101 protein-coding genes (1 of these 101 running past the window's edge) are annotated in these 115,343 nt (G+C 62.2%); 44 read left to right on the top strand and 57 right to left on the bottom strand.

Features of this window, described 5'->3' with window-relative positions; translation table 11 throughout:
* From BTW07_RS07645 to BTW07_RS07630, 4 genes are all read right to left on the bottom strand, one after another.
* On the bottom strand, positions 1-830 hold the 5' portion of the coding sequence (locus tag BTW07_RS07645; protein WP_075569572.1) for an ABC transporter ATP-binding protein. 172 nt of this gene lie to the left of the window's left edge; 830 of the gene's 1,002 nt are visible here — the first part of the coding sequence; its start codon is at positions 828-830; the stop codon falls past the left edge of the window.
* Positions 830-1,765: an ABC transporter permease gene (locus BTW07_RS07640; protein ID WP_083941643.1), complete on the bottom strand. Its 936-nt coding sequence runs from the start codon at positions 1,763-1,765 to the stop codon at positions 830-832. The genes BTW07_RS07645 and BTW07_RS07640 overlap by 1 nt, the downstream gene beginning before the upstream one ends.
* A 9-nt stretch (positions 1,766-1,774) precedes the next feature.
* The gene (locus BTW07_RS07635) at positions 1,775-2,692 is read right to left on the bottom strand and encodes an ABC transporter permease (protein ID WP_075569571.1); all 918 of its coding nucleotides are present in this window, start codon (positions 2,690-2,692) and stop codon (positions 1,775-1,777) included.
* 76 nt (positions 2,693-2,768) lie between these two features.
* Positions 2,769-4,289, bottom strand: a complete 1,521-nt coding sequence (locus tag BTW07_RS07630; protein WP_075569570.1) for an ABC transporter substrate-binding protein — start codon at positions 4,287-4,289, stop codon at positions 2,769-2,771.
* 312 nt (positions 4,290-4,601) lie between these two features.
* Here BTW07_RS07630 and BTW07_RS07625 point away from each other — a divergent pair, with 312 nt between their 5' ends.
* The gene (locus BTW07_RS07625; RefSeq protein ID WP_232823841.1) at positions 4,602-5,522 is read left to right on the top strand and encodes a LysR family transcriptional regulator; all 921 of its coding nucleotides are present in this window, start codon (positions 4,602-4,604) and stop codon (positions 5,520-5,522) included.
* A 7-nt stretch (positions 5,523-5,529) separates the two neighbouring features.
* On the opposite strand, the gene BTW07_RS07620 is transcribed toward BTW07_RS07625, so the two are convergent.
* The 4 genes from BTW07_RS07620 to BTW07_RS07605 form a co-directional block, all read right to left on the bottom strand.
* On the bottom strand, positions 5,530-5,742 hold the full coding sequence (locus BTW07_RS07620) for an SEC-C metal-binding domain-containing protein (RefSeq protein ID WP_075569738.1): 213 nt from the start codon (positions 5,740-5,742) through the stop codon (positions 5,530-5,532).
* Between the two features lie 89 nt (positions 5,743-5,831).
* Positions 5,832-6,122 carry a cupin domain-containing protein gene (locus BTW07_RS07615; RefSeq protein WP_075569569.1) on the bottom strand — a complete coding sequence of 97 codons (291 nt, stop codon included), beginning with the start codon at positions 6,120-6,122 and terminating at the stop codon, positions 5,832-5,834.
* A 73-nt stretch (positions 6,123-6,195) separates the two neighbouring features.
* Entirely contained in the window at positions 6,196-7,362 is a 1,167-nt protein-coding gene (locus BTW07_RS07610; RefSeq protein ID WP_075569568.1) for a glycerophosphodiester phosphodiesterase, read from the bottom strand.
* 84 nt (positions 7,363-7,446) lie between these two features.
* Complete coding sequence (locus BTW07_RS07605; protein WP_075569567.1) at positions 7,447-7,821, bottom strand: VOC family protein; 375 nt, start codon at positions 7,819-7,821, stop codon at positions 7,447-7,449.
* 427 nt (positions 7,822-8,248) lie between these two features.
* Between BTW07_RS07605 and BTW07_RS07600 the strand changes: the two genes are divergently transcribed.
* Positions 8,249-9,724, top strand: coding sequence for a DEAD/DEAH box helicase (locus BTW07_RS07600; RefSeq protein ID WP_075569566.1), 1,476 nt, complete (start codon positions 8,249-8,251; stop codon positions 9,722-9,724).
* A 161-nt stretch (positions 9,725-9,885) separates the two neighbouring features.
* Here BTW07_RS07600 and BTW07_RS07595 read toward each other — a convergent pair whose 3' ends face one another.
* The 4 genes from BTW07_RS07595 to BTW07_RS20025 form a co-directional block, all read right to left on the bottom strand.
* On the bottom strand, positions 9,886-10,521 hold the full coding sequence (locus BTW07_RS07595) for a TPM domain-containing protein (RefSeq protein WP_075569565.1): 636 nt from the start codon (positions 10,519-10,521) through the stop codon (positions 9,886-9,888).
* 19 nt (positions 10,522-10,540) lie between these two features.
* Positions 10,541-11,356, bottom strand: coding sequence for a TPM domain-containing protein (locus tag BTW07_RS07590; protein WP_083941641.1), 816 nt, complete (start codon positions 11,354-11,356; stop codon positions 10,541-10,543).
* The gene (locus BTW07_RS07585; RefSeq protein ID WP_075569564.1) at positions 11,356-11,979 is read right to left on the bottom strand and encodes a LemA family protein; all 624 of its coding nucleotides are present in this window, start codon (positions 11,977-11,979) and stop codon (positions 11,356-11,358) included. Before BTW07_RS07585 ends, BTW07_RS07590 begins: the two co-directional genes overlap by 1 nt.
* A 127-nt stretch (positions 11,980-12,106) precedes the next feature.
* Positions 12,107-12,295, bottom strand: coding sequence for a hypothetical protein (locus BTW07_RS20025; RefSeq protein ID WP_208605386.1), 189 nt, complete (start codon positions 12,293-12,295; stop codon positions 12,107-12,109).
* Between BTW07_RS20025 and BTW07_RS07575 the strand changes: the two genes are divergently transcribed.
* A complete protein-coding gene (locus BTW07_RS07575; RefSeq protein ID WP_075569562.1) occupies positions 12,289-13,110 on the top strand; it encodes a transporter substrate-binding domain-containing protein in 822 nt (273 codons plus the stop codon). The genes BTW07_RS20025 and BTW07_RS07575 overlap by 7 nt on opposite strands.
* A 137-nt stretch (positions 13,111-13,247) precedes the next feature.
* Here BTW07_RS07575 and BTW07_RS07570 read toward each other — a convergent pair whose 3' ends face one another.
* The 3 genes from BTW07_RS07570 to dbpA all read right to left on the bottom strand — a co-directional run bounded on the left by BTW07_RS07570 (position 13,248) and on the right by dbpA (position 16,710).
* Complete coding sequence (locus tag BTW07_RS07570; protein WP_075569561.1) at positions 13,248-14,255, bottom strand: zinc-dependent alcohol dehydrogenase family protein; 1,008 nt, start codon at positions 14,253-14,255, stop codon at positions 13,248-13,250.
* Positions 14,256-14,382: 127 nt separating this feature from the next.
* The gene (locus tag BTW07_RS07565; RefSeq protein ID WP_075569560.1) at positions 14,383-15,243 is read right to left on the bottom strand and encodes a PA4780 family RIO1-like protein kinase; all 861 of its coding nucleotides are present in this window, start codon (positions 15,241-15,243) and stop codon (positions 14,383-14,385) included.
* A 33-nt stretch (positions 15,244-15,276) separates the two neighbouring features.
* On the bottom strand, positions 15,277-16,710 hold the full coding sequence (dbpA, locus tag BTW07_RS07560; protein WP_244158326.1) for an ATP-dependent RNA helicase DbpA: 1,434 nt from the start codon (positions 16,708-16,710) through the stop codon (positions 15,277-15,279).
* 227 nt (positions 16,711-16,937) lie between these two features.
* Here dbpA and BTW07_RS07555 point away from each other — a divergent pair, with 227 nt between their 5' ends.
* Positions 16,938-17,666 (top strand): YebC/PmpR family DNA-binding transcriptional regulator, encoded by a 729-nt coding sequence (locus BTW07_RS07555; protein ID WP_075569559.1) that lies wholly within the window; start codon positions 16,938-16,940, stop codon positions 17,664-17,666.
* 123 nt (positions 17,667-17,789) lie between these two features.
* Here the strand turns inward: BTW07_RS07555 and BTW07_RS07550 are convergent, their stop codons facing one another.
* Positions 17,790-18,380, bottom strand: a complete 591-nt coding sequence (locus BTW07_RS07550) for a BPSL1445 family SYLF domain-containing lipoprotein (protein ID WP_075569558.1) — start codon at positions 18,378-18,380, stop codon at positions 17,790-17,792.
* 241 nt (positions 18,381-18,621) lie between these two features.
* On the opposite strand from BTW07_RS07550, the gene BTW07_RS07545 reads away from it, so the two are divergent.
* The 4 genes from BTW07_RS07545 to BTW07_RS07530 all read left to right on the top strand — a co-directional run bounded on the left by BTW07_RS07545 (position 18,622) and on the right by BTW07_RS07530 (position 23,504).
* Complete coding sequence (locus tag BTW07_RS07545) at positions 18,622-19,623, top strand: ABC transporter ATP-binding protein (RefSeq protein WP_083941639.1); 1,002 nt, start codon at positions 18,622-18,624, stop codon at positions 19,621-19,623.
* Positions 19,620-20,381, top strand: a complete 762-nt coding sequence (locus tag BTW07_RS07540) for an ABC transporter permease (protein WP_075569557.1) — start codon at positions 19,620-19,622, stop codon at positions 20,379-20,381. The genes BTW07_RS07545 and BTW07_RS07540 overlap by 4 nt, the downstream gene beginning before the upstream one ends.
* 181 nt (positions 20,382-20,562) lie before the next feature.
* Positions 20,563-21,630, top strand: coding sequence for a nucleoid-associated protein (locus tag BTW07_RS07535; RefSeq protein WP_075569556.1), 1,068 nt, complete (start codon positions 20,563-20,565; stop codon positions 21,628-21,630).
* A gap of 245 nt (positions 21,631-21,875) precedes the next feature.
* Positions 21,876-23,504 (top strand): methyl-accepting chemotaxis protein, encoded by a 1,629-nt coding sequence (locus BTW07_RS07530; RefSeq protein WP_083941637.1) that lies wholly within the window; start codon positions 21,876-21,878, stop codon positions 23,502-23,504.
* A 97-nt stretch (positions 23,505-23,601) separates the two neighbouring features.
* On the opposite strand, the gene BTW07_RS07525 is transcribed toward BTW07_RS07530, so the two are convergent.
* Positions 23,602-25,065, bottom strand: coding sequence for a catalase (locus BTW07_RS07525; protein WP_075569555.1), 1,464 nt, complete (start codon positions 25,063-25,065; stop codon positions 23,602-23,604).
* 387 nt (positions 25,066-25,452) lie between these two features.
* Between BTW07_RS07525 and BTW07_RS19605 the strand changes: the two genes are divergently transcribed.
* Positions 25,453-25,719 carry a hypothetical protein gene (locus tag BTW07_RS19605; protein WP_144076862.1) on the top strand — a complete coding sequence of 89 codons (267 nt, stop codon included), beginning with the start codon at positions 25,453-25,455 and terminating at the stop codon, positions 25,717-25,719.
* 13 nt (positions 25,720-25,732) lie between these two features.
* Here BTW07_RS19605 and BTW07_RS07520 read toward each other — a convergent pair whose 3' ends face one another.
* Positions 25,733-26,686 carry an AraC family transcriptional regulator gene (locus BTW07_RS07520; protein WP_083941635.1) on the bottom strand — a complete coding sequence of 318 codons (954 nt, stop codon included), beginning with the start codon at positions 26,684-26,686 and terminating at the stop codon, positions 25,733-25,735.
* Between the two features lie 185 nt (positions 26,687-26,871).
* Here BTW07_RS07520 and BTW07_RS07515 point away from each other — a divergent pair, with 185 nt between their 5' ends.
* Complete coding sequence (locus BTW07_RS07515; protein ID WP_075569554.1) at positions 26,872-27,939, top strand: aldo/keto reductase; 1,068 nt, start codon at positions 26,872-26,874, stop codon at positions 27,937-27,939.
* 50 nt (positions 27,940-27,989) lie between these two features.
* Here BTW07_RS07515 and BTW07_RS07510 read toward each other — a convergent pair whose 3' ends face one another.
* The gene (locus BTW07_RS07510) at positions 27,990-28,409 is read right to left on the bottom strand and encodes a transcriptional regulator (protein ID WP_075569553.1); all 420 of its coding nucleotides are present in this window, start codon (positions 28,407-28,409) and stop codon (positions 27,990-27,992) included.
* A gap of 190 nt (positions 28,410-28,599) precedes the next feature.
* Between BTW07_RS07510 and BTW07_RS07505 the strand changes: the two genes are divergently transcribed.
* Positions 28,600-30,399 (top strand): putative bifunctional diguanylate cyclase/phosphodiesterase, encoded by a 1,800-nt coding sequence (locus tag BTW07_RS07505; RefSeq protein ID WP_110661311.1) that lies wholly within the window; start codon positions 28,600-28,602, stop codon positions 30,397-30,399.
* A 46-nt stretch (positions 30,400-30,445) separates the two neighbouring features.
* On the opposite strand, the gene BTW07_RS07500 is transcribed toward BTW07_RS07505, so the two are convergent.
* From BTW07_RS07500 to BTW07_RS07480, 5 genes are all read right to left on the bottom strand, one after another.
* A complete protein-coding gene (locus BTW07_RS07500; protein WP_075569551.1) occupies positions 30,446-31,315 on the bottom strand; it encodes a putative RNA methyltransferase in 870 nt (289 codons plus the stop codon).
* Between the two features lie 96 nt (positions 31,316-31,411).
* The gene (gene solA, locus BTW07_RS07495) at positions 31,412-32,572 is read right to left on the bottom strand and encodes an N-methyl-L-tryptophan oxidase (RefSeq protein WP_075569550.1); all 1,161 of its coding nucleotides are present in this window, start codon (positions 32,570-32,572) and stop codon (positions 31,412-31,414) included.
* A 22-nt stretch (positions 32,573-32,594) separates the two neighbouring features.
* A complete protein-coding gene (locus tag BTW07_RS07490) occupies positions 32,595-33,857 on the bottom strand; it encodes a dicarboxylate/amino acid:cation symporter (protein ID WP_075569732.1) in 1,263 nt (420 codons plus the stop codon).
* Between the two features lie 119 nt (positions 33,858-33,976).
* The gene (gene yghU / locus BTW07_RS07485) at positions 33,977-34,831 is read right to left on the bottom strand and encodes a glutathione-dependent disulfide-bond oxidoreductase (protein WP_075569549.1); all 855 of its coding nucleotides are present in this window, start codon (positions 34,829-34,831) and stop codon (positions 33,977-33,979) included.
* A gap of 387 nt (positions 34,832-35,218) precedes the next feature.
* Positions 35,219-35,830, bottom strand: coding sequence for an NAD(P)-dependent oxidoreductase (locus BTW07_RS07480; RefSeq protein WP_075569548.1), 612 nt, complete (start codon positions 35,828-35,830; stop codon positions 35,219-35,221).
* 157 nt (positions 35,831-35,987) lie between these two features.
* Between BTW07_RS07480 and BTW07_RS07475 the strand changes: the two genes are divergently transcribed.
* Positions 35,988-36,356 carry a winged helix-turn-helix transcriptional regulator gene (locus BTW07_RS07475; RefSeq protein ID WP_075569547.1) on the top strand — a complete coding sequence of 123 codons (369 nt, stop codon included), beginning with the start codon at positions 35,988-35,990 and terminating at the stop codon, positions 36,354-36,356.
* Positions 36,357-36,620: 264 nt separating this feature from the next.
* Positions 36,621-37,211, top strand: a complete 591-nt coding sequence (locus BTW07_RS07465; protein ID WP_075569545.1) for an NADPH-dependent FMN reductase — start codon at positions 36,621-36,623, stop codon at positions 37,209-37,211.
* Between the two features lie 373 nt (positions 37,212-37,584).
* On the opposite strand, the gene BTW07_RS07460 is transcribed toward BTW07_RS07465, so the two are convergent.
* A complete protein-coding gene (locus BTW07_RS07460; RefSeq protein WP_244158325.1) occupies positions 37,585-38,547 on the bottom strand; it encodes a LysR family transcriptional regulator in 963 nt (320 codons plus the stop codon).
* 101 nt (positions 38,548-38,648) lie between these two features.
* Here BTW07_RS07460 and BTW07_RS07455 point away from each other — a divergent pair, with 101 nt between their 5' ends.
* Positions 38,649-39,866, top strand: coding sequence for an MFS transporter (locus tag BTW07_RS07455; RefSeq protein WP_075569543.1), 1,218 nt, complete (start codon positions 38,649-38,651; stop codon positions 39,864-39,866).
* A gap of 40 nt (positions 39,867-39,906) precedes the next feature.
* Here BTW07_RS07455 and BTW07_RS07450 read toward each other — a convergent pair whose 3' ends face one another.
* The gene (locus BTW07_RS07450) at positions 39,907-40,647 is read right to left on the bottom strand and encodes an SDR family oxidoreductase (protein ID WP_075569542.1); all 741 of its coding nucleotides are present in this window, start codon (positions 40,645-40,647) and stop codon (positions 39,907-39,909) included.
* Positions 40,648-40,804: 157 nt separating this feature from the next.
* Between BTW07_RS07450 and BTW07_RS07445 the strand changes: the two genes are divergently transcribed.
* Positions 40,805-41,767 carry a LysR family transcriptional regulator gene (locus tag BTW07_RS07445; protein WP_075569541.1) on the top strand — a complete coding sequence of 321 codons (963 nt, stop codon included), beginning with the start codon at positions 40,805-40,807 and terminating at the stop codon, positions 41,765-41,767.
* Here BTW07_RS07445 and tmpT read toward each other — a convergent pair.
* Positions 41,683-42,345: a thiopurine S-methyltransferase gene (gene tmpT, locus BTW07_RS07440; protein ID WP_075569731.1), complete on the bottom strand. Its 663-nt coding sequence runs from the start codon at positions 42,343-42,345 to the stop codon at positions 41,683-41,685. The genes BTW07_RS07445 and tmpT overlap by 85 nt on opposite strands.
* A gap of 469 nt (positions 42,346-42,814) precedes the next feature.
* Here tmpT and BTW07_RS07435 point away from each other — a divergent pair, with 469 nt between their 5' ends.
* Both BTW07_RS07435 and BTW07_RS07430 read left to right on the top strand, forming a co-directional pair.
* Complete coding sequence (locus tag BTW07_RS07435; RefSeq protein WP_075569540.1) at positions 42,815-46,804, top strand: DUF4190 domain-containing protein; 3,990 nt, start codon at positions 42,815-42,817, stop codon at positions 46,802-46,804.
* A 406-nt stretch (positions 46,805-47,210) separates the two neighbouring features.
* A complete protein-coding gene (locus tag BTW07_RS07430; RefSeq protein WP_075569539.1) occupies positions 47,211-47,606 on the top strand; it encodes a hypothetical protein in 396 nt (131 codons plus the stop codon).
* Between the two features lie 55 nt (positions 47,607-47,661).
* On the opposite strand, the gene BTW07_RS07425 is transcribed toward BTW07_RS07430, so the two are convergent.
* Complete coding sequence (locus BTW07_RS07425) at positions 47,662-49,365, bottom strand: mechanosensitive ion channel family protein (protein WP_075569538.1); 1,704 nt, start codon at positions 49,363-49,365, stop codon at positions 47,662-47,664.
* A gap of 113 nt (positions 49,366-49,478) precedes the next feature.
* The gene (locus BTW07_RS07420; protein WP_075569537.1) at positions 49,479-49,619 is read right to left on the bottom strand and encodes a DUF2256 domain-containing protein; all 141 of its coding nucleotides are present in this window, start codon (positions 49,617-49,619) and stop codon (positions 49,479-49,481) included.
* Positions 49,620-49,842: 223 nt separating this feature from the next.
* Here BTW07_RS07420 and BTW07_RS07415 point away from each other — a divergent pair, with 223 nt between their 5' ends.
* The gene (locus BTW07_RS07415; RefSeq protein WP_075569536.1) at positions 49,843-50,271 is read left to right on the top strand and encodes a DUF2231 domain-containing protein; all 429 of its coding nucleotides are present in this window, start codon (positions 49,843-49,845) and stop codon (positions 50,269-50,271) included.
* The gene (locus BTW07_RS07410) at positions 50,268-51,809 is read left to right on the top strand and encodes a PQQ-dependent sugar dehydrogenase (protein ID WP_083941631.1); all 1,542 of its coding nucleotides are present in this window, start codon (positions 50,268-50,270) and stop codon (positions 51,807-51,809) included. The genes BTW07_RS07415 and BTW07_RS07410 overlap by 4 nt, the downstream gene beginning before the upstream one ends.
* Before the next feature lie 98 nt (positions 51,810-51,907).
* Here BTW07_RS07410 and BTW07_RS07405 read toward each other — a convergent pair whose 3' ends face one another.
* Complete coding sequence (locus tag BTW07_RS07405; protein ID WP_208605385.1) at positions 51,908-53,635, bottom strand: FAD-binding oxidoreductase; 1,728 nt, start codon at positions 53,633-53,635, stop codon at positions 51,908-51,910.
* 28 nt (positions 53,636-53,663) lie between these two features.
* A complete protein-coding gene (locus tag BTW07_RS07400; RefSeq protein ID WP_075569535.1) occupies positions 53,664-54,317 on the bottom strand; it encodes a glutathione S-transferase family protein in 654 nt (217 codons plus the stop codon).
* Between the two features lie 144 nt (positions 54,318-54,461).
* Here BTW07_RS07400 and BTW07_RS07395 point away from each other — a divergent pair, with 144 nt between their 5' ends.
* Positions 54,462-55,358, top strand: coding sequence for a LysR family transcriptional regulator (locus tag BTW07_RS07395; RefSeq protein ID WP_075569534.1), 897 nt, complete (start codon positions 54,462-54,464; stop codon positions 55,356-55,358).
* Positions 55,359-55,426: 68 nt separating this feature from the next.
* Here the strand turns inward: BTW07_RS07395 and lldD are convergent, their stop codons facing one another.
* The gene (lldD, locus tag BTW07_RS07390; RefSeq protein ID WP_075569533.1) at positions 55,427-56,623 is read right to left on the bottom strand and encodes an FMN-dependent L-lactate dehydrogenase LldD; all 1,197 of its coding nucleotides are present in this window, start codon (positions 56,621-56,623) and stop codon (positions 55,427-55,429) included.
* A gap of 362 nt (positions 56,624-56,985) precedes the next feature.
* Between lldD and BTW07_RS07380 the strand changes: the two genes are divergently transcribed.
* Positions 56,986-58,548, top strand: coding sequence for a DUF2252 domain-containing protein (locus BTW07_RS07380; RefSeq protein ID WP_075569531.1), 1,563 nt, complete (start codon positions 56,986-56,988; stop codon positions 58,546-58,548).
* A gap of 97 nt (positions 58,549-58,645) precedes the next feature.
* On the opposite strand, the gene BTW07_RS07375 is transcribed toward BTW07_RS07380, so the two are convergent.
* The 5 genes from BTW07_RS07375 to BTW07_RS07355 all read right to left on the bottom strand — a co-directional run bounded on the left by BTW07_RS07375 (position 58,646) and on the right by BTW07_RS07355 (position 63,021).
* Positions 58,646-59,098, bottom strand: a complete 453-nt coding sequence (locus BTW07_RS07375) for a DUF2846 domain-containing protein (protein WP_075569530.1) — start codon at positions 59,096-59,098, stop codon at positions 58,646-58,648.
* A gap of 121 nt (positions 59,099-59,219) precedes the next feature.
* The gene (locus BTW07_RS07370; protein ID WP_075569529.1) at positions 59,220-59,696 is read right to left on the bottom strand and encodes an NYN domain-containing protein; all 477 of its coding nucleotides are present in this window, start codon (positions 59,694-59,696) and stop codon (positions 59,220-59,222) included.
* Positions 59,697-59,805: 109 nt separating this feature from the next.
* Entirely contained in the window at positions 59,806-60,837 is a 1,032-nt protein-coding gene (locus BTW07_RS07365; protein ID WP_075569528.1) for a methionine synthase, read from the bottom strand.
* Between the two features lie 81 nt (positions 60,838-60,918).
* Positions 60,919-61,902, bottom strand: a complete 984-nt coding sequence (locus tag BTW07_RS07360; protein ID WP_075569527.1) for a DUF1852 domain-containing protein — start codon at positions 61,900-61,902, stop codon at positions 60,919-60,921.
* A gap of 228 nt (positions 61,903-62,130) precedes the next feature.
* Entirely contained in the window at positions 62,131-63,021 is an 891-nt protein-coding gene (locus BTW07_RS07355; protein ID WP_075569526.1) for a LysR family transcriptional regulator, read from the bottom strand.
* Positions 63,022-63,193: 172 nt separating this feature from the next.
* Between BTW07_RS07355 and BTW07_RS07350 the strand changes: the two genes are divergently transcribed.
* Positions 63,194-63,925 (top strand): SDR family oxidoreductase, encoded by a 732-nt coding sequence (locus BTW07_RS07350; protein WP_208605384.1) that lies wholly within the window; start codon positions 63,194-63,196, stop codon positions 63,923-63,925.
* A 125-nt stretch (positions 63,926-64,050) separates the two neighbouring features.
* Here the strand turns inward: BTW07_RS07350 and BTW07_RS07345 are convergent, their stop codons facing one another.
* The gene (locus BTW07_RS07345; RefSeq protein ID WP_075569525.1) at positions 64,051-64,566 is read right to left on the bottom strand and encodes a peptidase associated/transthyretin-like domain-containing protein; all 516 of its coding nucleotides are present in this window, start codon (positions 64,564-64,566) and stop codon (positions 64,051-64,053) included.
* A gap of 608 nt (positions 64,567-65,174) precedes the next feature.
* On the opposite strand from BTW07_RS07345, the gene BTW07_RS07340 reads away from it, so the two are divergent.
* Positions 65,175-66,857 carry an AIPR family protein gene (locus BTW07_RS07340; protein ID WP_075569524.1) on the top strand — a complete coding sequence of 561 codons (1,683 nt, stop codon included), beginning with the start codon at positions 65,175-65,177 and terminating at the stop codon, positions 66,855-66,857.
* A gap of 165 nt (positions 66,858-67,022) precedes the next feature.
* On the opposite strand, the gene guaA is transcribed toward BTW07_RS07340, so the two are convergent.
* Entirely contained in the window at positions 67,023-68,597 is a 1,575-nt protein-coding gene (gene guaA, locus BTW07_RS07335) for a glutamine-hydrolyzing GMP synthase (RefSeq protein ID WP_075569523.1), read from the bottom strand.
* A gap of 130 nt (positions 68,598-68,727) precedes the next feature.
* On the bottom strand, positions 68,728-70,197 hold the full coding sequence (guaB, locus tag BTW07_RS07330; protein WP_075569522.1) for an IMP dehydrogenase: 1,470 nt from the start codon (positions 70,195-70,197) through the stop codon (positions 68,728-68,730).
* 341 nt (positions 70,198-70,538) lie between these two features.
* Between guaB and xseA the strand changes: the two genes are divergently transcribed.
* The 3 genes from xseA (at position 70,539) to BTW07_RS07315 (ending at position 73,588) form a co-directional block, all read left to right on the top strand.
* On the top strand, positions 70,539-71,945 hold the full coding sequence (gene xseA, locus BTW07_RS07325) for an exodeoxyribonuclease VII large subunit (RefSeq protein WP_075569521.1): 1,407 nt from the start codon (positions 70,539-70,541) through the stop codon (positions 71,943-71,945).
* 147 nt (positions 71,946-72,092) lie between these two features.
* The gene (locus BTW07_RS07320) at positions 72,093-72,347 is read left to right on the top strand and encodes a type II toxin-antitoxin system Y4mF family antitoxin (RefSeq protein WP_075569520.1); all 255 of its coding nucleotides are present in this window, start codon (positions 72,093-72,095) and stop codon (positions 72,345-72,347) included.
* The gene (locus tag BTW07_RS07315) at positions 72,344-73,588 is read left to right on the top strand and encodes a type II toxin-antitoxin system HipA family toxin (protein ID WP_075569519.1); all 1,245 of its coding nucleotides are present in this window, start codon (positions 72,344-72,346) and stop codon (positions 73,586-73,588) included. Before BTW07_RS07320 ends, BTW07_RS07315 begins: the two co-directional genes overlap by 4 nt.
* A gap of 141 nt (positions 73,589-73,729) precedes the next feature.
* Here BTW07_RS07315 and BTW07_RS07310 read toward each other — a convergent pair whose 3' ends face one another.
* Positions 73,730-74,545 carry an NAD(P)H-dependent oxidoreductase gene (locus BTW07_RS07310; protein ID WP_075569518.1) on the bottom strand — a complete coding sequence of 272 codons (816 nt, stop codon included), beginning with the start codon at positions 74,543-74,545 and terminating at the stop codon, positions 73,730-73,732.
* A 112-nt stretch (positions 74,546-74,657) separates the two neighbouring features.
* Between BTW07_RS07310 and BTW07_RS07305 the strand changes: the two genes are divergently transcribed.
* Positions 74,658-75,587 (top strand): LysR family transcriptional regulator, encoded by a 930-nt coding sequence (locus BTW07_RS07305; protein ID WP_075569517.1) that lies wholly within the window; start codon positions 74,658-74,660, stop codon positions 75,585-75,587.
* Positions 75,588-75,663: 76 nt separating this feature from the next.
* Here BTW07_RS07305 and glrR read toward each other — a convergent pair whose 3' ends face one another.
* The 6 genes from glrR to BTW07_RS07270 form a co-directional block, all read right to left on the bottom strand.
* Positions 75,664-77,043, bottom strand: coding sequence for a two-component system response regulator GlrR (gene glrR, locus BTW07_RS07300; RefSeq protein ID WP_075569728.1), 1,380 nt, complete (start codon positions 77,041-77,043; stop codon positions 75,664-75,666).
* 197 nt (positions 77,044-77,240) lie between these two features.
* Positions 77,241-77,786: a hypothetical protein gene (locus BTW07_RS07295; protein WP_075569516.1), complete on the bottom strand. Its 546-nt coding sequence runs from the start codon at positions 77,784-77,786 to the stop codon at positions 77,241-77,243.
* Positions 77,771-79,366 (bottom strand): HAMP domain-containing sensor histidine kinase, encoded by a 1,596-nt coding sequence (locus BTW07_RS07290; protein WP_244158324.1) that lies wholly within the window; start codon positions 79,364-79,366, stop codon positions 77,771-77,773. The genes BTW07_RS07295 and BTW07_RS07290 overlap by 16 nt, the downstream gene beginning before the upstream one ends.
* 841 nt (positions 79,367-80,207) lie before the next feature.
* A complete protein-coding gene (argA, locus tag BTW07_RS07280) occupies positions 80,208-81,518 on the bottom strand; it encodes an amino-acid N-acetyltransferase (RefSeq protein WP_075569513.1) in 1,311 nt (436 codons plus the stop codon).
* A gap of 151 nt (positions 81,519-81,669) precedes the next feature.
* Complete coding sequence (locus tag BTW07_RS07275; protein ID WP_075569512.1) at positions 81,670-82,938, bottom strand: inorganic phosphate transporter; 1,269 nt, start codon at positions 82,936-82,938, stop codon at positions 81,670-81,672.
* A gap of 55 nt (positions 82,939-82,993) precedes the next feature.
* The gene (locus BTW07_RS07270) at positions 82,994-83,674 is read right to left on the bottom strand and encodes a TIGR00153 family protein (protein ID WP_075569511.1); all 681 of its coding nucleotides are present in this window, start codon (positions 83,672-83,674) and stop codon (positions 82,994-82,996) included.
* A gap of 247 nt (positions 83,675-83,921) precedes the next feature.
* On the opposite strand from BTW07_RS07270, the gene BTW07_RS07265 reads away from it, so the two are divergent.
* Complete coding sequence (locus BTW07_RS07265; protein WP_075569510.1) at positions 83,922-84,824, top strand: CYTH domain-containing protein; 903 nt, start codon at positions 83,922-83,924, stop codon at positions 84,822-84,824.
* 305 nt (positions 84,825-85,129) lie between these two features.
* On the opposite strand, the gene BTW07_RS19825 is transcribed toward BTW07_RS07265, so the two are convergent.
* Entirely contained in the window at positions 85,130-85,288 is a 159-nt protein-coding gene (locus BTW07_RS19825; RefSeq protein WP_158025871.1) for a hypothetical protein, read from the bottom strand.
* 144 nt (positions 85,289-85,432) lie between these two features.
* Between BTW07_RS19825 and BTW07_RS07260 the strand changes: the two genes are divergently transcribed.
* From BTW07_RS07260 to BTW07_RS07250, 3 genes are all read left to right on the top strand, one after another.
* On the top strand, positions 85,433-86,329 hold the full coding sequence (locus BTW07_RS07260; RefSeq protein ID WP_075569509.1) for an ion transporter: 897 nt from the start codon (positions 85,433-85,435) through the stop codon (positions 86,327-86,329).
* A gap of 111 nt (positions 86,330-86,440) precedes the next feature.
* A complete protein-coding gene (locus tag BTW07_RS07255) occupies positions 86,441-88,108 on the top strand; it encodes a methyl-accepting chemotaxis protein (protein ID WP_075569508.1) in 1,668 nt (555 codons plus the stop codon).
* Between the two features lie 120 nt (positions 88,109-88,228).
* The gene (locus tag BTW07_RS07250; protein WP_425272025.1) at positions 88,229-89,017 is read left to right on the top strand and encodes a 5'-nucleotidase, lipoprotein e(P4) family; all 789 of its coding nucleotides are present in this window, start codon (positions 88,229-88,231) and stop codon (positions 89,015-89,017) included.
* Positions 89,018-89,105: 88 nt separating this feature from the next.
* On the opposite strand, the gene BTW07_RS07245 is transcribed toward BTW07_RS07250, so the two are convergent.
* The gene (locus BTW07_RS07245) at positions 89,106-89,726 is read right to left on the bottom strand and encodes an L-threonylcarbamoyladenylate synthase (protein WP_075569507.1); all 621 of its coding nucleotides are present in this window, start codon (positions 89,724-89,726) and stop codon (positions 89,106-89,108) included.
* A gap of 112 nt (positions 89,727-89,838) precedes the next feature.
* A complete protein-coding gene (locus tag BTW07_RS07240; protein ID WP_425272024.1) occupies positions 89,839-90,762 on the bottom strand; it encodes a PHP domain-containing protein in 924 nt (307 codons plus the stop codon).
* Positions 90,763-90,872: 110 nt separating this feature from the next.
* On the opposite strand from BTW07_RS07240, the gene BTW07_RS07235 reads away from it, so the two are divergent.
* The 3 genes from BTW07_RS07235 (at position 90,873) to mnmC (ending at position 93,942) form a co-directional block, all read left to right on the top strand.
* A complete protein-coding gene (locus tag BTW07_RS07235; protein WP_075569506.1) occupies positions 90,873-91,424 on the top strand; it encodes a septation protein A in 552 nt (183 codons plus the stop codon).
* The gene (locus BTW07_RS07230; RefSeq protein ID WP_075569505.1) at positions 91,424-91,723 is read left to right on the top strand and encodes a YciI family protein; all 300 of its coding nucleotides are present in this window, start codon (positions 91,424-91,426) and stop codon (positions 91,721-91,723) included. The genes BTW07_RS07235 and BTW07_RS07230 overlap by 1 nt, the downstream gene beginning before the upstream one ends.
* A 194-nt stretch (positions 91,724-91,917) precedes the next feature.
* Entirely contained in the window at positions 91,918-93,942 is a 2,025-nt protein-coding gene (gene mnmC, locus BTW07_RS07225; RefSeq protein ID WP_075569504.1) for a bifunctional tRNA (5-methylaminomethyl-2-thiouridine)(34)-methyltransferase MnmC2/FAD-dependent 5-carboxymethylaminomethyl-2-thiouridine(34) oxidoreductase MnmC1, read from the top strand.
* 53 nt (positions 93,943-93,995) lie between these two features.
* Here the strand turns inward: mnmC and BTW07_RS07220 are convergent, their stop codons facing one another.
* Complete coding sequence (locus BTW07_RS07220; protein WP_075569503.1) at positions 93,996-94,727, bottom strand: response regulator; 732 nt, start codon at positions 94,725-94,727, stop codon at positions 93,996-93,998.
* 3 nt (positions 94,728-94,730) lie between these two features.
* Positions 94,731-96,332, bottom strand: a complete 1,602-nt coding sequence (locus BTW07_RS07215; protein WP_075569502.1) for an ATP-binding protein — start codon at positions 96,330-96,332, stop codon at positions 94,731-94,733.
* A gap of 356 nt (positions 96,333-96,688) precedes the next feature.
* Here BTW07_RS07215 and BTW07_RS07210 point away from each other — a divergent pair, with 356 nt between their 5' ends.
* Positions 96,689-98,002 (top strand): 2-hydroxycarboxylate transporter family protein, encoded by a 1,314-nt coding sequence (locus BTW07_RS07210; RefSeq protein WP_083941627.1) that lies wholly within the window; start codon positions 96,689-96,691, stop codon positions 98,000-98,002.
* A gap of 109 nt (positions 98,003-98,111) precedes the next feature.
* Here the strand turns inward: BTW07_RS07210 and BTW07_RS07205 are convergent, their stop codons facing one another.
* The 4 genes from BTW07_RS07205 to smc all read right to left on the bottom strand — a co-directional run bounded on the left by BTW07_RS07205 (position 98,112) and on the right by smc (position 105,537).
* The gene (locus BTW07_RS07205; RefSeq protein ID WP_075569501.1) at positions 98,112-98,381 is read right to left on the bottom strand and encodes a YheU family protein; all 270 of its coding nucleotides are present in this window, start codon (positions 98,379-98,381) and stop codon (positions 98,112-98,114) included.
* Positions 98,378-100,414 (bottom strand): NAD-dependent DNA ligase LigA, encoded by a 2,037-nt coding sequence (ligA, locus tag BTW07_RS07200; RefSeq protein WP_075569500.1) that lies wholly within the window; start codon positions 100,412-100,414, stop codon positions 98,378-98,380. Before ligA ends, BTW07_RS07205 begins: the two co-directional genes overlap by 4 nt.
* A 153-nt stretch (positions 100,415-100,567) precedes the next feature.
* Positions 100,568-101,824, bottom strand: coding sequence for a cell division protein ZipA (gene zipA / locus BTW07_RS07195; protein ID WP_075569499.1), 1,257 nt, complete (start codon positions 101,822-101,824; stop codon positions 100,568-100,570).
* Positions 101,825-102,033: 209 nt separating this feature from the next.
* Positions 102,034-105,537 (bottom strand): chromosome segregation protein SMC, encoded by a 3,504-nt coding sequence (gene smc, locus BTW07_RS07190; RefSeq protein WP_075569498.1) that lies wholly within the window; start codon positions 105,535-105,537, stop codon positions 102,034-102,036.
* 278 nt (positions 105,538-105,815) lie between these two features.
* On the opposite strand from smc, the gene BTW07_RS07185 reads away from it, so the two are divergent.
* Both BTW07_RS07185 and BTW07_RS07180 read left to right on the top strand, forming a co-directional pair.
* Positions 105,816-106,292: a LexA family protein gene (locus tag BTW07_RS07185; protein ID WP_075569497.1), complete on the top strand. Its 477-nt coding sequence runs from the start codon at positions 105,816-105,818 to the stop codon at positions 106,290-106,292.
* A 65-nt stretch (positions 106,293-106,357) separates the two neighbouring features.
* A complete protein-coding gene (locus BTW07_RS07180; protein WP_075569496.1) occupies positions 106,358-106,969 on the top strand; it encodes an IMPACT family protein in 612 nt (203 codons plus the stop codon).
* A gap of 39 nt (positions 106,970-107,008) precedes the next feature.
* On the opposite strand, the gene BTW07_RS07175 is transcribed toward BTW07_RS07180, so the two are convergent.
* On the bottom strand, positions 107,009-107,734 hold the full coding sequence (locus BTW07_RS07175) for a GntR family transcriptional regulator (RefSeq protein WP_075569495.1): 726 nt from the start codon (positions 107,732-107,734) through the stop codon (positions 107,009-107,011).
* A 226-nt stretch (positions 107,735-107,960) separates the two neighbouring features.
* On the opposite strand from BTW07_RS07175, the gene BTW07_RS07170 reads away from it, so the two are divergent.
* From BTW07_RS07170 to BTW07_RS07140, 7 genes are all read left to right on the top strand, one after another.
* Positions 107,961-109,592: a gamma-glutamyltransferase family protein gene (locus BTW07_RS07170; protein WP_075569494.1), complete on the top strand. Its 1,632-nt coding sequence runs from the start codon at positions 107,961-107,963 to the stop codon at positions 109,590-109,592.
* A 3-nt stretch (positions 109,593-109,595) separates the two neighbouring features.
* On the top strand, positions 109,596-110,174 hold the full coding sequence (locus BTW07_RS07165; protein ID WP_075569493.1) for a chromate transporter: 579 nt from the start codon (positions 109,596-109,598) through the stop codon (positions 110,172-110,174).
* Entirely contained in the window at positions 110,171-110,701 is a 531-nt protein-coding gene (locus BTW07_RS07160; protein ID WP_075569492.1) for a chromate transporter, read from the top strand. Before BTW07_RS07165 ends, BTW07_RS07160 begins: the two co-directional genes overlap by 4 nt.
* Positions 110,702-110,824: 123 nt before the next feature.
* Entirely contained in the window at positions 110,825-111,838 is a 1,014-nt protein-coding gene (locus BTW07_RS07155; protein ID WP_110661325.1) for a Bug family tripartite tricarboxylate transporter substrate binding protein, read from the top strand.
* A complete protein-coding gene (locus BTW07_RS07150) occupies positions 111,835-112,368 on the top strand; it encodes a tripartite tricarboxylate transporter TctB family protein (protein ID WP_075569491.1) in 534 nt (177 codons plus the stop codon). The genes BTW07_RS07155 and BTW07_RS07150 overlap by 4 nt, the downstream gene beginning before the upstream one ends.
* Positions 112,369-112,504: 136 nt before the next feature.
* Positions 112,505-114,016 carry a tripartite tricarboxylate transporter permease gene (locus tag BTW07_RS07145; protein ID WP_244158323.1) on the top strand — a complete coding sequence of 504 codons (1,512 nt, stop codon included), beginning with the start codon at positions 112,505-112,507 and terminating at the stop codon, positions 114,014-114,016.
* 214 nt (positions 114,017-114,230) lie between these two features.
* Entirely contained in the window at positions 114,231-115,229 is a 999-nt protein-coding gene (locus tag BTW07_RS07140) for a tRNA dihydrouridine synthase (RefSeq protein ID WP_075569723.1), read from the top strand.
* Positions 115,230-115,343 lie beyond the last annotated feature (114 nt).

Raw genomic sequence — 115,343 nt, 5'->3', positions numbered from 1 at the left:
GGCACGACGCCCGGAATCGCCTGCAGTCGACTGCCGGGAGGCGTCTTGCCCGGCGCGGGAATGCAGCTCAACAGGCCGCGTGTGTAGGGATGTCCGGGATTGGCGTAGAGTGCCGGCGTGGGTGCCGATTCGATCACCTCGCCGGCATACATGACCGAGACGCGATCGGCGATGCGTGCCACCACGCCGAGGTCATGGGTGATGAAGATCACCGCGGTGCCGAACTCCTGCTGCAGCTCACGCAGCAGGCGCAGGATCTGGGCCTGAATCGTCACGTCGAGGGCCGTGGTCGGCTCGTCGGCGATGATCAGGTCGGGTTCGCACATCAGCGCCATGGCGATCATCACGCGCTGTCGCAACCCGCCGGAGAGCTGATGGGGATACTGATTGAGCCGGTCCTTGGCGGCGCTGATGCCAACGCGCTCCAGCAGATAGATCGCCCGTTCGCTGGCCTCGCGCCGACTGACACCACGGTGTCGAATCACGCCTTCACACAGTTGATTGCCCAGCGTGTAGGCCGGATTGAGCGCGGTCATCGGCTCCTGAAAAATCATCGACATTCGCGCGCCGCGCAGGTCGCTGCGGCGCCGTTCGGAGAGCGTGGTCAGATCGATCCCGTCGAATTCGAGCCGGTCCGCCGTCAGCCTGGCCTTGCGCGGCAGCAGTCCCATCAGCGCCAGCGACGTCATCGACTTGCCGCAGCCGGACTCCCCGACCAGGCAGAGCATCTCGCCGCGATCGACGTGGAAGTCGATACCGCGCACGGCGTGCAGCGTACCCGCCTCTACCGGCAGATCGACGCGCAGGTTTTTCACGTCCAGCAATGGCATCAGTTGCGCCCTCCCGGTGCGTTGAGATCCCGTAGCCCATCGCCTAGCAGGTTGATCGCCAGTACCAGCACGAACAGCGCGATCCCCGGAATTGCGATGACCCAGGGCTGGAAGAACATGTAGGCCTTGCCTTCGGCGACCATCAGCCCCCAGGACGGTAGCGGCGGCTGAACGCCCATGCCGAGAAACGACAGCGTCGCCTCGAGCAGGATCGCGTGGGCCATCTCCAGGGTCATCACCACGATCAGCGAGCCGGCGATGTTGGGCAGCACTTCCCGCAGCAGGATGTACGGCAGCGAGCAGCCCAGCGTGCGTGCCGCATAGACGTATTCGGCGTCGCGCACCTGCTGGGTGACCGAGCGTGACACCACCGCGAATCGATCCCACAGCAGCAGACCCAGCAACACGATCACCGTGGTCAGCGAGCCACCGGTTAGCGAGGAGAGCGCCAGCGCCACCAGCACCACCGGCATCGCCAGACGCGTGGTGATGATGTAGCTGATGACCGCATCCACACGGCCGCCGAAATAGCCGGCCAGCACGCCCAGCGTGGTGCCGATGATGCCGGAGATCAGTGCGACCACCAGCCCGATGGTCAATGAAATGCGAGTGCCGAAGAGCAGCCGACTCAAGGTGTCGCGGCCCAGCTTGTCGGTGCCCAGTACGTGTATCCATGAGCCCTTGTCGTGCCACACCGGCGGCACCATCCGGTTGGCGATGTCCTGATGATAGGGGTCATGAGGCGCCAGCAGCGGCGCGAAGAGCGCGATCAGCACGGCCAGCCCGACCACGATCAGGCCGATCGCCAGACCGCGATGGCCGAACAGTCGACGGGTCACTCGCGACCATGCCGGCGCCGGCAGCGGAATCTCGCCCAGAGAGGCGCCGGCCGTCGACGCGGAAGACTCGGCCGGCGAAACGTTCGAAATCGTCATGTCGTCTCCTCAGCGGGTGCGGATACGGGGATCGAGCGCCGCGTTGGCGACATCCGCCAGCAGCGTCAGCACGATGTAGAACAGCGCGATGATCAGCACCACGGCCTGCACGACGGGATAGTCGTTGCGCGAGATGGCATCCCAGGCCAGCTGACCCAGCCCATTGAGCGAGAAGACCGACTCGATGACCACCGAACCGCCGAGCATGAACCCGAGTTCGACGGCGGCCAGCGCCACCACCGGAATGATCGCGTTGCGCAGCGCGTGCTTGAAGATCACCGACCCGGTGCGCAGCCCCTTGGCCCGAGCCGTGCGGATATAGTCGGCCTCCAGCACCTCGAGCATGCCGGTCCGGGTCAAGCGCATCATCGCGGGCGTGGCGTAGTAGCCCAGCGCGATTGCCGGGAGCACGAAATGCTGCCAGCCGTCGCTACCCGCGGCAGGCAGCCACTGCAGGGTGACGGCGAAGATCACGATCAGGGTCAGGCCGAACCAGAAACTCGGCATCGCCTGACCCACGACGGCAAACAGCAGCGCCAGCCGATCGACCCAGGTGTCGCGCTTGAGCGCCGCCAACACGCCGAGCGGGATCGCGATGCTCACCGCCAGTGCCAGCGCGAGGCCGCCCAGGGTCAACGTGATCGGCATTCGATCGACGATCAGATCGACCACCGTGCTCTGGTAGTAGTAGGAGCGGCCGAAATCGAAAGTCAGCGCGCCACCCAGCCAGTCAAGGTATTGATTGACGATGGGCCGATCGAGTCCGTAGTCGATGCGAATCTGCTCGACCTGCTCGGCGGTCGCCTCCGGCCCGGCGATCGACGTCGCCAGATCGCCGGAAAGATGCAGCAGCATGAAGCTGACGATCGAGATGGTCAGCGCCACGCTGATCGCCACCAGAATCCGGCGAATGATGAAAGTGCCCATGAAACCTCCTCACGCCGCGCGGCCTCGCCTCACCAGGCGCAGGACCGCGCGTACGGGTTACGGATAGCGGAAAGCGTTACTTCCAGCTGGCCTCGGCGAAGCGCGGCAACTCGTCCGGGTAGGGCGTGAAATTCAGATCGGAGGTATAGGCGTAGTAGGTGGAGTAGGAGAACAGCGGCGCCCAGTAGGCCTGCTCGGAGATCCGCTGGAGCGCCTTGCGATAATTCTCCTTGCGGACGTCGGGGTCGACGGACGTATCGCCGGTGTGGAGCCACTGCTGCACCTGCTCGTCCTGCCAGTGGTCATCGGCACCGCCACCGAAATAGACACTGGTGAACGCGGAAACGTCATTGACCGAATAGGAGCCCCAGGTCTTGAACGACATGTCGGTGTTGCCGCCGCGCTGCTGCTCGAGCAACGCCGGCGAGGTCATGAAGCGTAAGTTGACGCGGATGCCGACGTTACGCAGGTCGCCGATCATCGCCTCGGCGTAGTCCCGCTCGCGATAGGCGTAGAGGTTCAGCTCGAAACCATCGCCGTAGCCGGCGTCCGCCAGCAATTGGCGCGCCTTGTCCGGGTCATAATCGTACTCGACCACATCCTGAGTCTCGCAGCCGAACTGGGCGGGAAAGCACGGCGCATAAAGGGGTCGACTGCCGCCCCGCACCAGATTGTCGGCCATGCCTTGGCGATTGATCGCGTGATTGATCGCCTGACGCACTTCGAGATGACTCAACGGCGAATTTTCACGCTTGGCAGCATCGAAGGAGATATACCCGACCCGCATGGTCTCGCCACTGTCCACGGTCAGGTTGGGCATGCCCTGCATCTGCTCGGCCTGATCTGCCGGTACACGCCAGATCCAGTCGACCTGCCCCGTCATCAACTGCGCCACGCGGGAATCCTGATCGGGAATCACCTTGAATTCGAGCTTGCCGATGTGCGGCTTGCCGATCGGGCTATCGGCGAAGTAGTCGTCGTTGCGGGTCATCTTGACGCCTTCCCCCGGCGTCACTTCGGTAATCCGGTAAGGGCCGGTGCCGATCGGCTGCTTGCTGAAACCCTCGAGGCCGACTTTCTGGAAGTACTGATCCGGGAAGACCGGAAGCGGACCGGAGAGATATTCCAGTGCCGCCGGGAAAGGCCCGTTGAGATGGAAGCGGACATGGGTGTCGTCGATCTTCTCGACGCTCTTGATCCAGTCGGTGTTCTGACGCGTGACCACCTTCGAGTCGGGCAACACCACATAATTGAAGGTGAAGACCACATCGTCGGCATTGAAAGGCTCGCCATTCTGGAACGTCACGCCCTGACGCAGCGTCATCTCCAGCGTGGTGTCGTCGACCCAGTGCCACTCGGTGGCGAGCATCGGCTCGTAGGCGTTGGTCTCGGGGTTGCGGTAGATCAGCGTATCCCACGCCAGGTGCGAGATGATCACGCCCTCTCGCAGATTGTTGTGATACGGACTGATGTTTTCGGGTTCGCTGTCCGAGGCGTAGACCAGCGTATCGTCGGCCTTGTTGGCCAGTGCCGGTAGTGACAGGGAGCACAGCGCCGTGCCGGCCACGATATGGCGAAGCGTCAGGTTAGATCGCATTTCAACCTCATTGTTGTGTTGTTGGATGAGAGCGTGTTGTTGGATGAGAGCGTGTTGTTGGATGAGAGCGTGTTGTTGTCACGAAAGCGTATCGTTGGATGAGATCGGGTTGATGGATGAGCATCCGAACGACCGGCGGCGGCGCCTCGTTGGCGGAGGATATTGTGTTGTGGATCCGCTTGAAGAAATGCCCCGTTTCACTCGAAGCTATCGAACGCCCACCCATGCCACAAGTACAATGTTTAGAATCAACCGTTGCCATTTCGGCAAACCTTAATAAAAACAAAGGATGAGTTTCATGGATCGATATTCATGGCGATGAATAGCCGCGCGCTGCAGGAAACTGCCTTGCGCTATTTTCTGACGGTGGTCAAAAGCGGCTCGATCAGCGAAGCCTCGATTCGCCTGAATGTCGCGGCTTCGGCGATCAGTCGGCAGATCGCGCGACTCGAATACGAGCTCGACACCCAGCTGTTCGAGCGCCGCGCCAGAGGCATGGTGCCGAGCGCCGCCGGGGAGCTACTGGCGGCGCATGCCAGGCGCATGCAGTTGGAAACCGAACGCGTGGCCAGTGACATTCAAGCACTTCAAGGGCTCGAACGTGGCACGGTGCGTCTGGCTTGCTCGGAGGGTTTCGCGGTGGATTTCATACCGCTGACGATCATCCAATTTCGACGCCGCTATCAAGGCATCCAGTTTCGGCTCAGCGTGAGTTCGCCTGCCGAGGTGACACGCAAGGTACGCGAGGGAGAAGCGGATATCGGCTTGACCTTCAGCCTGGCCCCGGAGCGCGACATTCAGGTGGCCTCGCGCCAGCGCTCGCGCATCCAGGCGCTGATGGCCCATGACCACCCGCTGGCGAGCCGACGTGACGTGAAGCTGGCACAGCTGCAGCCCCATCCTATCGCCCTGCCGCCCCCGGAGACGACGTTACGTCAGCTGTTCGACATCTGCTGCAGTCAGCAGAATCTGATCTTCGAGTCGATTTTCACCAGCAACTACACCGAGGCACTGGTCAATTTCGCCATGCTGGGCGGCGCCATTGCTCTGGCCGGCGAGATTTCGATTCGTCATCGGCTGCTTCATGACCGGCTGGTCGCGGTGCCGATCAGAGATGCCGGCATGGACGCGCGCCACGTGGAGCTGCAGACACTCGCCAACCGCACGCTGCCGGCGGCGACCGAGGCGTTTCTCGAACATCTCAAGGCGATGATGGAAGCTGGCAAGCCATGACAGGCTTTCAGCCGGCGTGGCACTTCTTGAACTTCTTGCCGCTGCCACAGGGGCAAGGGTCGTTGCGGCCGATATCCTTCATCGCATTGCGCGCCGGCGCTTGCGCTTCGTGGTGATGATGCTGGCAGTGCGGGCCGTGAACGTGACCGGAAGCACCATGATCATGGTCGTGGCTGTGGTCGTGCTGGCAGTCCGGGCCGTGGACGTGAGGCTGAGTCATAACGCGATACCGTGATGAATGGAGGATGACCGACGGGCGATTATCCTCCATGGTTCGAGGCAGCGCCATTGCCTGGCGACGTGAGCGCGCTACTTGATCTCGATCTCGACGAACACGAATTCGAAATCATTGGCATTGACCACGTTGTGCTCGGCGCCCTTGTCCCGGTAGTAGGAAACGCCGGCTTCCAGCGTCGAGAACGTATGGCCATCCAGCGTCTCGAGTTCGAGCTTGCCGGTGGACTGCGGCACCACGACATAGTCGTGCTCATGGGCATGCCAGCCGGTCTCGGCGCCAGGAGGAAAGCGCCACTCGGTCACCACGACACGGTCATTGTCGATCTGTACGGTTGGCTGGGCCTGGGGGCGCGAAGCGCTCATGCAACAACTCCTCTGTCGAAATCGTGGGGTACGCCGGGCGTCGACGCGATTTTGCCGATGCCCGACCGGGTCGTCAGTAGCCGTGGCGCTCGAGGATGGCGTCCTGGTCCTGGGCCGGATGGCCATGGAATTCCAGCAACTGTTCCGCGCGGTTGGTGAAGAAGCCATCGACGCCGCGCTGCTGGTAGCGTTCGAAGTCCGCCGGCTCGTCGACCGTATAGAGATGCACCAGCATGCCGTCGTCATGGGCCATGCCGACCATCCAGGGCTCGGCCAGCTCCATGTAGCTGAACTGGCTGCTGAACTGGCCGTCGTGCTCCGTCTGGATCGCCGACGGGCCGACGCCGATCGCGCCATGATCCTTGGCAAAGTCGAGCCAGGACCGATACGCCTCTGGTGAAGCGACCTGCTGGCGGGCGTAGTAATCGGCCTTGCTCTCGTCGTCCCGCTGCGGCTTGGCTGGCGCGGCCTCGATACCGCCCTTCCCCAGCCATAGCAGCAAGACGCGCGGTACCTCCGGCATGGTCTCCTCCAGCGTCTCAAGGCTCGCCTTGGAGAAGGTCTGCATCACCACGCGGCCCGGCGTGTCACCCACGTTCACAGCCCCCTGTTCGGCGGCAGGTCGAGTCTTCGCTGCCTTGCCGAGCCATCCCCGCGCCTCGAGCTTGTCCCGCAGATCCTGTTCGATACCCGGAAACTGCTCGGGCACCTTGGTCTCGATATAGAGCCCGGGATGGTTATCGCCACTCTCGGCGATGTCGATCACCTCATCCAGCGTCAATATTTCGAGACCTGAATAACTGTCGCGGGCACGGTCCGGATAGCTCGCGTTGAACCAGCTGCCGGCGTCGAGCTGCTTGAGCTCGTCGAGCGTGAAACTCGAGACTGCCGCGTCGGCCCGGTCGGGAAACACGTCAGCCACGTTGGTATTCCGGTTCAGGGTATTGTCGTGAATGGCCACCAGCACGCCATCTTTCGTTCGCTGTAGATCGAGTTCCAGATAATCGACGCCCAGATCCCGCGCCAGAAGGTAAGCGGGCCGGGTCGACTCCGGCGCCTGGTAGGAGGCGCCCCGATGGGCGATGACCGCGTCACAGGGAATCGGAATCTTGGTACAAAGCGTCGAGCCTTGCGGTTCGCCGTCGTCCTGAGACTGGGCATTGGCCGCATGGGCGACCCCCATCGGCAGCAGCAGGCTGACACCACAGGCCAGTAGCCAGCGACGCGGCACAATGGTCATCGTTATCTCCTCGCTTCATTCGTTATCGGATCTCTCGACCCGATCGGACCTAGACGCTACCCGATAATCCCAACGTTGACCAAGTCAGGACCAGACGTTGACGTTATCGGCGTCGGCGAAATCCGGTCGCTGCGGATGAACGATACAGAACCGATGGCCGGTAGGCGCCTCCATCACCGTCCAGCGTTCCCGCCGCTCGATCACCGTCGCACCCAGCCCTTCCAGCCGGGTCACTTCTGCCTCGATATCGTCGCTTTCGATATCCAGATGAACCCGGCTGGGATGATCCACCTGCTGGATCAACACATCGGGCTGATCCGGAGGCGTGGCCAGCTTGCCGTACTTGTCGTCGGTCTCTTGACAAGGCCAGCCCAGTGCCCGGGCCCAGAAATCGATGGCGGAAGATTTCTCCTCGCCCTGGCTATCGATGACGAGTGCCGCCAGACGACTCTTGTGCATTATCGTTCTCCTGTCCGTTAAGCAGATCCAGAAAGCGTGTCGCTATCCAGCATAGCCAGTGCCGGGCATGACGGCCTGTCTATGACTGACTTCGCTCAACGACTTCCCCCAATCGTCTTCCCTCGCCCCAGTCAGTCCTTACTTCGGCTGCAGGCGAGCTGCCAGGCTCCTCTCATTGGTCCGCTTCATTCCAAAGCCGGCGCCGGGCCTCATTCGACGATAGTCGCGGTACCGGGATGGCGGCGCGAGTCCACATGCGTTAAGCTGCAGCCCCAACGCCGTTACCTGTCTGACCGTCGTCACGCGAAGCTGAAAGAGTTGACGACCCTCCTATTTGCCGCCTCCAGGCGCATCAGCCAGCACTGGCATTTCCCGGTAGAGCTTAGCCGCTTCGCTTCGCTAATCGCCGCGACCTAGAGAATACCGAATGAGTTTTGACTCACTGGGCCTTAGTGCCCCGTTGCTGAAAGCCGTTGCCGAACAGGGCTACGACACTCCCTCCCCGATTCAGTCACAGGCGATTCCTGCCGTCCTCGAGGGAAGAGACGTCATGGCGGCCGCACAGACCGGCACCGGCAAGACCGCAGGATTCACCCTGCCGATCCTGCACCGCCTGTCTCAAGGTGAACGCCCTCGGGGCGGTTCACAGATTCCGGTGCGTGCGCTGATCCTGACCCCAACCCGTGAACTCGCCGCGCAGGTTGGCGAGAGCGTGGTGACCTACGGCAAGCACCTGCCGCTCAAGAGCGCCGTGGTCTTCGGCGGGGTCAAGATCAATCCGCAGATCGCCACGCTACGTCAGGGCGTCGACATCCTCGTCGCCACACCTGGCCGTCTGCTCGATCTCTATCAGCAGAAGGTGGTTCGCTTCGACAAGCTCGAAGTGCTGGTCCTCGACGAAGCGGATCGCATGCTCGACATGGGCTTCATCCACGATATCCGCAAGATTCTGGCCGTGCTGCCCAAGCAGCGTCAGAACCTGCTGTTCTCGGCGACCTTCTCCAACGATATCCGCAAGCTGGCCAAGGGCCTGGTCAACGATCCGGTCGAGTTGTCGGTCACGCCGCGCAACGCCGCCGCCGCCACGGTGACCCAATGGGTGCATCCGGTGGACAAGAGCCGCAAGCCGGCCTTGCTGTCGCATCTGATCCAGACCCATCAGTGGCAGCAGGTGCTGGTCTTCACCCGCACCAAACATGGCGCCAACCGTCTGACCAAGTATCTCGAGGGTCAGGGGATCGAAGCCGCGGCGATTCACGGCAACAAGAGTCAGAATGCGCGTACCAAAGCGCTGGCCGACTTCAAGAGCGGCGGTGTTCGTGCACTGATCGCCACCGACATCGCCGCCCGCGGGCTGGATATCGATCAGTTGCCGCAGGTCGTCAACTTCGAGCTTCCCAATGTGGCGGAAGACTACGTTCACCGTATCGGTCGTACCGGTCGTGCTGGCGCCAGCGGGCAGGCCGTTTCGCTGGTCAGCCTGGACGAAAAGAAGGAATTGGCCGGCATCGAGCGTCTGATCAGTCAGCGCTTGAACAGTCAGGCAGTGGAAGGTTTCGAACCGACGCCCGGCGGCGGCCCCAAGGTCGACGAGAACGAAGATCGCCAGCCTCGTGGCGGCCAGCGCCGCAGCAACGGTGGCGGGCGCAGCGGCAATGGTGGTGGCGGACGCGGCAATAGCGGCGGTGGCGCACGCGGCAGCAACGGTGGTGGGCGTGGCAATGGCGGTGGGCGTAGCACCTCATCGAGCCAGCGCAGCGCACGCGACGATAACCGCGGCAATACCAATGGCAACCGGAGCGACGGTGGCAATCGCAATGGTGATGCACCGGCGCAACGCCGTCAGCGCTCCGGCGGTGGCCAACGACGTAGCGGTGGTGGCACCCCCAACGGCAACGTCTGATACCCGACATTCCACCCGGCATCCAACGACAACGCCACCGTCAATGACGGTGGCGTTGTCGTATCCGGCCGGTGATCGGACCGGATCTAGCGATCGGACCGGATCTAGCGATCGGGATCGGGATCGGGATCGGGATCGGGATCGGGATCGGGATCGAAAGTCTAGTCGAGCACGACGAGTCGGTTGGGCAACTCGTTGCGCTCATGTGTCGCCGGGACGTTAACCTTCAACAACTCGCCGCAACCCTCGATGCACTCAAGGAAACCCTGCAAGGTTTCTCCGGCTTTCACCTTGGCCGTGAAGCTGACCACGATCGACTGCCAGGTGTCATCGTCCAGCCGCTCCGAAATCCCCCGGTCGACGAGAATCTCGACGTAACGCTCGGCCTCCGAGACGAAGATCAGCATGCCGGTGCCCGCATCGGTGTGGTGCAGGTTCTGGTCCAGAAATTGCCGCCGCGCCAGATTGGAAGCGCGCCAGAAGCGCACCTGGCGCGGGATCAGCCGCGTCAGCACCGACGGCAACCGAAACACCACCGCCAGCACGATGAAGAGCAGCCACTGCACCAGCAGCAGGTACCAGGCGCTGATGCCGTCCAGCCACCCCAGCCAGCTGGCGATCACGCTCAGCGCACCGGGGACGATGAGCGCCGTCAGTCCGGCCCACAGCAGCGGGATATAGGTGTAATCATCGGCCTGACGCGCCAGGACAGTGACGACCTCGGCGTCGGTATCGCGCTCGATTCGCGTGATCGCATCGCCGACCTGCCGTTGTTCGCTTTCATTCAATAAAGCCATGCTGTCGTTATCCTGTCGTCTACCAGCCACCGGAGGCACCGCCGCCGCCAAAACCACCGCCGCCGCCGCCGAAGCCGCCACCGCCGAAACCACCGCCGCCAAAGCCACCGGAGCCTCCAAGCGCCCCGCCCATCAGCAAGCCACCCATGAAGCCCCCGCGCCGACGTCGTTTGCCACCGCGGCCACCACCACCACCGCCGCCACTACGGACGATCAGCATGACGATCATGAACAGCGCGAAGAACCAGAAACCGGCGCCGCCAATATGGCGCGACGCCTGCCGATCGGGTTGCTGCGGTGCCGTTTCCGCCGAGGGATCGCCCCCCAGCACCTCGACCATCGCCTGGGCGCCGCGGGTAATTCCGCCGGCGAAGTCGCCGTCGCGAAAGGCCGGGGTAATGATCTGATTGATGATCATCGAAGACTGAGCGTCGGTCAGCCGGCCCTCGAGGCCATAACCGACCTCGATACGCACGGCACGTTCATCCACCGCCACGATCAGCAGCGCGCCGGTATCCTCGCCCTTCTGGCCGATGCCCCAGTGGCGGCCGAGCTGATAGCCGTAGTCTTCGATCGCCTCGCCCTGCAGGTTCGGCAGCGTCACCACGACGACTTGTTCACCCGTCGCCTCCTCATGGGCCGCCAGCATGTCGGTCAGCTGGGATCGGGTCGAAGCGTCGAGAAGCTCGGCATTGTCGACCACACGTCCGGTAAGATCGGGGAACTCCGGCGCCGCCTGCGCGACCAGCGCAAACGTCAGCAGCCAGAGGCCCAGCGTCAGCGAAATGGCGCGAGTACACGATCGTCGAATCCGTTGTCGCATCAATACCGGCATCAGAACTCCACCTTGGGTGCCTGATCGGCATCTTCCGCTGTCGCCTCGAAGTTCTCGCGAATCGGCATGTCGCTGTAGAGCACGCTATGCCAGATCTTGCCGGGGAAGGTGCGGATCTCGGTGTTGTACGCCTCGACCGCCTGGATGAAGTCGCGACGTGCCACCGCGATCCGATTCTCGGTGCCTTCCAGCTGCGACTGCAGGGCCAGGAAATTCTGGTTCGACTTCAGATCGGGATAGCGTTCGGAAACCGCCATCAATCGGCTCAGCGCGCCGGTCAGCTGGCTCTGGGCCTGCTGGAACTGCTGCAGCTTCTGCGGATCGTTCAGCGAATCGGCGTCGACCTGGATCGAGGTCGCCTTGGCGCGCGCCTCGACGACGGCCGTCAGCGTCTCGCGCTCCTGGCTGGCGAAACCCTTCACCGTCTGTACCAGGTTGGGGACCAGATCCGCGCGGCGCTGATACTGGTTCTCGACCTGGGACCAGGCCGACTTCACCTTCTCGTCCAGTGTCGGAATATTGTTGATGCCGCAGCCGGAGAGCGACAGCATCAGTACCAGCAGCAGCATCCACCGCCACGGTTGACGAGCGGCGGCGGGCAAGGCGGTCACAGGTGTCTGCATGGAAGGTTCCCGATTGGAGAAGATTGGAAATCGAAGCCACGAGGGTTCCCGAATGCTCGGGGCCCAGGCGGCGATAACGCCAAGTTACAGGTTGGCCGGCGCCATGGGAAGGCGATTCCCCCACAGCTCAGCCCGCGTCGCCGCTGGCCCGGATCCGGGCGGCAAGCGCTGCCAGCCCGGCATCGTCCGCACGCCGATAGTCATGGGAGGAGATGTTCTCCCTCGTGTTCTCCCTCTGGTCTTCATTACTGCCCTGCGCGATGATCGGACGGTGGAATCCCATCACCACAACAATATGAGGATCATTGCGTGACACAACGATTCAATCTTCGTCTTGCCCGTCCTCTCGCGGTATTGACCGTCGGCCTGGGCCTGGCGGCCGGCGCCCATGCCGCCGCGCCTCAGCACGTCCGTATCGCCGTAGACGTGCCCTACCCGCCGTTCGAGTACCGCAACGCCGACGGCGAGCTGGAAGGGTTCGAGATCGATCTGGGCAACACGCTCTGCGAGCGGGCCAAGCTCGACTGCGAGTGGGTGGTTCAGGGCTGGGATGGCATCATTCCCGGGCTGCTCTCTCGCAAGTACGACGCCATCATGTCATCGATGCGGATCACCCCGGCTCGCGAACGCCAGGTGCTGTTTACCAGGCCTTACGCCATGTCACCCAAGGTCTGGGTGGCGCGACGCGGCAGCGATATCTCTCTCGACGATACGGCGTCGCTGAAGGGACTGTCGGTGGGCGTGCAGCGAGGCACCACGCAGGATAGCTACATCACCCAGCAGTATGGCGACAAGCTCGACGTTCAGCGTTACGCCACGGCGGCGGATGTCGCGCTGGATCTGGAATCGCAGCGCCTGGATCTGGCGTTTCTCAACTATCCGGTCGCCCTGGATACTCTGGAGATCGGCAGCCCCGACAGCCAATACGTTCAGGTTGGCCCCCGGCTCGATAGCCCGGAGTCGATTTTCGGCAAGGGCAACGCGATCGCGGTGCGCCCACGCGACAAGGATCTCGCCGAGACCTTCGATCAGGCGCTGGATAGCGTCTATGCAGACGGTACGTTCGAAACCCTGATGCACCAGTATTTCGACTACGATCTGCGCCCCGCCTCTCGCAAGTCTGGCTCGTAACCTCCGTCAAGACAGTCAAAGTACTCAAGAACGTCAGAGCCCATGAAAAAGCGCCGCCGGAAATGTTCCGGCGGCGCTTTGCGTTTACGGCTGTCTGTCGGGCCGCGGAGATTGGCATTTCCGCGCCGGTGTGACGATCAGAATTCCAGGCAGATCTTGCCGAAGTGCTTGCCGGACTCCTGATGGCGGAAGGCATCGGCAATCCGATCCAGCGGGAACGAGCAGTCGATGACCGGCTTGAGTTCGATCACCTCAAGGGCACGGATCATCTCGATCTGATGCTGACGGCTGCCGACGATCAAGCCCTGAAGCCGGGCCTGTTTCGCCATCAGCTTGGACGTCGGGATATCTCCACCGCGACCGGTCAGCACGCCGATCAGCGAAATATGCCCACCGATGGCGACAGCATCGATGGATTGCGGCAGGGTGCCCGGCCCGCCGACTTCGATGACGTGATCGGCACCGCGTCCGTGGGTCAGTTCCTGCACTTTCCTGCCCCACTCCGGCTCTTCGCGGTAGTTGATCGTATGATCGGCACCCAGCGCTTTCAGCCGCGCGATCTTCTCCTCGGAGGACGACGTCGAGATGACCGTCGCGCCCATGGCCTTGGCCAGCTGCAGCGCGAAGATCGACACCCCGCCGGTACCCAGCGTCAGCACCGTATCGCCCGCCTTCAGGCCACCGTCGACGATCAGCGCACGCCAGGCCGTAAGGCCGGCCGTGGTCAGCGTGGCGGCCTCGGCATGGGTGTAGCCCTCGGGGGCATGGGTGAACCACTGGGCCGGTCGTACCACCTGCTCGCGGGCGTAGCCGTCGACGCCATCGCCCGGCACCGTCTTGAAGTCGGCAACGCGCGCCGGCCCATCGAGCCAGTGCGGGAAGAACGTGGAAACGACGGCATCACCGGCCCTGAACTCGGTGACGCCCTTGCCCACGGCTTCGACGACACCGGCACCGTCAGCCATGGGGATCCGACCTTCCTCGGTCGGGGATTTCCCGCTGGCGACAATATAGTCGTGGAAATTGAGCGAACTGGCGTGGAGGCGGACCTGAATTTCCCCCGGCCCTGGCTCGCCGGGGCCTTCGACCTCATGAAGATTGAGCTGGTCCAGGCCACCGGGTGATTTGAGATTGATGACTCGCATGAAGCACTCCTTGAACGAAACGATCTCGAAAGACCGCTTGATGGGGTGCTCAAAGTGTAGACGTTCTGCTCCGGCCAGGATCAAGCCAGGCCGACAAAACGGTGCCGAAAGTTGTCAGCACGACGCTTTACCAGCTCTCCTCGTCATCGTCCTGTTCCCGCTCCTGACGCTCCGCCGCTTCTTCACGGGCGGCGTCGATCACCTGCATGACATTGCTGACATCGACCAGCGTCGTATCCGGGGTATAGCGACCGGTCAGACGAACGTCGGAATGCAGTTCGCCGGCTTCGTAGAGCGCCCAGATCTCCTTGCCGTAGTCGGTCTTCAGCAGCGCCGGCGCGTAGCGGCCGAAATAGCTGCGCAGGTTGTCGACGTCGCGAACCAGCATCCAGGGCGCGTTGTTGTTGCCGGCAGCATCGACCGCCTGGGGCAGATCGATGATCACCGGCCCCTCGGCACCCACCAGAATATTGAATTCGGAGAGATCGCCGTGAATCAGACCGGCGCACAGCATCTGCACGATTTCGCCGATCAGGCGCTGGTGATACTCGAGCGCCAGTTCCGGTGTCAGCTCGACGTCGTCGAGGCGCGGCGCGACGTCACCATCGGCGTCGACGATCATCTCCATCAGCAGCACGCCGTCGACGAAGCCATGTGGCGTCGGTACCCGCACGCCCGCCTCGGCGAGGCGGTAGAGCGCGTCGACTTCCGCATTCAGCCACGCCGACTCCTGCTCGCGCTGGCCGTAGCGGGTCTTCTTCGACATCGCCCGCGCACGGCGGCTGTTACGCACCTTGCGCCCTTCCTGATAGGCCACCGCCTGCTTGAAACTGCGCTGCTTGGCTTCCTTGAACACCTTCGCGCAGCGCAACTCATCTCCACAGCGAACGACGAAAACCTGGGCTTCCTTGCCGCTCATCAGTTGACTGACGACCTCGTCCACCAGGCCATCCTCGACCAGCGGCTGCAATCGCTTGGGTACTTTCATGCTTTCGCTATCCTCACAGGTCCTCGTTATCCCTCAGCGTCCGATTCGGCGCACTCGACAGCTGCGCCCTTTCAATTTGCCGGCGCTCAACGTCGCCAGCGCCTGTTGAGCGATACCGCGCTCGACCGCCACGTAAGCGCTGCGATCCAGCACCTTGATCTTGCCGACCTGGTCGCCACTGAGGGCGTTGTCGCCGTTGGTCAATGCCCCCAGCACGTCGCCCGGGCGGATTTTCTGTTTCTTGCCGGCATCGATCTGCAACGTCGCCATGCGGGGTTTGAACGGTTCCCGCGATGCGGTCGAGCGACCGGGCAACGGTTCGAGCGTCAGCGTCTCGCCAAGAAAGGCTTCCAGACGTTCGAGCCGATAGGCTTCCTTCTCGGTCACCAACGTGCAGGCAACGCCACTGGCGCCCGCGCGCCCGGTCCGGCCGATGCGGTGCACGTGGACTTCGAGCTCCCGGGCGATCTGGTAGTTGAATACTGCATCCAGCGCGTCGATATCCAGTCCACGCGCGGCCACGTCGGTCGCTACCAGAACCGACAGGCTCTTGTTGGCAAAGCGAATCAGGGTCTGGTCGCGATCGCGCTGCTCGAGATCGCCGTGCAACGCCTGGGCACTGAAGCCGGCCGCGGCCAACTCGTCCGCCACGGTCTGAGTCTCGCGACGCGTGTTGCAGAACACCACGCTGGACTCCGGCCGGTAGTGCAGCAACAGCCGGCTTAGCGCCGCGAGCCGGCCCGGTTCGTCGGCGACCTGATGAAAGTGCTGGCGAATGCTCCGTTCATCGTGGGTCGAGTCGACTTCCACGTTCACCGGCTCACGCAGCATGCGCTCAGCGACCGGGCGCACGCTATCGCCATAGGTGGCACTGAACAGCAGTGTCTGGCGCGCTGTCGGGGTCGCCGCGACGATCGCCTCCAGCGCCGCCTGAAACCCCATGTCGAGCATGCGGTCGGCCTCGTCCAGCACCAGCACGGCGAGCGACGAGAGATCCAGCGATGCTTTACGCAGATGTTCCTCGATACGTCCCGGCGTACCGACGACGACATGCGCGCCATGCGATAGCGAATTCAACTGCGGGCCCAGCGGCGTGCCGCCACAGAGCGCCAGAATCTTGACGTTGGCGAGCATCCGCGCCAGCCGACGCAGCTCTTCGGCGACCTGATCCGCCAACTCGCGGGTCGGACACAGCACCAGTGCCTGCACCTGAAAGCGCGAGACGTCGAGCGCCGACAACAGGCCAAGTCCGAAGGCAGCGGTCTTGCCAGACCCGGTCTTGCCCTGGCCGATCACGTCCTGGCCGCGCAGGATCGGCGGCAGGCTGGCGGCCTGGATCGGCGTCATCGCCAGATAGCCCAGTGATTCGAGATTATCCAGAAGCTCCGCGGCCAGCGGCAGCGAGGAGAACGCCTTGGCATGACGAGCCTCGGGGCGAATCGTCTCGGAGTGATGGGTCTCGGGCACGGCAAATGCTCCTGATCGAGTTGAAGGGGCGATGCAATCAACCGGCGGACACCTTGGGCCTCACCACGTCATGCTCAGGCGCGGCAGAATACCAGAGCACGAGGAGATTGACGCCGTCTCATGGCTCGGGCTAGCCAATTGGTGCGATAAAGCCCAAATAAACCTGCAACATCGGCGCAATGTTGCGTAAAATCTCGCCGTCGTTGACAACCTGATAGGTAGTGACAATGGGTAGGGCCTTCCAGAATCGCAAGGAATCCATGGCCAAAACGGCCGACGCCAAGACCAAGGTCTACAGCAAGTATGGCCGCGAAATCTATGTCTGCGCCAAGGCCGGCGGCACCGATCCTTCCGGCAACCTGACGCTTCGCGGGCTGATCGACAAGGCCAAGAAGGATCAGGTTCCTTCGCACGTGATCGACAAGGCGCTGGACAAGGCCAAGGGCAGCGGCGGCGAGGATTTCTCGGCAGCCCGCTACGAGGGTTTCGGTCCCGGCAACTGCATGGTGATCGTCGAGTGCCTGACCGACAACCCGAACCGCACCTTCGGCGATGTCCGCGGCTGTTTCACCAAGACCAAGAGCAAGATCGGCACACAAGGCGCGGTCAGCCACATGTTCGACCACTGCGCCATTTTCGCTTTTGCCGGTGAAGACGAGGAGGCGGTGCTCGAGGCGCTGATGGAGGCCGACGTCGATGTCACCGACATCGAGAACGAGGCGGGCCACATCACGGTGTTCGCGCCGCATACCGAGTATGCCAAGGCCAAGCAGGCACTGATCGATGCCTTCGGCGAACTCGAGTTCGAAGCCGACGAAATTCAGTTTCTACCGCAGACCCATACGCCGCTGGAAGGCGATGATGTCGCTCTGTTCGAAAGATTCATCGACATGTTGAACGATCTCGACGACGTCCAGAACGTCTATCACAACGCCGAGCTACCCGAACGCGCCTGACGCGACGGAAGGCTTCTCGGTCGCCAACAGGAAACCCACCTTTCGGTGGGTTTCTGGCATCAGACCTTCAGGAATTGATGAACCGAGGCGTCCGTCCGGCCTCGCCTGCGTGTCGGATCCGGTTCAGGGACTGACCTTGGAGATCTTGGCACCGCCCAACGACACGCCACCCTGAATCCCTTGGTTGTTCATCACGAACGCGACCACTTCCTTGTTGGCGGTGTTGTTGGTGATCTGACCATTGGCACCCACGTCCGCGACGGCCACGCCGGCACTGGCACCGACGGACCAGCCATTGTCGCTACGGACGCGATTGAGCGCCTCTTCCGTCATCAACATATAGATGACCGCCTGCGACTGCGCGCCCGCCTGAAACCCGATCGAGCCGCTGGTCGTGGTGTAGTAACCCGCCTTGGCACCATCCATCAGCAGCGAGCCGTCGCCATGGCTGGCCCCGACGATGAAACTGGCGCCGAGCACGCCGGGGAAGACCAGCACCCCTTCGGCCTGCTGTGCCAGCGACCGCGATTCGGGGACCGATCGATAGAGCCGGTCCAGCGTCTGCTGGACGTCCTGATCCAGCTGTTCACGCTGCGACAGCCGGCTTTCGCGGTCGGACGTGGTGGTCGTGGTACACGCCGATAGCGCAGTTCCGCCGAGAACGGCAGCGAACAACACGATGGCAGTACGTTTGATGAGGGAAGAACGTGGCATGAATGGCCTCCTTGCGGGAAAACTCGGCGTCGTTTCGACACCGATCCTGCCTGTATGATTTTTTATGTTGCCTGTTTGTTATAGACAACTCTGCGCCATTGCGCCCGTTTCGCCGCAACAAGAGACCGCTGTTCCGTCGGCCGTCGCGATGCCGATGCGATCTCGATCACGCCCGGGTCCAGCCCGCGGTCTTTTTCGCCTACAATGGTGGGCCCCCACCACGTCACGATGTATCGCCTTCATGAATCACGAGACGCCCACAGCACCAGAGCGCACGGTACGAACCGAGACGCCTGCCGTCCAGCCAACGCCGGTGATTGCCATTACCGGTCTTTCCAAGCGTTACGATTCCGGTTTCGAAGCGCTGAAGCAGATCGACCTGGAGATCCAGCGCGGCGAGATCTTCGCACTGCTCGGCCCCAACGGCGCCGGCAAGACGACCCTGATCAGCATCATCTGTGGACTGGTCAATGCCAGCAGCGGCAGCGTGATGGTCGATGGCCACGACAACGTCACCGACTATCGCGCGGCACGCGCCAAGATCGGCCTGGTGCCACAGGAATTGACCAGCGACGCCTTCGAGACCGTCTGGAACACGGTACGCTTCAGCCGTGGCCTGTTCGGCAAGCCGCCCAATGACGCCCATATCGAGCGCATACTCAAGGCGCTGTCGCTGTGGGACAAGCGCAAGAACAAGCTGATCACGCTCTCCGGCGGCATGAAGCGCCGTGTGCTGATCGCCAAGGCGCTGGCCCACGAGCCTGAAATTCTGTTTCTCGACGAGCCCACCGCCGGCGTCGACGTCGAGCTACGACGCGACATGTGGGAAGTGGTCAGGGAACTTCGCAATAGCGGCGTGACCATCATCCTGACCACGCACTACATCGAGGAAGCCGAGGAGATGGCCGATCGTATCGGCGTCATCAACGGCGGCGAGATCGTGCTGGTGCGGGAGAAGGCGGCGCTGATGCGTCAACTCGGCAGCAAGCAACTGACGCTGCACCTGCAGACGCCGCTGGCCAGCGTGCCGCCGGCGCTGGCGCATTACCCGCTGACCCTGGCCGAGGAAGGCAGCGTGCTGGTCTATACCTACGACGCCAGCGATGCCGGGGATGACGGCCATGTCAGCGTCAGTGCGCTGATCAACGAGATCGAGGCCGCAGGCATCCGTTTCAAGGATCTGCACACCAAGCAAAGTTCGCTGGAAGATATTTTCGTCAACCTGGTCAGAGAGCGCCCATGAATCTGCAAGCCGTCCGCTCCATCTACATCTTCGAAATGGCCCGCGCCGGGCGCACGCTGCTGCAAAGCCTGATATCGCCGGTCATTTCGACATCGCTCTACTTCGTCGTTTTCGGCGCCGCCATCGGCTCGCGCATCCAGGAGGTCGAAGGCGTCAGCTACGGCGCCTTCATCGTGCCCGGCCTGATCATGCTGATGCTGTTGACGCAGAGCGTCTCCAACGCGTCATTCGGGATCTTCTTCCCCAAGTTCACCGGCACCATCTATGAAATGCTGTCGGCGCCGATCTCGTATTTCGAGATCGTGCTCGGCTATGTCGGCGCAGCCGCCTCGAAGTCCGCGATCCTGGGGCTGGTGATTCTCGTCACCGCCAACTTCTTCGTCGACCTGCACATCCTGCACCCGTTCATGATGCTGCTGTTTCTGCTGTTGACCGCGCTCACTTTCAGTCTGCTCGGCTTCATCATCGGGATCTGGGCGGATAGCTTCGAGAAGCTGCAACTGGTCCCGCTGCTGATCATCACGCCCCTGACGTTCCTCGGCGGCAGTTTCTATGCCATCGACATGCTGCCACCATTCTGGCAAACGGTGACGCTGGCCAACCCGGTGGTCTATCTGGTCAGCGGCTTCCGCTGGAGCTTCTACGGCATCAGCGATGTCAGTATCGTCGCCAGCCTGGTAATGATCGGCGTCTTCCTGGCGGCCAGCCTGGCTGTCATCAGCTGGATCTTCCGTACCGGATACCGACTGCGCCCCTGACGCCAGGTTCGTCACGTCAGGTTCGTCACGCCAAGCCCACTGCGCCTGCGGCTAGCGCGAGGAACTGGGGCGAAGAACGGGGGCGAGGAACTCACGGAAAGAACGAGCGCCAAGCCATATCCTCTTTCTTGCGCGGGCTGCCGAGTGGCGGCCTGCCCTTTCACGTTTCACGAGCCATCTCATGCCGATACTGCAAGCCTGCGCCCATCGCCTCGATAAACGGAGCGACGAACAGCCCGCCACGTTGACTCCCGGCGAGGCGATGACCGACACCGCGATGGCAGAGTCCCTACTGGCGACGTTCACTTCGAGCTTCCACGGCAAACCCAAGGCGTGGGGGCATTTTCGAGAGGCGGACGCCCAGCCAGGCGACGTGGCGAGCGGGAACGAAACAGAAGACGCAGACGACGGTAACCCCGAAACCCCATCGACGACGTCCCGTTTCGCCTTCGAGCTCGAGCGCTACCGCCGCGGTGAGATCAACTTTACCGATTTCACGCGTCAGACCACGGAAAGCCTGGTGCCGTTGATCGATGGCCACCTTTCGATCGGCGGCCACTGGTGGTTCGTGCACTCCCGTCAGGGCGAGGCGGAGTATCTGACGCTGACCCTGCTCCATCAGCGCGACGGCTACGGCTTCGATGCCGACCTCAACGTCGTCCCCGTTCAGCAGCTCAACCTCGGCCAATTGATGCTGGCGGCACGAATCGATCTGACTCAGTGGCAGCGCGGACAGTCGCGCCAGTACATCACCTATGTGCAGGACCGCGGCAACAAGAAGCTGGTGGAAGCTTTCCGGGAATGGCTGGGATGTCAGGAAGGCGTCAACGCCGGCGCCGAGACCCGCACCCTGCTCAAGGCGTTCAGCGACTATGTGGAGAGCGAAGACCTGCCCGAGGACGCCAGCCGCGAAAAGACCGAAGCGCTGATCGACTACGCCAACGGTCAGGCCAAGCGCGGCGAGCCGATCACGCTGGACGAGCTTTCCGAGCTGGTCGATGAAACGCAGCCCAAGGCGTTCTACGACTATATCCGCAACCAGGACTACGGGCTCGCCGCCGAAATTCCGCCGGACAAGCGCACCCTGCAGCAGTTCAAGCGTTTCGCCGGACGTGCCAGCGGCGTCTCGATCAGCTTCGATTCCCACCTGCTCGGCAACAGCATCGAGTACGACGACGAACGCGACCGTCTGATCATCAAGCAGGTACCCGGGCAATTGAAAGATCAGATCAAGCAGCGCAAGGGGTGACAGAGCGACTCAGGCCGGAGAAAGCCCCAGTCCGAATCATAATTAATTCATGCTGCTAAACGAGCCAAAACAGCCCGTTACCCTAATCTGGCTCGTAAAGTAGCGAATAATTCCTCGCAAGCCGCTAAATCCAGGATTCACCACGCCGATAGACCTCTAGCCGAGCCAGTTCGGCAACCAAAAGCCATGTGCAGCGACACAGAAAAAAATGGCGGGTCCATATCAATCCGGCGGGGTGAATACGAGTGCTAGATATCGGTAGAAGCGTCAAGGCAAGGCTGATCATCGCATTGGGGCTGATGATCGCCCTGATGGTCGGTATCGGGGTACAGGGTGTGTTGAGCACTCGGTCTGCTCAACAGGCGATGCAATCCATCGTCGGAGAGAATGTTAAGGAAATGATCGAGCTCTCCACTGTGAGGGCAGCCATCGGCGACAATCGCACCATCTTCGCCAGGGTTGGGGCCGGCAATCTCTCCGATGCACAGCGACGGGAGGTCGAGGCGAACCGCAAGCGCACCGACGAGGCCTGGAACCACTACTACCCGGCGCTGGTGTCGAACGACGCGGAGCGGCAACTGGCCGATCTTTACCAGCAGCAGCTGCAATCGCTTCGCAACGAGTTGGACGGCGGCAAGGCGGGTGAAGCGCAGATCAACCAGATCTATGCCGATCTTTACGAGACGGTCACCTCGCTCTATCGAGGGGCACGGCAGGCAACCCTCGCCAGCTACCAGCAGAGCGTCGAGGAGTATCAGTTCAGCCGCAAGGTGATCATCGGCGCGATCCTTCTCGGCTTGCTGGTGGCCATCGCCATCGGCTGGTGGCTGGTTCGCGGCATTCTCCGCCCGCTGCGTGAAGCCACGGCGTTCTCCGAGGCACTGGCCAAGGGCGATCTCGGTGCGCGCCTGAGTGCCAGCTACCGCGACGAATTCGGCCGCATGCTGAATGCCATGGCCGGCATGCGCGACAAGCTTTCCAGCGTCATCGGCGAAGTGGCACGCAACGCGAGAAACGTCGAATCGATCTCCGCCGAGCTGGCGGCCGGTAACGAGAACCTGAGCCAGCGGACCCAGGAACAGGCCGCCAGCCTGCAGGAAACCGCCGCGGCGCTGGAGCAGATCACCAATACCGTCGGGCAGAATGCGGACAATGCGGTTCAGGCCGACCAACTCGCCAGCCAGGTCAGTACTCAGGCCAAGCAGGGTGGCGAAGTCGTCAACGAAGCCATCATTGCGATGCAGCAGATCGACAGCTCCAGCAAGCAGATCTCCAACATCATCGGCATGATCGACGAGATCGCCTTCCAGACCAACCTTCTGGCACTCAATGCCTCCGTCGAGGCCGCTCGGGCCGGCGAGCAAGGGCGGGGGTTCGCGGTGGTGGCGCATGAGGTCCGTCAGTTGGCAAGCCGCAGCGCCAATGCCGCTGGCGAGATCAAGCAACTGGTATCGGAGAGCGCACAGCGAGTCTCACGCGGTTCGGAACTGGTCAACCGCTCCGGCGAAACGCTGGCCAACATCGTCAGCAACGTCGAGAAGGTGACGGATCTGGTATCGGAAATCGCCGTGGCCAGCCGGGAACAATCGACGGGGATCCAGCAGATCAATCTCGCGGTTGGGGAAATGGACAGCGTGACTCAGCAGAACGCATCCCTCGTCGAGGAATCCACCGGTGTTACCGGGAACCTGCAGGTTCAGGCCGAGCTGCTGGCGCGCGAGGTCGGCTTCTTCAGTGGTTATCAGGAAGCGCCGGCGAGCGTCAACCATCGACCGCTGCCCCTGGCCTCCGGCGCATCTTCGACCTCTGCTCGCCCCGCCCGTCCCGCCGGGAAGACAGCACCGATGGAAACCGAGGAGTGGAGCAGCTTCTGATCGCATCGTGACGTAAAAAGGCCCCGTTCACGGCGAGTGAACGGGGCCTTTTCAATTCGCTAGCCGACAGCTTCAGACCTGTGCCGGCAGCAACGCGTCACTGCCCGCGATTGGCCTTCACACCTTCCTCGATACGACGACCGATGGTCGCGTCGATGTTGTGCCAATACTCGAAAACACGGGACAGAACCGGCTCCTCGACACCGCCGGAAACGTGGCCGACGACGTTGTTGACCAGACGGTCCCGGGCCGCATCGTCCATCACCTTGTTGACGAGATCGTTGGCCTGGCTGTAGTCGTCGTCCGCCGGACGCAGCGTATAGGCGGCGCGAACGAACTCACCGTCCGCCGACCATACCGCATCTTCCGGGTAACGCTCTGGGTCGGCCTTGGAGCCACCCTTGCTGTTGGGGGCATAGACAGGGTCGCTGGCGTTATGCATGCGCATCGCGCCGCCCTTGCTGTAGCTGTTGACCGGCACCTTCGGCGTATTGACCGGAATGTGCTTGTAGTTCACTCCGAGACGAGCGCGGTGCGCGTCGGCGTAGGAGATGGAGCGTGCCAGCAGCATCTTGTCCGGCGACAGTCCGGTACCGGGAACCATGTTGTTGGGTTCGAAGGCAGCCTGCTCGATCTGGGTATGGAAGTCTTCCGGATTGCGATTCAGCGTCATCTTGCCGACTTCCATCAGCGGATAGTCGTCGTGCGGCCAGACCTTGGTCAGATCGAACGGATTGATGCGGTAGGTCTTGGCATCCTCGAACGGCATGATCTGGACCTGCAGCGTCCAGGTCGGGTAGTCGCCCCGCTTGATCGCATTGAACAGGTCGCGGCGGTGATAGTCGGCATCGCTGCCCGCCATCTGGTCCGCCTGCTCCTGGGTCATGCACTTGATGCCCTGATCGGTCTTGAAGTGATACTTGACCCAGAAACGCTCGCTCTGTGCGTTGACCCACATGTAGGTGTGGCTGGAGTATCCGTTCATGTGACGCCAACTGGCAGGCACGCCGCGGTCACCCATGAGCCAGGTCACCTGGTGGGCCGACTCCGGCGCCATGGTCCAGAAGTCCCACTGCATGTCGTGATCGCGCAACCCATTGTCCGCACGGCGCTTCTGGGAGTGAATGAAGTGTTGGAACTTCATCGGATCGCGCACGAAAAAGACGGGCGTATTGTTGCCCACCATGTCGAAGTTGCCATCTTCGGTATAGAACTTGAGCGCGAAGCCACGCGGGTCACGCCAGGTATCCGGGCTACCGCTTTCACCGGCGACGGTAGAGAAGCGAGCGACCATCTCGGTCGTCTTGCCTGGCTGGAGAAATTTCGCTCGAGTATACCGGCTGACGTCGTGGGTCACTTCGAAATGACCGAAGGCACCACCGCCCTTGGCGTGGGGCTGGCGATCCGGAATCATCTCCCGGTTGAATGCCGCCATCTGCTCCATCAGATAGTGATCGTGAAGCACGATCGGGCCATCCGGACCTACGGAAAGCGAGTTTTCTTCGCTCGCCACTGGAATACCGGCATCTGTCGTTGTCGGTTTGCGATTGTCGCTAGTCACGGTGATCTCTCCCTAATTCTTTGATGCGAGGCATTGATCGCCTCGATACTGCTACCCACGCGGCGACCCCTTCGGCGTGGTTGTCGCAACAAGCCCTTCACTGCGGGAAATCGATAGCCCCGGAGCCAGATTCGCGACGCGATCGCCTCGACTTTGCCCGCCTGAACCGCCCAGAACTCAAACGCGTTCACCCGATTCAGAAAAGACGGTTGCCCGATACGGGCGCACCACAACTTATAGAGTGAACCCCAGGCGCTGTCCAACCGGCACAGGCCAACTTTAGGGCAACGAGCCGGCATCTGTCGGGGGTGCGGCACGCACTGCCGCCGGCTGGGAAAACGCCCACATCAGGCGCCGCAAGGGCTGCGTAATAGCTATTGGCTTTTCATGCCACACGGCCTGATAGTCATTGACCATATCGATCATGGGCAAATTTCATGGCTGTCACCACAAGTGATCGTCTTCCCCACCGGAACGGGCATCGACCGAAATGATTTCTGCTCGATGGATCTGACCCTATTGTCGACCAGGAACAGGCGCGAGGAGCTGTCGCGAATCCTCTTCACTCTCTCGATTCCGACCATCATGGTAGGCAGTACGCCAGGGATACCGTTCAATCCGTATTACCGCATGATGCCGTCGATGATGGCGTGATCCCGGCACTCGGCTAGGGGCGCCAGCGCTGCCTGTCCCGCTGCGGCGGCAGACCGAAACAGCGCCGATATTCGCGGCTGAACTGGGAGGGACTCTCGTAGCCGACACGCTGCGCCACCGCAGTCACCTCGAGGGTCCCGGCAAGCAGCAAGCGCCGGGCCTCCTGCAGGCGCAGCTGCTTCTGGTACTGCAGGGGACTCATCGCCGTGACCGCCTTGAAGTGATGGTGCAGCGACGACACGCTCATATGCACGTTCCCGGCGATGACGGCGACCGGCAGCGGTTCGGCGTAACGCTCGCGCAGCAGGCGGATCGCCGCGGCGATCCGCCGGGTCTGGCTATCCTTCAGCGCGATCTGGCGGAGCCGGGCACCGTGCCCATGGCGAAGCAGGCGGTAGGCGATCTCGCGCTTGATCATTGGCGCCAGTACCGGAATGTCCTGCGGCGACTCCAGCAACCGCAGCAGACGCAGCACCGTTTCCAGCAGCGGGGCTTCCAGCCGGTTCACGTAGAGACCCCGCGCCGGTTCGGTGGCCGAGACGGTCGCCAGGTTATCGTCATGGATCAGCTCGCCGATCAGTTCGACGTCGAGATCCAGGCGCAACCCGAGGTAGGGCGCCTCCCGGCTGGCCCGGGAAACGTCCGCCAGTACCGGCAGGTCGACCGACGAGACCAGGTAATGCATCGGGTCGTATTCGTAGATCTCCTGCCCGATCGAGAGCCGCTTGGCGCCCTGGGCGATCACGCTGAACACCGGATCGTGTACCACGTACTGCGGCGGCCGAGGCGCGCTCAGCCGATGGATCGACAACCCGGGTATGGCGCTCGGCAACTTCCCCTCGCGCCCCAGTGTCAGACGATCGAGCAACTCGACCAGTGCCTGGCGGTAACCCACGAGCGCCCTGTCGTTCCCGGCCGCCATCTCCTTCCCGGACAGCGGCGTCACCGCATCGACTCGTTGATTCATGACTGCGATATCTCTCCCCACGAGAGATCCAGCCTATCCCAACCCGCCACCGAAAGGCACTCGAGGAGCTGCCTCTGGCAGTTTTGGGCAAGGATCCGATCGGATCGAGCCAGTCTCGTTTCCCCCTGTCGACCATACTCGATTCTCTGTCGTCCCTTCCCTCATCGATAACGAGGAGTACCACCATGCGTTACCGCAATCTGGGCAATACCGGCCTGTTCGTCTCCGAGCTCTGCCTGGGCACCATGACCTTCGGCGGCAACGGCGAGATGTGGAGCCAGATCGGCAATCTGCAGCAGGCGGATGCCGACAGGCTGGTCGGCCGGGCTCTCGACGCCGGCATCAATTTCATCGACACGGCCGACGTCTACTCCCAGGGCCAGTCCGAAGTCATCACCGGCCAGGCGCTCAGGAATCTCGGCGTTGCGCGCGACGATGTCGTCGTCGCCACCAAGGTCTTCGGCCCCACCGGCACCGACGATCCCTACCGCTCCAGCGGGGTCAACAATCGCGGCGCTTCGCGCTACCACATCATGGAGGGCGTCAAGGCGAGCCTGAAGCGTCTGCAGCTCGATCACATCGATCTCTACCAGATCCACGGCTTCGATCCCGCGACGCCGATCGAGGAGACCGTACGCGCGCTGCACACGCTGGTCGAGCACGGCCACGTACGCTACCTCGGCGTCTCCAACTGGGCGGCCTGGCAGATCATGAAGGCACTGGGCATCGCCCGGCAGAACGGCTGGCACCGGTTCGAATCGTTACAGGCCTACTACACCGTGGCCGGGCGCGACCTCGAACGCGAGATCGTCCCGCTGCTGGAGAACGAAAAGCTGGGACTGATGGTCTGGAGCCCGCTGGCCGGCGGGCTGCTCAGCGGCAAGTACACGCGAGACGGAGAAGCACAGGCCGGCGACCGACGCGCCACCTTCGACTTCCCGCCGGTGGACCGGGAGCGCGGCTTCGACTGCATCGACACCATGCGCGAAATAGCCGATACCAAGGGCGTGTCGGTTGCCCGGATCGCGCTGGCGTGGCTCCTGCATCAGAGGGCCGTGACCAGCGTCATCGTCGGCGCCAGGCGTCTCGATCAGCTCGACGACAATATCGCCGCCACCGAGGTGCGTCTCGACGAGGACGAACTGGACCGCCTCGACCAGGTCAGCGCGCTGCCGCCGGAGTATCCGGGCTGGATGCTGGATCGTCAGGGCGACTATCGCCGCGGGCAGATGTCAGCATCGCGGCAGCGGTAACGGGACGCGGCGACGGAGCGCGATCCGATCGGCTCCGTCGCCGATGCATGTCAGGAGGATCCCTCGGTATCCTCCGGCTGCAGTCCATTGGCCCTCGCGAACGTCAACACCACCTGCCGCAGGATCTTGCGCTGCTCTTCGGTCAATCCCCGATAGATCCGCAACACTTCGTCCTCTTCTCCGCCCACGGGTATCACCCAAGTTGCCTGCATCTCTCCCCGGTCCTGTGATGATTGTTGGCCATAGCGCAGGAATTGGGGTTCGACGCCCAGCCAACCCGCCAGCACTTGCAACTTGTCCTGCGAAGGTATCGAGTCGCCCCGTAACCATCGGCGCACGGCCTGAAAGGTGATTGGCGCGCCCCAATAGCGCAAATTGAATTCGCGTTCCAGAACGGAAGGGCGACACTCATACCCGGCGGCAGTGAGAGCCGCTTGAAGACGCAGCGCAAACAACTGTTTTTCATCCATTGATTTAATTTGAACTATTTGTTCAATTTAAGTTGAACCACGGTTCAAATTTGTATTGAATAATTAATTCAACTCCTGTCGATTTGTAGCACTCAACCATAGTCGCAGAGTCCTAAGTTTACTATAGAGCGGTTGTTGGAATGCCACACGGATGGGGCAACGCAGACGGCTTTCGATGAGGTGCCACGCCGTGAATCTGGATCGATACGAACCATGGCGTCAGCAAGCCATGCATGACGCAACACTCATCGACGCACTGACTGAAGAGCGCGTCGATCGGGTGCGTTGGATAGCTAGGCAGCACTACGAGGTCACGGATGCCTGGTTCACGCTGCCGGGTGAAGATCAGCAGTGGCGCAGAACCCGCGTAGGAGCGTTATCGACCGACATCCCTGATGCGCTTTCGCTCGCGCATCGCACGCTCCGTCACGACGCGCTTTTCGTCATCGAAGATGCACGATGTCACCCCGAGTTCACCAGACATCCTCTGGTCGTCGGCTCGCCTGGCTTGCGTTTCTATGCCGGTGTGCCCGTACGAGATCACGAGGGTGTCGGCATCGGCGCGCTTTGTCTGGTGCATACGTCACCGGTTTCGGCCGCAGCGCTGAATTTCGACATGCTCCATGTCCTCGCCAGCCAGATAGAGGACGAGATCGGACATCATCTGCTGACCCGCCGACCGCCAGGGTTGACGCTCGATGACATCGATACATTGACGGGCCTGCCGAACCGACGTTTCCTGCAAACGCTGATGAAAGCGGAATTGACACTTGCCAGACAGCACCGGGGCCACCTTTCCGTGTGCCTGCTCAATCTGGATGGCTTCAAGAGCATCAACGAACTGCATGGCAGCGATATCGGTGACGCGGTGCTGCGGACAGTTGCGGCGCGTCTTCGCGATGCGGTACGGCGCAAGGATCTCGTCATTCACCTGGGGGGAGACGAATTCGTCATCGTCATGCGCGACGTACTCCAGGCGGAGGCCTGTCAGCGCATCCTCGACCAGATTCGCAGTCCCATAGAGACCTCGGGTCACGTTCACGCCCTCACGGCCAGCATGGGGATCACTGGCTATCCCGGCGACGAAGCGGACGTGGACGTGCTGCTACACCACGCTTATCAAGCCATGTACTCGGCCAAGGAAGCCGGCAAGAACGGCTACTGCCGTTTCGATCTCGAGCTTCATCATGCCCGGCGAGCGCGTATCGCCATTGTCGGCGACGTACACCAGGCTCTCTCACAGCAACGGCTGGAGCTGTTTTATCAGCCCAAGATCGATTACCGCGACGATACCGTCGCCGGCTTCGAGGGGTTACTTCGCTGGCGCCTGCCTTCTGGTGAGATCCTGCCTCCGGGGCGCTTTCTGCCCCATGTCGAGAATACCTGGCTCGATGTCGAGCTGAGCAAGTACGTCATCGACAAGGGGCTGACGGCACTCGAACACTGCATGCAACGTGGCCTGCCCTACGCCGTCAGCGTCAACGTCAATCCTTCCTGCTTTCTCGACAGCGGTTTCATCGACCACCTGCATCAGACTCTCGCAAGGCATGATCAAGAGCTGGTAGGGAAGCTGACACTGGAGATCCTGGAAAGCACTTCGCCGCAGCAGGACATGGATACCATCGTCGCCAACATTCGGGGTTGCCTAAGGCTCGGCCTGCAACTGTCGCTGGATGATTTCGGCACGGGACAATCATCGCTGAGCTATCTACGGACCTTTCCGACCCAGAAGATCAAGATCGATCGCTCCTTCGTCATCGGTATGCTCGACAATCCCGAGGACGAGGCCATCGTTGCCGCGATCATCGGCCTTTCGAAGAGCTTCAAACGCCTTGTCATCGCGGAGGGAGTCGAAAATGGGGCGATCGAGTCGCGGCTTAGAGCGCTCGGCTGCGATCTGGGGCAAGGATTCCATTACAGTCCGGCGCTGCCTTTCGAAGACGCCATCGAGTGGGCCGGCGAGTACTGCCTGCATCACCGGGCTTTTTGAAAGGACGAGCCCGACGCGTCTCCACGAGTTCCCTTATCCCCGCAAGCTACGCCAGCCGTTCGAGCCGCCTCAGGCGGACGTCGATGGTCACGCTGAGCGACGTCAACGCTTCCGCCTTGGCGCGGCCCTCGGCACTGGCGCGATAGAGATGCGGGGTCATCGCCAGCAGATCGGCGACGGCCTGCGGCTCTTCCAGGGTCAGAACGTAGCGAATCGTCTCGACCTCCAACGGGATCAGTCCGTCGGGCGCCAATGCCGGGCGCTCGCGCTCCGGTTTCAGGCTGGGATAGATGATTTCCCGTAGCTCTCGCAGGTGATCCGGTCCGACATCGGCCTGTATCAACACGCCCCCCGGCTTGAGCACGCGGACGAACTCCGGATAAGCGGGAAAGCCGAACAGGCACAGCACGCAGTCCAGTGAGCCGTCCTGAACCGGCAGGTTGGCGTTACTGGCCACCACCCAACTGGCGCGTCCCTCCTCCTCCTGTCTGGTGGCGCCCCGCTCCTGTTTGGCAGCAGCCAGCACCGCCCACTTGGAAATATCCAGGCCCAGCAGTGACAGCGACACGTCACTATCGGCCTGCGCCAGTTGGCGCAGGTAGTAACCCTCGCCGCAGCCGGCATCCAGACAGTGAAGCGTTGTCGAGGTCGACCCTTTCGCCAGCACGGCCCCCGCGACGGCCTCGGCCACGGGCTGATAATGACCGGCGTTCAGAAAACGCTGACGTGCCGCCACCATCCCCTTGCTGTCCCCCGGATCGCGAGACCGCTTGTGCTGCACCGGCAACAGATGTGTGTAGCCCTGCCTGGCGATGTCGTAACTGTGGCCGGCCGCGCAGCGCCATGTCTGGCCCTCGCGATGCATCGGATCGCCGTCCAGCGGACACGCCAGGGCGGAAAAAGGGATAATAGGCATATCGCTACCGCTTGCTCGTGAAGCCGCCCAGTTTACGCGACCTCGACGTTGGCGAAAGGCCCTCTCACATCGGGAAACGTTACGCTGAAGAAGAAATCACTTCGAAAAACGCCCCAGACGGAACCCGGCCAACCCGGGGGCGGCATGACCGCTGACCAGCCATTCCCCAAGGGATTCACCCAAGGCACTGGCGAACTTGAAACCGTGCCCGGAGAATCCCCCCGCCACGATCAGGCCGGGCAGGGGTTCATCGATCAGAAAATGTTCGTCCGGGGTGCGAATGTATTGGCAGACGGCGCCATGGCGCAGAGCCCCTACCCCCGGGAGATAGCGATCGATCACCCGCTGCAGCTCGACGATATCGTCGGGATAATCTCCGAAGGCCGCCATCCGCTCGCCCGGCGCCAGGATCTGGCCGCTATCATGGCGGCCGATCTTGAATCCGGCGCCATCGATATCCGGGAAGCCGTAGTAGACGCCCAGCTCCTCGTCGGTGAGGCTAAATCCCGGAAAGCTCTCGGGACCGTAACGCGCGCCGGCCTCGAACCAGGCAAACGTCTTGCGAACGCGAGTCAGCGGCAGCTCGATCCCGAGTGCAGCCAGCAGCGGTGCCAGGTGCTGTCCTGCCGAGACCAGCAGTCGATCGGCGCTGAATCGACGGCCATCGGCACACGTCGCCTCGAATCCGCCTTTTGCCAATGGCTGGAGCCGTGTCACCTGCGCCCCCGTCGTCAAGGTCACGTTCGCGCTTCGGTCTACCCGCTGACGCCAGCTGGCGAGTATTCGCTCGACCCGCAACACGCCTGCGCGGAATTCGAAAGCGCCGCGCATCGAAGCATCGAGCGCCCACCCCGGCCAGCGCTCCGAGGCAGCCTCACCGCCGAGTCTCTCCAGCGGCAGATCGTACTGCCGCGCACTTGCCTCGACCTGCTGGATGAACGGCGCCGCTGCCGGACCCAGGTTGAGCACCCCGGTGGGTAGAAACAACGACTCCCCAGTCTCCCGCTCCAGCTCCTGCCAGCGGTCCAGGGCACGCATTGCCAGCGAGACGTAGCCGCTACCCTCGCCGTAAGCCAGCCGGATCAGGCGGGTTTCGCCATGATGTGCGCCCTGATCGTGGGGCGGGCTGTGAGCGTCGAGCACCTGCACCGAAGGTTGGCGGCTGGCGTCGGGGCGGGAGGCCAGATAGTCGGCCGCCGCCAGCCCCATGCTGCCGCCGCCGATGATCAGATAGTCCGAGCGTGTGGTAGGACTCATTCGAGATTTCCTGGAATCGAGATCAAGCCGTCGTGGCTTCCGTATGTTGCGCATCCGCCCGCTTGTCCTCGCTGCGGGCGATGATGGCGGTACCGGTCAGATCGCCGGTCACATTGAGCGCGGTGCAACCCATGCCGACCAGCGCATCGATCGAGGTCAACAGCGCCACGGTCTCGATCGGCAGCCCGACCTGGGCGAAGACCGTCGCGATCATCACGATACCGGCGCCGGGTACGCCCGCGGTGCCGATGGAGGTCAGTGTGCCGATCAGCACGATCTCGACCATGGTCATGAAGTCCAGCGGGATACCGGCAACGTTGGCGGCAAAAACAGCCGAGATCGCGATCCGGATCGCCGCACCATCCATGTTGATGGTCGCGCCCAGCGGCAGGCTGAAGCCGTACAGACTCTGCGAAATGCCGAGCCGCTGCGCCGCGTTCAACGTCAGCGGTAGCGTGCCGGTACTGCTCTGGGTCGCGAAGGCCGTGGCCATTGGCGTGCGTGCATCGCGGAAGAAGGCCTTCAAGCGCACGCCGAATGTCGTCATCAGCACGCAGTAGAGGAAGAGATGCACCGCCAGCGCGACATAGAGAACGATAACCATACTGCCGAGCGAGAGAATCGTATCCATGCCCTGCCTGGCGACGGTGCCGGTCACGATCGCGAATACCCCGATCGGCACGTACTGGAGCACGCCCGCCATCACTTTCATGGTCACCGCGTTGAGCGCTTCGATGACCTCGTAGAGCTTTTCGCCCAGCCCGTTATCAAGTGCGCGCTGCCCCTTGCCGTGACGCATCTTCAGCAGCGCAATGCCGAACACGAAGGCGGTAAAGATGATTCCCAGCAGGTTGGGCTCGGCGAGCGCCGCGACGATGTTATCCGGGACGATACTCAACAGCACGCTGACGAGGCCCGGATTGTCCGGCACCTCGACACTGGTGCCGTCGCCCAGGTTCATGCCACTGCCCGGTGAGAACAGCGACGCCACCGCCAGCCCGACCACGATCGCCATGGCCGACGTCGCCACGTAATAGACGAATACCTTGCCGCCGATCCGGCCCATGCGGCCAAGATCGGCCTGATTGATGCCCACGATCAGCGTAAACAGCACGATCGGTACGATCAGAAACTGCAGCAGTCGCAGCAGCAGATCGCCGAATGGCGCCAGCCACGCGGCGACCGTTTCTCCCCCGATCAGCCCCACCGCCACGCCGAGAACCAGCGCGATGGTGACACGGAGGATCAACGAGGATTCGAGATAGCCTCGAAACAGAGTTTTCATGAACATGCCTATGAAGGAGCTGCTGGATAACCCCGCGAAGTCGACGCGGTGTCGATGTCACGTAGCGTAACGCAAAAAGCCCGGCGTGATAGCCGGGCTGGGGATACCGGACCCGCGTATCAGCCGCCGATCTTGTCCTGGGTCTTCGTTTCGAAGTCGCTTGCCTCGTGGCGCTCGTGGAGCTGCGATTCCGCCTCACCGAAGGTGCGATTGACCATGCGGCCACGCTGCACGGCAGGCCGGGCATCGATCTCCTTGGCCCAGCGCTGGACGTTCTCGTAGCTCTCCACGTCCAGAAACTCCGCAGCATCGTACAGCCGCCCCAGCGCCAGTTGACCGTACCAGGACCAGGTGGCGATATCGGCGATGGTGTACTCGTCACCGGCCAGATAGCGCGACTCGGCCAGGCGACGGTCGAGGACGTCGAGCTGACGCTTGGCTTCCATGGTGAAGCGATCGATGGCGTATTCGATCTTCTCCGGTGCATAGGCATAGAAGTGGCCGAAACCGCCACCGAGATACGGCGCGCTGCCCATCTGCCAGAACAGCCAGTTCATCGTCTCGACACGCTGGGCCGGATCGCTCGGCAGGAAGGCGCCGAACTTATCCGCCAGATGCAGCAGGATCGAGCCGGACTCGAATACGCGAATCGGCTTATCGCCACTACGATCCATCAGCGCCGGGATCTTGGAGTTCGGGTTGACCTCGACGAAGCCGCTGCCGAACTGATCGCCATCGCCGATCTTGATCAGCCAGGCGTCATACTCGGCGTCCTTGCCCAGTGCCAGCAACTCCTCGAGCATCACGGTGACCTTGACACCGTTGGGCGTCGCCAGCGAGTAGAGCTGGAACGGATGTTCGCCGATCGGCAGCGCCTTGTCGTGGGTCGGGCCGGCGACCGGACGGTTGATGCTGGCGAACTTGCCGCCGCTCTCTTTCGGTTCCCAGACCTTGGGTGGGGTGTAATCGCTCATCACAACTCCGTGACAGGAAGTGGCTGCGACGATGCCGTCCATCCGGCATCGCCATCGTGTGAGGAAAACATAGCGTGTTAAAGGTTGCTCGGCGAGCTGCAATCGATCTGCCCCTACCAGGAAAGCGTCGAGCCTTCCGATGGGTGGCAGTGGCCTCCCAGCCCTGACCCAGCAGGCGTTTGACGAGTCCCAGCCCGATACCACGCGAGGCACCGACGATCAGCGCATGCCGGCGGATTCGATCTACCTCGATCGCCATCGTTCATGGCTCCGTTGCTATCCTTGAACGTGCGAGCCTTGCAGTGGCGCGCTGAAACGTCAACGCGCCGGCGTATGCCGGCGCGTTGGCGAATGCAATCAGGCTTGCCACGATCCAACCAATTACGCTCAATAGCCGACGGTGAAGCGCTCGCGAAGGTGGCGTGGCGTTTCGAGTTCATCGACCAGCGCGACGGCGTAGTCCTCGAACGAGATGCTGGAGCCCTGATCGTTGGATAGCAGCGTGTCCTTGCCGATGCGAAATTGCCCCGTACGCTCGCCGGGTAGGAACATTGCGGAAGGCGACAGAAAGGTCCAGTCCAGGTCTTCGACCTGCTTGAGTCGATCCAGAAATTCCGCACCTCCAGTCGCTTCCTCCCGGTAGGCAGCGGGGAAATCATGCTGGTCGATCAGACGCTGACCGGGTGCGACCTCAAGGCTGCCCGCCCCGCCAACCACCAGATAGCGCTTGACGCCGGCATCGCGAACGGCCCCCACAAGGGCATCAAAATCGCTGGCGACAAAATGCACGGCGCTGATGACCGCATCGTGACCGCGGAGCTGTTGTGACAACGCCTGGCGGTCGAACAGGTCAGCGGATTTCGCGGTCACGCCGTCGAGCGCCGGGATTTTGCCGGCATCGCGCACTATCGCAGTGATGCGGTGACCGCGATCCGACAACTCTTTCAGAATACGAGAACCGGCGTTGCCGGACGCACCAATCAACGCAACAGTTGCCATGATCGACCTCCTGAGTCTCATTTTTTGCCTTGGTCTTTTCATTAGACCATTGAGTGAAATTATGAGACTTTTCTCCCAACCGCAAGAAGGCAGTTGGACCTGACCCGGTCACTGCCAGATGACCTTTGGCTAAACATCGCGACCCGAGAAACTTCAGATGTCTTCACTGCGTGACGCTCACGACTTCGAACAGCCCTGTCCGATTCGCGACGTTCTGGATCGTATCGGTGATCAATGGAGCCTGCTTGTCCTCAGCACGCTGGAATCCGGCACATTTCGCTTCAATACCCTGCTGCGCGAGATTGGTGATATCTCCAAGCAAATGCTTTCTCGAACCCTGAAACAGCTCGAGCAGGACGGCTTCGTGACGCGCACGGTGTATGCCGAAGTTCCCCCCCGGGTGGAATATACCCTGACCGATCTGGGTCGCTCCTTTCTGCAGCCGATGCAGCACCTGGTGGCGTGGGCCGACGAGAACCACAGGACCATTGTCGACGCGCGCGCACACTATCGGGCGAGTCGCTGAGCGCATCGAAACATCGGCGCGCCAGCGAGCCAGCGTTTTGGACCCTGCGGACGAGACCAGGGCGCTGGTCGACCACCTCAGCGAGCGGATGACGAGGCGAATCGCGAAATCCGCGCTCGAGCGAGCCGAAGGCCGCGCCGGCGGCTATGCTGTGGCCAATGCCAGTCTCTTCACTTCGTCGGCGGTTCGTGGCGGGCGTCGAGAGACAGCGGTTATCGACAGACCCTCCCGGTTTGACTCATTGCTTTGATTCAGGAGCTTCCCATGGCCGATCGCATTCTGGTTCTCTACGGTTCCTACCGATCCGACCGCGCAGGCATCCGCCTGGCAGACTATGCCGTGCGCACGCTCTACGCCCGCGGCGCCGATGCCGAACTGATCGATGCCATGCAGATCGATCTGCCGATGCTCGATCGCATGTACAAGGAGTATCCCGAGGGCGAGGCGCCGGAGGCGATGGAAACTCTGGCCGGCAAGATTCGCGACGCGGACGGTTTCGTCTTCGTCACCGGCGAATACAACTGGGGCATGCAGCCCGGGCTCAAGAACCTGACCGATCACTTTCTGGAAGAATGGTTCTGGCGGCCGGCCGGCATCGTCAGCTATTCGGCCGGACGCCTCGGCGGCGCCCACGCCAATCTCGCCTGGCACGGCACGCTGGCCGAGATGGGCATGGTCGTCATCTCCAGCACGGTCGCGGTCGGTCAGATCGGCAGGACGCTGGACGAGCAAGGTGCGCCGCTCGGCGATGCCGGCGCCTCCCTCGAACGCGCTTTCGATCGCTTTGCCGATGACCTCTCATGGTGGACCGAGGCGGGCAAACGCCAGCGCGCTCATCGCGCCCCGCCCTTTTAGGCCGGCCGTTCTCGCCACCCCGCTGGGGCCGCCCGTCATGCTGACGAATCCACACCCATTGGCAGACAGGCCGAGCAGGGATCTCGGTCCGGCATCAACTTTCAGGACAAGGCGTCTTCGCTGTTGATGATCATCCCCCGACCAAGGTCAGTCGCGCCCTGTCACCGAGAACCCCGCGCGCGATGAGCGACGCGCGTCTTTTCCGCTCGCTGCGGGTCTACAACTATCGATTCGGGGCACCCCGCCCGGCGCGCCGATCGTCGGCTGGGTGGGCGATCATGCCGGGTCGCGCGGGGCGATGATGGTGGCCGCCGGCGTGATCGCGGCGGCGGTTGCGCTGCGATTGATCTTGCAGGAGCGTCGCGGTCAGGTTTCAGCGGGTTGAAGGCAGAGTCTCCCTGCGCATCGTCATGCCCGACATGCCGGGGGCCTGCGCGCGGACCAGATCGATGAATCGTCGCAGCCGCGGCGGGTAATCGTCGGCATAGGGATAGACCAGGTAGACCGGTAGCGGCGAGGCACACCAGCTCGGCACCAGCTGGACCAGGCGCCCGGCCTCCAGATCCTCGGCGACCCGCCAGGCGGACACGATGGCGACGCCGAAGCCGGAGACGGCAAGCTGACGAATGGCCGCCAGATTGTCGCTACTCACCCGAGGCGCGATAGCGAAGTGGTGTTCGCGACCATCGCCGGCGTGAATCAGCGAAACACGGTCGCGATAGAAGGTGCGCAGCGCCAGCCACGGCAGCGTCGCCACCGCCTCGATATCGTCGATCTCGATGCCGGCGATCACTGCCGGCGCCGCCACCACGATACGCGGCACCTCCGCCACGGGCACGGCGACGACCGCAGGGTCTTCCACCTTGCCGACTCGGATCGCGCAGTCGATGCCCTCGGCGATGAAATCCGGGTAACGGTCGTGCAGTAGCCACTCGACGCTGACTTCCGGGCATTCCCGAAGATAGAATTCCAGCAATTCCAGCAGTTGATCCTGGCCGAAGGCATGCGGCACCAGCACGCGCAGCCTGCCACGCGGCGTTTCGGTCAGCCCCTGCAGATCCTGAGCCATCGAGGCCCAGCGTTCGCAGACCCCCTGCGCATGGCGAAAGCAGCGCTCGCCGTCATCGGTCAGGCTGAGGCGATGGGTCGAGCGTTGCACCAGACGCAGTCCCAGCAGGCTTTCCAGTGCCTTGAGGCGACGGCTGACGGTGGGCTGGCTCACCCCCACGCGCTGAGCCGCGGCCGACAGGCTGCCGGTCTCGACGATACGCATGAAGGTCTGCAGCAATTCGAGGCGATCGGGGGAACCAAACCGGGACTCATCCATGCGATTCATTCGCTCCGCGTATAACCGTTGTTCGAATCACGCTACTACACGCAATGTTCATACACCATCAGAATGCGCTGCACCTCCCGTCCGGCCTCAGGAACATCGTCATGCCTCTTACTTTCCAGGATCCGACAGCGTCATCCGCGCTTCCTCGACGACTGATCATCCTGCTGGCGACCAGCGCCGGGCTCAGCGTGGCATCGCTCTACTACGTGCAGCCGCTGCTCGGCATTCTGGCCGCGGATATCGATATCGACGCGCGCACGGCCGGCCTGATCCCCACGCTGACCCAACTGGGCTACGCGCTGGGCATTCTGCTGTTGATCCCGCTGGGCGACCGAATGGATAGGCGCCTGTTGATCGTGATCAAGGCGGTTTTACTGGCAATTGCGCTGCTGGCCACCGCGCTGGCACCGTCGATCGCGACGCTGCTGGTGGCGAGCCTGGCCGTGGGCCTGACCGCCACCATCGCTCAGGACATCGTGCCCGCCGCCGCCATGCTGGCTGCCGACCGCGAGCGCGGCAAGGTCGTCGGAACGGTGATGACCGGCCTGCTGCTGGGCATTCTGCTGTCGCGTGTCGTCAGCGGCGTGGTGGCCGAAGCGTTCGGCTGGCGCGCGATGTTCTTCATCGCCACGGGGTTGATCGTGCTGATCAGCGTGGCGCTGTGGCGTGGCCTGCCGCGTTTCGAGTCGACCTCGAGTCTCAGCTATCGCGCGCTGCTGGCGACGCTCTACCATCTGTGGCGCGATCAGCCGGAGCTACGTCGCGCTGCCACCGCGCAGGCGCTGCTCTCGGTCGCCTTCAGTGCCTTCTGGTCGACACTCTCGATCCATCTACTCGACGCCTATCAACTGGGTAGCGCGGTCTCCGGGGCGTTCGGGCTGGCCGGCGCCGCCGGTGCGCTCGCCGCTCCCCTTGCCGGCCGCATGGCGGATCGCAGCGGCCCGCATCAGATCACGCGAATCGGTAGTGCGATCGTGCTGCTTTCGTTCGTGGCGATGGCGGCCGAACCCTGGCTCCCCGCGCCGCTGGCTCTGGGGCTGATCGTGATGGGTGCGCTGGGCTTCGATTTCGGCATACAGGCCACCCTCGTCTCCCACCAGACGCTGATCTACGGGCTCGACCCCGCCGCCCGCAGTCGTCTCAATGCCGTGATGTTCACGCTGGTATTCATCGGCATGGCGGTAGGATCCGCGCTGGGCAGTCTGCTGCTCGGTGTATGGGGCTGGCCAGGCGTTATCGCGCTGGCCACGGTATCGGCACTGGGCGCCTTGCTGATCCGCCTGCTCGATCGAACGCCGATGCCGGCCGCTCAGCATTGAGCCAGGGCAATAAAACGCCGCCGGTTGCTGTCTCGAGGCGTCACACCATGCCGCCGTTGGCGCGCAGGATCTGGCCATTGATCCAGCGGCCCTGCGGCCCGGCCAGAAACGACACCACACCGGCGATCTCGTCCGGCTGACCCAAACGTTCGAACGGCGACATGCTGGCGATCGTCTGAACCTGCTCCTCGCTCTTGCCCTCGAAGAACAGCTCGGTCCCCACCGGTCCCGGTGCCACGGCATTGACCGAGATATTGCGACCTCTCAGCTCATTGGCCAACACCCTGACCAGGCCTTCGACGCCGGCCTTGCTGGCGATATAGGCACCGTAGCCCGGGAACGACTTGCCCAGCACCGAAGAGGAAAACGCAATGATCCGACCGCCGTCGCTCAATATCTCGGCGGCTTTCGCCATCACCAGCCAACTGCCCCGCAGGTTGGTTGCAAGCGTCCGGTCGAGAATCTCGACGTTGTCGCTGGTGAGCTTCGCCATCTGCATCATGCCGGCGTTGTTGACCACCACGTCGATCCGACCGAATGCCGCCAGCGTCTGCTCGAACAACTGCGTGACGGCGCTCGTCTCGGCGATATCAGCCTGGACCGCCAAAGCGCGGCCACCCTCGATTTCGATATCGGCAACGACCTGCTCGGCGAGCGTCTTGTTGCCGGCGTAATTGACCACCACGGCAAAACCGTCGGTGGCCAGCTGCAGCGCGATGGCCCGGCCGATGCCCCGTGAGGCGCCGGTGACCAGGGCAACTTTCTGTGAGGTATTCGTCATCAATCGACTCCCTATCGAATTCCGGTTATCGGAACCGTTCAGCGTCATGCCAGGCCAACCATTCGACCTGGCGATCCGGCACCTAGTATTGGCATTTCTTCAGACTGAATAAATCAGATAATCTGCCAACACTATTCACTACGGACCAACAATCTCGATGGACAGATTCGAGGCGATGACGCTCTTCGTGCGCATCGTGGAAAGCGGCAGTTTCACCCGAGCGGCCAACGCGCTGGATATTCCCCGCGCGACCGCCACGCTGACGATCCAGCAGCTCGAAGCTCGGCTCGGCGTGCGATTGCTGGAGCGCACCACGCGTCAGGTGCGTCCGACACCGGACGGCGAGGCCTTTCACGAACGCTGCGTTCATCTGCTGGCGGAACTCGAGGATGCCGAGGCCATTCTTCAGCCGGTCGCGGACAATCCACGAGGTGTGCTGCGCGTCGAACTGCATGGCACTCACGCCAGCCGAATCGTGCTGCCACGGCTCGAAGCCTTCCATGCACGCTACCCGGCGCTGGAGCTGGTCATCACCACGGGAGACCGGCGCGTCGACCTCGTTGGCGAAGGTATCGATTGCGCAGTACGCAGTGGTGAACCCGAGGATTCCAGCCTGGTTGCCCGGCGACTGGCAACGCTGGAGCAGGTCATCTGCGCGAGCCCGGCCTATCTGGAACGCATGGGAACGCCCAGCACACCCGACAGGCTCCGCCACCATCACGGGATTCACTTCGTCTCCGGGTCCAGCGCGCCGGACAGGACGCTCGACCTGATCGTCGACGGCAAGACACGCGCCTTCACTACCGGGGGCTGGCTGACCGTCAACGATGCGGAAAGCTACGTGACGAGCGCCCTGGAAGGCTTCGGGCTGATCCAGCTGCCCCATTTCAGACTGGCATCGCATCTGGCCAGGGGTGAACTGGTGGAAATCCTGTCCGGGTGGAAAAAAGCGACGCTACCGCTTTACGCGGTCTATCCGCAGCGACGACAGCTCTCGCCTCGGGTTCGCGTGTTCCTGGAGTGGCTGACGACGATCTACGGCGCATGCTTTGGCGACAGCGACCAGGCGACTTCGACGAACCGAGACACACCGGCCTCGCGGAAGTTGAGCGAAGACTGAAGCACATCCTTGCGCGATCGCTCGGTGAGCTCGTAACGCCCGGCGTAGTGAGCCGCCACCTCTTCCGGCAGTACCGGAAATGGCGGACCGTCCTTCTCGGCGGCATCGTATTCGAAGGTGATCAGCAGCTGCGGCGCGCCCCGCGCCAGCGCCACGATCTGCTCGGCGTAGGCAGGACGCATGGCAGGCGGCAACGCCACCAGCGCGGCGCGATCATAAATGAGATCGACCGGGCCAAGCTCGTCGGCGGTCAGCTCGAAGATATCGCCCTGAAAGACGGTCAGATCCGCATACTGCCAGCGCTGCCCGCCGGGCCACTGCGTCACCGTCGGCTCGACACACAGCTCCTCGAACAGCTGCGCCACGGCGATCTCGCTCAGCTCCGCGCCGACGACCTGATAACCCTGCTCGAGCAGCCAGCCGATATCCAGCGTCTTGCCGCACAGCGGCAGGAATAGCCGCGCCTCGGCGGCCAGTTCGACGCTCGTCAGGTTGCGTTTGAGGATGGGGTGAACGAAGGGGAGATGGAAACCGAGCTGTTCGTTCTCCCAACGAGCCTGCCAGAAATCGTGCTCCATGACGCTGCCCTTCATCATTGTTCGACGCTAGAGAATAACGGCTGGCGTACGACAAGGCTGCTCGACATAGGTAATGACACTCCCATCGGAAATGAACGCCAAAAAGCTGACGCTCCAATAAAGATCAACTTTAGTTGAAAGATATATCCTGTAAAAACGCCTCAGAAACAAAACCCATCATAAATAAACTCAACAGCCCGGCAAGTTAACGCAATGTCTTCACTGCGGAGTGAACCCAAATCTTACGCTTCAGACTTTGGCTTTATTGATAAATCAATATGTCGGCAATCTCGGCTCTCTACCCAGATACGATTCGAATGATCGAAGCACCAAGAACGACCGAAGTACCAAGAACGACCGAAATACCAAGAACGATAAAAAAGTATCAAGAACGATCTAAGCACCAAGACCGATAAAAAGTATCAAGAACAGTCGACTTTGGACAAAACCAATCATCAGGAGCCACGCCATGGCCGTTTCAGGAGTCCTCGTCACGCCTCGTAGCGTCGAAACGACGCTGTCTCGCAAGTCCACCGATGACAACACATCCGATAAGGAAAACTCGGGCGTCGAGACATTCAGAGCCAACGCCAAGGAGAAGCGTTGGCAAGTCGTGGAGGAGACCGACGGGTTGCCCCCCGTCAGCAACCTGAAACCCGAGCGTGAAGACGCCACCACGATCACCTTCAAGTACGAGGGCAAGACTTACGCCGTGTCCGAGCATCTATCGCCCTTCAAGTACTCGGTGCTGGAAAACAAGCTGGCGGGCACCGAGATCAGCCAGACCGATAACAACATCGAGGTCAAGGTCGAGGACTCGGAAGCGACCGACGTCATGAACGCCAGGACGACCGAGGATGACAAGACGGTCGGAGAGCTGTTCAACGACACCATGAAGGAAGCGTGGGGTGATCTGGATCTCGACGACCCTCGTCGGCAGTACTACGAGCTGCTTCAAGCCAAATCTGCGCTGGTCAATGGCTATGGCATCCTGCCCTACCAGACCCAAGAGAATGCCTTTGGAACGGCCGACACGACGGGCTATCTCCCCAATCCGGTCATCATGGATCAGGCCAGCACCTACGGCTTGCTCAACGAAGAGGAGATCGCCAGCAAACTCGCCGAAGTTTCCCAGAACGAAAGTGTCGCGACTGGCGTCGACGACTTGATGCAGGGTGCCGTCGACAAGATCAAGGACAAGTCCGGCCTGACCCATCGCGTTCACGAGACCATGATGAGCCCCGAGTATCTGGAGATGCTCGAAGGCCTGGGCGACGATGCCGCCAAGACCCGATTCGCCAACGACATCAAGACGCTGGACTACCTGGATAGCGACAAGGCCAGCGAAGCGCGCAGCCAGATACTCGACAAAGGCCTGATCGACGAGATCACTACCGTCATCGACGAGGGCAGCTATTCCGACGAAGCACTGGAAACCGCCGCCAGCGATCAGGTTCAGAAAGGCCTGCAAGGCACGTTTTCCTCCATCTTTGGCATCACCTTCTCCGACAGGGCCGTCCAGAACTATCTCAAGAATGGCGAGGGCAACCTGCCCGACGACGTCAAGCGTGGGCTGGATAGCTACAAGGCGGCAGTCAAGATTGCCACCAACGCCGTCCTCGACTCTTTCAAGGAGAACGGCAAGTTCGATATCAAGGACGTCTCGTCGCGGATCTCCCAGGTCATCGGCCAGAACAACTCCGACCTGCCCACCGGGGTGAGAAACGGCGCCGCCGCACTGCTCCAGGCCAGCATGAAGAACGGCGTGCTGCCCGGCATGGGTGGCATCCTCACGGCCACCGCCGCGATCTATACACTCAACAAGAATCTGGGAGAAACCAAGGAGGACCGCATGGCGGCGGCGCGATTGCTGCTGATTACCGTGGCGACCTCCCCTGCCATGGCGCTGGCGGCCACCAAGACACTGGAAACCCTCTTCAACAAGCCCGGCATGGCGACTCAGCTCGGGCTCGAGGAAAACGACCAGCTTCGTCAGGGCTATGCCGAGCTGTTTCCGGACTCGACGAGCAGCGTTTCGGTGCCGGAGCTCGATGTCCACGAACTGGATTCTCTCGAGAGCCAGCGTCAGGCGATTTCCGGTACGCCCCCGCAGCTGGACGAACCCGATCTCTCACCGGGTTGGGCAGACGACGTCGAGCGCTTCTTCGACGAGATCGCCAGCGGTGACGGTGACAGCGCGCGCTTCGTCCCGCTTCCCGATGATGCCGACGTCGGTCTCGAGCAGGCGCTGGACGACCCCAACGACCGGATATCCAATGCCGGAAGCCAGAATGGTCAGAACCTGGCCGACAATCTCGACGCGCTGGACGCCGATAGCCGCGCCAGCGTGATGGGTATGGTCGACGAGCGCATCAGCAACATGGGGCTCGATCCGAGCGAAATGGACTCTCCCAGCAAGCTTAGAATCGTAGGCACGGTGCTGGGAACGGTCGGTGGTATCGCCGACGGCGCCGGTGGCGTCCTGGATATTGCCCTTGGCGCCATGTCGATCGACCAACTGCGCGACAATCCCGATGCCTTGCCCAGCGAGTACGCCGCCGCCTCCATGCAGCTGCTCGGTGGCGTGGGGATCGCCGGCATGGCGGGCACCCAATTGGCGAGCATGATCGCGGGGCCGGCGACGGCATCTGCGCTGGGCGTGGCCTCGGGCGTGCTGGGGATCGCCGGTGTCGGCTTCGGCGCCATTGCCGCCATCGTCACCGGCGTGATCGCCAAGCAGAAGCAGGACCAGAAGGCAGGCGAAGTGCGGGACGATTTCAACACCTGGAGCGGGCTCGGCGTCACCGAGGACGACTGGGGAGACAAGCTCAACTACGTGCTCCACGCCCGCTACGAATACAACTACTACCACGGCTCCAGTCGCTACGACGACCTCTACCCCGAAGACACGCCGATGTGGGAGGCCAGGCCGGAGCAGTACGAGGACTTCACCGACTACGTCGAAGAGCACGGCAACATCTCCGACGACTGGTTCGATGACTGGGACGACGATCACGACGCCGGCATCGGCGAAGGCACGCCGGATCCTTCTGGCCTGCCTCGCTTCGGTGACGACGGTAAGCCCGGCACCGCCAGTGATTTCAAGGAAGACGTCGACCGCGTCGACATCGGTTCGATAGCGCTGGCCGACGATGGCCGCATCATCTTCGTCAAGGACGGCGTCAAGCAGGTCATCGATCCGCTGATTGGTGAAAAAGCCGGTGAGGACGATCGCAAGGAGATCATCGAGTATCTCACCGATCTTCACGAAATCACCCATCCCGATGGAAAGCGCGACCAGAAAATCATCGACCGCATTACCCGGCTTCATGACGAATCCGATCGCTATAACGATATCGAGGATCTCAAGCGTGCGCTGGATGATTCACAGCCTTTTCTGTTGGGCAAGGATGGGGCACACAAGGCCGGCACGTTCGAGGATTTCGAGGAGGACATCGACCGGGTCGAGATCGACTCCATCGAACTGGACTCGACCGATAGCAGCAAGATCACCTTCATCAAGGATGGCGTACGCTGGCAACTCGACACCGAGAACCGCGGGAGTCTATCGAAAAGTGATGCCAACGATATCTTCGACTATCTGAAGAATCTCTACATCATGGTCCATCCGGAAGGCGAACTCGACCAGGAATTGGCAGACGAGATTGACGAGCTACTGGGGGGTTCCGACGACTACAACGATCTCGACGAGCTGCGCGAAGAACTCGGTCTCGGCACCGATCCCAGTGGACTACCGGTCTTCGGCGATGGTGGCATCCCCGGGACCTATGGCGACTTCAAGGAAGACATCGACCGCGTCGACATCGGTTCGATAACGCTGAAAGACGATGGACGCGTCATCTTCGTCAAGGAGGGAGTGAAGCAGATCATCAACACCTCCGAGGGCGACAGCACCGATCGGAGTACCCGGGAAAAGATCATCCGTTACCTGACCGACCTTCATGACATTGCCAGCCCCGATGGAACACTGGACCAGAACCGGGTCGATGAGATGAATGATGTCTTCGCCAAGACCGATAGATACAACGATACCGACGCCATCAGGCAGTATCTCGATGCCGACGCACCCGCGGCCTGGGATGAAAATCCGGGAACGGTCAGTATCTTCGGCGATTCGGGATCGCCGGGCAATTTCGGGGATTTCAAGGAGGATATCGACAAGGTCGACGTCGCTTCCATTAGAGTGGGACGCGGATCCGGCAATGACCAGATTTACTTCAAGAAATCGGGTACCTGGTACGTGCTGACGCCCAATGCCAATAGCAAGATCGAAGGTGAATTCGACAAGTTCACCAATTATCTGACCGAACTTCACGACATTACCCGCCCGGATGGCGTCCTGGACAAGCGGCTCGCGGCCAGGATCGATGAACTGCTGGGTAGCAGCGACGACTATAATGATCTGGATGACTTGAAGGCGTTTCTGAACATCGATTGAATCTGGTTGACCTGCCGATTTCCCATCCGCCGATACCGTCCGGCGGATGGAAAACGGTAACCCCGAGCGCCGCCGACCCTTCCTTCTCTAGCCGCGATCACCTCCGCCTGACCTTACGCCGCAAAAAAGTGGGACGGAAAATATCAGCCCCATCAGATACCTATAAATATATAGATTAAAGTCAAAAATCTTAATTAAAGTTCGCCTCCCCACGCGCCGATAGCAAGGGCCGGTCCAGTCATCACTGGATATCTAGCCGTCAGGATCTATCCGGTGGGCGTAAGCGATTCCGCGTATCGACCATGGAGACGGCACTACAGATACCGTCACGCCGCTTAGCGGCCGATATCAGAGAACCGTCGACATGAAACCGATACACACTCGCTCGAGACTGACCCGCTCGATAATGCTCATAGGAGCCGCGCTGGCAACCATCACGCTCACCGGATGTGCCACGACACGCGCTCCGGGGCTGGGTACGGCACTGGACGCGGCTACGACTGCCTACGCTCTGGATCATGGCTACAGCGAGGCCAATCCGCTCCTATCTTCTATCGGCGATCCGTACCTCACGGCGCTGGCGGCTGTGGGCGTGAAGCAAGGCATCAAGTACTCACTCCACGAGTACGGCGGATTGAGTGAAGACTGCGCCCACTACGGCGTGGAGACCGCCGGCATGGCCGCGGGCGGCTGGAATTTGGCCGTGCTGGCGGGCGCCGCGACAGGGCCGGGGCTGATCGTCGGCCTGCTGTTCGGCACCGGCTACTGGATGTGGGCCGATGGCGAGGAAGCTTGCCGGTAACTTCAGTGTCTGGCGCCCGGCCCAGAACCCGAGCGCCAGCGCGATCAATCCGCGGTCACTGGGTGACGTCATCGTCACCGGCAGTGGTGTGGCCGCGGGCGATGTCCCGATGACTGATCACGACGACCTCCCTCGGCCACCATTCGGGATGCTCGTCGCGAATGAATGCCAACAGCTTTTCTCTGACACTCACCTCGGCGGCCCACCCCGATAATGGATCGATCGTCATCAGATAGCAGGTGACCGTCTGCGCCGGGCCATTCTGATCGGTGACACAGCAGAGCAGCTTGTGATGCTCGATGACGTTCTCCTCGGCCTTGGCGAATTCGAGGAACTTTTCCCTCACCAGCGAGATATCGGCGCTCAGGTGCAGCGTCAGCACCAGGCTCCGATACTCCTTCGTGCTCTTGGCGGAGAGATTCTCGAACGCCTTCGATGCAAAATAGGTGACCGGAACGATGAGGCGCCGTTCGTTCCAGAGTCGCAGCCGGATATAGGTATAGAAGATCCCCTCGACATAAGCCCACTGCCCCTCGAACGCCACCAGATCGCCGACCCGTATCGGCTTCGCCAGCGACAGCTGGAACGACGACAGGATGTTGCCGAGCACCGCCTGCCCCGCCACGCCCACCAGAACCGCCAATACGCTGGCCGAGGCCAGAATCGACAATCCTAGCGTCTCGAATAGCTGGATCTGGCCCAGCACGTAGATCGTGACCGCCGTCACCATGATCAGAATGATGATCCGACGCACCGCGTACAGCGTGGTCAGCAGCTTGCGCTCGTCCTTGGGTTTGGAGTCGTCGATCTGCCCGGCGAGGCGGCGAGTCATCTTCAGCATCATGGTATCGACCAGACGCAGTGCAACGGCGCCGGCGCCCCAGGCCAGAATGGCGATCAGCACGACTCGCAGCGTGATGGTTGCCGCCGCCGAAAAGGAAACGACGTAATCGAGTAGCGCCTGGGTCAACAGCGACATCACGATGAGTGCCACGGGGCCGCGAATCTGCTTGGCAAAAATGCTCGGCGAACCGGACGGCAGCCAGCGTGTCACCCACTCGACCAGTCGATAGACGCCCTTGCCAACGAGGGCGACGCCCAGCAGCACCAGCGGAATGGCGATCCATTCCCAGATCCTGAGCACCCCGAAGGAGCCCTTGAGGCTTTCCGGTATGTGTCGCTCGAATTCTGTTGGGCCGTACTCCCGATAGAGTGCCGGAATCGCGGCCACGCTCTCCGGCATGATCAGCCAGACCGGCTCCTCGTTCCCCAGCTGGTATCGCCCCAGCCGGATGTCATAGGCGTTACCGTCGGCCTCGAGGGAAGCCAGCTCGATATCCCGACGCGGCTTACCGGCCTGAGGACTCTCTCCCGTCGGATCTTCGATGGCAGCGTCCTGGCGCCCGGAAAGGCTGGAGATCCGTATCGATTTGCCCCGCTGGAATATCTCGGAGAGCTGCCGGGCCAGTTCGGCACCCCGTTCGCGCTGCGCCGCCGGTGTCAGGTCGGCGAGGTTGAGGATATGCGCCGCCGCCTCGAAATTCCCGCTATCGGTGAGATCCCGGAAGGTTCGCATCGATTCCCGAGGCGTTCTGAGCTTGACGGAGCCCGGCGCCTTCCCCAGTCCGGTGTTGAGCGAATCGAGGGCGTACCAGTCCTGCGCGGTCCCCTCGTCCTGCGACTGCGCCAGACACACGCTGGAGACCAGCAGTATCACGACAGCCAGCATCCATCGTTGCCACGAGCCGATTCTTTTCATCCGTGCGTCACCGCTCTAGTGAGTCATCCGTGTAGTCCATCCGGCGGATCATCCCGACTTCTCCGGAGCGCGTCCATCACGTGGATCAACCACCCAAGGCCCGTCCGTGCGGGTCAGTCTCGCCCCTGGCGCCGACATCGCTCCGAGCAGTAGACGACATTCTCCCACTCCCGCGCCCACTTCTTGCGCCAGGCGAACGGCCGCTGACAGACGGGACATATCTTGGTGGGGAGGTTGGTTTTTTGATGCGCCATGATGGTCCATGAGATGACCTCGTCTGGCTCGGCGCAGTCGAGAAACCGCGAAGACAGCGAGCCAGGTCATCGTGTTCAGGTGAAGAGTCTCCGAGTGGACTAGACTCCAGCCACAAGGACGACATATCAGCGCAAAGATAGCATTTTCGCTGGGAGAGTTGTCTCCATCGAGATGTCCCCCGGGCGCAGGATGCTGCCGCCTCACTTGCAAAAGGAGCTTGCCATGATTGCCACTGCCGACCGACCGATACGAAGCGGGCCGAACCCGCTGCATGGAATGTTGCTAGCCGGCGCCTTTCCGCTTTTCCTGGGTGCCGCGCTAAGCGATTACCTGTATTCGACGAGCTTTGAAATACTCTGGAGCACCTTCTCCTCCTGGCTGATCGCCGGAGGTCTGGTGTTCTGTGGCCTTGCGATGATCTGCGCGCTGATCGGGATTTTTCGACCCGCCGGTAGCCGCGGCCTTTCCGTACTCTACTTCGTGCTGTTGCTGGTGACCTGGGTTCTCGGCTTCATCAATGCGTTGGTCCATGCCAGAGATGCCTGGGCGATGATGCCGACGGGCCTGACTCTCTCGATCGTCGTCGCGGTGCTCTCGTTGGTCGCGATCTGGATCGGATTCACCAGCCGCAAGACCGGAGGTCTTTCATGAAATACGCACGCCCTTTCGCCCGCCTGCGTTACGCCGCTCCACTTTCGATCCTGCTGCTGGCCGGTGGCGCCAATGCCGCCGATGTCGATCCACAGTATGGCGCCAATCCGGAACTGCCCGATCCTCAACGCGGCCTGCTACCCAACATGGGCGTACCGGAACAGGCGCCTTGGGATGACGAGCTTCCCACGGTCCCGGATGGCTATAGCATCAAGGCCATTGCCACCGACCTCAAGATCCCGCGTCAGACGCTGGTGCTGCCGAATGGCGATATTCTGGTTGCCGAAGGCAGCGGCGGCCATGCCCCGAAACTCAAGCCGAAGGATTTCATCGCCGGCGTGATCAAGGCGAAGGGCAAGACCTCGGTCAAGGGCGGCAACCGCCTGACGCTGCTGCGCGACAGCGACGGTGACGGCACCTACGAAGAGCAGACGGTTTTTGCCGAAAACCTCGACGCGCCCTACGGCCTCGCGCTGGTCGGCAACGATCTCTACGTCGCCAACCAGGATGCCCTGGTGCGGTTCGACTACCAGCAAGGCCAGACTGAAGCCAGCGGTGACCCCGAGGTGGTGACGCCGCTTCCCGCCAGGATCAATCATCACTGGACCAAGTCGCTGGCGGCGAGCCCGGACGGCCAGCACTTGTATGTCGGTATCGGCTCCAACAGCAACATCACCGAGCGCGGCATGGAAGCGGAAGTCGACCGCGCCGAAATCTGGGAGATCGATCCGGAGACCGGTGCGCACCGCGCCTACGCCACCGGCGTGCGCAACCCCACCGCACTGACCTTCCAGCCGGATACGGACGAGCTGTGGGCGGTCGCCAACGAGCGAGACGAACTCGGCCCCCATCTGGTGCCGGACTATCTGACCTCGATTCAGGAAGGCGGCTTCTACGGCTGGCCGTACAGCTATTGGGGGCAGAACGTCGACCCTAGGGTGAAGCCGGAGAACCCGGAGCTGGTGAAATCGGCAATCGCGCCGGATTACAGCCTGAGCTCCCACCGCGCACCACTCGGTGTCGACTTCTCCAACCCGGCCGTAGGGGGACAGTTCGCGGATGGCGCCTTTGTCGGCGAGCACGGCAGCTGGAACCGCGCCGATCCCGTCGGTTACAAGGTCGTGTTCGTACCGTTCCAGAACGGCGAACCTGCCGGAGACCCCATCGACTTCGTTTCCGGCTTTCTCACCGATGATGGCCGGACGCGTGGCCGCCCGGTCGGCGTGACCGTCGCCCCGGATGGCTCGGTGATCATTGCCGACGATCTGACCAACGCGGTGTGGCGCGTGACGCGGGACGGTGCCAGCGCGGAGCAGGATAGCGGCACTAGCCAATCCGCCGCCGCCGGGGATGGCGCGGCCGTGCCCGCGAATGAATCCACGATGGCTGAAGAGGGTTCTGCCGCAGCCGCGGATGACGCCACCATGTCCGGAGACGAGTCTGGTACGGCGATGGAATCCGACACGAGCGGTGAACAAGCCACCGCGCCGGACGACGGATCGGCCACGTCCGAAGGCGAGGCCAGCAACTCTCCCTGAATGTCATCGTCTCACGATCGCCTGACGCAGTGATGCTGTCGCGCAATACCCCAAGGGCGTTTCCCCCTTGGGGTATTTTTTGATCCCTACGATCCGTTTCACCCCGCCGGGCCGAACGTTTCGAAGCCGATCCGCTCCGCATCGACACCACGATCTTCCAGCCCGGCGCTGAGCTCGGCGAGAAACCGGGCCGGACCGCAGAGCAGATAGCTCGCCTCCCGCCCGGCGCCGAGCCCGAGAAGGTCATCGGCCGTGATCCGTCCCTTGACGTCGTAGTCGATAGCCGGCCTGTCGCTCGACCGCGGGGCACTGTAGAAGATGCGTCGCGCCACGCTGCCGGACTGGGCCAGCAGCGCCTCGACCTCGGCCCGGAAGGCGTGAACCCCGCCATTGCGCGTGCCATGCACGAACCAGACCGGGCGGCGCTCGTTGTCCGCTTCCGCCACGACCGCGTGCAGCATCGCGAGCATCGGCGTGATACCCACGCCGGCGCTGACCAGCACCAGTGGTCCGTGCCGAGGAGGCACGACGAATTCACCCGCGGGCGAGCGCGCCGCGATCCTGTCGCCGATACCGATCCGGTCATGCAGAAAGCGCGACACGACGCCCCTATCTTCCCGCTTGACGCTAAGCCGATATGTCCCCGCGAATGGCGATCCCGAGAGCGAGTAGCTGCGACCGACCCGCGCCGGGCGGTTGGCAATGGACTGATGCGGTATTTCCAGCTCGACCGCCAGATGCTGACCGGCCTCGAAGGGCGGAAGCGCGCGACCTCCGGCATCGGCCAGATAGAAGGAGGTGATCTGGTCGCTTTCGATCACCTTGTCGACGACTTCCAGTCGCAATGGTGCCTCGTCTTCGCGATGCCATCTCAGGGCCAGTGCCGCCGGGCGGTCCACGACCTGCTCGACGGTCACCTCGATCCATCGCTTCGCGTTCGGGTCGAGGATCTCAACTCGACTCTCCTGCGGCGCCCAGTCGATGCGGGCCCGGCCGGTGATCTGCAGCATGCCGCCGCTCTCGAAGTCGACGAACAGCAGCCCCACGCGCGGGTCCTGGATCAGATTGCCGATCGTGTTGAAGAAGTTGTTGCCGGCGTAGTCCGGGATCTGCAGCGTTCCGTTCTCGGTCACCCGCACGAAGCCGGGATCGCCGCCCCGGTGAGAGGCGTCGTAACCTCGGCTCATGCTTGTCTCGCTGCCCGGTTCTCCGCCCGATTCGCCGCCGGGGGCAGAACTGAAGCCGGAGCCGATAAAGAAGGTATCGGCCGCGACGATCCGAGCCCGCTGCTCCGCCGCCAGTCGATCCGATACGGTCGCACGGGTATCGATCGCCGGACCGACCCACCGCCATTCGCGCTCGCGAATGTACTGCGGGCAATTGCCGAAACTCTGTCGCACCTCGATGACGAAGGCATCGCCAGCGGGTCTGATCACCCCATTGACACGGTTTCGCCGCCGCGTCGCCGGTTCGATGCCGAGCAGACCCACATCGGTTCCGGCGCCGAACGTCGACGCCAGCGGATCTTGAGCACCGAGTTTCGCCGCGACCGTCAGCTGGCGCGGATCGGGTGCGGCGATGAATCCCTGTTTCCCTTCCAGCAACGTGACCCAGGGACGCCCGGTTTCGTCGCCGGCTGCGAGGACCACGAAAGGCAGGCTGCTGAAAAACTCACGATGCTGCGCGGGCATGTGATCGCGGATGAAACGACCTGCCGAGCTGGCGATACTGGCCACCCCGGCGCGCCGCTGCGCCTCGAGTTCGCCTTCGTGGAACGGCGGATTTTGGACAGTCGTCTCTTGGGAAGGCATCGTTTCGTGTGTCATGACCGACCTCCGTTCGAACCTTTTCGACTCAGGCGAGTACCGGCGAGCGGGCCATGCCGATGAAGCGTGGCAGTGACTCGAGACGCGCGAGCCAGGCCCGGACGTGCGGATAGTCGGCGAGACCGACGCCACCTTCCGGCGCATGGGCGATATAGCTGTAGCCCGCGATGTCGGCCAGCGTCGGCCTGTCGGCTGCCAGCCAGTCGCGACCGTCGAGATGGGCGTCCATCATCACGAAAAGCTTATGCGCCTTCGCCTTGGCGCCCTCGTGATCGAGCGGGGCGTCGAATACGGTGACAAGACGCGCGGCACAGGGGCCAGCGGCGATCTCGCCCGCCGCGATGGAAAGCCAGCGCTGAACTCGAGCCTTCTCGATCGGATCGGTGCCGATCCAGAGAGCAGGATCGCCGTAGCGCTCGACCAGATAGACGAGGATGGCGTTCGAATCCGAAAGCGCAATGCCGTTGTCATCGATCGCCGGCACCTGCCCCAGCGGGCTGATCTTCAAGTAGTCAGGCTCGTGATGGGCGCCGTTGGCCATGTCGAGATCGACGTTTTCGTAGGGGATCTTCAACAGCGCGAGCATGAGCTCGACGCGGTGGCAGTGGCCGGACTTGGGGTTGCGATAGAGTTTTACGGGCTGATCGGTGAGGGCGTTGGTTTCAAGGTCGGCGCTCGACATGACAGGCTCCTTAATCCCATGGATGGGTGGGGTTATCGAAGAAGCCACTGTAGATCCTTACGAGTGGCGGAAGAATCGGTCTATTCTGAAAGGCACCACTTTGCATGCTGAAACTATCATTGACCCCGAACTGAGCAAGACGTCATGGATCGCCTTCAGGCCCTGAAAGTTTTCGTCGCCGTCGCCGAAGCGGAAAGCTTCGCCAAGGGTGCCCGCGCCACCGGGCTCAGTGCGCCTTCAGCCACACGAGCCATCAACATGCTCGAGACCGCCCTCGGTGCCCGGCTTTTCACCCGCTCGACGCGGCGAGTCAGGCTGACCGAGGTCGGCCAGACGTATCTCGGGGAGGTGCGAGAGATCCTCGCTCATCTGCAAGCCGCCGACGACATGGCCTCGGGCGCAGCCAACACGCCCGTCGGGCAACTGCGAATCACCTGTCCACAGGAGTTCGGGCGAATCTACGTCGCGCCGCTGCTCACCGAATTTCTCGATGACCATCCCCAGGTCCGCGCCGACGTGCTGATGGTGGACCGCATCGTCAACCTGGTCGAGGAAGGCTTCGACATCGCCGTACGCATCGGCCACCTGCCCGCATCCGAGCTGGCCGCCGTCCGCATCGGCCAGGTCCGCCGCGTCATCTGCGGGTCGCCCGACTATTTCGCCACGCGCGGCCGGCCCGAACATCCGAGCGAGCTCGTCTCTCATCGCGTCGTTTCGAGCGGATCCACCCCGCCGCTGAACGAGTGGCGCCTCGGGAGGGATGGGACGCATGTCGTCCGGGTCAATCCTCAGCTCACGGTCAGCAGCCTGGCTGCGGCCATCGATATCGCCAGACGAGGCTGGGGCCTGTGCCGTGTGCTGTCGTATCAGGTCGGGCCCGATCTCGGGTCGGGCCGTCTCCAGACCGTTCTGGAGAAGCACGAACCCGCCCCGCTACCGATTCATCTCGTCCATGTCGAAGGACGCCGAGCGGCGGCGAAGGTCCGCGCCTTCATCGACTTCGCCGCCTCGCGCCTGCGCCAGATCGAGGGTCTGCGCTGAGGTCGCCTGCCGATCGACGGCATAGACGACGATCAATCATCGATCGAATCGTCAGTGACGATCACCAATCAGAACGCCGCTTTATCGGGCTCCGCGACCGCCGGACGCTGCTCGCCCTTCAGCTCCCTCGCGACGGAATCCAGATGATCGGCGCTGATATCGGCCGGCGAGTTGGCACCGATCAGCGTCATGGTCACGCGCATGTCGGCGGCGATCAGGTCGAGCAGATGCGAGACGCCACGCTCCCCTTCGGCCGCCAGTGCATAGGCGTAAGCGCGGCCGAGCAGGACACCCTTGGCACCCAGCGCCAACATTCTGATCACATCCATCCCGGAGCGAACGCCGGAATCCGCCAGCACCGTCAGTTCGTCCCCGACCGCCTCGACGATACGCGGCAGCGCCTGGGCGGTGGGAATCGCACCATCGAGCTGGCGCCCGCCGTGGTTGGAGACAATGATGCCATCGGCGCCCATTCTTACCGCATCTCGCGCATCTTGCTTGTCCAGCAGCCCTTTGATGACCAAATTGCCCTTCCAGCTATCCCGAATCCACTCCAGTTCGCTCCAACTGATGGAAGGGTCGAAGTTCTTGGCCAGAAAGCCCATGTAGTCGTCCATGTTCATCTGGCGGCCGGTGTAGGCTTCGATATTGCCGAACGACAGCGGCTTGCCCTGGAGGGCGACATCGAACGCCCAGCGGGGATGTGTCAGCGCTTGAGCGTACTGGCGCAGCTTGGCGTGAGGGCCGGACATGCCAGAGTGGCGATCGCGGTAGCGCGACCCCGGTAGCGGCATGTCGACCGTGAACACCAGCGTTTTCATGCCAGCAGCCCAGGCTCGCTCCAGCGCATTCCGCATGAAACCGCGATCCTTCAGCACGTAGAGCTGGGACCACAACTCCCCCGCCGCAGCCTTTGCCACCTCCTCGATCGAACAGACGGACACCGTGGAGAGCGTGTAGGGAATGCCCGCCTTCTGCGCGGCTCGCGCCGCCTGCACTTCACCGCGACGGGCGTACATGCCGGTGGCCCCGATCGGTGCCAGCGCCACGGGCATCTGCCAACGGCTACCGAGCACGTCGGTTTCGAGCGTCGGCGTGCCGCCGCCCTGCAACACCCGCTGGCGCAACGGAATCGCCTGCAGCGCCTCGACGTTGCCACGCATGGTGCTCTCGGTCACCGCACCGCCATCGAGGTAGTCGAACAGAAAACGAGGAATACGACGTTGGGCGGCGCGCCGGTAATCGGAAGGACCTGAAATGATCATGGATTCGCCTTAACGCTCGGTTCGGGAGCGATGGAAGTGACGCTCGGTACGGGAGCGATGGAAGTGACGCTCGATACGGGAGCGATGAAAGAGACGCTCGGTTCGGGAGCGATGAAACGGGCGCTCGTCGTAGGCGGCGATGAAAGAGAGACGCCGTTTGACCGTAGCGTATCAACTCTCTTCGAAAAAAATCGGCTCGCGCGACCGGGACTTTAGTCTAGGCTGGATACCGGCAATTGCCTCAGCAAGTGCTTGGCCACCCCGCTTCGGCGCACGCATGCAACCGCCAGGCAAGTCGTGCATGCTGGACCCCTCAACGACCTCTCCATCTCCAGCGCAGTCAGGACAGGCAAGGAGTGCCCATGAACCAGCAAGCAGAACCTACGCGCCAGGCGCTTTACGAACGCGCTCAGCAGCGGGATATCCCGGGGCGTTCCTCGATGAGCAAGGCGGAACTGGCGGCAGCGCTCGAGCGGCGCTTACCTGCAGAGCCTGCGCCCGAGGAGCCGGAGGCGGCGACGCGTTTCGACACCTTCAAACGTCTGGCGGAAGCCGTGGCTGGTGGAGAGTTCGTGCTGCGCCCGCGCGTGTTGACCGGCCACTATCGCCGCCGCCACGTACGCCAGACGCTGCGCGAGGATCACCGGACTCGCATCGCGGACGGCTCCGAAGACGCTACCGTCAAGTTCGATCAGCTCTCCGACTCGCTGTTCTCGTTCTTTCGCGGCACGGCGCTGCTTTTCTATCGCGACATGGCCGGCGAAGATGCCTGGATGCCGACTGTGCTGGCGCTGGGTGACGTCCACCCCGGCAATTTCGGCGTCATGCCCAACGTGAACAACGTGCCGATCTTCTCGGTCAACGATTTCGACGAGGCCTATTACGCCCCGTTCACCTGGGATATCAAGCGTGGCGCGGTCGGTTTCATGATCGCCGCGGAGGCCGAGGGAGAGCTCAAGCGCAAGCATCAGATCAAGATCGTGCGCCATTTCGTGCGGGGCTATATCGAAGAAATGGAGCGATTGGCTCGCGAAGGCACCGAGCAGGATGAAGAGATGCGCTACGACAACGCGCCCAAGCTCATTCGCAAGTTGTTCAAGGACGCCGACGAAGACCGCGCGGAGTGGCTGATCGACGACTATCTCGACGAGAGCCGCTGCGGCTTTCGCCCCACCCAGAAACTGGTGCCGATCTCGTCTCGTCGCGACGAATTCCAGACGATCACCGACCGGCTGATCGAGGAGAACGAGATCGAGGTCCCGGAACGCGCCAGGCGCATGGACAAGGAAGGGCTTGACGAGAAAGGGTTGAACGAGGAAGGGCTGAACGAGAAAGCCATGCGCGTGAAGGATGTCGCGATACGTCGCGGCCAGGGCACTGCCTCGCTGGGTCTCAACCGCTACTACGTGCTGATCGAAGGCCCCGAGCGCGACGGTACGGACGATCTGATCATCGAGTTCAAGCAGGCCCGACGCTCTGCCCTATCCGGTCTGGTGCCGCCTTCGGCCTACGAGCTCGACACCCTCGCCGAGCGCGTCAGCCACGCCCAGGCCGTGCATCTGGTACGCGGCGACGTATTCTACGGCCACGTCGAGTTCGACGGTCTGAGCTATCTATCGCGCGAGCGCGCCCCGTTTCGCGACGATATCGACCTGGACGATCTCTCCAAAAGCGAGTGGAAGGAGTACGCCCGCATCTGCGGCGGCGTACTGGCCACCGTGCACGCCCGCTCCGACGAATCCGGCAGGGTCGACTACAACATCGAACCGGCGATCGTGAAAGCCATCGGCCCGCCGGCACTGTTTACCGAAGACATGGTCGAGTTCGCTGTTGAGGCCGCCGACCGCGTGCGCCGCGACCACGAAATGTTCCGTGAGGATCACGCCCGGGGGGCGTTCGAGCATCTTGATTGGGTGCATCGGTGAACGACGCGATAGCAGTACGTCAGCGGGAGCGGGAGCGTTTCCATACATCGAAAAGTCCTGGGTTTTCAGGGCTTCTCTGATGAATAGCGAATACGCCTTAATGCGGTGCGGCCAAATGACAGCACTCTCGCAAAGCCTTCATACCCTCCTCTTTTTTCTTCATTTCGAGACCTGCCCCGCCAACGAACACACCCATTTTGATGTACTGCTCGACGAAATAATTTTCGCCGGCTCTGGCGGTAAAGACGAGCTTATTGTCACTGAACTCGGATTCCGTCGACAGGCTGTGCTCGCCCGGCTCGACTAATTCGTAGAAATAGACTCCATTGGCCGTCTCACCAATAAGTTGGCCATCCAGGGTGACAGACTTCTTCAATGCCTTGCCCATGAAGCTGTCACGGTAGACGTAGAGGCCAGCGTCACCTTCTGGAGGTGTGGGGAATTGCTTGAGTGCCAAATCTTCGTCGCTGGATCCCATGGGCACCGAAGCGCACCCTGAAATCAGCAGCGTCGTTGTGATGAGTGCGCCGAGAATCGCTTTCTGATACATCACTGTTCCCTTTTTGAATCTTTTCTTGGTATTTGCCGCGGCAAGCCGCTAACCAAGTATCGGCCGTCAAAGGGATTTTCTTGATAAGGGTAATTTAGGAACCGAGCACCACGCGGCCGTATCACCCCAGCAGCAGGTCGCCTTCGATGGGTATGAACTGGCTCGCGGCGTTGATGAGGGAGTGGGCGGTGAGCCGGGGCACGCCGTAGACCTCGACGCGCTTGCCGTGCACCTCGCGAATCTTCCTCGCCAGCAGGTCGAAGTCGCCATCGCCGGAGACCAGCACGATCACATCCGCCTGGACCGCGTAATCGATGGCATCGAGCGTGATGCCCACGTCCCAGTCGCCCTTGGCGGAGCCATCCGCACGCTGGATGAATGGCTTCAGCTTCACCTCGAAACCGATCGTTCGCAGCGTGTTCTGAAAGCCGCGCTGTTTGGCGTCGCCCTTGTCGGTGGCATAACAGCGCGCGGTCAGCACCTCGCGGTTCGCGGTCACCTTCGCCCAGAACCGGCGATAGTCGAACTGTTTGGCGTAAACATCGCGCACGGTGTAGTAGACGTTCTGGGTGTCGACGAAGATGGCAACGGTGGTCATGGTAAAGGGATTCCCGGAAACGCTTGAAGGCCGGTGCCGGCAACGTTTTGCCAACCACCGGCCAGGGTCTTGATGACCACCGCCGCGTCTTTCGCCGTTTGGAACCCTGCTATCGAGCCGCGAGCTCCTTCCGAACGATCTCCGCGCCAGCACTCAGAGCGCTGAGCTTGCCTTGGGCCACCCGGCGAGACAAGGGCGTCATGCCGCAGTTGGTGCAGGGGTAGAGCTTGTCGGCATCGACGAACTTGAGCGCCTTGCGCAGGGTCTCGGCGACCTCTTCCGGGGTTTCGATGGTGTTGGTGGCCACGTCGATCGCCCCGACCATCACTTTCTTGCCTCGAATGAGTTCGATCAGCTCCATCGGCACATGGGAGTTCTGGCATTCCAGCGAGACGATATCGATGTTCGACGCTTGCAGCTTGGGGAAGATCTCTTCGTACTGGCGCCACTCCGAGCCCAGAGTCTTCTTCCAGTCGGTATTGGCCTTGATGCCATAGCCATAGCAGATATGCACGGCGGTCTCGCACTCGACGCCTTCGATGGCTTTTTCCAGCGCGGCGATGCCCCAGTCGTTCACCTCGTCGAAGAAGACGTTGAAGGCGGGCTCATCGAACTGAATGATGTCCACGCCGGCGGCGGCGAGATCGCGGGCTTCCTGGTTGAGAATCCTGGCGAACTCCCAGGCCAGTTTTTCGCGGCTTTTATAGTGACCATCATAGAGCGTATCTACCATGGTCATCGGGCCCGGCAGCGCCCACTTGATGGGTTGGTCGGTTTGCTGACGTAGAAACTTGGCATCTTCGACAAAAACCGGCTTGACGCGAGAGACCGCACCGACGACTGACGGCACACTCGCATCGTAGCGATCACGGATCTTGACGGTTTCACGTTTTTCGAAATCGACGCCGCTCAAGTGCTCGATGAAGGTGGTGACAAAGTGCTGACGGGTCTGTTCGCCGTCACTGACGATATCGATACCGGCCCGCTGCTGATCGTGCAGGGAGACCCGCAGCGCATCCTGCTTGCCCTCGGCCAGCTCCTCGTCCTGCAGTTTCCACGGCGACCAGAGCGTCTCGGGCTGGGCCAGCCAGGCGGGCTTGGGCAGGCTACCGGCCGTCGACGTGGGCAACAAAGTCTTCATGCAAAAATGACCTTAATAACGGGTTGATCAAAGAATGTCGTTGTAACGGGTTGACCAAAAAGAGTCGTTGGAACGGGTTAATCAAGGGGAATAATCGGCCGACCACTGCTCGAGCACATGGCGGTAGGGCTTGATGAAGTGCCGCTCGGTGAACTTGCCCTGCTCGACGGCGAGCTGGCTGCGCTCTTCGCGATCGTAGACGATGCGCGTCAGCGAGTAGTCCTGATGCTCGAGGCTCGGCTGGTAGATCTTGCCGGCCACCGAATTGGCGTTGTAGATCTCGGGACGATAGATCTTCTGGAACGTCTCCATGGTGCTGATGGCGCTGATCAGTTCGAGATCGCTGTAATCGGCCAGCAGATCGCCGGAGAAGTAGAACGCCAGCGGCGCGACGGCATGCGGCGGCATGAAGTAGCGCACCTGCAGGCCCATCTTGCCGAAGTAGAAGTCCGTCAGCGAGGACTCATCGTTTTCGTACTCCACGCCCAGCACCGGGTGGCGATTGTCGGTCTGGCGGTAGACCTTGCTGCTGGAGACGCTGAGACAGATGACCGGCGCCTTGCTGAAGGAAGCCCGGTACGCATCGGAGTCGACGAAGCGCTTGAACAGCTTGCCGTGCAGATCGCCAAACCCCTCCGGGATGCCGAATTCGGAACGATCCCGGTTGTGCTCCGACAGCCAGACGCTGAAGTCGTAGTCGCGCACGTAGGAGGAGAAGTTGTTCCCTACCATGCCCGGAATACGCTTGCCGGTCTGCTTGTCGATGATCGTCGTTTTCAGCATCTCGATCGCCGGGAAGGTGTCGTCCTCATCCTCGGCCCCCACGCTCAGCTCGCCGGTGATGATGTCGAGCTCGACGGCGTAGCGATCCGCCTTGGGGTTGTCCCAATGCGCCAGCGCGTTGAAACGGTTGTCGATCATCGTCAGGGTATTGCGCAGATTCTCCTCTCGACGCTCCCCTCTTGCCAGGTTGGCGAAGTTGGTGGTCGTGCGCGTGTTCTCGGCCGGACGGTAATGCTCGTCGAACCGGATGCTCTTGATGTCGAAACTGAACTGGCTGTTCATCGCTAACCCGTACCCTGGTCAAGCAGACAATCGATTCATTTACCGGCATTCACGTAAGAGCGAGTTCGCGCGATTCCTACGTGCCCAGGGATAAACGTCATCGTGTCTGAGTATCGAAAAATGATGGGTACTTTATGCCAGAGTGAAAAGATGAGGAAAAGTGATTTAGCCTCACCAGAACATGAGGCAGACTCATGATGTGATTGGAAGCCAGGGTCGTCGTGCCGTCTATCGATACTCGCGAACGTGATCGATCAGGGCGCGAAGCCTAGACGTGACGGTGCGGCGGCTCGGATAGTAGAGATAGAAGCCGGCGAAAGGCGGCAGCCACTCATCCAGGATCGTGATCAGTTCGCCGCGCTCGATATAGGGTCGAAACGTCTCTTCCATCCCGAATGTGATGCCGCCGCCAGCAAGCGATGTCCGGATCATCCACAGCATGTCGTTGGTGGTCACCTGCGGCTCGACCGCCACGTCAAACGCCCTGCCGTCGCCTTCGAACTCCCATCGATACGGCGCCGTTTCAGGTAGCGGACGCCAACCGATGCAGCGGTGATAGACCAACTCCTGCGGACGCGCCGGCTGACCGTGGCGGGCCAGATAGTTCGGCGAAGCGACGGCGACCTGACGCTGTTCCCCGGTCAGCGGGACGGCAACCATATCCTGCTCGATCACCTCCCCAAGTCTGATTCCCGCGTCGAACCCGCCCGCGACGATATCGAACTCCTCGTCGGTCACCGTCACATCCAGCGTGACGCGGGGATACTTCTCGACAAAATCAGCGATCAGCGGCCCCGACAGAAACCGCTCCGCAATCGACGTCGCCGTGACCTTCAGCATGCCGTGGGGCGATTCGGGTGAATCCAGCGTGGCCTCCAGCACGGCCGTGAGTTCCGCCAGCGGAGTGGAAACCGCCTGTAGCAACCGCTCGCCCTCTTGCGTCAGCCGAACACTACGCGTGGTCCGGTTGAAGAGCGGCCTTTCCAACGCGCTTTCGAGGCGCCGGACACCCTGGCTCACGGCGGAGCGCGTCACACCCAGCCGGTCGGCGGCGGCGCGGAAGTTTCCCGCTTCTGCCACAGCGACGAACATCGTCAGGAGATTGAGATCATTGTTCATTGGTAAATTCTGCTAACCGATGTGTCCAGCGTTCAGCATATTCTGTTCAACAGTCTCGCGCCCTATCTTGTTGCTCACCGGAGCCGAACGAGAGTTCGCTCCAGAGTTCGGTTCAAAGCTCATTCCAGAGCTCATTACAGAGCGCATTCCAGAGACAACAGGAGAGAAGACCATGAGCATGAAAGGCAAAATCGTCTTGATCACGGGTGCCAGCAGCGGAATCGGTGAGGGTATCGCCCGCGAACTGGCCGCCGCCGGGGCCAGCGTTTTGCTGGGCGCGCGCCGCGTCGACAAACTCGAGCAGATCGCGGCGGACATTCGCGAAAACGGCGGTACCGTGGAAGTGCGCGCACTGGACGTCACGGATCGACACGCCATGGCCGCGTTCGCCCAAACTGCGCTGGATCATTGGGGGCGTATCGACGTGCTGGTGAACAACGCCGGCATCATGCCGCTCTCGCCGCTTTCCGCTGGCAAGTTCGACGAATGGGAGCGCATGGTCGACGTCAACATCAAGGGCGTGCTGTGGGGAATCGGCGCCGTGCTGCCGGTAATGGAGCGTCAGGCCGAGGGCCAGATCATCAACATCGGCTCCATCGGCGCCCTACAGGCCGTACCCACCGGCGCGGTCTACTGCGGCACCAAGTTCGCGGTCCGTGCGATCTCCGATGGATTGCGCCAGGAGAGTTCGAATATTCGCGTGACCTGCGTCAACCCCGGCGTCGTCGCCAGCGACCTGGCCGCGACCATCACCCACGACGAAACCGCCGCGTTCATGGACGACTATCGTGCCATCGCCCTGCAACCGGTCGACATCGCCCGCGCCGTCCGACAGCTCATCGAAGCGCCGGCCAGCGTCGATACCACCGAGATCACCATTCGCCCGACGGCATCGGCGAATTGAGTCGACGCACGCTAAGCATAGAGAGGCATTCGGCTTTCTTGGGAATGGATGGGCTGATGGGAGTGAATGGGCTGATGGGAGTGGAGAGAGAGGATCAGGCCGGGCAAGCGCCCGGCCTGTGAAGGTCAGATCTGTCCGATCTTGACCAGCTTGTCTTTCATGTCGGCGCTCACGTCTTCCATCATGACCAGGTTGAGTGACTGACTCTCACCCTCGATCGATACTGCATCACCGAGGTCAGCGTTGATCTCATCCGGGGATAACGTGTACATCCCGCCGCTGAACGGGTCGACGACCAACCAGCCGATAAGGCCACCGAACAGGATGTTACCGCCGATGTACCAGCCGTTTGCCGACGCGGTCAGCTCCATCTCGCGCGTCTGGTATCCCGGCTTGTCGATCTCGACGTGATAGGTCTTCCCGCCGAAGTAACTGCCATCGGACTTCTTCAGCGTCACGGTGGTGGGCGTCGTGCCAACGAATATCTGTTTGGCCGTCTCGTCGGTGATGACGACCGCCGCGTCGGAGGGCGAGCTGCTGATCGTCAGGCTCTGATCGCTGTCGCCAACAATGGAAGCACAACCGGTCAGGCTGAGCGCAGCGCAGGTGCCCATTAGGGCGGCAAGGGTCTTGAAGCTCATTAATCTACGTTCTCTTGAAGTACAGGTAGGCTCTTGAAGGCCTTCGGAAACACACCGCACGTTCTCTCACGATGCAAGTGTCTGTCTAATAACGACATTCCGCCACACTTCTTTAATCGTTAAACGAAAATCATGATACCGGACGCCTGAAATCAGCCCGTTCGGATTTCGTCTCGCCTATGAGCAAGCCCAGCGCAGTGCTGCCCAAATCGAGCGTAAAGGCAAGGGCAGATCATCAACAGTGATTCCACCATCGCGTTGCCCACGGCTTGTTAAATTCCAGTAGAGAAAGGGACCGGGGTGCTGATCTCGACTCTAAACCATGGATTCCCGAATAACCCCGCAGACTGGATCAGGGTACCGACTCCGCAGATATCGAAGGCAGGCATATGATATATTTGAATCCACTATGGCATTCCTGGACCCCAGCGCTGATATGAGATAATGAGTTAGGTGATGCATTGTGCAGCTAGATATCTTTTATTCAGAATGAAGTAAAGCTAAAAATTCAACCCGCCCGGCGCACTGAAAAACCATTGTTGACGTAACAGACCTTAGCTGATATTAAATATATTCGCTCAACACATTTTCAAAAAAGAGCCTAAACAATGAAACCGTCAGAATTAAAGCAAGAGATTTTTCACGAAAAACATTTAAAATACTATAACACTCGGTCTAGTGACTTTTCAGGAAGGTTTTTAAAATGGTTCCTAGAAAACATCTTGAGGTTAGATGAATTTGAAACTGACGATGCATGTGTTGATGCAAAGCACGACAAAGGCATTGACGCCATATATTTAGACAATGTCGCAGAAATTGTCTACATCATTCAATCCAAAACCAAGCAAAACGATCGCGCAACTCTAGGTGATACAGATTTAAAAAGCTTTATTGGAGCTCTCAAGCAGTTCGACGTGCCTGAGTATATCAATCAAATGGTCACCGAAACTAAAAACCCACGATTAAAACAGGCCTTGATTAGGAATCAAGTTGCCGAGAAAGTGGATTCCGGCTATGACATAGTTGGAATATTTATATCCAATGCGGCAGCCAATTCTGATGCGCAACAGTATATTAGCAAAGCTGAAGGACTCGAACTTTATGATGCCGTTAGGATAGCAAATGAATATGTCGATCTTGAAATCGATGGTGGTGTATCGCAGGAGTTCATGTTCGACGTATCTGATAGTGATGTAATTACGTATAATGCGGGTGGCGCCTCGACTAAAATATTTTTAGCCCCAGCATTAAATCTTGTTAAGATGTCGGGAATATCGGATGGAAAATTGTTTGAGCAAAATGTAAGGCTTTCCTTAGGCAATACCAAGGTAAACAAAGGCTTAAAAAAGAGCATATCTTTAAAGAGGGAACATTGTAACTTCCCACTGTATCACAATGGCATTAACGTGCTGTGCAAAAACATACTGTCTTCGGACAGTCAAGCTATAACGGTATCGGATTATGTGGTCGTAAATGGTGCTCAGAGCCTTTCCTCATTGCTATCCGAAAAGTCTAAGATAACAGATGATCTAAAAATTCTAGTCAAACTTATTGAAGTCAAGGGCGACACCGCCTTATCTCAACGGATAACACAAAACAGCAACAATCAAAACGCTATTAAAGCACGAGACCTCAAGTCAAATCACAACTTACAACAAAGATTAAAAACTGAAGTAGATCGATCATCTGACGCCCAAATTGCTTATGAAATAAAGCAAGGCGAAAACAACCGTGGCAAAGAGGTAATTCCTAACGAATACGCAGGCTTGATACTCCTTGCCTTAGACTTAGGACAACCATGGAGCTGCCATCAAAAATATAAAATCATGGACGAACTTCATGCAGACATATTTGGCAGGCCTAATGTTACGGGAGAGCGCGTAATCGCTCTATGGAAGAGCTTTGAATCTGTACAACCAGCACTTAAACATATTGAAAATAGATCATTTGCAAACTACAAACTTGCACAATATTTTTTAGCTTATTCCGTGATAACCATTATCAAATCTGCCCCTTATGGCGCAAGATTACTAGACAACCTTAAACTAATCGTGTCATCTGGCAAACTTGACGAGTTTGTGAATGGTTTCCAAGAACTGGCTATTGCTGCTGCTAACGATTTAAATGCTGAACTGGCAATCGAAGATGATGAAAATTTCGATTATAAAAATGATCTAAAAAGCCAAAAATGGGCAAAAGCAACGTCTGCCAAAATACTTGCTCAGTATAATAAGGATGTAATTCGGAAGAAAGCAGAACCCATTGAAGAAATGTTTCGTGGAATCATATAACATTTGATGGAAAAATTATATTTTCAGCCTCAACTGGTAAATCTTACTAGAGAGGAAGTCAACTGCAATTGATATTTTTAGTTACGCGAAATACTTCGTTAGTCAATGCAGTGAAACAAAAGCCCGCCAATTGGCGGGCTTTTCATTCGGCAGGTTGGTAAAGCCTCATTCCCACTCAATCGTTGCCGGCGGCTTACTGCTAACGTCATAGGTCACGCGCGACACGCCGCTGATCTCGTTGATGATGCGGTTGGAGACCTTTTCGAGCAACTCATACGGCAGGTGGGCCCAGCGTGCAGTCATGAAGTCGATGGTTTCGACGGCGCGAATGGCGATGACCCATTCGTAGCGGCGGCCGTCGCCGACGACACCGACTGACTTCACCGGGAGAAACACGGCGAACGCCTGGCTGGTCTTGTGGTACCAGTCGAAGTTGTGCAGTTCCTCGATGAAGATGGCATCGGCTTCCCGGAGAATGTCGGCGTACTCCTTCTTCACCTCACCCAGAATGCGCACGCCGAGGCCCGGCCCCGGGAAGGGGTGACGATAGACCATGTCGTAGGGCAGGCCGAGTTCGAGGCCGAGCTTGCGCACTTCGTCCTTGAACAGTTCCCGCAGCGGTTCGACCAGCTTGAGCTTCATGGTCTCCGGCAGGCCACCGACGTTGTGGTGCGACTTGATCACGTGGGCCTTGCCGGTCTTGCTGGCGGCGGATTCGATCACGTCCGGGTAGATGGTGCCCTGGGCGAGAAATTCGACGCCGTCGATCTTGGCGGCTTCACGGTCGAACACGTCGATGAAGGTGTTGCCGATGATCTTGCGCTTGGCTTCGGGGTCATTCTCCCCTTTCAGCTTGCCCAGGAACTCGTCTTCCGCATCGACACGGATCACCTTGACGCCCATGTGCTGGCCAAAGGTTTCCATCACCTGGTCGCCTTCCTGCTTGCGCAGCAGGCCGTTATCGACGAATACGCAGGTGAGCTGCGTGCCGATCGCCTTGTGCAGCAGCGCCGCAACCACGGAAGAGTCCACCCCACCGGAGAGACCGAGCAGCACGTGGCGATCACCGACCTGTTCGCGGACGCGCTCGGTGAGGTCTTCGATGATCTGCGCCGGGGTCCAGAGCTTTTCCGCCTGGCAGATATCCAGCACGAAGCGCTCGAGGATGCGCTGACCCTGCAGGGTGTGGGTCACTTCCGGGTGGAACTGCACACCGTAGAAGCGCTTTTCCGGCCAGGTCATGGCAGCGATCGGGCAGCTCGGCGTGGAGGCGGTGACGGTGAATTCCGCCGGGGCGCGGGCGACCTTGTCGCCGTGGCTCATCCACACGTCCAGCAGTGCCCCGCCGTCGTGATCGACATGATCCTTGATACCGCCGAGCAGGTCGTCTTCCGAGGCGACGCTGATCTGGGCATAACCGAACTCGCGCTTGTTGGAGCCTTCGGTGGCGCCGCCGAGCTGTTCGGCCATGGTCTGCATGCCGTAGCAGATGCCGAAGACCGGCAGACCCATCTCGAACACGCATGCCGGCGCCCGCGGCGAGCCCAGCTCGGAGACCGATTCCGGCCCACCGGAGAGAATGATGCCGTTGGGATTGTATTCGCGGATCTCTTCTTCGGTGATATCGAAGGCGCGGATCTCGGAGAACACGCCGATCTCGCGCACGCGGCGGGCGATCAGCTGCGTGTACTGGGAGCCGAAGTCGAGGATCAGGATCTTGTGCGAATGGATGTCGGTCATGAAGGGGCCACCGCCGTAAGGGTTTCAATTGCCGAGACAAAAGCACGGCCGGAAAAGAATGAAGAGGAAAGAGCGAAGAGGAAAGATGCACTTCCCACTTCTCCCTTCCCTCTTCCGACTAACGGGTCAATCAAGCGCCGCGATAATTCGGCGCTTCCTTGGTGATCTGCACATCGTGTACATGCGACTCGGTAATGCCCGCACCGGTGATCTTGACGAACTCCGGCAGCGTGCGCATCTCGTCGATGTTGTGGCAGCCGGTGTAGCCCATGGAGGCGCGCAGGCCGCCCATCATCTGGTGAACGATGGCGCTCATCTGGCCCTTGTAGGGCACGCGGCCTTCGATCCCTTCCGGCACCAGCTTCTCGACGCCTTCATCCTTGCTCTGGAAGTAGCGATCCGAGGAGCCCTGGGTCTGGGACATCGCGCCCATGGAGCCCATGCCGCGATAGGCCTTGTAGGTGCGGCCCTGGAACAGTTCGACTTCACCCGGTGCTTCCTCGGTGCCGGCGAGCATGCTGCCGAGCATGACAGTGCTGGCGCCGGCGACGATCGCCTTGGCGATATCACCGGAGTAGCGCACGCCGCCATCGGCGATCAGCGGGATGTCGAACGGCTTGAGCGCTTCGGCGACGTTGGCGACGGCGGTGATCTGCAGCACGCCGACACCGGTGACGACGCGGGTGGTGCAGATGGAGCCGGGGCCGATACCGACCTTGACCGCGTCAGCGCCGGCTTCGGCCAATGCCACGGCAGCGTCGCCGGTGGCAATGTTGCCGCCGATCACCTGCAGCTCCGGGTAGTGTTCCTTGACCCAGCGCACGCGATCGATGACGCCCTTGGAGTGACCGTGGGCGGTATCGACGACCAGCACGTCGACGCCGGCTTCGACCAGCGCGGCGATACGGTCCGGGGTTTCCGGGCCGGTGCCGACGGCGGCGCCGACCAGCAGGCGGCCATCGGCGTCCTTGGCGGCCATCGGGTAGGTGCGGGCTTTTTCGATGTCACGCACGGTGACCAGGCCGCGCAGGTGGAAGTCCTTGTCGACGACCAGGATCTTCTCGATGCGGTTTTCCTGCAGCTTGGTCTTGATCACGTCGAGCGAGGTGCCTTCCGGCACGGTGACCAGCTTTTCACGCGGGGTCATGATCGCTTCGACGCTGTCGCTGTAATCCGGCTGGAAGCGCATGTCGCGCCCGGTGACGAGCCCGACCAGGGTCTCGCCCTCGACGACCGGGAAGCCGGAATAGCCGTACTCCTTGGCCATCTCCAGCAGATCCTGCAGCTTGGCGTTGGGGCCCACGGTGACCGGGTCCTTGACGATAACGCTCTCGTGCTTCTTGACCTTGCGGACCTCGGCGGCCTGCTGGGTGATCGACATGCTCTTGTGGATGATGCCGATACCGCCTTCCTGCGCCATGGCAATCGCCAGACGCGCTTCGGTCACGGTATCCATGGCCGAAGAGAGCAGCGGGATGTTCAGGGTCAGGTTGCGGGTCAGGCGGGATTTGAGGTCGACGTCTCTGGGCAGGACATCCGAGTAGCGGGGTACGAGTAATACGTCGTCGAACGTAAGAGCTTCTTGCGCTATACGTAGCATGGTCGGAAACCCAATTGGCAGGTGGTGGGGAGCCTGTGACAGCCTGCGGCACCGCGATGGTCTTGAAGGTGAATGCCCTGGGACAAGCCTTGGAGACCGTTCTTGCAGTGTGGACTCGGCAATGAACCGGGAGCCGCGAAAAGTTAATCGCGCATTATAGTCGCTTGGCCGTTGCCTCTCAATGGCAAGCGTCGGTTGCGGGTTCGATCGGTGCTGTATTCGACCGGCGCCGTTTTTGACCAGCAACGCTTCTGATCAGCATCGTTTCTGACCAGCACCAGGGCCCCCGGCTTCGTGCTAGGCTTTCGACCATTCATCACCGCTTCCTTTCGGGTCAGCCCATGCCTGCGTTCACCTCACCGTCGCCACAGGCGATCTCCGTCAGCGATCTCAACCGCCAGGCCCGCCAGATGCTGGAGCGCGGCTTCGGCGACTGCTGGGTCGAGGGTGAGATTTCGGGGCTGGCGCGGCCCGCCTCCGGCCACATTTACTTCAGCCTGAAAGACGCCAAGGCCCAGCTCAAGTGTGCGTTCTTCCGCAACCGGGCGAGCCTGTCGCGCACGCCGCTGAAGGATGGCGACCGGATCAAGGTTCGCGGACGGGTGTCGATCTTCGAGCCGCGCGGCGATTACCAGTTGATCGTCGATGCCGTTCAGCCCAGCGGCGAAGGCGAGTTGATGGCGGCCTACGAACGCCTGAAGCAGCAGCTGAGCGGCGAAGGCGTGTTCGCCAACGCCCGGCCGCTGCCCTACCCGCCCCGCCATCTGGCGCTGATCACCTCCCCCACCGGCGCGGCGATTCGCGATGTACTGGCGGTGCTGCAGGCGCGCTGGCCGATGGTTCGCGTCAGCGTGTTTCCGTCCGTGGTTCAGGGGCGCGAGGCACCGCCGGCGCTGATTCGCGCGCTGGCGCTGATCAATCGTCAGGCGCGAAAGGATGCCGAGACTCACAAAGACGTGGAGACTCACAACGACATCGGGCGCCCGGCGATCGATCCCTTCGATGCGATCCTGATCACCCGCGGCGGCGGCAGTCTGGAAGACCTGTGGGCATTCAACGACGAACACTTGGTGCGGGCGATCTTCCACTCCAGGCTGCCGGTGATGGCCGCCATCGGCCACGAAGTCGACGTGACCCTGGCCGAGTTCGCCGCCGACGTGCGCGCGCCGACGCCCTCCGCCGCCGCCGAACGGCTGGTGCCGGACCGCCGCGATCTCGAGGCGACGCTGAATCAGCAGCGGAGAAGGCTCCATCAGGCGTGGCGCGGGCGCTTCAACGCCGAATCCCAGCGGCTCGATCATCTGCGCGCCCGGCTGCGCCACCCCGGCGAACGCCTCGCCCAGCAGCGCCAGCATCTGGCGGCGCTGGATCGGCGGCTGCAACTGGCGATGCGCCAGCGTCTGCAGCGGGATCGCCAGCGGCTCGATGCCACCAACCGACGCTTCACCTTGCACGACCCCAGCCGCACGCTGCGCCAGTCGCGGGAACGGATCGACCAGCTTCGCCAGCGGCTCGACACCGCTCAGCGTCGTCGGCTGCACCAGGAACGCCAGAACCTGCAGGGAATCGCGCGTGAGCTCAACGCCGTCAGCCCGCTGGCCGTGCTGGGCCGAGGCTACTCGATCCTGCAGGACGATAGTGGCCAGGTCGTCCGCGCCGTCAGCCAGACCCAGCCCGGCCAGATGCTGACGGCCCGCCTCGGCGAAGGCCGTTTGAAGCTGGAAGTGAAGCGGCGGCTGAAGCGCTGAAGCAGGCCAGAATCAGAAAGTTACCGCTCGGGAATAAATCGGCTTTGAATCGCCAATCTTCGCTGGAAATTACCGATCGGTAATCTTTTGGCGTATCATTGTTTGAGAAACGCTATTATTACCGTTCGGTAACTTCGGGAGACCACCATGGCTCGAACGGAAAAATCCCCCTCCCTACCCCAAACCGTTCGCTCGACCGAAGCAATCGGTGAGATCGTTCAACAATTGCGCCGGGAACAGAAGCTGCTCCAAGCCGATTTGGCGGGGTTAGCGGGCACGGGTAACCGGTTCGTCGTCGACCTGGAGAAAGGCAAACCGACACTTCAGATGCAGAAGGTGCTCGATGTCCTCGATCTGATGGGGCTGGAAGTGTCCATTCGACGCAAAGGTAGCGCCGAATGAGTGTGCGATCGCTGGATCTCTACGCGGCAGAGTCGCAAGTCGGCACTCTCTTCGACGAGCAACCACTACGGTTTTGCTATGCCCAGAGCTGGATCGACGACGGTGGCCTGTCACTGGCGCCAGGGTTGCCAGCCGAGGTCCCGATGCACGCAGGCACTGGCGTCGAATCGTTCTTCGAAAATCTATTGCCGGAAGGTCGACTACGCGAATTTCTGGAGCAGCAAAGGCACGCTACCACGCTCTTCGGGCTGCTGGATGCCGTGGGCGGCGATACCGCCAGCGGCTTCTCTCTGCAGCCATCGGGGGTGCGACCGAAAGCAGTCCGATATCGGCAGACCACCTGGGACGAATTGGCTCGCAGCCTTGCCAACGGAGAGCCCACACTGAGCAGCTTCGAAGGGACAGACGCGCGTCTATCCCTGGCCGGCGCCCAAAATAAACGCCTGTTGATGGTGAAAGAGGGTATCCCCTATCTACCCGAGGGCTCCTCCCCTTCCAGTCATATCCTCAAACCGGACATCCGCACGTTCGATAGCGTCTGGGCCTCGGCGCTGAACGAAACGTTTGGCCAACAGCTGGCCAAAGAACTGGGATTAGGGGCAGCCGAAGCTGTCTATCAACCGGAAACGCAGGCTTGTCTCATCACTCGCTACGATCGTATATGGGATGACAAAGGCGAGCTGCGCCGCCTGCATCAACTGGATTTCTGCCAGCTCGCCGGGGTCCGATCGGACGTCAAGTATGAAAGCGATGGTGGCCCCGGTCTCGCCCGTTGTCGAGAGTTGCTGAAGCGAGCAGAGGTTCCCCTGACCGACCATCAGCGCTTCATTCGTTGGGTTTTCTTCAACCTGCTGATCGGCAACCACGATAGTCACGCCAAGAATCTGTCCGTGCTGTTTACGACTGAAGGCCCTCGCCTGGCGCCGTTTTACGATCTGATGGGCACGAATCTTTATTCAGGCCTGGCTCGGCGGTTCGCGTTCAGCCTGGGGGGCGAGAACCGACCAGGCCAGATTGGCCGCCAACAGCTTGATGCCTGCGCCGAAGAGCTTGAGCTGCAGCCGCGCTATTTCCGACAACAAGGTCTCGCGCTTGCCGAGTCCATGCCAGATGCCGTCGAGCGGGTCAGCGTTCGGCTGGCGCTTGTTGCCCGCCAAGGCACCGAGCAAACGCTGATCGAACGCCTCAGCCATCACATTCTAGGTCAAGTGAAGCGTGCCAGAGCGAGGTGGGTGTCATAAACGCTGAAGACACGACATCGGATGAATCTGTAGCGCCCCAAAAGCCACTGCCGAAGGCCTGAAGAGGCCATGGTGGGGAATCTGGTTACCGGGGCCGTAACGATAATGGCAATTCTGCTTTCGCGGCCACGCCATCCTCCTTCATACACCCTGTACCAGCCGCTCCTCGGGGTCTCCCGGCTGCAAGAGATGGATGCGCGTCCCGCCTTCACCCTGGCCAAGGCCCGGTTTGAGACGCTGATCGGTGTCGTAATGCCCGCCGTTCTGACGCCGAAACGCGATGGGCGCATCGCTGAACAGCCGATCGAGACGACGCTTGAGATCGACCGCTATCTGCTGCCAGCCGGCTTCGTCGAGCCGGTCGCTCTGATACACCGGAAAGGGCGGCATCACCTCCATTCCGGGGTAGTAAAGCGTGCCGTGATGGATCGGCCACAGGATCTCTTCCAGGCTGCCATTGACGCCGCGATCGCTGTAGTGCGGCGCGCGCCCGCCAATCGGCAGGATCAGCATCGCCCGCCGTCCGGCCAATACGCCCTCGCCATAACGATCGCCCCACCGTTCCCCGCCGTGTTCGCCGACGCCATAGGCAAACCCGAAAGCGAACACACGATCGACCCATCCCTTGAGAATCGCGGGCATGCCGAACCACCACAGCGGGAAGCTGAACAGAACGGCATCGGCCCACAGCAGCTTGCGCTGCTCGGCGGCGATATCCAGGGTCTGCGTCTCTGACGCATAGGCATGGCGGGATTCGGCGATATAGCGCAATCGATCCGGGTCGACCGTCTCGATGAAGTCCTTGCGATCGGCGATCGCTTTCCACTGCATGGCATAGAGATCCGAAACCTGCACCTCGTGCCCCTGCGCCTGCAGAATTTCCAGTGACAGATCCTTCAATGCGCTGGTCAGAGACTGAGGCTCGGGGTGGGCATGGACGATCAGAATATGACTCATGGGCCGGTTCCTCATTGTGGCAATGATCGGGGAATGATCACGTTCGGCCATGATCTTGACGTGTCGTCTGGTATTGTAGAAATCGGATATTTTATGTCTTGGTATAAATACAATGGATATTGATCGACTCGATCTGAACCTGCTGGTGACCCTCGACACGCTGCTGGTCGAACGCAATGTCAGTCGTGCCGCCAAGCGACTGCATCTTAGCCAACCGGCCCTTTCTACCCGTTTGACCCGATTGCGAGAATTATTGGGGGACCCGCTGTTGCTGCCTGCCCAGCGCGGCATGATCCCGACCCAGCGGGCACTCGAGCTCCAGGCACCACTGCACGCCGCCCTCGAAGGCGTGCGACAGGTCATCGCTGACACCAGCCCTTTCGAACCGGCCACGGCCAAGGCTACGGTCGCCATCGCCGCCAGTGACTATGTGCAGTACTCGGTGCTGATGCCGTTGGCGCTGGCCTTGAGTCGCGAAGCCCCGGGGATCCGCATTGCGTGGCGAACGATAGATACGGCGACCCTCGATGCGCAGATGGCTCGCGGCGAGGTCGATCTGGCCCTGACGACGCCCGGGACGGCGCCGGAAACCTTGCGCATGCGCACGCTCTATCGCGAGGCGTACGTGGCCATCGTTCGTCCCGACCACCCGGCCTTGCCGGGCCCCCTCGATCTCGACACCTTTTGCCGACTGGACCACGTCATCGTTTCGCCGGAAGGCGGCGGCTTTCATGGCCCCGTGGACGATGCGCTGGCCGCCGTCGGCCTGCGTCGCCGGGTGGCCCTGTCGGCGCCGGGGTTTCTGGTGGTGCCGGAGATCGTTGCGCGCAGCGACATGATCGCTCTGGTCCCTACTCGAGTCGCCAACGACCGCGTCGGTCGGGTGCGGCTTCTTGACCCGCCGCTCCCCGTTCCCGGTTTCGACATGGCCATGGTCTGGCATGACCGCACCACGACTCACCCGCTGCACCGATGGCTGCGTCAGCGGATTATCGAGCTGGTTCCCCGTACCCCGGGCGAGGCGGGTACGGACGCGATATAGCATTCGCTTCCCCGGCGACATAAAAAACCCGATCCGGCAGCACTTGCCGGATCGGGTCATTGTCAATTGGCAGCGGTCAGCCTGCCGGATCCGGCATCGCGCTCGGCTTGAAGGTGCTGGGGTCCAGATCGTGACGCGACAGCAGCTTGTAGAAGTCAGTGCGGTTTCGTCCGGCGATGCGCGCCGCCTGGGTGACGTTGCCTTCGGTGATCTTGAGCACCTTGATCAGGTAGCTGCGCTCGAAACCCGCACGCGCCTCGCTGAACGAGGGCAGTGCGTTCTCCTCGGCGACCAGCGCCTGGGAGACCAGCGCTTCCGGGATCATCGGGGTGCTGGTCAGGGCGACGCACTGCTCGACCACGTTGACCAGTTGGCGCACGTTACCCGGCCAGCCGCTGGAGGCGAGCAGATTGAGCGCTTCCGGCGAGAAGCCTTTGACGAACGGCTTATGCCGCGCCGAGACCTGGGCCACGATGTGCTTGGCGAGCAGGGGGATGTCTTCGGCGCGATCTCTCAACGGCGGCAGCTTGAGGTTGACCACGTTGAGGCGATAGTAGAGATCCTCGCGGAAGTCGCCTTCGTGCATGGCGCGGTCGAGATCGCGATGGGTGGCGGAAATGATCCGGACATCGATCGGAAACGACTTGGTACTGCCCAGCGGGCGAACCTGACGCTCCTGCAGTACGCGCAGCAGCTTGACCTGCAGCGGCAGCGGCATATCGCCGATCTCGTCCAGGAACAGCGTGCCGCCATCGGCCGCCAGAAACAGCCCGTCATGCTGACTCACGGCGCCGGTGAAGGCGCCGCGGGCATGACCGAACAGTTCGCTTTCCAGCAGCTGTTCCGGCAGTGCGCCGCAGTTGATGGCGACGAAGGGCTTGTCGGCGCGCGGGCTGGCCTGATGCATGGCATTGGCCAGCAGTTCCTTGCCGCTCCCGCTGGGGCCGGTCAGCAGCACGCTGACGTCCGAAGCGGCGACCATGTAGGCCTGCTCGAGAATGCGCTCCATCTGCGGGCTGCGGGTGATGATCTTCGAACGCCACGCTTCACCGCCCTCGCCACGCGTGGTCGGCGTCTGCTTGAGCGCTTCGTCGATCGCTTCGAACAGCTCATCGCGATCGATCGGCTTGGTCAAGAAGCTGAACACACCCTGGCGCGTCGCGCTGACGGCATCCGGAATCGAACCGTGGGCGGTGAGAATGATTACCGGAATGCCCGGCACGCGGCGCTGCAACTCATGGAACAGCGCCAGGCCGTCCATCTCGTCCATGCGCAGATCGGACAGCACCAGGTCCGGCGCGGTCTCTTCGATATGGGTCAGCGCTTCGCGGCCGCTTTCGGCCGTGGTGACCCGAAAGCCGCGGCTTTCCAGACGCATGCCCAGCAACTTGAGCAGGCTGGTATCGTCGTCGACCAGCAGGATATGGGCCGCGTTACTGCGCTTGCCTGGCTGCATGGCCGGCGTTCTGACCGGTCGGGTCTTGGGAGCTTCTGTATTCAGGGACATCGAATGGGCACCTCCTGCCACCGCTTCGCCTTGTCGTTGCCGATTGAAGGGTTGTCACGCTCTTTGTGACGCGGTCGTGCGATGCCGATACTGCACGAATCGCACGGATGGCTTGGTTGACGTGAGTGTAGGTCGCTGGGCGAGTGTCAGTCGCGGGCGTTGATGGTTCGTTCGATATCGGTCAGGGCTTCCAGCTTGTCCGACATCTCCTTGAGCTGTTGTTTCAGCTTCTCGTTTTCCTGCTTGAGCGCCTGCGTACCGTCGTGGCGACTGCCCTGCCCGCGGGCGCTATTGCCACGCTGGGCGTATAGCTGACGCCGCGCCTCCAGCTCGTTCAACCACTGCCGAAGCAGCGGCTGCAGCCGGGCCGGCGCCGAGTCGATCGACGCCTTGTACAGATTCGATGCCTTTTGCCATTCGCCGGGGCCATCCCAGGAGAGCACCACGGCGCGCACCGCCTTCTGATCCATACGACGCTGGCCGACGTCGGCCAGCATCTCTTCGCGCCACTCCGCATCGCCGCGCTGGGCCTGCAGGCCGAACGCGATCCAGGTGTCGACCAGGCATACATTGTCGGCGTAAGTCGGGATGTCGCCGCAACCGTAGGGAACGGATTCACGGGAGAGCGACTGGCAACCCGCCAGTGCCATCACGCCGACCAGCGCCAACGTCGTTCTTATCTGACTGACCATGTTTCTTTCCTTCCTTCACCTGCCAGGAGCGACTCGTCTGGCGCGGCTTCATTATCGTGTTGCGCTCTATCGTGTTGCGAACCGTGCGTCGCATCCTGTTGCGAACCGGGAGCCGCGCGATTGGCCCACGGCAGGGTAAGTCGAAAACAGACCGGGAGGTCGGCGTCATCCACCAGCACCAGCTCCCCATCCTGCAACCTGGCGCAGTCCGATGCCACGGAAAGGCCGATGCCCGACCCCTTCAACGGGCCCTTGCGCCGCGCGCTGCCCTGATAGAACGCTTCGAACAGGTGTTCACGATCGATTTCGGCGATGGGTTCGCCGCTGTTGGCGACGTCCAGCACCAGCCAGTCGCGCTGCTGTGCAACGCGGATGACCAGTTGACCGCCGTCGTCACCGTAGGCGATGGCATTCGAAACCAGGTTGTCCAGGATCCGCACCGTGCGCTCGCGATCCGCCTGCCACTGCAACGGGTGGTGCGGACTCTTGACCTGCATGCCCTTGTTGTCCAGCGCCAGCCGGTGCTTGGCCAGCACTTCCTGTATCACGGTAGCGACATCGAACGAGGCGACCTTCATTCGGCGACTGTTCTGCAGCAGGTTGTAATCCAGCAGTTGCTCGATCAGCGTCTGCAATTCCTGCCCGTTTTCGTCGATCAGCCTCACGACCTCGCTCTGACGCTCGTTGAGTTCACCGGCCACGCCGTCGGAGAGCAGCGAAGTCCCCTCCCGGACACTGGCGAGCGGCGTCTTCAGCTCATGCGACATGTGACGGAGAAACTGCTGCTTTTGCGCTTCCAGCTCCGACAGCCGATTCGAAAGCCAGGTGAGTCGATCGCCCAACTGGACCAGTTCCGCCGGGCCCTGAATGCGGGTCGGTACGTGATCGCAATCGCCACTACCCAGCCCGAAGATTCGCCGCTCGATCTGGCGAATCGGTCGCGTGATCAACCAGGTGAAGAACAGCATCAGGATCAGGCTGGCGGAAACCAGTGCGGCGGTCTGCATCCACAGCCTCGCCTTGACCGAGTTCGCCTGATCGCGGATATCCGCGATACGCGCATCGACCAGCGCATTGGTGGCGTTCCTTACCGCATCGGACTCGGTGGCGAACCCTGAAAACCGCGCCAGGAAGGCGTCCATGTCATCCACCGATGCCTGGGGCAGGCGCTGCAGCTCCTGAAAGCGCTGGTCCAGCGATTGAAAGTCGGGATTGTCGCGCATCAACGGTTCGTGCTGTTGCAGCAACTCCCCGAACTGCTGGACTTTCTGATCGTAGATATCCCGAAGTCCTTGTTCCTCGATCACGGCGTACTGGCGGGCGCTGCGCTCCATCTGCAGCGCCAGCGAGCTCAGCATTCGCGCCCGGCGTGTCTCTTCGACGGCTTCCCGAGCGCTCTGGTCGGCGAGCGTCGACAGCTGAGACAGCGCCTGGCCGGCCTGAAACATCAGCACCGCAATCGGCAGCATGACGACAACGAATGCCAGCAACACCAGTTGCAGTAGCGAGCGAGGACGCCAGCGTCGGGAGAACTCGGTGGTCATGAAAATCGCTCTATGCAGGATGCCCATTGGGGTCATGGATCGTTCCGCAAGGATAACATTATTATTGAATGCTCATTCAGGTCGAAGCGTCGAGCGCGCAGGGATATCAGCCTTACCCTGATCGACGGCCGCCTCCGGTCGTGCGCCGGGAATCCACTCAAAAAAAGAGGGCCGGCAGAGCCGGCCCAAGTACGCAGGGAACTGAAGGGTCGATAACGACCTTGAAACACTGCCTGAATCAGCTATTCGAGACCGCTCCCGCGGGCCAGATGGCCCCGAAGCCGATATTCGACTCAGCCATTCAGGGGCTATCGAATAGCGTGACGGCGAACCGCCTGCTTCGTTTCTGAATCAGCCGCCTGATCGATCGAAAGATCATTTCCGAACAATCCGGCGACCCATCGCAATGGATCCCCTCTCGCGAGGGGGAAGGCATCCTTGCCGGGGCATCCTTGCCCTAATGGTGCATTTCCTTGCCTGTTAAGGCCGCACCCGTCTCATCGCAACCTAAGTCACACATCGCGTGGAGCAGACGCTGTCGAATTCTGCCAGGCCCTGCACAGGGTAGTTAGGGGCACTGACCAGATCCGACGAGATAGCTTCAGAGAAACCATCTCGTTGCTCTCGCTGTAGGTAATAGCGAGACCTGTGCCAGGTTTTATTAAAACCTTAAGTATCAATATCTTAAATATGGTCGATTGATTCAGAAACGCTCCCTGCTCGGGAGTAGCGTGACAGGGTCATCAAAAAGGCCGAAAAACGTCGCCATTTCACGACGCCTTTCGGCCGAAATCCATTGAATCCTTATAAAACATAAAGTTACAGCGTCCCCGTTTGCCGACGCCATCGCTGAAATCCGGGGCTTTCGAGTGTCGCTTTACAGCGACTTCAGCAACACCTTTGAGCGACGGGCCTGGTTGTAGGTCTCGCGCTTGAGATCGGGAAGCGCCTCCGGCGAGGCGATGGAGAAGCCACGTTCGACGAACCAGTGCGTGGTATGGGTGGTCAGGGCAAAAAGCTGCGTGAGCCCCTGCCGGCGGGCACGCCGCTCTATCTCTTCGAGCAGAGTTTCCCCCCGCGCACCGCGGCGATAATCATCATGGACGGCCAGACAGGCGAGCTCGCCCATCCGGGCGTCGGCGTAACCGTGCAGCGCCGCGCAGCCGATCGCCATGCCATCGCGGTCGATCACGATGTAGTCCTCGATCTCGTGCTCCAGCCGCTCGCGGGTTCTCGCCACCAGCATGCCGCTGGCCTCGAGCGGCTTCAACAGCGCCAACAGGCCGCCGACGTCGTCCAGCACCGCCTGACGCAACTGCTCATAGTGGTTCTGGGTGATCATGGTGCCGATACCATCACGAGTGAACAGCTCGCCAAGGAGCGCATCGTGATCGTGCCAGGAGAGCAGATGGGTACGCCCGACGCCGTGACGAGCCGCCCCGCAGGCCGCACCCAGGTGTCGGGAGAGTTCGCTGCCGGGAGTCGCCCGTTCGCGAAGGGTGTCGGCTTCGTCAGGTGTCAGCTGGCGCTGCAGCTGGCCGCTGTCGTCATGCAGCCCGGCCGACTCGCCCAGCAGAATCAGCTTATCCGCCCTGAGCGACACCGCCACGTGCTGGGCGATTTCCGAGGCGTCGAGATCGAAGATCTCCCCGGTGCGTGAGTAGCCCAGCGGCGGCAGAATCACCAGGTTGCCGCCGGCGAGCAGGCTCTCGATGGCCTGGCTGCGCACGCGACGAACTTCCCCGCTGTGATCGAAATCCACCCCGCCGCGGACGCCCAGCGGCTTGGCCGTCACCAGATTGCCGGAAACCGCCGTCAGTTCGACGCCATGCAACGGCGTATTGGGCAATCCCAGCGACAGCTGGGCTTCGAGCTCGAGCCGCTGGATGGCGGCGATACGCTCGACGTGATCCATGATCTGGCGATCGGCGACCCAGCGCCCGCCAACCCGCATCGGCGTGATGCCGTCGGTCTCCAGCGCCGCGCCGACCTGCGGCCGGATGCCGTAAACCAGCACCACCCGGACACCGAGCGTGTGCAGCAGTGCCAGATCCTGCAATAGTTGGCCGCGTCGCGACGATGCCATCGCCTCGCCTTCGATCAGAATGACGAAAGTCTTGCCGCGGTGGGCATTGACGTAGGGCGATGAGTGACGAAACCAGTCGACGAAGGGGAAACGCGAGTCCAAGGGGTTGATGCTCCGGCAGTGGGCTGTGAGGCATGACCCGCGTGGGGCCTGCCTCAACTATACCAGAGCGGCTTGGGGCCGGTAGACCACGACCGGCATGCCCGGACTGGTGGACCTGCCCGTCGAGCCCGGGCCGGCGCGGAGCGATCCGTCAGCCGAACATGCCCTTGAACATGAAGAAGAAGGCGATGGAGAGGAGCGCGCCGGCCGGCAGCGTGATCAGCCAGGAGAGCACGATCGATCCGAGTACGCGCAGATTGAGCGCCGCCATGCCGCGGGCCAGGCCCACGCCGAGCACGGCGCCGACCAGCGTATGCGTGGTCGAGATCGGCAGGCCGGTACCGGAAGCCAGCACGACGGTGGAAGCGGCTGAGAGCGTCGCGGCGAACCCGCGGCTCGGGGTCAGTTCGGTGATCCCGGTACCCACGGTGGCAATGACCTTGTGGCCATAGGTGACAAGGCCGACCACGATCCCGCCGCCGCCGAGCACCAGCACCCACCACGGCATCGCCGCCGCGCCGGAAACACCGCCACCGTTCTCGACCACGCTGATCACGGCCGCCAGCGGACCGACCGCGTTGGCGACGTCGTTCGAGCCGTGGGCGAAGGCCATGGCGCAAGCCGTGAACATCATCAGTACGCCGAAGATACGCTCGACGCTGGAAAAGTCGTAATTGCTGCGGGCCCGCCGATCACCGCGGTTGATCCGGTTTTCCAGCAGCAGGCCGAACATCATGATCACCACGCCGAACGCCACCGCCAGCAGCAGACTCTCGCCGAAGGTCAGATGCAGCCCCACGTGGGACAGCCCCTTGACCAGTGTCACCATCGAGACGATGAAGCCGACCAGGAAGATGTAGCCCGGCACATAGCGCTTGGCGGCGGCGAAGGGATCGGGGCTGTCGAAGATCAGCACCTGCACCGAGCGGAACAGCATGAAAGCGAACACGCCGGCGATCAGCGGCGAGGTGATCCAGCTCAGCGCGATCGTACCCACCGATCCCCAGTTGACCGACTGGACGCCCAGCCCCGCCACCGCAAAGCCGACGATGGCGCCGACGATCGAGTGCGTGGTGGAAACCGGCCAGCCCTTGAACGAGGCGATCATCAGCCAGGAACCGGCCGCCAGCAGCGAAGCCAGCATGCCGTAGACCAGCATCTGTGGATCGTTCTCGAGCAGTGCAGGGTCGATGATGCCCTTGCGGATCGTTTCGGTGACCTGCCCCCCGGCCAGCCAGGCGCCGAGAAACTCGAAGATCACCGCAATGATGATCGCCTGCTTGATCGTGATTGCCTTGGAGCCGACCGAGGTTCCCATGGCGTTGGCGACATCGTTGGCACCAACTCCCCATGCCATGAAAAAGCCGAAGACACAGGCGAGAATGATGAAGACATCACCGTATTGCGCAATGATGGACATAGGCTCTGTTCGCTTGAGTGGCGTGACGAAGGCGTAGAATGGCGAAGACCCGCAATCAGCGGGCCGTCAGTATCTGCAGGCGGCTGCCCACGCGCTCGGCGCGGTCGGACAGTTCACCGATCCATTCGATGATTTTATAGAGGAAGATGACGTCGACCGGCGGCAGTTCCGCTTCGAGCTGGAACAGGCGACGACGAATGTCGATCTGCTGCTCGTCGGCCTTGTGCTCGAGATCATGCAGCTCCTTGATCAGTTCGTGCATGACATCGGAGACATTGCGACCGAAGCCCGATTCGAGTAGATCCTCGAGCTCCTCGAGCGCCTTGCGCGCCTGGTCGACGGTTTCGACGGCGGTGCGAAGATAATCGCGCATCGGCTCCGCGAGCGGTTCGGGGATGATCATGTTGCGGCCCAACATGATCCCGGTGATATCCCGAGCCTTGTTGGCGATCTTGTCCTGAACGCTGATCAGTTCCAGCAGGTCGGAGCGGGAGACCGGCAGAAACATGGTGTTGGGGAGGTTGAGGCGCAGCTGCGTCTTGAGCTCGTCCGCCTCGTGTTCGAGCCGGGTAATCGCTTCACGGTGCTTTTTCGCTTCATCCCAATCGCCACCCAGCGCGGCATCGAAGAAGGGCAGCAGCTGGCCGGCGCACTCGCTGGTCTTGACGATATGAGCCAGAAGCGGTTGGAACGGCGATCGTCCAAACAGCGCCGAGAACGGATTGGTACTCACCATAACGTGGCCTGGATGCGTTGGAAGTGGCGGCGCCAGTATAATGATTGCATCTGGATGCGTCATGAAAAATTCATGAAGGCGCCGCCGCCCGTGTTCGCGTTCGAAGCCGCATTCGAGATCGGGTTCGCCTCAGGTCCAATGCCCGGTTCCGGTCTACTGCACGGTTCCGGTTCAAGCAGCGATGCCGGACAACGTTCAAACCGGCACCTCATTCAGCGTTCAACCAACAGTCACCGCGGGAGCATGCATGAGCGACGAGATCGAACTCAAACTGGCGCTGGCGCCGGAAGGCCCTGCCCACCTGATCGATCACCCCCTGCTGCAGACAATGGCCTCGCGCACGGTCTCTCTAGGCAACCAGTATTACGACACCGCCGAGGGCATTCTGCAGTCGCGTCGCGTCGCATTGCGGGTTCGCCGGCAAGATGATCGGCGTTTGCAGACCTTGAAGAGCGCTGCCGAAAGCCAGGGAGGGCTGTCGAGCCGCGGCGAGTGGGAGTGGTCGATCGACAGCGCCGCGTGCAATGCCGCCGGTCTCGATCTGGGCGGGCTTCGTGAACTCGACCACCCCGCCCTTTCCGGACTGGACCTGGAAACGCTGCGTCCGGTATTCACCACCGATTTCGAGCGGCGGCTGTGGCGGTATCAGATCGAGGGCAGCGATATCGAAATTGCGCTGGACCAGGGCACCATTCACGTTGGCGATGCCAGCCTGCCGATCTGCGAGCTCGAGCTCGAGCTCAAGCACGGTCTTCCGGAGCAGCTGTGGGCACTGGCACAGCGCCTGTGCGAACCCTCGACATCAGGCGCCCCACCGCTGCCGGCGCGTCCGGCCAACCACAGCAAGGCCAGCCGCGCCGGCTGCCTGGGCAGCGGCTGGACCGCGCCCATCGTTATCGAGACGGCTTCGGTGGACGCGCTGATCGACGCCATCGACAACTGGCAGGACAGCCAGGACCCCGCCTGGCTCGCCACCGCCAGAGACCGTTGTGATCGACTCGTTCAGCAATGGAATGCCCGGCGGATTGCTCCGCACCGGGAGCATGACGAACGCATCGAGGCGGCCGAGCGAATTCTGGCGGACCTGGGTCGGGGCGTCGTTCCCTGGCGCGGACAGGACTGGCTGGCTCTCAGACATGACGCTGCTTAACGTCGGGACGTGGCAGCGCGACCCGACCCCCTGACGCGATAGGGCCAGGGGGGCAAAGTCCGCGACCAGCCGCTGTTCCGTGGTATCGGTCTGGGTGCCGGCCATGCGAATGGCCACGCCATCGCCATTGCGCTGGCACAACCCTGCTCATGTCAGGGCCCCTGACACCGACCCGGTCGCGAACGTCATTTCGAAGCGACAGCATTCGTCACTGCGATGCCGACAGCGGGTTTCCACCAGCTCGCCGGACTGCGCTTGCTCCTCGAGCACGCGCCCGCCCTGCTCGACGACCCGCAACTTGTCGTTTACCCGGCTACGCAGATGGGGTCGCGAATGCCAGCGCCGAGAGAGGCGTGAATGGCAGGCTGTCGACCGAGGAAGGCTTGCGCCGAATCGGCCATCGAGAAGAACATGGGGTCGTGTCGACGCGTCCAGTCGATGAACAGATCGGCATACAGCGTCATCAATATCCCGGGCTGACGGTCGATCGACCTCGGTGAACCCGAAGTGTCATTGTCGGCGGACGCGCCGAGAAATTGAACATCATATAAATGAATTATCGGACGCGCTTCATCGCGTAGCCGGCCACCAGGACAGGAACTCAATTGATGCAATCGGGCGGCTCATCGCTACGCAAACGGCTGTTTCAGATCATCTTCGAATCGGACACCCCGAAGGCCAAGGCCTTCGACATCGTACTGATCACGCTCATCCTGGTAAGCGTGGCGACCGTCTTCCTCGACAGCGTGCCGGGGCTTCATGAGCGCTTCGGCGAGATTTTCTACGTGGTGGAGTGGGGCTTCACGCTGATCTTCACGCTGGAGCTGGCCCTGAGGCTCTACTGTCTCGACCGGCCACTGCGTTATCTGCGCAGTTTCTACGGCATTCTCGATCTGCTGGCGATCCTCCCCACCTGGCTCGCTCTCTTTATACCCGGCGCACAATCGCTGCTGGTGGTTCGAGTCTTGCGGGTGCTGCGCGTGTTCCGGGTCCTGCGACTCATGGAGTTCGTCGGCGAGGGCCGCATGCTGGTGGAAGCGCTGCAGCGCAGCCAGCGCAAGATCCTGCTGTTCCTGACCACCATACTGCTGATCATCACGATCTTCGGCTCCGTCATCTATATGATCGAGCCGCCGGAGGCGGGTTTCACCAGCATGCCGCGGGCAATGTACTGGGCCGTCGTTACCCTGACGACGGTCGGCTACGGCGATATCGCCCCGGTAACGCCATTGGGGCAGTTCATCTCCGCGTTCATGATGATCCTGGGCTACTCGATCATCGCCGTACCCACCGGGGTCTTCTCCGCCGAGGTCATTCGTTCGATCCAGCGCGAGCGCTATTCCGAGGAAGCCTGCCCCGGCTGCGGCCGCGAAGGCCATGAACGAGATGCCAAGTACTGCCGGTTTTGCGGCTCCTGGCTCAACGAAGAGACGCAGGACCCGAATGCCCCCGACGACGACGAGACGGAAGCGGAACCTCCCGAGGCGCACGACAAGGGTGATTGATGTCGCAGGGCCACCGAAACGTTAACTTTTGTCATCAACCTGTGACATAAAGGCGACAAACTCCCATCCCACGATGCCATACCAGGCGGTTCGTCATCATCGGGAGTTGTCATGCAATCGCTTCGCCTCACGCTCCGCAGCGGCCTCGTGGCCATGCTGCTGCTGTTCGCGCTGCTGATGTCAGTCATCGGCGGCGGCAGCTACCTGGCCATGAAACAGGCGAGAAACGCCTTCGATTCGGTCTATGCCCTCAATGTCGTGCAGCTCGGGATGGCACGCGAACTCTATGCCGAACTGATGCAGACCCGGGTTCTGCTGGACAGCTATCAGACCGACTACAACCGCTTGCGAGTCAAGCCCGCCAGGAAGAGTTGGGCGCAGGCGCAGGCCACTTTCGCGAGTGCTAAGCAGCGCCTCGCGGAACTGCCCCCGGCAACCCCCGAGTCGCCCGGGGGCGATCTCGCCGATCGCTTCAGGGCGCTGATCGACGACGGCATCCAGCCCGGCTTCGATACGCTGAAGGCTTGGGATGTCTCGGCCTATCAAACCAGCGTCAAGCAGGCCAACGACCTGACCGCCGCGCTGGATGCGAGTCTTGCCGGCATGTCCTCCACCGCCAAAGCCAATGCGGTGTCGGGTGCGGCTGCCATGGGGCGTGACGTGCACCTCCTGCAGGTCGGGCTGACCACGGCGGCCGTGGTCACGCTGTCGTTGATCCTGTTGGCCTTCTTCATGTTCCAGCGCCATCTGTTGCGCCCGCTGGGCGAGGTGAGGCGACACTGCGCCGACATCGCCCAGGGCGACCTTAGCCAGCGCCTGTCGACCCGGGGCGTGAGGGAGATGCGGTTGCTCAAGTCCGGCGTCGACGCGATGCAGGCCTCGCTGCTGGAGCTGGTCTCGCAAGTGCAACGGGAGAGCCGGGCACTGCGTGGCGACGCGCTGGAGTTGACCGAAGCCAGCCATGCCCTGAACGACCAGAGCCGGCAGCAGGCCCAGGCGCTCCAGCAGACCACCGCCAGCATGGAAGAGATCACTGCCACCGTGGCGCATACGGCGGATCACGCCGACCAGGGACGGACGCTGTCGGAGGAGAACCGGCGCCGGATCGACGCCAGCGGAGACCAGATATCCACCGCGGTCACCGAGATCGAGGCGGCCCAGGCCCGCTCCGAATCGTCGCTGGAAGTGATCGGGATGATCGATTCGCTCTCTTTCCAGACCAACCTGCTGGCGCTGAATGCCTCGGTCGAGGCGGCACGGGCCGGGGCGCAGGGCCGCGGATTCGCCGTGGTTGCCGCCGAGGTTCGCGGTCTTTCGGCGCGCTCCGCCGAAGCCGCCAAGACCATCCGGGCACAGATCGAGGGGACGCACCTCCAGGTCAGGACAGGCGCCCAGGTCCTGAACCAGGCCAGGGAGACGATGGCCACCGCCGTGCAGTCCGGCCATCAGCTCGGCCAGTTGCTGGAGGGTATCGCTCTCTCCTGCCAGCAGCAGCGCGACGGCATCCATCAGATCGACCAGGCCATCAATGCCATCGACATCGCCACCCAGCGCAACGTCTCGCTGGCGGAACGCACGCTCAGGGCGACGCAGGATCTGGACGCCCGGGCGCAGCGCCAGCAGGAGCAATGCAACCAGTTCAGGCTGGAGACGCCAGTGCCGGAACCCGACGCCGGGATGCAGGAGACTGCCGAGCCGGATAGCATGGCTCTGGCCGACGACCGGCTCCGCTCCAGCGTGAGAAAGCACCATGAGGAGCACAAGGCGCTGCCGGTTTGAGAGCGGCATCGTCTCCCCCTGGAACCGATTGGTGATGCCCATGGGTGAGCGAAGCCGCTTTTCGGATACCACCTGCCATGCTTTCCGGCCACCGTGCCGACATCTCAAAGGGACGCTTCAATGAACAAGACCAGTGACACGACCAGCCCCAAGCACCGACTCTCGTGGGCGCTGACGACCGGCTTGATGCTGGGTATCGCTTCGACCTTCCAGGCCGCTGCCGCCGATGAAGCCTGCGCCCCCGAGGCCTACGCGATGGCCCTTCGCTATCAACAGCAGTCGGCCGAGGTCGATGCACTGCAGCGGCAGAGCTACGCCCTGGCCACGGCGAGATTGCAGCAGAAGATCGCCGCCCACCCCGAGGCGGACAACCTGGCGATCATGACCGACCTGGACGAGACCGTCATCGACAACTCGGCACTGCTCGTCCGCGACATGCAGGCCTGTCACGATTTCACCGGCTGGGATACCTGGAAGGTGTGGGAGCGCGAGGGACACCCGCGGCTGATTCCCGGCGCACGCAGGTTCCTGAATTACGCCGATGCCCAGGGAGTGACGATTTTCTACGTCTCCGACCGCTACCAGGAGAACAAGGCATCGACGCTCGCGACACTCCGCTCGCTGCATCTGCCCCAGGTCGACGACGCCCAGGTCCGGCTGTTGGGTCCCTCGAAGGGAGAGCGCCGCGCCGCCATCGAGCGCGATCACGAGCTGGTCCTGCAACTGGGTGATTCGCTGGCGGACTTCTCCAGCGATTTCCATCACGCCGACCTGAAGGACCAGCATCGGCTGGTGGCCGAGGACGATGCCCATTTCGGCGATGACTGGATCATGTTCCCCAACGCCAGCTACGGCAGTTGGAGCGATGCGGATCTCGAAGCGTGGTCGGCGCCACTGAAGACTCGCTAGCTTGGGAGGCGGGACGCCGCAGGTCCCGCCCTACCTCGTCATCAAGGCTCGAGCGCCGCTCGGCCGAGCCGTCCACGCAGTGGATGACTCAACGAAAGGCCGAAGAATCACCCCGCCCTTCGCGGACGATCACCGGCGGGATCTCGCGCAAATCGACCACGGTGGTCGGTTCGAGCTGACAGGCGCCGCCGTCGATGATCAACTCCAGATGCGCCCCGAAGCGCTCGCGGATCTCTTCCGCGTCGGTCATCGGCCAGGTTTCCCCTGCCGGGATCAGCGTCACGCTCATCAGCGGCTCACCGAGCGCGTCGAGCAAGGCGTGAGTGATGTTATGGTCCGGCACGCGGACGCCGATCGACCGCCGCTTGGGATGCAAAAGCAACCTCGGCACTTCGCTGGTCGCGCTGAGAATGAAAGTGTAGGCGCCGGGCGTGTGTGACTTGAGCAGCCGAAACACGCTGTTGTCGACCTTGGCATAGGTGCCAATCTCCGACAGATCGGAACACACCAGCGTGAAGTTGTGACGGTCATCGAGCTGGCGCAGCCATTTGATCTTCTCGACGGCCTTCTTTTCGCCCAGCCGACAGCCAAGGGCATAGCCGGAGTCGGTGGGATAGGCGATCACGCCGCCCTGACGCAGGATCTCGATGGCCTGGTCGATCAGACGCTTTTGCGGATTCTGCGAATGAATCTGGAAAAATTGGGTCATCACGCTCTCCTGACACCGCTTTTGAAACCCGTCCCGCCACGCAGGTCTGTGGTCGATCACGGATGATCTTGGCTTTCGACAACAACTGCTCTCAAGAATAACAGACGCGGCGCTACTCGCCGTCGGCGAAGCGTTGCAGGGCCGGATGACACCACACCGGTTTGACGCGGGAGCGCGGCGGCGGACTGATCGTCCCCGGCGACAAGGGGCCACCCGGATAGTGGAAATCGCTGCCGATCGAGCCATACAGCCCGTGGAAGTCGAGCTGCCGGGCCAGGTCATGGGTCGTATCCGGGTTCTGGTAACCGCTGACCAGTTCCGCCGCCTCGCCGCCGGCGTCGATGAACGCCGAGAACATCAGATCGCGCTTGCGCCGGGTCATGCCGTAACGCAGCGGATGGGCGACGACGGCGACGCCTTCGGCATCGCGAATCCAACCGACGACCGTCGCGAGCTCGGGCCAGTGCATCTTGACGTCGCCGCGCTTGCCGGCGCCGAGATAGCGTTTGAAGGCCGTCTTGACGTCCGGGACCACGCCGGCCGCAACCAGCGCCGCCGCGAAGTCGGGCCGCCCCAGTGGGCGCTCACTTCCGGCCGCCTGTCGCGCCCTGGCTAGCCCGTCGGCCAGCCCGACCTTTTCCAGGCGGTGAGCGATCTCGCGGGATCGCAGGTCGCGCGCGTTGGCCAGTATCTCCAGGCCCGCGTCGAGAGCGGAAGACGTGCCCTGAGGCAGCAGCGCCACGATGTGCAGACCGATCCCTCGCCATTGGCAGGAGAGCTCGGCGGCCGCCATCAGGTTGATGCCGTGATGGCGACATCGCTGCCGCGCCTCCTCGATCCCGTCGATCGTATCGTGATCGGTCAGCGCGACGTGGGTCATCCCGCGGGCATGGCAAAGATCCGCCAGCTCGGCGGGCGAGAGCTTGCCGTCGGAGGCCGTGGAGTGCAGGTGTAGATCGACGCCCCGAATGCCGTCGAGCGTGTCGGCCAGCTTCATCGGGTGGATTTCGAGATCATCGGTGGGAAAAACGCTCATGGGCATGACGCCAGCCAGCGTCTTTGTCAGAATAGATCGACTATGGTGACGGGCGCGACGGGCCGGGTCAAACGTCTGCGTCGTCACCACTCGCCGGAGGCCTAGCCCGTATGAAACTGCTGTTCGATTTCCTGCCCATCGCGATCTTCTTCGCCGTCTATCATCTGAGCGGCGATATCATCACGGCGACGATGGTGCTGATCCCCGCCACGCTGGCGCAGTTGGGCATCGTCTGGTGGCGTCAGCGCCGCATCGAAAAGATGCTGCTGATCACCTCGATCATCGTGATCGTCTCGGCCGGCGCCACCATCGCCTTCCACAATCCGGCCTTCATTCAGTGGAAGCCCACCGTCATCAATGCGCTGTTCGGCGTTGCCTTTCTGCTCTCGCCGCTGTTCGGCGGCCAGACGCTGACCCAGCGGATGATGGGCAAGGCGGTGTCGCTGCCGGCAGCCACCTGGCGGCGGCTCAATCTGGCCTGGGTGCTGTTCTTCCTCGCCATGGCCGCACTCAACGTCTACGTCTTCAGCTACTACGACGAAGCGACCTGGGTCGACTTCAAGCTGTTCGGCATGCTGGGGCTGACCCTGCTGTTCGTGGTCGGGCAAGGCTTGTTTCTGGCCCGCCACCTTTCGCAATCACAATCGGAGGAAGGTTCCTGATGCTCTACGCCATCATCAGCGATGACATCGACGACAGCCTGGACAAGCGGCTCTCGGTCCGTCCAGCGCATGTCGAACGGCTGGAAGCCTTGAAAGACGAGGGGCGGCTGGTCCTCGCCGGCCCCCATCCGGCCATCGACAGCGACAATCCAGGCGATGCCGGTTTCAGCGGCAGCCTGATCGTGGCCGAATTCGACTCGCTCGAAGCCGCCCAGCGCTGGGCCGACGCCGACCCCTACGTCGCCGCCGGGGTCTATTCGCAAGTGCGGGTCAAACCGTTCAAGCGGGTACTGCCGTAACCCGGGCCCTCCAGCCGCCTCGTTATCCACAGCCGGGTTTTGCACACTTGCTGTGGATAACACTGTGAAGATCCCGCGGACGCCTTCCCAAGCTGCCGACAAGCCGTCGCCTGACGGCAAGCGATCAATTTTCATACAACGCGTCGCCGGTCCCTGACGAGTCGACCGGTTGACGGCCCGCGAGCGTGACGATCATGAACGCCAAGACGGTTACCCCTCATCGCCACGGCATCCATCATGCCGAGCTCGACTGGCGCGTGGACGATGGCGACGTCGAGGCGCCCTTCTCGACCGCCTACGATGACGTCTATTTCTCTCGTCAGGATGGCCGCGAGGAGACGCGCTTCGTCTTCATCGACAACAACGATCTGCCACGGCGATTGGCTGACTGGCACGAGCCGCGGCCGTTCACGATCGGTGAAACCGGCTTCGGCACCGGGCTCAACATGCTGTGTGCCTGGGCGTGTTTCGATGAATACGCCCCCGCTGGCGCCAGACTGCATCTGGTCTCGACCGAAAAGCATCCGCTCACTCGCGATGCGCTGGAGCGCGCCTGGCGCAGCTGGCCGCAACTGTCACGCCAGGCCGGCTCGCTGATCGCACAGTGGCCACCGGCGGTGGCTGGCGTCCATCGGCTGCAGCTGGATGACCGCGTCACGCTGGATCTGCATTTCGGTGACGCCGCGGATTGCCTGTCGCGTCTGGACGGCCAGATCGATGCCTGGTTTCTCGACGGTTTCGCGCCGTCGAAGAATCCCGACATGTGGCGACCCGAACTGTTCACCGCCATGGCCATCGCCAGCCGGACGGGCGCCACCTTTGCCACCTTCACCTGCGCGGGTTTCGTGCGTCGTGGCCTGGCCGCCGCCGGCTTCCGCTGGCGCAAGGTACCGGGCTTCGGCCGCAAGCGCGAGATGCTGCGTGGCGAGCGAGACGAATCGGTGCCGCCGGCATCCGAGACCTTGTCTTCCCGAGCGACGACGCCCTGGTTCCAGCCTCCGCCCGTCATGGCCGTCGGCCATGTTGCCGTCATCGGTGCCGGCATTGCCGGCACCAGCGTCGCGGCGGCGCTGGCGCGGCGCGGCAGCCGGGTGACCTTGATCGACCGTGCCGGTATCGCAGCCGGCGCTTCGGGCAATCCCCAGGCGGCGCTCTACGTCAAACTGGCGATCGAACCCAATCTCCAGAGCCGGTTCTATCTGGCGGCACTACTCCATACGCAGCGCTGGCTGGCGCGCCTGGACCCCCAGCGCCAATGGTGGTCGGACTGCGGACTGCTGCAACTGGCCGGAGACGATCGGCGACGGCAGCGGTTCCTGGCCAACTACGACTTGCCGGCGGCTGTCGTTTCCGCCAGCGATCCTTCTCATGCCGCCGCGCTCGCCGGCATCGATCTGGCCCAGCCCGCCCTTCATTATCCCCAGGCAGGCTGGGTCGATCCGATCGCCCTGTGCCACCATCTGGCGGCGACGCCAGGCATCGCGCTTCGCCGCACCGAGCTCACATCGCTGCGAGAGACACAAGCCGGTTGGCAGCTCCAATTGGGAGACGGTTCACTGGACGTCGATCAGGTCGTGTTCGCCACCGGCCACGCCAGCCACGATTGGCTCGACGGCCTGCCGCTGCAATCCGTCCGTGGCCAGATCTCCACGCTGTCGTGGCCGCCGCACGCCGATGCGGACACCGACACCGATAGTGCCTCGGCGCTGGCGCGCGTGCTCTGTGCGGAGGGCTATGTGATGCCGGCGCGAGAGGGCAAGCTCACCTTCGGCGCGACCTTCTCGCCCAACGATGACGATACCGCCGTCCGGGAAGTGGATCATCGACGCAATCTCGACGAGTTGGCGCGGACGGCACCGGCGCTGGCCGGGCAGTTCGCCGGCCTGACGACCGCTGACTGCACCGGGCGCGCCAGCGTTCGCGCCGCCAGCCCCGACAAGACACCCTACGCCGGGCCGCTGCCGGATACCGGGTGCTGGCGCGACGACTACGCAGCACTGGGCAAGGATGCCAAGCGACGTTTCGACCGTCCGGGCAGCCATTATCCCGGGCTCTGGGTAAGTACGGCCCACGGCTCTCGTGGCATGGTCAGCGCGCCGCTGTGCGCCGAACTGATCGCGTCACGGTTATACGACGAGCCAATGCCGCTGGAACGCGAGCTGATCGATCATCTGCATCCCGGCCGGCGAATCATCGCCGATCTGATTCGCGGCCGCTGATACGGCTCGATTTCCCGGTCCGATTTACCGACACAACCGATTCGACCGGACGCTCACGCGCCCGCGCTGCCGGTCTCCGCCAGTTGCGTCAGCGCGTCGCCATCGAGGCAGCGGTAGGTAAAGGAGGGGCGGCCGATCTGGCCGTAATGGAAGGACTCCTCGAGCACGCCGCGATCCACCAGATGCTTGAGATACTTGCGCACCGACACTCGCGACATGCCGGTATTTTCGCTCAACCCTTCGGTGGTGAAAGCCGCGCCTTCCTGCTCGGCGGCCGCTCTCGCCACCTGGGCCAGCGAATTGGCGGTCAGCCCCTTGGGCAGATCGCCGGGGCGGGCCGGCTGGCTGGCAGCCGCTTCGCGGCGAAACAGTGCATCCAGGTCGCGCTGGTGGGCGCGCGCAGGCAGCCGAGAAAGTCGGCGGTGGGTGTCCAGGCAACGGCTCAGAGCGTCCTTGAAACGCTCGAACTTGAACGGTTTGACCAGGTAGTCGCTGACACCCAGATGTTTGGCTTCACGCACGGTCTCCATTTCCGAGGCCGCGGTGATCAGCACGATCTGGATATCACGGGCCTGGCGGCGCAGATCACGCACCAGCGACAGGCCATTGTGTTCGCGCAGATAGACATCCAGCAGCAGCAGATCCACTGGCTCTTTTGCCAGCATGTCTCTCGCTGCCGGCAAATCCTCGCATTGCGCGACCAGGTCGATGCCGTCAATGCGATTGAGAAACTCCACATTGAGCCGCATCACCATCGGGTCGTCTTCTACCACCAGCACGCGCATCGTTCACGTCACTCCGTCGGTTACCTGCGTTACCGCCATCGCATAGGGTACTGTCACCTCGACCAGCGTGCCACGCCCCAGCGTCGAATAGAGCGCCAGCGATCCACCGAGCGACTCCACGTGCGCCTTGACCAGGGATAACCCGTAACCTCGTCCCTCTCCCTTGGAGGAGAACCCCTGCTGCAGGACCTGCTGGCGCTGGTTCTCGGCCATCCCCTGACCGTTGTCCGAGACGTGCAGGGACAGCGCCCCGCCATCGACCCCCAGGGAGAGGCTGACCCGTGGCGCCTCGCGTCCGGCGACCGCTTCGAATGCGTTCTCCACCAGATTGCCAATGATTGACACCAGCAGGTGAAGAACCTCGCTCTCGTCAGGCGCAGGTATCTCGCTTTCCAGGTCGATCTCGAATTCCACCCGCCGCTCTCTGGCCTCGCTTCCCTTGGCCAGCAGGAAGCCGGCCAGGATCGGGTCTCGAACGCCGGCGATCCGCGCCGCCGCCGGGGCGATCAAGGTGTCGTCGAGCTCGCGCAGATAGCGCTCCAGGCGCCCCAGATCCCGCAGCTGGACCAGCCCCAGAATGACGTGCAGTCGATTCTTGAACTCATGGGTGGAAGCACGCAGCGCCTGGGCGTATCGGCTGACGCCGGTCAGCTCTTCCGCCAGCCGGTTCACCTCGCTGCGATCGCGCAGCGTCACCACGCTGCCGCCCGCGCCGCGTTCGCCGCGAATCGGTACACGGTTGACGATCAGTGCACGGCCGTTCAGCGTCAACCGACGATCAAGCGCGGGAACGCCGCTGTCGAACAGCTCCTTGAGCGTCGCGGTCGGAATCCCCGAGCCATCGTCCGCCGCCGAGGGATCCAGCAACTGACAGGCCGCGGGATTGACCAGCGTGACCTGGCCCCCGCCATCGACTGCCAATACCCCCTCGTGTAACGACGCCAGCATCGCCTGGCGCTCCCGGACCCACTGGGATATCTGGTGGGGTTCGAACCCCAGAAGGATGCGTTTGATATAGCGTGCCAGACACCAGGCACCCGAAGCGCCGACCAGCATCAGCAGCGCGATGCCGATCAACAGACTCTGGCGTCGTTCGGCCAGCAGCAGGCCGACACGGGTCAGCGTGACACCGGTCGAGACCGCTCCGATGACCGTGCCCTGGGCATCGACCACGGGCGAAAAGCCGCGAATGCTGACGCCCAGCGTCCCTTCGGAGCGAGAGACGTAGGATTCACCCGCCAGTGCGGGATCTTCGTCGCCGCCGCGGAAATATCGCCCGACCTCGTCGGGATCGGGATGGGTCAGGCGTAGATGATCGAGATCCATGACCGTGATGAAATCCACCCCCAGGCGTTCGCGCAGTCGTTCGATCTCCTGGCGCAGCGGCGAGCGAGGGTCGTGGACGATGGGCCGGGCCGCCAACGCCGCCTTGACGTCCTCCCGGTCGGCCAGCACCGCCGCCAGCCCCATCACCCGTTCGCCCTGGGCCTCCTCGAGATTGGCGCGCAGCTGATAGTTGAACAGCAGCAGTGCGACACCCAGCGTCAGCACGATCATGCTGGCGACCAGAATCGATATCTGGGCACTCAGACGCAAGCGCCTCATGCCCCTTTTCCAGTTAGCCATGATGTCATTCCGACCTCGTCCTGTTGGCTGGAGTGTCGGACCCATCCGCGCCTGTTTGACTATCGTTTCGCCCATCGCCTCGCCCATCGCCGATCCGCATCACTGCTCCCCGAGGTTCATGCCGGTACGACCGTGGATTTAGACCATGGTGGTATACCGCGCAATCCAGGTCTGTGCCGGGCGCGAACGCCCGTCTTTCAATAATTTAATAAGGCTTTAATAATTTCATAAAACTTGGTCGACGCGGTGAGGCCTCTATCCTCGGCTGCGTACCGCCCTACGGGGCACGAATATCGCCTAACGCCCTTTGGGCGAAAATCCTTGGGGAGCCAACCATGACTTCAACCGTGACGCAAACCGCGTCGTCCGATGCCGGACGCCGAGACAGCTGGCTATCGACGCCCATCTTCGGCATTCCGTTGCCCCTTTTCGCCATCGCTACGCTGGTTCTGATCGCTTCCATGGTGACCGACACGATCCCGACCGGCATGATCGGCGCGTTGCTGGTGATGATGATCCTTGGCGAACTCATGGGATTTATCGGTGATCGGCTACCGATCGTCAAAACCTATCTGGGAGGCGGCGCCATTCTCGCCATCTTCGGTGCCGCAGCACTAGTCTACGTTCAGTGGCTGCCGACCGGCGTCGTCGACAACGTGACCCAGTTCATGAAGGGCGGCGGCTTCCTCAACTTCTATATCGCCGCGCTGATCACCGGCAGCATCCTGGGGATGGATTCCAAGGTGCTGGTCAAGGTCGGTTCGCGCTACGCCTTGCCGCTGGTCTGCGCCGTGCTGTTCGCGGCCCTGTTCGCGATCGCCGTCGGCTGGATGATGGGTTTCTCGCCGCAGGATGCCGTCGTGGTCATCGCCCTGCCGATCATGGGCGGCGGCATGGGTGCCGGTGCCGTACCGATGAGCCAGATCTACGAGCAGCTGCTGGGTCAGCCGGCCAGCTACTATATCTCCATTCTGGTGCCCGCACTGGCGCTGGGTAACGTCTTCGCCATCATCATCGCCGGTCTGCTCAATGGCCTGGCCAATCGCATGCCGAGTCTGACCGGCAATGGCCAGATGATGCCGGGTGTGGAAATCGAAGAGCGCGAAAGCAAGCCAGATCTTTCCAAGCTGGGTATCGGCATCATCGCCGCACTCACCTTTTTCGTCGCCGGCGAGATCCTGGGCGGCTTCATTCCGCTGCATCCGTACGCGCTGATGATCATTCTGGTCGCCGTGCTCAAGATCACCAACGTGGTACCGGAGTCGATCAACGATGCCGCGGCGCAATGGTTCCAGTTCGTCGCCAAGAACTGGACCTTCGCCCTGCTGTTCGGCATCGGAATCGCCTACACCGATCTCGGTCAGGTGATCGACGCGATCTCCATCACCTACGTGATGATCGTCTTCGCCGTCGTCGCCGGCGCAGCGTTCGGTGCCGGGCTAGTCGGCAAGCTGGTCGGCTTCTACCCGATCGAATCCGCGATCACCGCCGGACTGTGCATGGCCAACATGGGCGGAACGGGTGATGTCGCAGTACTCTCAGCCGCCAAGCGGATGCAGCTGATGCCGTTCGCGCAGATCTCGTCGCGTCTCGGTGGTGCATTGATCCTGCTGATATCCAGCATCGTGGTGCCGCTGTTCTTCACCTGATTTGTCAGCAATGGCCAGTCAGAATGCCGGGTCATGAAAACGGCGCCACGGTTATCGAACCGTGGCGCCGTTTTTCGTGTTCCGGATGACTCGGCGACGGCCGCTCCATTCAGCCTTCTTCCTCGTCGTCGGCAAGGTCACGGCCGAAGCCGCGCCACTGGGCCAGGGTCATGACTTCGGTGCTCTCGGTCTGCAGGTCGTGCACGATCAGCAGCTCGCTACGCTCCAGCTGGCGCTTGAGATCGCGCACCCAGTCATGCATGTCCGTCGCCACGTCGGTGGTGTCGTAGCCCTGCCGGGTCACGAAGGTCTCGAGCAGGGCATCCAGCGTTTCCGCGGGCAACATCCGATGCGGAATCTCGACGAAGCGTCCACTCATGTCCCCGCCTCCCATTGTGTCAGCCGCTCGATGAACGTCGCTTCGTCGATCACCTCGATGCCCAGCTCTTCGGCCTTGGCCAGCTTGCTACCGGCACCGGGCCCGGCGACGACGGTAGCGGTCTTCTTCGACACGCTGCCGGCAACCTTGGCGCCGAGTGCCTGCAGGCGCTCCTTGCCTTCGTCGCGGGTCATGTTTTCCAGGCTACCGGTCAGTACCCAGGTTTGCCCTTCCAGCGGCTGAGGCCGGTCGCCGATGACTTCCTCTTCCCAGGTCACGCCGACCGCCAGCAGATCGTCCAGCGTCTCCTGGTTGTGCGTCTGGCGAAAGAAGGTATGAATATGGTGAGCCACCACGGGGCCGACATCGTCGACGGCCTTCAACGCTTCCAGCGATGCCTCTCGCAGCGTCTGCAGAGCGCCGAAGTGACGCGCCAGGCTCGCCGCGGTGGCTTCGCCCACTTCACGGATCCCGATGGCGTAGACGAAACGTGCCAGCGTCGTCCGTTTGGCCGCGTCGAGCGACTGGACCAGATTGTTCGCGGATTTCTCGGCCAGCCGCGGCAGTTCGGCGAGCCGTTCGGCTCTCAACCGAAACAGATCCGCCGGCGTCTTGACCCATTCACGCTCGACCAGCAGATCGATCAGCTTTTCGCCGAGGCCATCGATATCCAGGGCGCGCCGACTGGCAAAATGCTTCAACGCCTCCTTGCGCTGCGCCGGGCAGTAAAGACCGCCGGAACAGCGGGCGGCGACCTCGCCTTCGAGCCGCTCGATCTGCGAACCGCAGACCGGACATGCGGTGGGCATCTCGATGGCACGAGTGTCTTTCGGGCGCTGCGCCTCGACGATCCCCACGATCTGGGGAATGACGTCGCCGGCGCGGCGCACGATCACGGTGTCGCCGATGCGCACGTTAAGCCGTTTGACCTCGTCCATGTTGTGCAACGTGGCATTGGATACCGTCACCCCGGCAACCTGAACCGGTTCCAGTTTGGCCACCGGCGTCAGCGTACCGACACGACCAACCTGAAAGGCCACGTCGTTGAGCGTCGTGGTCTGCTCCTGGGCCGGATATTTGTAGGCGATGGCCCAACGCGGCGCGCGGGAGACGAAACCCAGCTCGCGCTGATCGCGCAGGCTGTCGACTTTCAATACGGCGCCGTCGATATCGTAGTCCAGCGCGTCGCGACGCTCGCCCAGGTTATGGCAAAACGCGACGACGCCGTCCACGCCCTCGACGACGTCGAGCAGCGGACTGGTGCGAAAGCCCAGTTCGCGCAGCCGCTTCAGATAATCCGAATGCGACTTCGCATCGTCATCGCCTTCGAGCCGGGCGACCTGATAGGCGCAGAATTCCAGCGGCCGCCTGGCGGCGATCGAGGAATCCAGCTGGCGCAGGCTGCCGGCAGCGGCATTGCGTGGATTGGCGAAGACCTTGTCGCCATTCTCGCGCGCGCGCTCATTCATCGCCTCGAAACCCGAGTGGCGCATGTAGACTTCTCCACGCACCTCGATCAGCGACGGCACTGACTGGCCGCGCAGCTTGAGAGGAATGGAGTGGAGGGTGCGCAGATTGAGCGTAACGTCTTCACCGGTGCGTCCGTCGCCCCGCGTCGCGCCCTGAACCAGCTGCCCGTTTTCGTAGACCAGCGACACCGCGAGTCCATCGAGCTTGGGCTCGCAGCAGAAACGAAGCGTCTGTGCATCGCTCTCGAGCTTGTCGGCCACCCGTTTGACGAACGCCGCGAGCTCCTCTTCGCTGAAAGCGTTGTCGAGCGACAGCATGGGCACGACGTGAGTCACCTCGAGAAAGCGCTCGGCGGGACGCGCGCCGACCCGCTGGGTCGGTGAATCCGGCGTTACCAGCTCGGGATGATCGTTCTCCAGTGACTGCAGCTCGCGCAATAAGCTGTCGTACTCGACATCCGGAATCTGCGGCTGGTCTTCGACGTAATAGTGGTAGTTGGCATCGTCCAGCTGCTGGCGCAACGCACCGGCCCGCTCTCGGACCGCTTGGGGGATCTGGCTCATGACACTCGATTCGGTCGCCGCACAAAGTGTGCCCGCATTGTAGCGGAAGCCGGGCGTGACTGCCGCAGCGCGGGGATATCCAAAGACCGGAAACGGCGACGGGGCCCGAAGGGCCCCGTCGTCACGTCCAGCTCGGCTCAGGCCGTTGCCAACTCAATTGGCCTGATAGCGATGCAACCGATGGCGACGCTCGAACTCCTGCACGCGCTGACGGGCAAACTCGATCGTCTGGGCGGTCATCACGCTGTGATTTTCGTCCTTGAGCTCCCCACCGAGGTTGCGTACCAGCACCATCGCGGTCTCCAGCATCGCTTCGAAGGCGGCCGCCGTATCGTTGGCACCAGGCAGCGGCATCAGGAAGGTCACGCCCGGCGTCACGATCTCCTCCATGCTGTCGAGATCGAACACCCCCGGCTTGACCACGTTGACCATCGAGAACTGCAGCTCGCTGTCCTCGGCTTCGGTCTCGTAGCGGTGGAAGATCCCCATCTCGCTGAACCGCAGACCGCACGCCAGCATCAAGTTGAGCAGATCGGCACCGTCGAAACCATCCTCGGTTCTGGCCAGCACGCTGATGACGATGATCTCGTCGGAATGTGCCAGCGTCTCGCGGGCGCGTGCGGCACTGACGTGGTGACGTTTGGCCCGTTCCACCGCCGGATGCTGGGTGACGACATCATGGCGCGATGAGGCATCGAGATCGGTAGCCGGCTGCCCTTCCCATTTCGGCTCGGCGCGGCGATCCGACCGAATCGATTCCGGCTGATCGGCCACGTTCGTCTCCTCGACGTCCTGCCGGCCACCGTTTGCGACGGCATCACCATCCTTCGGCACCAGGGTGGTGATCTGCAGACGGCTGGCGGGCTCGGCTGACATCCCCTCTTCGGACGCCAGCCGCGGCTCGAGATGACGCTCCGCTTTCTGCGCCCGCGCGTCCTCCGCTTCACGCCTGGCATCGTCGCGCCTGTGGCTCAGACGGTGTGCCGAATCACTGACACGCTTGGCACCGGCACGAACCGCACTCTTCACATTGTTCGTCACGTTGTGCTGCATGTCGGCGAACGACGAGCGCGTGCCACGATCGAGAATGCTGCTTTGCAGCTCCTCTTTCGGAATCCGCTCCTGACGCTTGGGCTCGGAAGGCCTGACCGGCTCCGCACCGTTACCGCTACGTTCGAACGTCGCCGCTCGGACGACACGTGCCCCTCCATTGGGCAATTCCCAGTTGACCTCGGCCTCGCGGGCCGCCTGTTCCGGATCCGCCTCGGATCCGTCGTCAGTTCCACTCTCTCCGATCGCCTGATCTAGGCGCGGAACCCGACGTTGGCGCTGAAGGCGGCGGAAGCCATCGACCACGATGGTCGCCACCAAAACCAGCCCCAGGATGATCAGCCACTCTCTTAGTTCCATGGGTCGTCTTGCCTGTTCGCGGTGCCACTATGCTGGAAGAGGACAACATGCTCACGGCATGTTGGCCTTAGCATAGCGTGATTTGTCAAAAATGGGCTACTTTTTTTCTTTGTCAAGTGAAGTTTTGCCCATCAGCAATCACCCTTCAATTCCATCCCATGTGCGACATCCTATTACGTCCATAGCCAGTTTGGCTATTTTCGACAACATCAGGACGCCTCTGCCATCGATGCCGCTTCCTCCACACCGACGGATACCAGACGGGATACGCCCGGCTCCTGCATGGTCACGCCCATCAATCGTTCGGCAGCTTCCATCGCAATTTTGTTATGGGTGATGAAGATGAACTGGACGCTCTCGGACATTTCCTTGACCAGCTTCGCATAGCGTCCGACATTCGCGTCGTCGAGTGGCGCATCGACTTCATCGAGCATGCAAAAAGGGGCCGGATTGAGCTGGAAGATAGCAAACACCAAAGACAGTGCCGTCAGCGCTTTTTCACCCCCTGACAGCAAATGAATGGTGCTGTTTTTCTTGCCAGGGGGGCGGGCCATGATTGCCACGCCCGTCTCCAGCAAATCCTCCCCCGTGAGCCTCAACCACGCGGCCCCACCGCCGAAGACTCGTGGAAAAAGTGCCATCAGGCCCTGGTTCACTTGTTCGAAAGTCTGCTTGAAACGGGATCGTGTCTCTTGATCGATGCGCTTGATTGCCCGTTCCAGCGTGTCGATCGCCTCGCTGAGCTCGGCATGCTGGGCTTCAAGATAGTCGCGTCGTTCGGCCTGCTGCTCGTACTCCTCAATCGCCGCCAGGTTGATGGCACCGAGCCGCCGGATGCGCTCGCCGGTCTCTTCCAGGCGGGTCTGCCAGGCGGATTCGGTGGCATCGGGATCGAGATGTTGCTGTAGCTCGCGGGCGTCCTGCTGCTGCTCCGCCAGCGCCTCCTGCTGAGCATCGGCCTTGAGCGTCAACGCCTGCACCTGCATTCTGGCTTCCTGCAGCCGCTGACGAAGCCCTTCCAGCTGGCGTTCATGCTGCTGGCGATCGATCTCGGTCTGACGCAGCGTTTCGCCAATCTGATTGGCGCGATCCCGACAGCGATTGAGCGCGGTTTCCTGCTGCGATCGCGTTTCGAGCAGCTGTGCCAGGCGCTCGCGTTGATCGTCGTCGGGCTCGTGGAGTGTCTCGCGTTGCTCTCGCAGCAGCTCGCAACGCTCCTCGAGCCGAGAGAGCTGTTCCCGGCTGCGCTCGGCCTGCTGCTGAAGCTCGCCGCGCTGGGCCTCCAGACGCTGACGTTCGAGCGCCAGCTGCTGCTGGGTCTGGCGCGCCTGCTGCTGCTGCTGGCGCAGTCCGGTCAACCGTGCCTGACTCTGCTCGCGGGACGCTTGTCGCGAGTCGCGCTCGGCGCTGTTGGCCTCGATCTGATCGAGCGCCTGCTGCCAGCGCTCCCTGGCACTTTCGAGCTCCAACGCCTGGGAAGCCTGCCGCTCCTGGCCCTGCGCCTGCTCGGTGTCGAACTCCCGCAGTCGCGAGGCCACATGCTCCACCCGACTTTCCAGGGTAGCGAGTCGGGTCGCTTGCACCTGGCGCTGTTCGGCGAGCTCACGCTCCTCCTGCCGCAGAGTTTCCAGCGCCGCCTCGTTGGCGTGGGTCTCGGTCTGCCAGCGGGCGATCTGCGCTTCGCGCTCGGCCAGCGAGGCGTCGAGTGTCGCCAGTTCCTCGAGCAGCACGTCGCGACGCTGACGCTGCAGCAAGACACTATCCGCGTTGGCGTCGTCCCGCCCCAGACGCCTGGCCCAACCGTGGCCCAGCCACAGGCCATCCTTGGTGATCACGCTGTGGCCTTCGGAAAGCTCGGCGGCCCTCTGCCAGGCCGTTGCCGAATCGTCGACGCAGTGGATCGTCGACAGCAACAGCGTCAGCGCGCCGGCACCGTCGACTTTCGCGCCCAACGACTGCGCCGGTGCGGCGCCTGCTGCCTGACCCGACACCACCGGCAGCTCGCCGCGAGTCAGCGATTCCAGCGGCGCACGGGCAGCTTCAGGGTCCGCCAGACGCGCCTTGAGCCAGGGCGAGAGCACCCAGGCAACGGTACGCTCCCAGCCCTCCGCTACGGCGAGACCCTCGGCAACCCGCGGCGCGTCAGCCAGCGGGTGATCATCGAGATGCTCGGCCAGACTGGCGTCGTCATCGCTCAGCGCCGCCTCGATCAGGGCCTCGAGCGAGGCAATCTCTCCCTGGCAACGATGCTGACGCTCGCGTTCGCTATCCCGGGATGCCTGAACGTCGGCCTGCCCCTCCCGGGCACGCTGACGCGACTGATGACGCTCCTCGCGGCGAATCTCCAGCGTCTGCTGTCGCTCGTCCAATACCGCCAAGGCTTCCTGCAGCGCCTCCCTTTCCACGTCGAGGTCACCGACGTCGGGCAGCTCCGCCCGCTGCTGCCGACGGCGCTCGAGCTCGCGGGCCCACTCCTCGAGCTGGCGTTCGAGGCGCTGGATCGTCTCCTGTTCGCGTTCGGCGCGGTGGCGTGCGTCCCGGTCCCGTTCGTTGAACGCCTCCCACTGCTGCTGGCGCTCATGGGCTGCCGCCTCGGCCTCCTCGAGCTGAGCCTCCAATGTCAGCAATGCCTCATCTGCAATCTCGGCATCGGGCAGCAGCGTCTCGAGTCGGGCCTCCAGTTGCGCACGACGCGCGGCGTCCTGCTCGACCAGCTGTGCCAGCGAATCCCGCTCGCGCTGGGCACCGTCGAGATCACCGGCCAACTGCTGCGCGCGCTGGCGGGCATGTTCGAGCGATTGCTCCAGCCGGGCGATATCGGCACCGGTCTGGTAGAACGCGGCCTGATGCGTTTCCAGCTCCGCGGCCACGGCATCGCGCATCTCCCGACCTTCCTCCAGGCGCGTTTCACACTGTCGCTGCCCAAGAATCTCGCGTTCGACCTGGATCTCGCAGTCGAGCACGCGGGCTTCCTCGTCGCGCTGCTGGCTGCGCAGCGCCCGCTCGCGCAGGACCGCCAGCTCGCCCCGCAGGCGATGCTCCTCCTGTTTCAGCGTGCGATAGCGTTTGGCCGCTTCGGCCTGGCGCTTGAGGCGTTCGAGCTGCTTGTCGAGTTCCTCGCGAATATCGTCGAGACGCTCGAGGTTCTCCTGGGTACGCCGCAGCCGGTTCTCGGTCTCCCGGCGGCGCTCCTTGTACTTGGAGATTCCCGCCGCCTCTTCCAGCGTATTGCGAAGCTCTTCCGGACGCGCCTCGACGAGCCGGGAAATCATGCCCTGGCCGATGATCGCGTAAGAGCGTGGCCCCAGGCCGGTGCCCAGGAAAATGTCGGCGATATCGCGGCGGCGACATTTCTGGCCGTTGAGGAAGTAGGTGGACTGCGCTTCGCGGGTGACCTGGCGCTTCACTGCGATCTCGTTATAACCGGCGTAGGCGCCGCCGAGATCACCGTCGCGATTGTCGAAAATCAGTTCGACGGAGGCCAGGCCGATGGGGGATCGACCGGTGGAGCCGTTGAAGATGACATCGGTCATCGACTCGCCGCGCAGTGTCTTGGCGGAGGATTCGCCCATCACCCAGCGCACGGCGTCGATGACGTTGGACTTGCCGCAACCGTTGGGTCCGACGATGGCGGTCATGTTGCCGTCGAACGGTACCGTGACCGGATCGACGAACGACTTGAAGCCGGCCAGCTTGATGGACTTGAGGCGCATGCAGTAAATGGAGCTCCCGGACCCGATGTCACAGCGGCGAAATGCCCGTCTTGGCGGCCCGCTGCAGGTTTCGGCAGAGCCTAAGGCACCGCGTGGTCGATATCCAGCGTCAATGTCGCCGAATCGGTCGCGCCAGCCATCGAGCCGACTTGGGCATGGCCGGCGGCAGACATCGAGAATGTGAAGAAAGAACGTGAAGTTGCCAAGGGAAGTGGCGCTATCAACTTGCCGCAGCCGCTTGCCTTGCTATGATGGCGATACCACCTCGGGAGAAGACGATGACAAACGCCGCACCGAGCTATCTCCAGCGCCAGCCGAATCTGCCGCTGATCGACGGCAACTGGGAACCCATCGACGCCACCGATATGGTCGAGATCCCGCTGCTGGGCCAGGTCGCTGCCGGCCTGCCGATGGAAGCCTGCCTCGACAATGCTACCGTGCACGTCCCGGCGAAGCTGGTCCGCCGCAACACCTATGCGCTGCGCGTCCGCGGCGATTCGATGATCGACAGCAACATCTTCGATGGCGATGTCATCATCATCGAACGCTACGAGTCGGCGGAAAACGGCGAGACCGCGGTAGTCCTGATCAACAATCACGAAGTGACGCTGAAAAAGCTGTTCATCGAGAAATCCGGCGTCCGCCTGCAGCCCGCCAACGACAGCATGCCGCCGATCTACTTGAAGAACGAGGACGTTCAGGTGCTCGGTCTGGTCATGGGCGTGATGCGCAGCAACTCGCCTCAGGCGGCCTGAGCCATCGGGCCGGACTGGCAGCGGCCCGAGCAGGCTTTGCCTGCTCGAATCGACCAAGAGATTCCATGCGCTATCCGATCCCCGATCTTGCCCCCTCCGAGCGTCATGTTCATGCCATCGAGATCGAGAAGAGCCGCTTCATCTGCTGGCTCTGTCATGCGCCAGACAGCGCTGCCTTCGACACGCTTCTGAACGAGGCGCGGGCCACCTATCCCGATGCCAGCCATCACTGCTCTGCCTTCATCGCCGGCGCGCCCGGCGAGCAGGTCGCGATCGGATTCTCGGATGATGGCGAACCGGGCGGCACCGCCGGACGACCCATGTTCCAGGCCCTGGAAGGCAGCGGCATGGGACAGGTCGGCGCTGTCGTGACACGCCATTTCGGCGGCACCAAGCTGGGTACCGGCGGCCTGGTTCGCGCCTACACCCAGGCCGTGCTCAAGGCGCTCGAAACGCTACCCCGGCGCGCGTTCACCGAGCGTCGCGCGGTGGCTATCCAGGTCGATTTCAGCCATGAGGCGGAAACCCGTCGCTGGCTGGCGGAGCACGACATCCCCGTCGCCAGCGCCGATTACGATAGCCACGGCGCGCGCCTGGCACTGGAATGGCCCGCCGATGACAGCGTCTCGCTGACGTCGCTCGAGCAACGCCTCAAAGGCGCACTGGTACGCCTTTGATCGGGCTCGCTCGCGCCGTGTGATCGAACCGCGGCGTCGTTACGCTCCCGGCACGCTTCCGCCTTCTCTCTCGCTCTCCCCCTCGTTGCTACCTCCGCTCCTCCGATTCTCCTGGCAGGCGCCCTGAGCCACTTCGTAGGAGAGCCGTATGTGCTCTTCGAGCAAACCTCTGGCGGCGGCGATATCGCGTGCCATCGCCAGGTCGACCAGTTGGCCATGCTGATCATTGAGCATCGTCCGTACCGCGTCGTTGGCCGGCGCCATGCGGCGGTAGCGGTCGAACTGATCATGAAGCTGTTCGATGAAGCGCAGCAGCCAGGGTGAGCCGCAGGGCTCCAGCAGATGACGATGGAACTGCAGGTGCATCTGTTCCCAGTGATCGAGCTGCCCGGAGACTTCATCCGCCCGCTTGAGCCGGTGGAACGCCGCCAGCAGGCCGGCCTCCCATTCGTCGCCACCGGCTTCGAGCGCCTGCTCCAGCGCCTGCCCCTCGAAGCGCTGCCTTAAATCGGCGATGTCGTCCAGCTCGGTACGTTTCAGCGCGGGAACCCGAAAGCCCCGCTGGCTCTCCTGCTCCAGCAGGCCATAGGCCGCCAGTCGATTCAGCGCTTCGCGCAACGGGCTCAGCCCGACACGATAATGCTGCTTGAGTGCGGTAATGGCGAGCTTCTGTCCGGTGGCAAAACGACCGCCGATCAGATCGCGTTTCAGTGCTGCGTACAGCTGGCTGGCCGACAGGCTGCCGGTGGGCACTTCGGCTCCCATAGAGACTGACCTTCTTTCGATGACGAGAACTCACTGATTTGTCGACGTCGCCCATGATGCCGACAAGGGACTTGACCTGCACGAGAGTACGACGCCATAGTAAAAATCGATTTTTTATATCATAAACGATTTGCATCAGTTTACCGTAAGACCTTTCGATCTCGGGGCGGCCGGCTTCAGCGAACCGTCTCACGGTCAATCGGCTCACAATAAATCGAGAAATGCCATGTCACTCGCTTTCGATCACAACAACCCCTTTCCGTCTCGCCGTAGTGCCACCTATGCCAGCCGGGGCATGGTTGCGGCGTCACAGCCACAGGCCAGCCAGGCCGGACGCGATATGCTGGCCCAGGGCGGCAACGCGATCGATGCCGCCATCGCGACGGCAGCGGTGTTGACCGTGGTCGAGCCTAGCGGCAACGGCATCGGCGGCGATGCCTTTGCGCTGGTGTGGCTGGCCGAGGGCCACGACGGTGGCGGCAAGCTCCATGGCCTCAACGCCAGTGGCCATGCGCCGGCGCGGCTGACGCCCGAGGCGGTCAAGGCCGCCGGTCACGATGAGATGCCCCTGCACGGCTGGACGCCGGTCACCGTCCCCGGCATTCCCGCCGCCTGGGCCGAGCTCTCCAGGCAGTATGGCAAGCTGGACTTCGCCACCCTGCTGGCGCCGGCGATCCGCATCGCCCGGGAAGGCTTCCCTGTCTCTCCGGTGATCAGCCTGCTATGGCAGCGCGCCGAGGTCGAATTTCGTGCCAAGGCGGATGATCCCGCCATCGCGACGTGGCTGGAGGCCTTCACGCCGAATGGTCACGCGCCCCAGCCCGTTGAACTCCACCGCAACGAGGCCCAGGCCAGAACCCTCGAGGCGCTGGCCGAGAGCCGCTGCGAGAGCTTCTATCGTGGCGAGCTGGCGCAAAAGATCGACGCCTTTTCGCGAGCGACGGGCGGCTACCTGCGAGCCGAGGACCTGGCGAACTATCGGCCCGAGTGGGTCGATCCGATCTCGGTCAACTACCGCGGCTATGACGTCTGGGAAATTCCGCCCAACGGACAAGGCATGGTGGCATTGATGGCGCTGCGCATGATGGAAGGATTCGATGTCACCGTGCGCGACGATCCGCAACTGCTGCATCGTCAGCTGGAGGCGATGAAACTCGCCTACACCGATGGCCATCATCACATCACTCAGGCCGAGCACATGCGCACCAGCGTCGCCTCGCTCCTGAGCGACGAGTACGCCGACGTCCGTCGCCGTCTGATCGGCGAGCGCGCCATCGATCCCGAGCCCGGCCAGCCGCAAGCCGGCGGCACCGTCTATCTGGCTACCGCCGACAGCGACGGCAACATGGTCTCCTATATCCAGAGCAACTATCACGGTTTCGGTTCCGGCGTGGTAGTGCCGGATACCGGCATCTCGCTGCAGAATCGCGGTCACGGTTTCAGCCTCGATGCCGGTCACGTCAACGTGCTGGCGCCCGGCAAACGCACCTTTCACACCATCATTCCCGGCTTCCTGACCCGCGGCGACACCGCGCTCGGCCCGTTTGGCGTGATGGGCGGTTTCATGCAACCGCAGGGTCACATGCAGGTGGTGATGAATCTGGTCGACTTCGGCCTCAACCCGCAGGCAGCGCTGGACGCACCGCGCTGGCAGTGGATGGGCGGACGCCAGATCGGTATCGAGCCGGGCTATCCGATGCATGTGATTCGCGAGATGGCGGTACGCGGTCATCAGATGACGATGGCCGTCGACAGCACCGCCTACGGCCGCGGCCAGATCATTCTGCGCGATCCTGAAAGCGGGATCTACTGCGGCGGCACCGAGCCGCGTACCGACTCCAGCATCGCGGTGCTCTGAGCCATGCCCTCATCCTTGACGACTCAGCGACGCCTGTTCGTGGCGTTCCTGCGCATCGGCCTGCTGGGATTCGGCGGTGGCCCGTCGATGATTCCGCTGGTTCGTGCCGAGGCGGTCACGCGCTACCAGTGGATGAACGATGAAGAATTCGGCGACGTGCTGGCCATCGGCAATACCCTGCCCGGGCCCATCGCGACCAAGATGGCCGGCACCATCGGTTATCGAGTCGGCGGCGTGCTGGGCTGCATCAACGCCGTCCTGGCGGTGATCGTGCCCTGCATCGTGGCAATGGTCGTGCTGTTGGGACTGTTCACCCGCTACCGCGATCAGCGCTGGATTCAGGGCATGAGCGAGGGCGTCGTCCCGGTGGTGATGGTGATGATGGCCCAACTGACCTGGGACTTCTTTCAAAAATCACGCGCCGTGCTGGGCTGGATCGTGACCCTGATCATGGGAGCGATCGCCGGTGGCCTGATCTACGGGCTGGATATCCACCCGGGGCTGGTGATCGCGGCAATTCTGGTGGCGGCGCTGCTGCGCCCGGACCGGCGGCGCGAGCGTAGCGGGGAGACCGAGTCATGATCTACTGGGATCTGTTCCTCGCCTTTTTCATTCCCAACATCATCGGCTACGGCGGCGGCCCTGCGATCATTCCGCTGGTCGAGAACGAAGTGGTCGGCCGCTATGGCTGGATGACTTCACAGCAGTTCGCCGAGACCCTGGCGCTGGGCAACACGCTGCCCAGCCCCATCGCCACCAAGATGGCCGGCTACATCGGCTACGACGTGGCCGGGATCGGCGGCGGTCTGGTGGCAACCTTTGCCACCGTCGCCCCTTCGCTGATCCTGATGCTGGTAGCACTGGGAACCCTGTATCGCTACCGGGATTCGATCAAGGTCAAGTCGATGAGCCAGTGGGTGAGACCGGTGATCATGGTGCTGATGGGCTATCTCACCTGGTCGTTTCTGAGCGAAGGGGTCGGCGACGCCGGCTGGATTCACACTGCGATCATCGCCGCGATCGCCTGCGTCATGCTGTGGCGACTCAAGCTTCATCCGGTATGGGCCGTGCTTCTTGGCCTGGTCTATGGCGGATTTCTGCTCGGATAAGCGGTGGGAAAACCGCCCGAGCCGAAGAAAAGCAGCACCTCAAAAAAGCAGCACCTCGAAGACAGACAACGATTCGAAGCAAGACGACACGACGTCAAACCAACAAATCAATAAGGACAACTCATGTTCTACGACGTACTCCACCATGCCGCCCATGGAAAGCTGGGCCGAGCGCTCGCCTCCAGCGCGGCGATCGCTTCACTGACCGTCGGGCTCGGCGCCGCCGCTCTGGCGACCAGTCAGTCGGTACAAGCCGACGACTACCCCGATCACGCCATCGAATTCATCGTGCCGTGGTCGCCGGGCGGTGGCAGCGATGCCCTGATGCGCATCATTTCCAACGCCGCCCAGGAAACCCTTGGCCAGCCGATGCCGGTGATCAACATGCCCGGCGTCAGCGGGACCATCGGCCTCAAGGAGCTCGCGCAGAAAGATCCCGACGGCTACACCGTGGGTCAGATCCACGAGGGGCTGATGGCCTCCAACGCCACCGGCCTGACCCAGCTCAACTGGGATGATTTCCAGCCGATCGCCTCGCTGGCCTCCTCACCGCAATACCTGGTGGTCAATGCCGACAGTGACTGGAAGACATTCGAGGAGTTCGCCGAGTACGCCAAGGCCAATCCTGGCGAGATTCGTGTCGGCGCCACCCTCGGCGGCATTCCCCATGTCCATGCAGCGATGATCGAAGACGCTATCGGCGCCCAGTTCCGATACGTCGGTTTCGAGGGAACCGGCGCACGCATTCGTTCGCTGGTGGGAGGTCACATCGACGCCTCGATCGGCGATATCTCCTCGAGCCTGGAGTTCGTCAAGAACGGCGACCTGCGCTTTCTCGCCGTCGGCAGCAAGGAGCGTCTCAAGCAGACACCCGACGTACCTACCTTCAAGGAGCTCGGTTACGACAATCTCAACCTGAGCATCAACCGCGGCATCGTCGCACCCAAGGGAATCGATCAGGCCAAGGTGGAAACCTTGGCAAAGGGTTTCGAAACCATGTCCCAGAATCCGGAGTTCATCTCTCGGGTCAACAAGGCTGGCGCCGAAGTCGAGTTCATGGGGCCGCAGGCTTACGCCGACTACCTTGCTGATGTCGATGCAACCATCAAGCGCCTTTCCGGCAAGCTGGCGCGATGAACGATGCCACCAACACGGTCTCCCGCGTCGAGCGGGAGACTGACAGCGAGCGCGGCAAGGCGCTCGCCAACATCATCTTCAATGCCGGCCTGGCGGCGCTGTTCGTGGGTCTGTTCCTGCAGGCCGGCGACCTGCCCTCGTCGATGTGGGAACCGCTGGGTGCCGGCTCCTTTCCCCGGCTGATTCTGGGCGCGTTGATCACCTTCAATCTGGCGATCATGGTGCAGTCGGTGGCAGCGCTGCGCCGCACCGATCGTGAGGCGGGCGTGGGAGCCACCCACTGGTTCATCCAGCGCCGCATGGCCTTTGCCACGCTGGCGGTATTCTCGCTCTACGCCCTGCTGATGCCGTGGATCGGCTTCGCGTTGGCATCACTGCTGTTCCTGTTGGCGGTGCAAGTCATTCTGGGCGCCCGACGCGGAAGACGACTGCTGATTGCTGGCGTGATCGCCGCGGTCTTCGGCCTAGGACTCTACGTGCTGTTCAGCCACGTGTTCCTGATTTCACTACCCCGGGGGCACCTCTGGTAGCTGGAGACCGTAAGCCCTGAACGGATAGTCCTGAACGGATAGTCCTGAACGGATAGTCCTGAACGGATAGCCCTGAACGGATAGCCCTGGACTGATAGCCCACTCAAACAAGACCAACGGGACGAGAGAATTTCCCATGCCAATGACCGATGCACTGCTCAGCAGCGTCGAACAACTGTTTTCGCTGGCGACACTCGTCAGCATGATGATTGGGGTCATGGCTGGTGTCGTGGCCGCCGCCATTCCCGGATTCACGATCACCATGGCGATCGTGCTGACACTGCCGGTCACCTTCACCATGCCGCCCTTGCAAGGCGTGGCGACCATGCTTGCGGTCTATGTCGGGGGCGGGTCCGGCGGGCTGATCAGCGCAGCGCTGCTGGGCATTCCCGGTACACCTTCGGCGGTAGCGACCACTTTCGATGCCTATCCCATGGCCCGCAAGGGCGAGCCGGGCCGAGCGCTGGCACTGGGGATCTGGGCCTCGTTCTTCGGTGCGCTGATCAGCGCCGTGGTGCTGATCGTGGCCGCGCCGCCACTGGCCATGATCGCCGTCAAGCTCGGGCCCTGGGAGTACTTCTCGCTCATCCTGTTCGCCGTCACCGTGGTGGCAAGCCTGGTCGGCAAGTCGATTCTCAAGGGGCTGATGATGAGCCTGCTGGGACTGTTCATCGCGACGGTGGGACAGGATCCAATGATGGGGGTGCCCCGCTTCACCTTCGGTATCGACGTGCTGGCGGCCGGCATTCCATTCCTGGTAGTGCTGATCGGTATCTTCGCGGTCAGCCAGCTTGCCAGCGAAGTCGAGAATCCTGCGGAACTCCATCAGGGGCAGGCGCTGGTGAGCGGGAAGATGCATTTTCGACCGTTCGCCGTAATGCGAGAGGTGCTTGGCCGGCCCGGCAATCTGCTGCGTTCGTCGATGCTGGGCGTGGTCATCGGCGCGGTACCGGGCGCCGGCGGCAGCATCGCCAACCTGATCGCCTACGATCAGGCCAAACGCGCGTCGAAGACGCCGGAGCTTTTCGGCACCGGTATCGCCGACGGCGTGGTCGCGTCGGAGTCCGGCAACTCGGCCACGGCCGGCGGCGGGCTGATCCCGATGATCGCGCTGGGCATCCCCGGCAGCGCGGTCGACGCCGTACTGATGGCCGCGCTGATGGTACAGGGCGTCAGCGTCGGTCCCCGCTTGATCATGGACAACGCCGATCTGGTCTACGGCATGTTCCTGGCGATGTTTGTGGCCGCCGGCATGGTGCTGGCCTTCTGTCTGATCAGCATGCGCTGGTTCCTGCGGATCACCGAAATCCCCAAGTCGATCATCGTCCCGGTGGTGCTGGTCTGCTGCGCGGTCGGCGCGCTGGCACTCAACAATCGAGTCACCGATCTCTATCTTCTGACCGGCGTCGGCCTGGTGGGCTACCTGTTGGCCAAGCTCGATTACCCGCTGGCACCGCTGGTACTCGGGGTCATTCTGGGACCGATCGCCGAAACCAACCTGCGCCGTGCGCTGATGGCCGACGAGGACTGGACGCTATTCTTCACTCGCCCGATCTCGGCGGCGCTGCTGCTGCTTGCCGTGCTCTCGGTGGTGTTTACGGTCCGGCGCTTGCTTCAGCAACGGGCTGGCGTCCGCGCCAGCACTTGATGAATCACAGGACGAGCGGCAATCCGGCGACGGTGCCGCTCATCTTTTCATTCGTCCTCGGCGAGAGGTGTGCTAGCGTGGCGACCGATTCTCCGGAGGTCGTATGGCACAGCCTTTCTCCTATTTTGACACCGCCTTTTCTGACACCGCCTCTCCCGACGTGCCTTTTTCTCGCGCACCCTCGATCAAGAGGGGCCGTATCGGCCTGGCGCCCATGGAGGGCGTCATCGATGCCGACACTCGCGCCCTGCTGAGCGACGATGGCGCGCTTGACTGGTGCGTCACCGAATTCGTGCGCGTCGTCGACGCCAAGCTGCCACCGCGAGTGTTCCTGCGCCACTGTCCGGAGCTGGCGACGGCAGGCAGTTCGGGGCCGCTCACGCCGTCGTCCACGCCGGTCACGTTGCAACTGCTCGGCTCCGACCCGCAGGCGCTGGCCGCCAATGCCGAGCAGGCGATCGCTCAGGGTGCGACACGTCTCGATCTCAACTTCGGTTGCCCGGCCAAGACGGTCAATCGTCACGACGGCGGCGCTTCACTGCTGCGCACGCCGGAGCGTGTTCATGCCGTGGTCACGGCGGTGGCAGATGCGGGACGGCGCTTCGGGGTTTCGGTCAACGCCAAGCTGCGGCTCGGCTTCGACGACAAGCAGCTGGCCCTGGCCTGCGCACAGGCGGCGGAAGCTGGCGGTGCCGAGGAACTGGTGGTCCATGCCCGAACGCGGCGCGAGGGCTACCGCCCGCCCGCCCACTGGGAATGGATCGCTCGTATCCGCAGCGCCGTCAGCGTGCCGGTGGTGGCCAACGGCGATATCTGGTCGCTGGAGGATTACTGGAAAGCGCGCACGCTCTCGGGCTGTCACGATGTCATGCTGGGCCGCGGCATGCTGGCCGACCCGTGGCTGGCTCGGCGCATCCGTCACTGGCAGGATTCCGGCGGCGAACGTCTATCGCCGACGCCGTGGTCGGCGCGCAGCGCAATGCTGACGCGCTATGCACAGGCCAAGCAGCAGGCGGGAATGCAGGAGAAAGTGATCGTATCGTTGCTGAAGCAGTGGCTGAACATCATGCGGGGCCGAGATGCAGAAGCGGCAACGCGCTTCATGGCATTGCGACGGGAAACCGCCCTGCCATCCTTTCTGGCCGGTCTGGATAGCGATGAGTCCGGGCACGATCCGTCGTGGGGCCACCTGCGCCCGACCACAATCGAATGACCCATGAACAAAAACCCCCGCACCCTTTGTAACAGGAGTGCGGGGGTTCTCGAGAAGATGGTGCGCCCGGGAGGATTCGAACCTCCGACCCCCTGATTCGTAGTCAGGTACTCT

It is taken from the genome of Salinicola socius, assembly GCF_001937195.1.
In the GTDB taxonomy this organism is placed as follows: Bacteria; Pseudomonadota; Gammaproteobacteria; order Pseudomonadales; family Halomonadaceae; genus Salinicola; species Salinicola socius.
Note: the sequence above shows the minus strand (reverse complement) of the source record. Positions and strands in the feature narration are given on the sequence as shown.

Coding starts and splice junctions, on each gene's coding strand:
- BTW07_RS07640 (WP_083941643.1), bottom strand. CDS start 1,765: ATGACGATTTCGAACGTTTCGCCGGCCGAGTCTTCCGCGTCGACGGCC.
- BTW07_RS07635 (WP_075569571.1), bottom strand. CDS start 2,692: ATGGGCACTTTCATCATTCGCCGGATTCTGGTGGCGATCAGCGTGGCG.
- BTW07_RS07630 (WP_075569570.1), bottom strand. CDS start 4,289: ATGCGATCTAACCTGACGCTTCGCCATATCGTGGCCGGCACGGCGCTG.
- BTW07_RS07625 (WP_232823841.1), top strand. CDS start 4,602: ATGGCGATGAATAGCCGCGCGCTGCAGGAAACTGCCTTGCGCTATTTT.
- BTW07_RS07620 (WP_075569738.1), bottom strand. CDS start 5,742: ATGACTCAGCCTCACGTCCACGGCCCGGACTGCCAGCACGACCACAGC.
- BTW07_RS07615 (WP_075569569.1), bottom strand. CDS start 6,122: ATGAGCGCTTCGCGCCCCCAGGCCCAGCCAACCGTACAGATCGACAAT.
- BTW07_RS07610 (WP_075569568.1), bottom strand. CDS start 7,362: ATGACCATTGTGCCGCGTCGCTGGCTACTGGCCTGTGGTGTCAGCCTG.
- BTW07_RS07605 (WP_075569567.1), bottom strand. CDS start 7,821: ATGCACAAGAGTCGTCTGGCGGCACTCGTCATCGATAGCCAGGGCGAG.
- BTW07_RS07600 (WP_075569566.1), top strand. CDS start 8,249: ATGAGTTTTGACTCACTGGGCCTTAGTGCCCCGTTGCTGAAAGCCGTT.
- BTW07_RS07595 (WP_075569565.1), bottom strand. CDS start 10,521: ATGGCTTTATTGAATGAAAGCGAACAACGGCAGGTCGGCGATGCGATC.
- BTW07_RS07590 (WP_083941641.1), bottom strand. CDS start 11,356: ATGCCGGTATTGATGCGACAACGGATTCGACGATCGTGTACTCGCGCC.
- BTW07_RS07585 (WP_075569564.1), bottom strand. CDS start 11,979: ATGCAGACACCTGTGACCGCCTTGCCCGCCGCCGCTCGTCAACCGTGG.
- BTW07_RS07570 (WP_075569561.1), bottom strand. CDS start 14,255: ATGCGAGTCATCAATCTCAAATCACCCGGTGGCCTGGACCAGCTCAAT.
- BTW07_RS07565 (WP_075569560.1), bottom strand. CDS start 15,243: ATGAAAGTACCCAAGCGATTGCAGCCGCTGGTCGAGGATGGCCTGGTG.
- BTW07_RS07555 (WP_075569559.1), top strand. CDS start 16,938: ATGGGTAGGGCCTTCCAGAATCGCAAGGAATCCATGGCCAAAACGGCC.
- BTW07_RS07550 (WP_075569558.1), bottom strand. CDS start 18,380: ATGCCACGTTCTTCCCTCATCAAACGTACTGCCATCGTGTTGTTCGCT.
- BTW07_RS07545 (WP_083941639.1), top strand. CDS start 18,622: ATGAATCACGAGACGCCCACAGCACCAGAGCGCACGGTACGAACCGAG.
- BTW07_RS07540 (WP_075569557.1), top strand. CDS start 19,620: ATGAATCTGCAAGCCGTCCGCTCCATCTACATCTTCGAAATGGCCCGC.
- BTW07_RS07535 (WP_075569556.1), top strand. CDS start 20,563: ATGCCGATACTGCAAGCCTGCGCCCATCGCCTCGATAAACGGAGCGAC.
- BTW07_RS19605 (WP_144076862.1), top strand. CDS start 25,453: ATGCCACACGGCCTGATAGTCATTGACCATATCGATCATGGGCAAATT.
- BTW07_RS07520 (WP_083941635.1), bottom strand. CDS start 26,686: ATGAATCAACGAGTCGATGCGGTGACGCCGCTGTCCGGGAAGGAGATG.
- BTW07_RS07515 (WP_075569554.1), top strand. CDS start 26,872: ATGCGTTACCGCAATCTGGGCAATACCGGCCTGTTCGTCTCCGAGCTC.
- BTW07_RS07510 (WP_075569553.1), bottom strand. CDS start 28,409: ATGGATGAAAAACAGTTGTTTGCGCTGCGTCTTCAAGCGGCTCTCACT.
- BTW07_RS07500 (WP_075569551.1), bottom strand. CDS start 31,315: ATGCCTATTATCCCTTTTTCCGCCCTGGCGTGTCCGCTGGACGGCGAT.
- solA (WP_075569550.1), bottom strand. CDS start 32,572: ATGAGTCCTACCACACGCTCGGACTATCTGATCATCGGCGGCGGCAGC.
- BTW07_RS07490 (WP_075569732.1), bottom strand. CDS start 33,857: ATGAAAACTCTGTTTCGAGGCTATCTCGAATCCTCGTTGATCCTCCGT.
- yghU (WP_075569549.1), bottom strand. CDS start 34,831: ATGAGCGATTACACCCCACCCAAGGTCTGGGAACCGAAAGAGAGCGGC.
- BTW07_RS07480 (WP_075569548.1), bottom strand. CDS start 35,830: ATGGCAACTGTTGCGTTGATTGGTGCGTCCGGCAACGCCGGTTCTCGT.
- BTW07_RS07475 (WP_075569547.1), top strand. CDS start 35,988: ATGTCTTCACTGCGTGACGCTCACGACTTCGAACAGCCCTGTCCGATT.
- BTW07_RS07465 (WP_075569545.1), top strand. CDS start 36,621: ATGGCCGATCGCATTCTGGTTCTCTACGGTTCCTACCGATCCGACCGC.
- BTW07_RS07460 (WP_244158325.1), bottom strand. CDS start 38,547: ATGAATCGCATGGATGAGTCCCGGTTTGGTTCCCCCGATCGCCTCGAA.
- BTW07_RS07455 (WP_075569543.1), top strand. CDS start 38,649: ATGCCTCTTACTTTCCAGGATCCGACAGCGTCATCCGCGCTTCCTCGA.
- BTW07_RS07450 (WP_075569542.1), bottom strand. CDS start 40,647: ATGACGAATACCTCACAGAAAGTTGCCCTGGTCACCGGCGCCTCACGG.
- BTW07_RS07445 (WP_075569541.1), top strand. CDS start 40,805: ATGGACAGATTCGAGGCGATGACGCTCTTCGTGCGCATCGTGGAAAGC.
- tmpT (WP_075569731.1), bottom strand. CDS start 42,345: ATGGAGCACGATTTCTGGCAGGCTCGTTGGGAGAACGAACAGCTCGGT.
- BTW07_RS07435 (WP_075569540.1), top strand. CDS start 42,815: ATGGCCGTTTCAGGAGTCCTCGTCACGCCTCGTAGCGTCGAAACGACG.
- BTW07_RS07430 (WP_075569539.1), top strand. CDS start 47,211: ATGCTCATAGGAGCCGCGCTGGCAACCATCACGCTCACCGGATGTGCC.
- BTW07_RS07425 (WP_075569538.1), bottom strand. CDS start 49,365: ATGAAAAGAATCGGCTCGTGGCAACGATGGATGCTGGCTGTCGTGATA.
- BTW07_RS07420 (WP_075569537.1), bottom strand. CDS start 49,619: ATGGCGCATCAAAAAACCAACCTCCCCACCAAGATATGTCCCGTCTGT.
- BTW07_RS07415 (WP_075569536.1), top strand. CDS start 49,843: ATGATTGCCACTGCCGACCGACCGATACGAAGCGGGCCGAACCCGCTG.
- BTW07_RS07410 (WP_083941631.1), top strand. CDS start 50,268: ATGAAATACGCACGCCCTTTCGCCCGCCTGCGTTACGCCGCTCCACTT.
- BTW07_RS07405 (WP_208605385.1), bottom strand. CDS start 53,635: ATGACACACGAAACGATGCCTTCCCAAGAGACGACTGTCCAAAATCCG.
- BTW07_RS07400 (WP_075569535.1), bottom strand. CDS start 54,317: ATGTCGAGCGCCGACCTTGAAACCAACGCCCTCACCGATCAGCCCGTA.
- BTW07_RS07395 (WP_075569534.1), top strand. CDS start 54,462: ATGGATCGCCTTCAGGCCCTGAAAGTTTTCGTCGCCGTCGCCGAAGCG.
- lldD (WP_075569533.1), bottom strand. CDS start 56,623: ATGATCATTTCAGGTCCTTCCGATTACCGGCGCGCCGCCCAACGTCGT.
- BTW07_RS07380 (WP_075569531.1), top strand. CDS start 56,986: ATGAACCAGCAAGCAGAACCTACGCGCCAGGCGCTTTACGAACGCGCT.
- BTW07_RS07375 (WP_075569530.1), bottom strand. CDS start 59,098: ATGTATCAGAAAGCGATTCTCGGCGCACTCATCACAACGACGCTGCTG.
- BTW07_RS07370 (WP_075569529.1), bottom strand. CDS start 59,696: ATGACCACCGTTGCCATCTTCGTCGACACCCAGAACGTCTACTACACC.
- BTW07_RS07365 (WP_075569528.1), bottom strand. CDS start 60,837: ATGAAGACTTTGTTGCCCACGTCGACGGCCGGTAGCCTGCCCAAGCCC.
- BTW07_RS07360 (WP_075569527.1), bottom strand. CDS start 61,902: ATGAACAGCCAGTTCAGTTTCGACATCAAGAGCATCCGGTTCGACGAG.
- BTW07_RS07355 (WP_075569526.1), bottom strand. CDS start 63,021: ATGAACAATGATCTCAATCTCCTGACGATGTTCGTCGCTGTGGCAGAA.
- BTW07_RS07350 (WP_208605384.1), top strand. CDS start 63,194: ATGAGCATGAAAGGCAAAATCGTCTTGATCACGGGTGCCAGCAGCGGA.
- BTW07_RS07345 (WP_075569525.1), bottom strand. CDS start 64,566: ATGAGCTTCAAGACCCTTGCCGCCCTAATGGGCACCTGCGCTGCGCTC.
- BTW07_RS07340 (WP_075569524.1), top strand. CDS start 65,175: ATGAAACCGTCAGAATTAAAGCAAGAGATTTTTCACGAAAAACATTTA.
- guaA (WP_075569523.1), bottom strand. CDS start 68,597: ATGACCGACATCCATTCGCACAAGATCCTGATCCTCGACTTCGGCTCC.
- guaB (WP_075569522.1), bottom strand. CDS start 70,197: ATGCTACGTATAGCGCAAGAAGCTCTTACGTTCGACGACGTATTACTC.
- xseA (WP_075569521.1), top strand. CDS start 70,539: ATGCCTGCGTTCACCTCACCGTCGCCACAGGCGATCTCCGTCAGCGAT.
- BTW07_RS07320 (WP_075569520.1), top strand. CDS start 72,093: ATGGCTCGAACGGAAAAATCCCCCTCCCTACCCCAAACCGTTCGCTCG.
- BTW07_RS07315 (WP_075569519.1), top strand. CDS start 72,344: ATGAGTGTGCGATCGCTGGATCTCTACGCGGCAGAGTCGCAAGTCGGC.
- BTW07_RS07310 (WP_075569518.1), bottom strand. CDS start 74,545: ATGAGTCATATTCTGATCGTCCATGCCCACCCCGAGCCTCAGTCTCTG.
- BTW07_RS07305 (WP_075569517.1), top strand. CDS start 74,658: ATGGATATTGATCGACTCGATCTGAACCTGCTGGTGACCCTCGACACG.
- glrR (WP_075569728.1), bottom strand. CDS start 77,043: ATGCAGCCAGGCAAGCGCAGTAACGCGGCCCATATCCTGCTGGTCGAC.
- BTW07_RS07295 (WP_075569516.1), bottom strand. CDS start 77,786: ATGGTCAGTCAGATAAGAACGACGTTGGCGCTGGTCGGCGTGATGGCA.
- BTW07_RS07290 (WP_244158324.1), bottom strand. CDS start 79,366: ATGACCCCAATGGGCATCCTGCATAGAGCGATTTTCATGACCACCGAG.
- BTW07_RS07275 (WP_075569512.1), bottom strand. CDS start 82,938: ATGTCCATCATTGCGCAATACGGTGATGTCTTCATCATTCTCGCCTGT.
- BTW07_RS07270 (WP_075569511.1), bottom strand. CDS start 83,674: ATGGTGAGTACCAATCCGTTCTCGGCGCTGTTTGGACGATCGCCGTTC.
- BTW07_RS07265 (WP_075569510.1), top strand. CDS start 83,922: ATGAGCGACGAGATCGAACTCAAACTGGCGCTGGCGCCGGAAGGCCCT.
- BTW07_RS19825 (WP_158025871.1), bottom strand. CDS start 85,288: ATGACGCTGTATGCCGATCTGTTCATCGACTGGACGCGTCGACACGAC.
- BTW07_RS07260 (WP_075569509.1), top strand. CDS start 85,433: ATGCAATCGGGCGGCTCATCGCTACGCAAACGGCTGTTTCAGATCATC.
- BTW07_RS07255 (WP_075569508.1), top strand. CDS start 86,441: ATGCAATCGCTTCGCCTCACGCTCCGCAGCGGCCTCGTGGCCATGCTG.
- BTW07_RS07250 (WP_425272025.1), top strand. CDS start 88,229: ATGAACAAGACCAGTGACACGACCAGCCCCAAGCACCGACTCTCGTGG.
- BTW07_RS07245 (WP_075569507.1), bottom strand. CDS start 89,726: ATGACCCAATTTTTCCAGATTCATTCGCAGAATCCGCAAAAGCGTCTG.
- BTW07_RS07240 (WP_425272024.1), bottom strand. CDS start 90,762: ATGAGCGTTTTTCCCACCGATGATCTCGAAATCCACCCGATGAAGCTG.
- BTW07_RS07235 (WP_075569506.1), top strand. CDS start 90,873: ATGAAACTGCTGTTCGATTTCCTGCCCATCGCGATCTTCTTCGCCGTC.
- BTW07_RS07230 (WP_075569505.1), top strand. CDS start 91,424: ATGCTCTACGCCATCATCAGCGATGACATCGACGACAGCCTGGACAAG.
- mnmC (WP_075569504.1), top strand. CDS start 91,918: ATGAACGCCAAGACGGTTACCCCTCATCGCCACGGCATCCATCATGCC.
- BTW07_RS07220 (WP_075569503.1), bottom strand. CDS start 94,727: ATGCGCGTGCTGGTGGTAGAAGACGACCCGATGGTGATGCGGCTCAAT.
- BTW07_RS07215 (WP_075569502.1), bottom strand. CDS start 96,332: ATGAGGCGCTTGCGTCTGAGTGCCCAGATATCGATTCTGGTCGCCAGC.
- BTW07_RS07210 (WP_083941627.1), top strand. CDS start 96,689: ATGACTTCAACCGTGACGCAAACCGCGTCGTCCGATGCCGGACGCCGA.
- BTW07_RS07205 (WP_075569501.1), bottom strand. CDS start 98,381: ATGAGTGGACGCTTCGTCGAGATTCCGCATCGGATGTTGCCCGCGGAA.
- ligA (WP_075569500.1), bottom strand. CDS start 100,414: ATGAGCCAGATCCCCCAAGCGGTCCGAGAGCGGGCCGGTGCGTTGCGC.
- zipA (WP_075569499.1), bottom strand. CDS start 101,824: ATGGAACTAAGAGAGTGGCTGATCATCCTGGGGCTGGTTTTGGTGGCG.
- smc (WP_075569498.1), bottom strand. CDS start 105,537: ATGCGCCTCAAGTCCATCAAGCTGGCCGGCTTCAAGTCGTTCGTCGAT.
- BTW07_RS07185 (WP_075569497.1), top strand. CDS start 105,816: ATGACAAACGCCGCACCGAGCTATCTCCAGCGCCAGCCGAATCTGCCG.
- BTW07_RS07180 (WP_075569496.1), top strand. CDS start 106,358: ATGCGCTATCCGATCCCCGATCTTGCCCCCTCCGAGCGTCATGTTCAT.
- BTW07_RS07175 (WP_075569495.1), bottom strand. CDS start 107,734: ATGGGAGCCGAAGTGCCCACCGGCAGCCTGTCGGCCAGCCAGCTGTAC.
- BTW07_RS07170 (WP_075569494.1), top strand. CDS start 107,961: ATGTCACTCGCTTTCGATCACAACAACCCCTTTCCGTCTCGCCGTAGT.
- BTW07_RS07165 (WP_075569493.1), top strand. CDS start 109,596: ATGCCCTCATCCTTGACGACTCAGCGACGCCTGTTCGTGGCGTTCCTG.
- BTW07_RS07160 (WP_075569492.1), top strand. CDS start 110,171: ATGATCTACTGGGATCTGTTCCTCGCCTTTTTCATTCCCAACATCATC.
- BTW07_RS07155 (WP_110661325.1), top strand. CDS start 110,825: ATGTTCTACGACGTACTCCACCATGCCGCCCATGGAAAGCTGGGCCGA.
- BTW07_RS07150 (WP_075569491.1), top strand. CDS start 111,835: ATGAACGATGCCACCAACACGGTCTCCCGCGTCGAGCGGGAGACTGAC.
- BTW07_RS07145 (WP_244158323.1), top strand. CDS start 112,505: ATGCCAATGACCGATGCACTGCTCAGCAGCGTCGAACAACTGTTTTCG.
- BTW07_RS07140 (WP_075569723.1), top strand. CDS start 114,231: ATGGAGGGCGTCATCGATGCCGACACTCGCGCCCTGCTGAGCGACGAT.